The sequence below is a fragment of the Streptomyces sp. NPDC056160 genome, from assembly GCF_042268205.1.
Classification (GTDB): Bacteria; Actinomycetota; Actinomycetes; order Streptomycetales; family Streptomycetaceae; genus Streptomyces.
Genome location: NZ_JBHJUW010000012.1, coordinates 1 through 101,277, shown reverse-complemented (window position 1 = coordinate 101,277; position 101,277 = coordinate 1). Strand labels below are relative to the sequence as shown.

Sequence of the window (101,277 nt, the reverse complement as noted above, 5' to 3'; positions counted from 1 at the left end):
ACGCGGCACCGCCGCGTCCACCCCTTCCGTCAGAGCCTCCTCGTCAGAGTCCCGCCCCCTCAGGGCCTCAGGACTCCACCGCCGGCGGCGAGCCCGGCAGCGGGCGTCCGGCCGACTCCTTCATGAACCACACCGCCACGCCGCCGATCAGCGACGCCGCCATCATGTAGTAGGCGGGCATCATCATGTTGCCGGTCGCGCCGATCAGGGCCGTGACCACCAGCGGGGTCGTGCCGCCGAACAGCGACACGGAGATGTTGAAGCCGATCGACAGCGAGCCGTAGCGCACCCGGGTCGGGAACAGCGCCGGCAGGGCGGACGGCATCGCCGCGGTGAAGCAGACCAGGAGCAGGCCGAGCGCGGCCATGCCCAGGCCCACCGCCAGCAGGCTGCCCTGGCGGATCAGCACCAGCGCCGGGATCGACAGGAACAGGAAGCCCACGCAGCCCGCCGCGATCACCGGGCGCCGGCCGACCCGGTCGGTGAGCGCGCCGGCGAACGGCTGGACGATCATCATCAGCGCCATCACGGCCAGCACGACCAGCAGGCCGTGCGTCTCGTCGTACTTGAGCTGGCTGGTCAGGAAGCTCGGCATGTACGACAGCAGCATGTAGTCGGTCACGTTGAAGACCAGCACCAGGCCCATGCACAGCAGCAGCGTCTTCCACTGGCTCGCCACCATCTCGCGCAGCGGCACCTTGGGGCGGCTGGCCTCGGCCTTCTCGACCTCGGCGGCGAACGCCGGGGTCTCCTCCAGGCGCATCCGCAGGTACAGGCCGATGATGCCCATGGGGCCCGCGATCAGGAACGGGATCCGCCAGCCCCAGGACGTCAGGTCGTCCGAGGACAGGAACGCCGTCATCAGGGTCACCAGGCCGGCCCCGCCGATGTACCCGGCGAGCGTGCCGAACTCCAGCCAGCTGCCGAGGAAGCCGCGCCGCCGGTCGGGGGCGTACTCGGCGATGAAGGTGGAGGCGCCCGCGTACTCGCCGCCGGTGGAGAAGCCCTGCACCAGCCGGGCGGCCAGCAGCAGGATCGGGGCGCCGACGCCGATGGTCGCGTACGACGGGATCAGGCCGATGGCGAAGGTGCCCGCGGCCATCATGATCATGGTGACGGCCAGCACCTTCTGGCGGCCGATCCGGTCGCCGAGCGGGCCGAAGACCATGCCGCCGAGGGGGCGGACCAGGAAGGCCGCGGCGAAGGCGCCGAAGGTGGAGAGCAGCTGGGCCGTGGGATTGCCGGACGGGAAGAAGACCTTGCCCAGGGTCACCGCGATGTAGCTGTAGACACCGAAGTCGAACCACTCCATCGCGTTGCCCAGCGCGGCGGCCTTCACGGCGCGCCGGACGAGTGCCGGGTCGGTGACGGTGGCCTCACGACGGCCTGAGCGGTTCTTGGTGAGGGATACGGAACGGGGCGCGGTGACGGTGGCAGCCGACAAGGCTTCGCTCGCCTACCTTTCGACGGGGGCAGGGACACGACCCACGCGGCGGCGCTGTCGGCGGGTCGAACCGGCCCGCGCCGAGCGCGAACCGAAGCCGGCCCGCACGGGGTACGGACCGAAGCCGGCCCGCACGGGGTACGGACCGAAGCCGGCCCGCACGGTCGCGAGCCCGGTCGTACGTCCGCAAGCGCTGCGGCCGGAACCGGCCCGCACATTGCATGGCCGAAAAGCGACCAATGCGGCGGGCCTGAAATCGACCATACGACCGCTTGGTCCCCCTACGTATCGTGAACACTTCGATGCGCAGCGCATCTAAATGCCGGATACGCAGGTACGTATGCCCGCTGCCGGGCGTTCCGCACGGCACCGCGTTGTGATCCTTGTCGCGCTCCGCGGCCCCGATCCACGGCTCTGGACCGTCCATCCGTCGTCATCCGGCCAACGGTCGCGCCGGTGACAGGCGAAACCGGGACGCAGGCGTCTTTTCCCTCGGAGTCGCGCGCCTCATAGGGTGCGTACCGGGACAGAAAACCGGGACGGTAGAGCCTGGCCGGAAGAGCCGGCACGGAAGAGCCCGGACGGAAGAGAGTGTCCGCGCACGGCAGGCGGGACCAATGGGGCGGGAGGCCGACGAGGCGTGGCGGATGCGGAGCACAGCGGCGGACCGGTGGCGGCCTTCTCGGGCGCGGCGGCGGCCGCCGCGCCCGTCGGGGCACGTCTGCGCGCGGCCCGCCTGGGCCTCTGGCTGATCGCCGGGGTCCTGGCGATACGGCAGGTGGCCGCCGTCCTCACCACCCCGCGCGGGGAGCGGCTGACGGACCTGGAGACCTGGGTCGGCCCCGGCGGCGTCCTGGACGTCAAGGGGTCGCTGTACGACTCGACCCGGTTCACCGGCACTCCTTTCGGTGGTCTTGTCCTCAAGCCGCTGACGAACGCCGCCGAGGACGCCCTCGGCTGGGGCTGGATCTTCGGCACGCTCCTGCTGGTCGTCGCCATCGGCCTGATCGCCGCCCGCGCGCTGCCCGGCCCGGCCGGGCGCCGCGCCTCCCTGCCGACCGCCCCCGTGGCGATCAGCCTGCTCATGCTGTCGCTGCCGGTGCGCAACGCGTTCTGGCTCGGGCAGACCGGCGTCCTCCCGGTCCTGCTGGTGCTGCTCGGCCTCTTCGCCGTCCGCGGGCAGCGGACCTGCGGGCTCCTCGTCGGTCTCGCCGCAGCCCTCCAGCCCACGATGCTGCTGTTCGTCCCCCTGCTGTGGTGCACGGGACGCCGACGGGCCGCCGCCGCCACCGGCGGCACCTTCGCCGTGGGCACGGCGCTCGCCTGGGCGGCCATGCCGCACGACTCCGCCACGTACTGGATCCACCACACCGCCGGCGCGGGCCTGGGCGGCCGGGCCGACGGCCTGGCCAACCAGTCCCTGCACGGCGCGCTGCTGCGGTTCGGCCTGGCCGGGCCGCTGGAGATCGGCCTCTTCCTGGTCCTGGGCGCGGCCGTCGCCGTCCTCGCCCTGCGCCGGGCCGCGCGCTATGCCCGCGACGGACAGCTGCTGCTCGCGGTCGCCGTCACCGGCTGCGCCGCGATCGCCGTGTCGCCCACCGCCTGGCAGCACCAGCTGCTGTGGGTGCTGCTCGCGGTCGCCGGACGGGCCGGACGGCGCGCCTGCGACCGGTACGTGTGGCCGGTGGCCGTGGTCCTGGTGATGACGCTGCCGGCCAGAATGATGTTTCCTGGCATGGCGGTCCTGGACCCGGTGCGCGACAACGCGGTCCTGGTGGCCGCGCTGGCGGCGGCGACCTTCGTGCCCTTTCTGTCCCGCACCTCGGAGTACTTCCGGACCCCGGCCCCCACCCGGTACGCGGACCCGGTCCCGGCCCGCTTCCGTCACGTCCCGGTGGCGCCGTTCCTGCGGCGGGTCCTGACCCGCCCGAACCTGCTCCTGGAACTCCTCCTGATCCGCGTCACCTACGCCGCCTACTCCCAGGTGCGGCTGGTCGCCCGCGGGGGCCGGGCCACCGCCGAGCGTCACGGCCACCAGATCCACTCCGTCGAGCACGCCCTGCACATCGACGTCGAGCACTGGGCCAACCACGCGATGGTCCGCCTGCCCTGGCTGGACCACTTCCTCAGCTACTACTACGAGACGTTCCACTTCGTCGTGCCGCTGGCGGTCCTCGCCGTGCTCTACGTCCGGCGGCCGGCGGACTACCGGTGGGCACGCACGGCCCTCGGGTTCGCGACCCTGTTCGGCCTGCTCGGCTTCTGGCTCTACCCGCTGGCCCCGCCCCGGCTGATGCCGGGCTTCGGCTTCATCGACACGGTGCACGGCGTGCAGGACTTCGCCAAGCCGGACTACGGCGCGATGACCGCGCTCACCAACCAGTACGCCGCGATGCCGTCGCTGCACTTCGGCTGGTCCCTGTGGTGCGGCCTGGTGATCGCCGCCGTCGCGCCGAAGTGGTGGATGAAGGCCCTCGGCCTGCTGCACCCGCTGTTCACGGTCTCCGCGATCGTGGGCACCGCCAACCACTGGGTGCTCGACGCCGTGGGCGGTGCCACGGTGGTGTGCGCGGGCTTCGCCCTGAGCCACCTGCTGTCGGGGCCCCGGGCGGTGGCCGCGCCCCGCCCGGCGGCGGACCCCGAGAAGGCCGGACCCGTACCGGTCGTGCGCTGACATGGTGCGGAAGGGTGCCCGCCGGGCGGCGAGGGCGGCGGCCCCGGCGGTGGTGCCCGCCGTCCTCGCCGTGGCCCTGGGGCTGTGGGGGATCGGCCGGCACGGCAGCATGTGGCGTGACGAGTCGGTCACGTACCAGGTGGCCCACCGTTCGACGCGGGAGCTGTGGCACCTGCTGGGCCACATCGACGCCGTGCACGGCCTCTACTACGTCTTCATGCACGCCGTGTTCGCGCTGTGGGACGGCGGCCTCACGGCCCTGCGGCTGCCCTCGGTGCTGGCGACGGCGGTGGCGGCGGCGGGCGTCGGGATGATCGGCGCCCGGCTGGCGGGCCGCCGCACCGGCGTCCTGGCCGGCCTGGTGTTCGTCCTGCTCCCGGTGACCCAGCAGTACGCGCAGGAGGGCCGGTCCTACGCGCTGGTCACGGCGGCGGTCACCTGGGCGACGTACCTCTTCCTGCGCGCCCTGGACTCGACGTGCCGCCGCTGGTGGGCGGGGTACGCGGCGGCTCTGGCGCTCGCCTGCCGGCTGCACGAGTTCGCCGTCCTCGCGCTCGCCGCCCACGGCCTGACGCTGTGGCGGCTGCGGGTGCCGCGCCGGGTGTGGCGCCACTGGGCGGTCGCGTCGGCCGCCGTCATCGTCGTCCTGCTGCCGCTGGCCGCCGTGAGCGCCCGCCAAGCGGAGCGGCAGCTGGGCTGGCTGGGGCGCCCGAGCCCGGCCATGTGGCTCCAGTACGCGGCCGTCGCGGCGGCCTGCGCCCTGCTGGCCCGGCTGCTGCTGCGGCGAACGGCGCGGGACGGCACCGGTGGCGTGAGTGCCGTCGGCGGCACCGGTGGCATGAGTGCCACGGGTGGCACAGGTGGCACAGGTGGCATGAGGGGCGGGGGCGGTACAGGCAGCGCGACGAGTGACACGGCGAGCGGCGACGGTGACGCCGGACGGCGCCCGCTCCTCGTGTGGCTGGGGCTGTGGCTCGCCATCGCCCCGGCCGGGCTGCTGATGACGGTGTCCCTGGTCAAGCCCTGGTACGTCGACCGGTACGTGATCTACGGCATGACGGGCGCCGCCCTGCTGGCGGGCGCGGCCCTGGACCGTGCGCTCGCCGCACGCCTCCGGTCGGCCCCGGCGCCCCGCGCCCTGGTGGCCTGCCTGTCGGCCGCGGCGGCGGTGGCGGTCCTGCTGCCCTGGTCGCTGGCGGTCCGCTCCCCCGAGAGCCGCAAGGACGACGCGGTCGCCGTCTCCCGCGCGGTCGGGCGCCTGGCCCGCCCCGGGGACGCCGTCCTGTTCATGCCCGCCCGGCGCCGCGAGTGGCTGCTGTCCCGCCCCGAGCTCTACGGCCGCCTGGACGACCTGGCCCTCGCCGCCTCGCCCGCGGCCTCGGGCACGCTGGAGGGCACCGAACTGCCCGCCGGGGCGATCCGGCGGCGCCTTCTCGCGGTCGACCGTGTCATCGCCCTCGCCGACCCGGCCGGACAGCCCCTGGACCCGTTCCCGCGGGAGGCCGTCAAACGGGACGTTCTGCGCCGCCGCTTCGAGGCCTGCGCCCGCACCCGCGTCCACGGCGCCCAGGTGATCGTCTACGTCCGCGCCGGGCACTGCACACGGTGAGGAGGGGCCCCGCCGTAGCCCGGCTCCCCTCAGCTCGCTCGGCGTAGCCCCCTGACCAGGAGCTGGGCCAGGCGGCGCGCGTCGTAGCGGGGGTCGTTCTCCGCGCCGATGCAGAGGTTGCCGACGCCGCGCATCACCTCGTAGGCCGACAGGCCGGCCTGGATCTCGCCGGCGTCGGCCGCGGTCCGGAGCAGGTCGCCGCAGACGGGGACGAGGCGGTCGAGGAAGTAGGCGTGCAGCGTCTCGAACCCGGCGTCGTCGGACTGGAGCGCCGCGGCGAGGCCGTGCTTGGTGACCAGGAAGTCGACGAAGAGGTCGATCCACCGGCCCAGCGCGGCGTGCGGGCTCCCGCTGCTCTCCAGCAGGGCGGGACCGGCTTCGGCGCAGGCTTCGACCTGGTGCCGGTAGACGGCGACGACGAGGTCCGCGCGGGTCGGGAAGTGCCGGTAGATCGTGCCCATGCCGACGCCGGCCCTGGCCGCTATGTCGCGTACCGGGGCCTCCACGCCCGAGGCGACGAAGACCGCGGCGGCGGCGTCGAGCAGTGTCTCCTTGTTGCGCCGGGCGTCCGCCCGCTCGGCTCGCGTGCCCGTGCCCGTGCCCGCGTCTGTCGCTCACCGTGCCGTGTCCTTCCCTGCCGGGGTTGCCAAACCGGAACAATGTTCCGTATCTTTCCTGGCGGACTTACCGGAGCGCTGTTCCGTTTCCTGGTGATGGCAGAACGGCGCCCCCCGGCCACCCACGCCCCACCCCACCCGCGGAGGAACCAGCTCATGCAGTACCGCACCCTGGGCCGTACCGGAGTACAGGTCAGCACCCTCGCGCTCGGCGCGATGAACTTCGGCCGGATCGGCCGCACCACCCAGGACGACGCCACCGCCCTCGTGGACGCCGCGCTCGAAGCCGGCATCAACCTCATCGACACCGCCGACATGTACAGCGCCGGCGAAAGTGAGGAGATGGTCGGCAAGGCGATCGCCGGCCGCCGCGACGACGTCGTGCTCGCCACCAAGGCGGGCATGCCGATGGGCGAGGAGCGCAACCACCGCGGCGGCTCCCGCCGCTGGCTGGTCACCGCACTGGAGGACAGCCTGCGCCGCCTCGGCGTCGACCACGTGGACCTCTACCAGCTCCACCGCTGGGACCCGGCCACCAGCGACGAGGAGACCCTTTCGGCCCTGACCGACCTGCAACGCGCCGGGAAGATCCGCCACTTCGGCTCGTCCACGTTCCCCGCCCACCGCATCGTGCAGGCGCAGTGGGCCGCCCGTACCCACCACCTGAGCCGCTACGTCACCGAGCAGCCCAGCTACTCCCTGCTCCAGCGCGGCATCGAGACCCACGTCCTGCCCGTCACCGAGGAGTACGGACTCGGCGTGCTGGTGTGGAGCCCGCTGGCCTCCGGCTGGCTGTCGGGCGCCGTCCGGGCGGGCCGCGACATCACCACCCACCGCTCCGGCTTCCTGACGGACCGCTTCGACCTGACCGCCCCCGCCAACCGGGCCCGCCTCGACGCGGTCGAACGGCTCGCCCGGGTCGCCGACGAGGCCGGCCTGACCCTGATCCAGCTCGCCCTCGGCTTCGTGACCGCCCACCCCGCCGTGACCAGCGCCCTCATCGGCCCCCGCACCCTGGACCACCTGCGCGCGCAACTCGCCGCCGCGGACACGGTGCTGCCTGCCGACGTCCTGGACGCCGTCGACGAGATCGTCGCCCCCGGCACCGACCTCGCCCCGCACGAGAAGTTCGACACCCCGCCGTCCCTGCTCGACGCCTCGCTGCGCCGCCGCTGACCCGCTGACCCGCTGACCCGGAGACCCGCTGACCCGGAGACCCGCTGACCCGGAGGTCCGCTGACCCGGAGGTCCGGAGACCCGCAGACGCGCCCACGGGCCCGCCGCGCGCCCGCCGCTTCACAGCCACCCCCTGCGGGCGGCCAGCGCGGCGGCCTGGAAGCGGGTGGCCGCGCCCAGTCCGGCCATCAGCCGGTGGATGCGGCGCTGTGTGGTGCGCGGACTCCAGCCCTGCGTACGGGCGATGGCCGCGTCCGTGGCACCTGAGGTGAGCAGCACGAGCAGCGCCCGGGTCTCCGCGTCCGGCCCGCCCGGGCGCTCGGCGGCGCGCGGGCTGTCGGTCAGCGGCGCCGCCCGCTCCCACTCGGCCTCGAACAGGGCCTCCAGGGCGGAGAGCATCGGCGAACGGTGCACCAGGTACGCCGCCGAGTGGCCGCCGGGCGCGAGACTGAGCGGGATGATCCCCGTGTGGTCGTCGGCGATCAGCAGCTTGAGCGGCAACTCGGCGCGTACCCGGGCCTGTTCGCCACTCCGGACGCTCGGCAGGATGTCGTCGAGCAGCCGCCCGGGCCAGGCCACCGCCGCCCGGTCGTAGATCACCCGATGGGTCACGCCGGTGCGCTGCCGCTGCACCTGGTGCTCCAGGTTGCTGCCCGGCCGGTCGATGTAGGGCGGACGGTCGAAGGCGCGGACCTGCCGCCGGGAGCCGTCGTACAGGCGGCGGACCGCCGCGCTGACGTCGTCCCGGTCGCTCAGCAACTCCACCGCGATGTCCGGCGAGTCGATGCGCCGCGCCTCCCGGTGGGTCTCGGTGAGCCGCTGCACCAGGGAACGGGCCGCGTCCAGGCGGTGCTCGCGGTCCTGGATGAGCGCGGTGACGGCGACGTCCGGCGCGGCGGCGGTGAACAGCGGCGGCCGGCCCGCCGACCGTACCGCCAGCCCGTCCCTGACCAGCGCGGCCAGGAGCCGGCCCACCGCACTCACGGACAGGCCGCAGTTCGCGGCGAGTTGGGTGGCGGTGCTGCGGGGCCGTCCGACCAGGGTGGTGTACAGCAGTTCCGTTTCCGCGGTGAGTCCGACAACGTCAAGTTCCATGTCCGCTCCGGTCGTCCTTGGCCACCGGCCGCCACGTGGCGGAATCAGGCCATCGTTGTCATCTTGCGCCTCTTCCGCACCGGTTGACATCTTCCGAGGGGCCCCACGCCCCGCCGTACGCAGGGCGTTCCTCCCTCCACCGGAAGGTGCCCCATGCCCCGTGCCCACTCCCCGGGCCGCCACCGCCGCCGTACCGTCCGCGTCTCCAGCGCCCTGGTGCTGACCGTCGCCTCCGTCGGACTCGCGCTGCCCGCGCAGGCCGCGCCCCACCCGGCGGCAGCCCCCGCCGCGCGTCCGCCGCTCACCCTGACCGGCACGCAACGGACGCCCCCCGAACCACCCGAGCAACGCCAGGGCGTGGTGCCCGGCACCGTCCTGGTCACCTTCGACGAGGGCACGACCGTGACGGGTGCCGCCGTGCCCGGGACCCGGGTCGCGGCCCGCGCCGCGCGCACCAGCAGCGCCGCGCTGAACACCAGGTTCCGCAGTGTGGACGCCACTTCGCTGCAACCGCTCGCGCAGCACGCGGACTCCCCGCTCGCCCGTTCCTACCTGCTGCACACCGGCCGGCAGGACTCGGTGGCCGTGGCGCGGGCGCTCCAGGGCACACCGGGCGTCGCCCACGCGGAGCCCGACCGCTACGTGAACACCATGAACACGGGCGCCAAGGCACTGCCCGCGCAGACGCTGCGCGCGTTCCCGAAGACCGCACACCCGAGCGCCCCCGGCCGCACAGGCACCGCGAACGGCACCCCGGGAGCCCCCGCCCCCGGAGCCGGCACCTCCGGAGCCCCCACCTCCGGGGCCCCCGCCCCCGGCGTCCCCGCCAACGACACGCTCACCAACTCCGCGCAGGCCTTCCTCAACGCGGGCGGAGTCGACGCCGTCGGCGCCTTCGCGCTGCTCCAGGGACGGCACGGACAGCAGCCCGGCCAGGGCGAGATCGTCACCAACGTCTCCATCGGCGACCTCACCGACCAGGCGATGGCCGACGCGGGCGACGACTACGTCAAGGCCAACGGCCCGACGACGGTACTCAAGGACGGCCAGCGCTACCTCGACCTCCCGTCGATGCCGCTGATACCGGCGTACGTGGCCCGCGCCTCCGGCGGGCTCGACGGCGCCGCCGCCACCGAGGGCCAGGACGCCACGCTCGGCGAAGTCCTCCTGGACTTCAGCGTCATGTCCCCGCTCGCCCACGACCGCCAGCGTCCCGGTGCCACCGGCAGCGGCTACACCGACCTGCTGGGCATCGCCCCCGGGGCCGACTACCGCCTGGTCGTGCCCGAGCAGCCGACCATGGACCAGCTCGCGGGCACCCTGCTGGCCGCCGCCCACCAAAAGCCCCGGCCCGACGTCATCACGGCCAGCCTCGGCTACGGCACCGACACCGAGGGCTTCCCCGGCCGCTACCTGGAGGACGACCCGTACATCCGCTCGGTGGTCGCCTCCATCGTGCGCGAGGGCGTCGTCGTGTCCATCTCCTCCAACGACGGCACCCGCCTCTACACCCCGGCCGCGGTCGGCCCCGACGGCGGCAGCACGCCCACCGACCTGGCCCGCGACGACCGCCGGGCCACGGACATCGACGACGACGCGCGGTCCACGACGCCCACCCGGGTCCCCGACAGCGGGGCGATCGCCGCGGGCGGCACCACCCTCGACGACATCCTCGCCGGCGGCACCGACGGACCGGCGACGACCGCCGAGACCCGGATCAGCGGCGAGGGCACCTTCTCCTCCGGCTTCGGCAGCCGCGTCGACCTCTCGGCGCCCAGCGACAACATCCTCGCCTTCTCCCACCCGGGCGGTGGCGGCGCGCACGACGTCGCCGTGTCACTGAGCGGCGGCACCTCCGCCTCCGCGCCCGAGATCGCCGCCGCGGCGGCCGTGGTGCTCCAGGCCGGCCGCCTCGCCGGGCACCGGCTGACCCCGGCCGCGGTGCGCGAGGTCCTGGAGACCACCGGGCGCCCCGTCCCGACCCCGCCGCAGATCGACCGGACCCTGCACGTGGGCCCGCAGATCGACGTCACGGCGGCCGTGCAGAAGGTACTCGGCACCGGCGCGCACAACGCGCCCTCCGGAAAGGGCAGTTCACGGCCCAGCGCTCCCGCCGTCGTCCGGCTCGCCGTCCAGCACCGCGTCGCCCTCGGCAACCTCGGCGGCTCGTTCCTGGAGACCACCGGCCAGGACCGCATCGACCTGGGCGACCGGGCGTCCGGCGGCGACGGCGCGGGACTGGCCGGCCCGGTCACCATCGCCGGGGACGTCACCGGCGCCGGCCCGCACGCCACGTACACCCTCACCGTGGGCAAGCAGACCTTCCGCTCGCACACCCCGGCGATACGGCTGACCCCGGCCCAGCTCCTCGCCGCCGCGGGCCTGCCCCTCACCGCCACCACCGACCGCCAGGTCACCGTCACCTACCAGGTGCTGGAGAACGGCCGCACCCGCGCCACCGCCACCCGCACCCTCACCGTCGGCCCCAGCGACGGCACCTCCACCGAGGCCCTGGCCCCCAAGGCCCCGGCGACCGTCCCGGCGGGCAGGCCCGTCACCGTCTCCTACGACCTGACCGGCGTCGCGAACACCTCCTCGCCGCACCTGGTGGTCTCCACGGTCGGCCACTGGAACCCGGTCCTCGCCCCGGTCTTCAGCGCCGCCTGGAACCAGGAGCTGACCGGGAAGAAGGGCACCGTCACCATCCCCGCCGAGGCCTTCGCGGGCGGCGGCGGCCTCTACGGCATCGGCGTCGTCCAGTCGGGCTTCGGCCAGGACAACCCCCGGCTCTCCGTCTACGGCGAGTTCGCGCCGATCCGGGTCACCGGCGCCACCGCGTCCGACCGCCCGGCGGCCCCCACCCTCACCGGAGCGAACGGCACCACCGGCCACACGGCCGAGGTCAGCCGCGCCGCCTCCGCGTTCACGCTGCACTACGACGTGTCCGCCGTCCACGGGGCACACGCGGCCCAGGTCGAGTTCTCGGCCCCCGGCCCCACCCTCTACGGCGCCGTCAACACCTTCACCAACGCCAACGGCACGCAGCTCGACCACGACGGCGTCAACACCCCCTCCGTGCTGCACCGTACGCTGCCCGGCCGCTCGGGCACGGTCCGCCTGGACGCGGCGCGACTGGGCCTGACCAGCTCGGACGTGTACGGCGTCCGCGTCCTCGCCCTCGACCGGCGCGGGCAGGTCATCGGCCAGGCGTCACCGCAGTCCACGCTCGCCTTCGACGACGGCCTCGCCCCCGGCGACGCGGGCGTCCTCAGCTTCGCCGCGGCCGGCGAGCACTCCGTGGCCGCGCTGGCCACCGCCTCCGGCACCGAGGTCCGGCACTACTCCACGGCGAGCGGCCGGTACGGAGCCGTCATCACCGCCGACCACTCCGACGAGTCCTCCTACGAGGTCCTCGGCGCCACCGCCGACCGCACCCTGCTCGTGCACCGCACGGCGCCCGGCGCGGACGTACGGGTGGAGACCTGGAACACCGCCACGGACCGGCTCCTCGGCACGACCGTGCTGTCCGCGGTGCAGGACACCTACGTGATGGGCCGGGTGGACACGGTCCACGCACGCGGCGCCCTGCTCCTGCACCGCGCGGGCAAGGACGTCGTCCTGCCCGTCGACCTCGCCACCGGCACCGCCGCCGAACCGGTCCCGGCCGACCCGGACGGGACCACCCCCGGCTCCTACGGCCTGCTCACCGTCGACAACACCTCGGGACACGTCTTCCTGGCCCGTCCGGCAGGCCCCTACAACTGCCTCGGCATGGCCACGGTGGCCCGCGTCGACCTCGACACCCGCACGGCCACCAAGGCGGGCTCCACCTCCGCGTGCAGCCACGGCATCGCCTCCGACGGCGCCGGGTCGCTGTACAACCTGTCCGCCACGATGATCAGCGTCAACATCGTGCCGACGGCCACGCTCGGCGCCCTGGACGAGCAGACCGGCACCGCGGGCGACTCGATCGCCGTACGCCGGGGCAAGCCGCTCGCACTCGCCGTGGACGGCACCCACAAGGTCGCAGTCGTCTCCTTCCCGACCCCGGTCGGCAAGGCCTTCTTCGGCTCCCAGGCGATGGTGATCGCGGACAACAACGCCACCAGCCAGCTGGCCGTCGTCGACCTCACCACGGGCCAGGTGGTCCGCACCCTGACCGGCTTCCTCGCCTCCGGCCACGGCGGCACGCAGAACGCCGTCCAGCTCGACCCGGCGACCCGGACGGGCTGGACCTTCGGCCCGTACGACGCGCAGATCCAGCAGTTCAGCTACTGAGTCGGGCGGGGCGGGAGGGCGGCGGGAGCGCACTCGAACCACACGGTCTTGCCGCCCTCCCGCCCCGGCTCCACGCCCCACTTGTCCACCACCGCGTCGATCAGCAGCAGACCTCGCCCGCCCTCCGCATCCGGCGACAAGCCGGCCGGGGTTGCGGGCAGTTGGGGCGAGCCGTCCGCGACCTCCACCCGGATCCCGGCCGTCTGCCGCAGCAACAGCAGCGTGCAGCGGCGGTCCGGGACGTGCCGTACGACGTTGGCCACCAGCTCGGTCACGGCGAGTTCCACGGCGTCGGTCACCTCGGCGAGGTCCCATTCGGCCAGGTACGAGCGGACGATACGGCGGATGTGCCGCGCCGAGTGCTCACCGGCGGTGAAGGTCATGCGGTACTGGGCGGGGCGGGGGCCCGCCAGGACCGAGGGGAAGTAATCGCTCACGGGACGAGACTGACGTGCTGCCACTACGCTGTGCCACGGAACGGACACAACGGGTCCGCCCGTGGGCGTCCCGTGGAAAGGGGACCGAGCGTGACCAACATCAATGTCCTCGACCCGGGCGCCTCGCCGCTCGACTACTACGGCTACGAACTGCGGCGCCTACGGGAGGCGGCGGGCCTGACGCAACGGCAGGTGGGGGAGATCGTCAACTACACGGCGTCGCTGGTTGGGCAGGTGGAGACGGCCCGGAAGCTGCCGACACAGTAGTTCAGCGAACGGGTTGACGCCGCGCTGGGGACGGGCGGGACGTTGTCCCGGCTCGTCGCACTGGTGATGAGAAGTCAGCTTCCGGCTTGGTTCCAGCAGACAGCGGAACTGGAAGCCAGGGCAGTCGAGATCTGTACCTTCCAGACTCACATGATCCACGGTCTCCTTCAGACGGAGCCGTACGTGCGAGCGGTGCTCGGTGTGCTGGACGACACCAACCTCGACGACCGGAGCGCCGTGCGGCTGGCTCGGCAGCGTATCTTCGAGAAGGCGAAGCCACCGGTCTTCTGGTTGATCCTCAGCGAGGCTGCCCTCCATCAGGAAATCGGTGGCCGCGAGACCATGCGCGAGCAACTTGGCCGCCTGTGGGCACTTGAGAACAACCCACGGATCAACGTCCAAATCCTGCCGTTCTCGGCAGGCGCGCATGCCGGGTCACAAGGCTCGTTCACCGTCTTCCGGTTCAGCAGTGACCCGACCATCGTCTACACCGAGGGCTACGGCAGCGGCCATCCGACCGCGAACCCGGACACTGTCGAAGACTGCTCGCTCCGTTACGATCATCTCCGGGCCGCCGCTCTATCCCTCAGGGAATCGGCGGAGCTGATCCGGCGCGTGATGGAGGACCGCTATGGAGAGCAACTGGCGTAAGTCCAGCTACAGCAGCGACCAGGGCGGCAACTGCGTGGAGTGCGCGCCTCTCGGCGCCCTGGCCTGGCGCAAGTCCACGTACAGCGGCGATCAGGGCGGCGAGTGCGTCGAACTCGCCGAAACCCCCTGCGCCTCCGTCGCCGTACGCGACTCGAAGGTGGCCGCCGGGCCGGTGCTCAGCCTGAGCCCCGCTGCCTTCGCGGGGTTCGTCGCCTGGGCCTCGGAGGCGGTGCAGCGATGACGACGCTCCCGAACCGGCCCGGTACCGCGCTGCTCGTCGTCGACGTCCAGGTCGACGTCGTCGGCGGGACGCACGCCCGTGACGCGGTCGTGGCCAACATCGCCACCCTGGTAGAGCGCGCCCGGAAGGCCGACGTGCCGGTCGTGTGGGTGCAGCACTCCGACGAGGGGCTGGTCAAGGGCAGCGACGACTGGCAGATCGTCCCCGAGCTGAAGCCGGACGAGGGCGAACCCCTCATCCACAAGAACTACGGCGACTCCTTCGAAGACACCACGTTGGAAGCCGTGCTGTCGGACCTCGGCGTCGGCCGGCTCATCGTGGCGGGCGCCGAGACCGATGCCTGCATCCGCTCCACGCTGCACGGAGCGTTCGTGCGCGGGTACGACACGATCCTTGTCGGTGACGCGCACACAGCCTGGGACAAGACAGACCGGGGCGCTCCGCCGGTGGAGCAGGTGATCGCGCACACCAACCTGTACTGGAGCCGCCAGGCGGCACCGGGCCGCACGGGCGGGACAGTGGACACGGCGGACGTGGACTTCAGGGGTGCTGCGGGCCGGGAGTGACAGTCCTGCTCGGTCGCTCCCGGCCCGCATGCGCCGTCACCCAGCCTCCCCCGGCCACCATCGCCGCGATCGGAGGGCGTCCGTGTCAGAAGATGCCGGTGATGGTGGTGTCCCAACTGCTGGTGCCCACGAGTTTCGGTTTGCGCAGAGTGGTGGCTGTGCCGGGGTAGAAGAGCAGGCAGCCGGTGGGGCAGGTGGTGGTCTGCTCGGTGCCGTTGCTGTCGGTATAGCTGACGGTGTAGTTCGGGTCGGCGGGTGTGGTCGCCCAGACGTCGCCGTAGGTTTCTCCGGTGGTGGGCTGGTACTGGTGGTAGGTGATGTCGGCGCCTGCGTCGGGGTCGCTGTAGCTGCCGGTGGTCACGGTTCCCTGGACGTTGCCCGGTGAGGCGAGGTGCGGGCGGCGGTCCCAGCCGCTTGTTCCGTACAGGACTCGGGCGCCGAGGGAGTAGGTCCCGTCGGTGATGCGGCCGGGGTAGAGGAAGAGTTCGCCGGTGTCGGGGTTGCGGGCGATCAGGTCCTGGACGCCGTCACCGTTCTGGTCTCCGAGGGCGAGGTTGGTGTAGTCCTTCCAGCCGCGTGTGCCGATGAGGGTGCGGTTGTTGAGGTCGAACGGTTCGGTCTGGTCCTGTCCTCCGCCGCCGATGGTGTTGCCGGTGTACAGGTAGAGCTGGGCGTCGGTGCAGGCGTCTGTGGTGCACTCGACGGTGATGAGGTCGTTGCCTTTTTCGTGGCCTGGTGTGTTGTTCTGGTCGATGTCGCCGGGTGTGACGATCTGCCGGATGCGGCGCCAGTCGGGGGCGCTGTCGATATTGGGGTGGACGAGTTCGGTTCTGGTGTCGTAGGCGGGCCGGCCGAGTCCGTCACCGCCGTAGACGTAGAGCTTGTTGTTGCTCAGGCGGACGACGAAGTCCTCGTACCCGTCCGGTGCGGTGCCTGGGCCGGTGAAGCCGCGGAGATCGCCGCGGTGGGCGATGAGGGCGTTGCTCCAGCCGCCGGTTCCGACGATGTCGGCGGGGGACACTTTGCCGGTGCCGTCGCCCGCGTAGAGGCGCAGTTTTCCGGTGTTGTCGATGGCGATCATGTCGGTGTGGCCGTCGCCGGTGAGGTCACCAGGGAGGTCTGTGTGTGCCAGGCCGTCGGTGCCGGGCTTCTGGCCGGGGGCGTAGACGAAGTCGGAGGGGGTGGTGCTGAGGATGACGGCGTCGCTGGCCCGGTCGTAGGGGGAGTGGTTGCCGGCCTTGTCGTAGGCGAGGACGTGCAGGGTGCTGTTCGGGGTCCCGCTGGGAGTGATGGTGATGCGCGCACTGTGGTGGTCGGCGCCGACGTCGACCCAGTTGCCGTTGGAGCAGCGGGTGCTGGAAACGGAAATGTACTGGTCCGTGTTCCAGCAGAAGCCTGCAAGGTCGTCGGCGGTGTTGTTGAGCTGCAACTGGAGGGGCTTGCGTGCGGCGTAGGTGTCGGTGGTCTCGTCTGCCGGTGTGCCGTCGGTGTTGGTGATCTTGACGGCGTCGGACGGGCCGATGCGGTCGACGGTGAAACCGCAGGATGCGGTGTAGCTGCCGGTGGTGTTCTCGTCGTCCTTGGCGCGGACCTTCCAGGTGTAGGACCCGTTGGTGAGTTTGGAGGCTGGCACGGTGACCGAGGCGGTCTGGCCGGTGGAGACCTTGTCAGTGGCCGTGGCGACTGTCGTGCCCGCTGAATTGGCCACGGTGAACTCGCCAGTGACCTTCCCGCCGTCCCTGTCGGTGAGCTTTGCGGTGAGGGCGACACCGCTGTTGCCGATCACGCCGTTGCAGGGGACCGGCTTGTTGCCGTCTCCGCCGGGGCTCCATGTGCCTTCGTAGGCGTCGTGGTCGTCGACGGTGGGCTTGAAGTTGTAGGTGATCTCCAGGGCCGGGTTGTTGGTGAAGCGCTTGTAGCTGTCGTGATCGCCTTCGTGGCTGCTTTCGGCGCGGAGGCCGAAGGTGAGTGCGCTCCAGTCGTTGTCGGCCGCCTTCTGGACGTAGTCGGTCAGTGCTGTCGAGTGGTAGTCGTGACCGAGCGCGCCGGGGCAGTAGGTGGGGTTGCCGTGGGCGTAGGAGGCGGAGTCGAGTTTGTCCGCCCAGCTCGGCTGGCTGTTCCAGGTGGGGGTGGTGTCGATGCTGCCGGTGGACCACAGTTCGGTCGGCCCGGCGAGCGAGGCGTCACAGCCCCATGAGTGGGTTTCGACGACGGCGAAGGTGGCCTTGAGGATATCGGCGCCCGCCAGACCCTTGGTGTCCATCGCGAAGAACGAGCGCGTCCGGCCTGTGCCGTTGAAGCCGACCCGTGGCTCGTCACTGGGGTTGTCGGAGTTCCATCCCGAGCCGTTGGGGTAGTCGGCGCCCGGGGTGGCGGAGTACACCACAGCCCACTTCTTGCGCTTGCCGCCGGAGAAGGGAGGGTCCACCACGAGCGGGAACTGATCGGCGGTGGCGAGCAGGGCGGGATCCGGTGTCAGGGTCAGCGTGTTGCCGGAGACCTCGACGCCCACGGGGGCGGAACTCGGCAGTTCTCCGGCGCCCGACGCGGTGAGCGTCTTCTTCGAGGTGGCGGCGGAGGTGGCCGGCTGCTCCCACATTCTGGGACGCAGGGCGCTGAAGACGACGTTTCCGTCCGCGTCGGTGGCGGTCAGGCTGCCGGTTCCGTCGTCGGCGAGGGTGACACCGACGCTGCTGATGCCGAGTTTGATGCTCTGCACGGCGGGATCAGCAGCGGCTTGCGGGGTGTTGATGATCAGGTCTTCGGCGAACCCGTCGACCTCTGCGATGACCTTGAGGTCGACATCCGGCAGGACCGACTTGTACAGGGCGGTGTTGCCCTCCAGAACAGGTTGCGGCAGGGCTGTGGGCCAGGACAGGGACAGCCGCTTGTCGTCTTTGACCATGGAGGCGAGCGGGGTGGTGCCGCCTCCGGAGAAGGTGATCCCGAAGGTCGGTGAGGCGGGGCCGACCGTACCGTCGGGCCGCCGGACCATGGTGGCGTCGGCCCTTTTCCACACGCCTTCGTAGCGGGTCCACACCGGGGTGGAGTACTGGCGGCGCGTGGTGGTGCCGTCGGGGTTGGCGAACGTCTCGGCGTCTTCCTCGCGCCGGTCCAGAATCTCGACCGGCTGCCCGGTCTTCGCGGCGAGGCCGGCTGCCTTGTTCTCGGAGGCGGTCGCCGGCGCAGACGGAGAACCGTCTTCCGCGACCGCGGGAGCCGCGGCCGCGGCCGCGGCCGCGGAGGCCTGAACGCCGACGCCCGCCGTCGCCGAGAACGACAGGGCCAGGAGAGCCGTTGTCAGACGCCTCCTCCCGCAACCTATGAGCCGAGGATATTTCATCAGATTCCTTTCGGGAAGCACGCACCGGAGAGTACGCGAAACCCGCAGCCGATTTGAGGTGCATTCGTTCCGGAAACCACTCCCAGTGTTTGAGCATCGGCAAGCCGAACGAGTATTCACATCTCCTCCATATGTTTACCTTTTGTGAAGATGCGTCTCATTTGCCCTTCATTGCTCCTGGTCAGGGGGCATTAACATGTGTTGTTGACATGAAGATTGCTTTGGTCAACTGGCCTTCTGGTGGCTGTCTCAAAGTCGTTCCTGTTCCTCTTGTGCAGGGGGCACCTAATCGGTTTTCCTTTGACTGATCTTTGTAGCGAGCAGGTCTGAGGGTGGGGATTTTCCATGGCGTTCCGCCGCGGCTTTGGCATGCCGTTTTCGGCTCATCGGTTGTTGCGGACGCACCGCCTGGCGACCGCCTTGGCCGGTCTGCTCGCCGTGGTCCTGTGCGTGACGTTGCTCGAAGCCCCGAGCTGGGCTGCGCCCGCTGCCCCCTTCTCGCCGCGTGCCGTGCCGAAGCCCGTCTCGGTGCCGGGCAAGGACCTGGTCACCCACCGCACGGTGGTGCGTTCGCAGTCTGATCTGAACGTCTGGCGCCCACCGGGGAAAGCCGTCTGGCCTGCCGCGGGGGAAGCGGACGTGTCACTGCCCGCCGGCCTCGCGGGGGCGAAGGCGAAAAGCGGTGTCCGCCGTGTACAAGCAGGCTCGCTTCCGGTGCGTGTCGGCCGCCCCTCCCGCACCGTCTCGGGCAGCAGCAAAGCGGCCCGGACCGCTGGCGGCGCAGCACCGAATGGTCTGCATGTGACGGTCGCCGACCGTAAGGACGCCCAACGAGTCGGTGTCGAGGGCCTGTTGCTGTCGCTTCGGCCCACCGATGCCTCCGCCGCGACGAGGGCGGCCGACGTCCAGGTGGACTACACGGGCATCACCGCCGCATACGGCGCGGACTGGGCCTCACGTCTGCATCTCGTACAGCTTCCCGCCTGCGCGCTGACTACGCCCAAGGTCGCGAAGTGCCGCCAGGGCGTACCGCTGGCGACGGACAACGACGCGAAGTCTCACACCCTGACCGCGACCGTCGCTCTTCCCCCCGCCCAGAAGGCATCCGGCTCGTCCTCCCTCGCAGCCGGTCAGGCCTCCGCGCAGAGCACGGTGGTGCTCGCCGCCGAGGCCGGCGCGACCGGTGAGGAAGGGTCGTTCAAGGCGACCTCGCTGACCGCGTCCGGATCGTGGTCGGCGGGCGGGAACTCCGGCGGGTTCGGCTGGAACATCCCCTTCACTGTGCCGTCTGTGCCGGGCGGTCTGCAGCCGAAGGTCGGGCTTTCCTACAACTCCTCGGCAGTGGACGGTCGGACCTCCTCCACCAACAACCAGACCTCATGGATCGGCGAGGGATGGGAGTACTCGCCCGGATACATCGAGCGGTCCTACGCCCCGTGCGAGAACGACAAGAAGGGCGGCAACAACACCGAGAAGGTCGGTGACCTGTGCTGGAAGTCCCAGAACGCGACCATGTCCCTGAACGGCAGATCCACACCTCTGGTGTGGGACGCCGACAAGAACGTGTGGAAGCCGGCTGACGACGACGGCTCCCGCGTCGAACTGATCAAGGGCACCGCCCCGAACGATGTGAACGGCGACCGGGACTTCGAGTACTGGAAGCTCACCACGGTCGACGGCACCCAGTACTGGTTCGGGAAGAACCGCCTGCCCGGCTGGAGCAGCGGCAAGAGCGAGACGAACTCCGTCTTCACCGTCCCGGTCTACGGCAACCACAGCGGTGAACCCGGCCACGGTTCGGACTTCGCGTCCTCGGTGCAGGTCCAGGGCTGGCGCTGGAACCTCGACTACGTCGTGGACCCGCACAACGACGCCATGGCCCTTTACTACGCCAAGGAGGCCGGCTACTACGCGCAGAACAACAAGATCGACGATCCGGTCGCCTACACCCGCGGCGGCTACCTGACCCGTATCGACTACGGACTGCGCGCAGGCGAGGCCCTCACCACCGCCAACCCGGCCGGCCAGGTGAAGTTCGATGTGGCGGACCGGTGCCTTTCCGACTGCACCTTCGACAAGGACCACGCCACCAACTGGCCGGACGTTCCGGTCGATCTGGACTGCAAGGCCGGCAAGCAGTGTCTGGAGGCCGCTCCGACGTTCTGGTCGCGTAAGCGGCTGAAAGCGGTCCACACCCTCGCTCTGCAGGGCAGCACGATGCAGCCCGTCGACACCTGGACCCTCACCCAGTCCTACCCGGGCACCGGCGACGTCTCCACCCCCACTCTCTGGCTGGACTCGGTCCAGCACACCGCTGAAGCAGGTGCCCTGGCCGACCTGTCCACACCGGCCATCACCTTCGGCCGCACACTGATGGCCAACCGGGTCGACTCCTCCGAGGGACGGCCGCCGCTGAACAAGTACCGCATCAACCGCATCACCAATGAGACCGGCGCCGACACGCTGGTCACCTACAGCCCCACCGAGTGCACCACGAGCAAGCTGCCCACCCCGGACAAGAACACCAAGCGCTGCTACCCGTCCTGGTGGACACCGGACGGCGCTGTCGACCCGGTCAAGGACTGGTTCCACAAGTACGTGGTCACCCAGGTGATCGAGGACGACACCACCGCGGGCTCCGGGTCGCCCTCGAAGACCACGACCTACGAGTACGCCGACGGCCCCAACTGGCGGCGCGACGAGAACGAGTTCACGCTCGACAAGCACCGCAGCTGGAGCGACTTCCGCGGATACGGCACCGTCCGCACCCTGACGGGCACGACCAACCGCATCAAGACCGAGACCAGCTACTTCCTCGGCATGGCGGGCGACACCCTCGCCGACGGCAGCGCCAGAAACGTGCCCAAGGTCAACGGGATCACCGACCGCAACGACTTCGCGGGCCGGACGGCCGAGACCCGTACCTACGACAAGGACGGCACCGACGGCAAGGTCGTCGCCAAGACCACCTACGTCCCCTGGGAATCCGACGCCACCGCCACGCAGCACATCACCGGGATCACCGACCCCGACAAACCGGGAACCGCGGGCCCCGACCTGCCCGACGCCGTCGCCCACCTCTCCGGCACGGTCACCGAGAAGGCCTCCACGCTCCTCGACGACGGCACGACGTGGCGCACCCTGACCACCACCCGCACCTACGACCCGGTCTACGGTCTGGTCACCTCCCAGGGCGACGACGGCGACGGCGACCACGGCGTCCAACCGGTGTGCACCCGCACCACCTACGTCACCCCCGACAAGACCAACTGGCTGATCGCCTACCCCAGCGAAACAGTGACGGTCACCTACTCGCGCTGCGACGGCGGGATTCTCAACACCGCGATCACCGGCTCCTCCCGCACCTCCTACGACGGCCAGGCACCCGGAACCGCGCCCAAGGCCGGTCTGGTGAACGTCACCAAGACCGAACAGGCGTCGAAGCTCAACGCCGACGGCTCGCTGCTCTGGGAGACGACCAGCCAGGCCTCCTACGACCAGTACGGCCGTGTGACCACGAGCAAGGGCCAGGACGAACAGCCGGTCACCACCGCCTACACGCCGGCCACCGGCGCGCAGCCCACCACCGTCACCGTCACCAACGTCAAGAAGCAGGCATCCACCACCACCTTCGACGGACTGCGCGGCCTGACCCTCACCACCACGGACGCGAACGGGCGCACGGCGACCAGCCAGTACGACAGCCTGGGCCGGCTGACCAACGCATGGAGCGCGGGCCGGGCCACCACCGACGACCCCAACGCCACCTTCACCTACGCCATCTCCGCGACCGCGCCGTCGGCCGTGACGAGCAAGCAGCGCCGGGAAGACGGCACCTGGGGCACCTCCGTCACCCTCTACGACTCCCTGCTGCGCGAACGCCAGACCCAGACTGACGCAGTGGGCGTGACCGGCCGTACCGTCACCGACACCTTCTACGACACCCACGGCCGCGCCTTCCAGACCGACGCGCCGTTCTACAACGACCAGCCGGTCTCCACGAAGCTGCTCAGCGTCACGCCCAACCAGATACCCGCCTCGGCGGTCACCGAGTACGACGGCCGGGGCCGCCCCACCGCCGCGGTGACCCTCTCCCTGAACGTGGAGAAGTGGCGCACCACCACCACCTACGGCGACACCTGGACGGCCACACTGCCCCCGGAGGGCGGCACGGCTGAACTCGCCGTCAACGACATCCGCGGCCGCACGACCGAACGACGCGAGTACAAGGACCGGACCCCGGCCATCGGCGCGTCCGCCGACCACTACGAAGCAACCCACTACACCTACGACGCGGTCGGCAACCTCACCAAGGTCACCGACGCGTCCGGCCGCAACAGATGGACCTACACCTACGACCTTCGCGGACGCCAGATCGCCTCCAGCGACCCCGACAAGGGAGCCGGCACCACCGTCTACGGCGACGACGGCCGCGTCGCGACCGTCACCGACGCCCGCCACACCACCCTGGCCACCACGTACGACGAACTCGGCCGCAAGACGAGCCTGCGCCTCGGTTCCACCACCGGCACCAAGCTCGCCGAGTGGACCTACGACAACGTCACCGGCGGCAAGGGGCTACCGGCCACCTCCGTCCGCTACGACACGTCCGTCAGCCCTGCCGCCGCCTACAAGACGGAAGTCACGGGCTACGACGCCGCAGGCAAGCCGACCGGCACCAAGGTGACGGTGCCCTCGGTGGCCGGGGAGGAGAAGCTCGCCGGCACCTACACCGTCGCCACCACCGCCACCCCCGTCAACGGCCTGCCCGCGACCACCGCATACAGCACCACCAACACCAACGCCACTACCGCCCTGCCCGCGGAAACGGTCACCGACCACTACGTGCAGGACCAGCTCTCCATCGTCGACAGCACCCTGAACCAGGCATACCTGCGCGGCGCTGCGTACACCCCGTTCGGCCAGCTCGCCCAGGCCCAGCTCGGCAACCTCGGCACCCTCGTCACCCAGACCCTCGGCTACGACCTCGTCACCCAGCGCCTGTCCACCTCGATCACCGACCGCCAGGCCGCGGGCCCGAAGACTCTGTCGAACATCAAGTACTCCTACGACACTGTCGGAAACCTCACCCGGGTCCGCGACGACCAGAGCGACGGCACCGTAGTCGACGACCAGTGCTTCGCCTACGACTGGGCGCGCCGCCTCAGCGAGGCCTGGACCACGGGCGACGGCTGCACCACCAAGCCCGTCAACGGCACCGGCACGCCGAAGCTGGGGACCACCGACCCTTACTGGACCAGCTGGACCTTCACCGACAGCGGGGACCGGGCCGCCGAGACCCAGCACAAGGCCGGTCCCGTCACCGCCGACACCACCCGCGCCTACAGCTACCCCACCACCGTCGGTGCCGCCCAGCCGCACGCCGTACGGACCGTCACCGCCACCGGAGGGGCAACCGGGGCGGATGCCTACCAGTACGACACGACCGGCAACCTGACCAAGAAGACCCCCGCCGGCGGCCCGACCCAGGACCTCACCTGGAACGAGGAAGGCAGACTCGCCACCTCCACCGTCTCCGGCGCCACCACCACATTCCTCTACGACGCCGACGGCACCCGCCTCCTCAAGCGGGAGCCCACCGCCACCACCCTCTACCTGCCCGGCGGACAGGAACTCGTCCTCACCAAATCCACCGACGCCCTGGCCGGCACCCGCTACTACACCGTCCCCGGCGGCTCAGCCGTCCGCACCAGCAGCGACGGACGAGTCCGGCTCCTCATCGCCGACCCCCACGGCACCAACACCCTGTCCATCTCCGCCACCACCCTCGCCACCAACCGCCGCAAGACCCTCCCCTACGGAGCGCCCCGCGGCACCGCCCCCACCTTCTGGCCCGGCCAGAAGGGCTTCATCAACGGCGACACCGACCCCACTACCGGCCTCACCCACATCGGCGCCCGCGACTACGACCCCGCCACAGGCCGCTTCATCAGCGTCGACCCCCTCCTCGAACTCGACAAACCCCAGACCATCGGCGGCTACGCCTACAGCGCCCACAACCCCACCACTTACAGCGACCCCACGGGTGAGGGCCTCGACAACGGCTGGGGCAAGAACGGAACGCCCGACTGGATCATCAAGGACGACGGAACCACCCAGGCAGGCCCCTGGGCCTACGACCCCGGCAATGACGGAAACAGCGGAAACAGCGGAAACAGCGGCACCAACGGGGGTGGCGGTAACGGCGGCGGTGGAGGAGGCGGTGGTGGCGGAACGCCTGACGGTAATGTGGTCGTCTTTGCCGAGGTGCCTGTCCCCCAGCACTACGTGTGGGAAGTAAATGGGGTATGCGTCTGGGCGGCGGCTAGCAGTTGCGAAACTGCCCATAGTCAACCAGTCGCACAAGAGGATATGGACGAAGTGCCGTGCCCCTCTGGGGAGTCTAAATGGGTCTGTGAGGCCCGTAACGACCTGTATAAATTCGGCTTGATGACGGGCATGACTGGCGGATCGCTAGGATTCTTTGGCTTGCGTGCAGGGGCGCGCTGGAATCAAGGAGTCGGTCTTCCGGAGGGGGTTAGCAGGACGCAATTCTCGGAAATCGGAAATGTATTTCGCAAGGGGCTCGAACTCGATGCCAACGTAGTTGTGCAGGGAAGTCGAGTGACAGGTAATGTGACGGGAGCATCGGATCTTGACATCGCTGTACGCGTGACACCGGATACGTTTGATGCCATGGTGGCCAGGCGGTGGGCTGGTGTAAACCCGGGGTCATCCCGGGAAAAAACAATGAAGCGGGCGGTTGAGACGGGTAAGATCACGGCTGGTGACTCGATACCGAGGCTCAGCGGACTACGTACCCAGGTCCAGCAGATTCTGGGTGATGAAGTGGATCATGTCGACGTGTCGATCATTAAGATGGGAGGACCCTTTGATCAAGGTCCCTTCATTGGAATCAAGTGATGAAATATCCGACTTGGATTGTTCCGTATATGTGGATTCCGCGAACCGTGAACTAATCCTGAAGTTCGTCGCGCGGAGTCTGGGGTTGGAATTCGATGAATCTGGTTCACTCGAATCCGGTACGCTGAGAGTTTACGTAGCTCACAACGATTATGAATCTGATTCGCCTGATAGGTCAGATTTCGTTTCGTGGTCCTCGGTGGCGGAGTTTGAGTATGTACCTGGAGGGGATGGAGAGGTGTACATAAATGCCCTCGGTGAGTGTCTGATAGCCTTGTGGAACGCGGGATTTCGGGCCATCGCAGCTTGCGCCTTCGAAGATCGCTTGCCGCATGGCGGGGGAGCGGATTTCCTGCCCTGAAAAACGGCTACAATACGACACAACCGTGAAGCCTCTGGTCACCACTATCCTCTGCGGATGCTGGATGCGGGGTCGTTCCCGTGGTCCACGCGGGGGCAGCGTTCAGAGGGTGCAGCCCCCAGTGCCGATGTCTTTGACGAGACCTCACTCCCGCCCCGACGTCACCGCCGCCAGCACTCCCGCCCCCACCGCCGCGATCAGCAGCGGCGTGCCCAGGTCGCGGTGGACGACCCGCCACGCGCCGAGAACCGCAACCGCCGGCATCGCGAGGACGGATGCCGAGGAGACGCGGGAGGGATCATCAGGTGAGCGATGATCGCAGTCCGGTTCACTTTCGTCAGTGGACTATGGTGGAGCTCGCTTGGGAGTGTTCACCCGCAGCCGGTGGCCTTCGCCCGGCCAACAGCGCGACCAACCGCACCAGACGTCCACCCGGGGAGATGGCGAGTTCGGCCACGAACTCGCCCAACCCGGGGAAGCAGTCGTAAAACACGCCCTTGCGCCGCGTGGGCCCCTCTGTAGACGTCAGGGGCCCCGTTCCTGCCCCGAAGTAACCACCGCCAACACCCCCGCCGCCACCCCCGCGATCAGCAGCGGTGTGCCCAGGTCGCGGTGGACGACCAGCCAGGCGCCGAGGACCGCGCCCGCCAGCATCGCGAACACGGATGCCGTGCGGCGGGGGGAGCGGTGGCCGGAGCCGCCGCCCGCGCGGGAGTCGGAGGCGAGGCCCGTCAGGGTCATCGTGAGGACCGTCGTCGTCAGGTCGGCCACGCCCAGCTTGCGGACGGTGGCGTTGCGCAGGCCCATCGCGAAGGCGGTCAGGGCGATGAGCGCGTACGTCGTGGTGGTGGCGTCCGGCACGGTGAACGCCACCACCGCCGAGGCTCCGACCAGAAGCGCCTCCGCGGTCAGCGTGACCCGTGCCCAGGTGCGGCGCGAGCCGCCGCCGTAGCGGACCGCGACCCGGCCGCCGGTCAGCGCGCCCACCAGGAAGCACACCAGTGAGGTGAGGGTGTGCGGCACCGAGAAGCCCGGGGCGCCGGCGGCGGCGAAGCCGAGGACGACCACGTTTCCGGTCATGTTGGCCGTGAAGACGTGCCCGAGCCCGAGGTAGCTCACCGCGTCGATGATCCCGCTGACCACGGTCAGCCCCAGCAGCACCGGCACCAGGGGCAGCCCCCGCCCCTCGGGGTCGGCGTCGTCCGGCCGCGCGTCCTGTGCGCCCTCCGCTGTCATCGAACCTCCGGTCACCTGGACGGGCAGGGGTGTTCCCAAGTGCACCATGGAGGCGGGGGAGTCTCGGATGTCCGGGCGCCCCGCGTGTCCGTAGCGTCTGGGGCATGACGAAGCACATGAACAACACGCGTACAGCGCAGGGCGGTTGGCCGGTTCGGCGCGGGCTCGCCGCCTCGGCCGCGCTGCTGCTCGCCTCCCTCGCCGTCGCCCCCGCGGCGACGGCCGCCACGGCCGGCGGGGCCAGCGCCCCGTCCGTCGCCTCCGCCCACGCCGACAGCAGCGGCCGGGGCACGCTGCTGTCCGTCGTCCCGGTCGCCGCGCACAGCCGCGCCGGGGTCGTGCGGTACCTGGCCGCCCTGCCGATGGACACCGGCACCGTCCGGTACGGCGTACGGGCGTACCGGCTGACGTACCGCACCGTCGACCCCCACGGCCGCCCCACCACCGCCACCGGGCTGCTCACGCTCCCCGAGGGCGGCGGGCGGCGGCTGAGTCTGGTGTCGGACACGCACGGCACCATGGTCGACCGGGACTACGCACCGTCCGTGGCGGAGGACGGACGGGCGCAGTCGTACCTGTTCGCGTCGGCCGGGCACGCGGTCGCCGCGCCCGACTACCTGGGGCTGGGCAAGGGGCCGGGCGTCCACCCGTACATGGACACGCGCTCGGCGGTGACCGCCTCGGTGGACATGCTGCGGGCGGCCCGCACGGCGGCGTCCGGGCTCGGGCGGACCGTGACCGGGGACGTGTACGTGACCGGGTTCTCGCAGGGCGGGCAGGTCGCGATGGCGCTCGGCCGGGCACTCCAGGAGGGCGCCGACCGGCACTTCAGGCTGCGGGCGCTCGCTCCGGTCAGCGGGCCCTACGACCTGGCGGGCACGGAGACGCCGGCGCTCACCGACGGCCGGGTCAACGACATCAGCGGTGTGTTCTACATGTCGTACTTCCTCGTCGCTCAGAACCGGCTGCACCCCATCTACAAGGACCCCGCCGAGGCATTCCGCGCGCCCTACGCGGACCGGGTGGAAGCACTCTTCGACGGGCGGCACACCGAGGAGGAGGTGATCCCGCAGCTCGCGCCGAACGTGCGGGAACTGCTGACGGACCGCTTCTACGCGCAGCTCACCCACCCGAGCGGCGGACTCGCCGAGGCGCTGAAGGCCAACGACGGCACCTGCGACTGGAAGCCGGCCGTGCCGGTGCGGCTGTACGCGGGGAGCGGGGACACGGACGTCCCCATCGGCAACGCCCGCAGCTGCTCCCGCGCGCTGGCCGGGCACGGGGTGACGGCCCCGGTCATGGACCAGGGGCAGGTCGACCACGGCGGTTCGGCGTACGCGTCGCTGCCGAAGATCGCGCGGTGGTTCGGCGCGCTGGAGGACGGCCGCACGAGGTAGACCGCGGGGCAGGCACCGCGCGTGCGGACATGGTGAAGGCGGCGGCCCGGGGATCGGGGCCGCCGCCTTCACGACTGCCGTGCGGTGGCCTCCGCCGGGTGGATCGCACCCGGGGGCTCACACCGCGCGGTCGGCTCAGTACCAGCCGTTGGCCTGCCAGAAGTTCCAGGCGGCGGCCGGGCTGCCGTAGCGGGAGTTCATGTAGTTGAGACCCCACTTGATCTGGGTCTTGGGGTTGGTCTTCCAGTCGGCGCCGGCCGAGGACATCTTCGAGGCCGGCAGCGCCTGGACCAGACCGTAGGCGCCGGAGGAGGCGTTGGTCGCGTGCGGGTTCCAGCCGCTCTCGTGCTCGACGATGTGGCTGAAGGCGTTGAACTGGGCGTCGTCCGGGATCATCTGGTGCGCGATCGACTTCGCGTCGCCGCCCGAGCCCGTGGTGGCCGCGTGCGCGGGGGCGGCGGTGAGGGCCATGCCGACGGTGGCGGCGGCCACGGCGGCGGTGGAGAGGGCCTTCTTCGGAGTGGCGATGCGGCTGATGAAGGAGACGGACACGGAGAACCTCTTGCGTCGGGGACAGGGGGGCGCCGGCAACCGGAGCCCGCGGAAGCGGGGGAGGAGCTGCCTGGTGCCGCGACCCCGGGGGACCGTCGGCTCCTGGCGACGTCGTCCAGAGAAGCAGGCGCGAAATCCGTCCGCAAGCACCCCTTTTACTAGTGGTCGTCGCATCCTGGGTGATCCGTCCGCATGTGAGCGGGGTCTCAATGCCCAGGTGGACGCGCGTAGAGCCGCGTGCATGACAGCGAGGCGGGTCTACGGTCCGGCATCGTAGGTGAGCCACGTCATGTGGGACGCCTCACCGGGGCCGTCACCGAGGGGTCGGCGGGGCTCACCGGCGGTTCACCGCCGGAGCCGGCCCGCGGGGCGTCGAAGGTGACCGGCGTCTCGAAGGCGGCCCGGCGGGTGGCCCGGCGCAGCGCCCGCAGCACCGCAGGGCCCACCACGAGGGTCAGGACGACCGTGACGACGGCCCGGCCCAGGTCCCAGCCGAGCGAGGTGGCCAGGCAGTACGCGACGAACCGGGCCAGGTTGGCGCCGACCGCCGCGTGCGGGTCGAAGGCGATGGAGGAGGCGAGGGTGCCCATGAAGGGCCAGCCCGCGAGGTTCATGACCGTGCCGTAGGCGAACGCGGCGAGGAACCCGTACAGCGCCAGCATCAGCAGTTCCGTACGGCCGCGCAGCCGGTCCGGGCCCGGCAGCAGACCCGCGCCCATGGTGAACCAGCCCATCGCCAGCATCTGGAACGGCATCCACGGTCCCACCCCGCCGGTGAGCAGCGCGGACGCGAACATCGTCACCGAGCCGAGCACGTACCCGAAGCCCGGTCCGAGCACGCGCCCGCTCAGCACCATCAGGAAGAACATCGGCTCCAGGCCCGCCGTCCCGGCCCCGATCGGGCGCAGCGCCGCGCCTGTCGCCGCCAGCACGCCCAGCATGGCGACCGCCTTCGGGCCGAGACCCGACTCCGCGATGGTCGCGGCGACGACGGCGACGAGCAGCACGAGCAGACCCGCGAAGAGCCAGGGGGCGTCCTGCGCGTGCGCGCTGAGCTGGGCGGTCGGCGGGGCCAGGAAGGGCCAGGTGAACGCGGCCACGCCGACGGCGCTGACCAGGGCGAGGGCGGCCAGCGAGCGGGGGCCGAGCCGGACGGCGCGCGCCTGGCGGACCGGCCGCGCCGCGGGGGGCTGGTCGGCGGGGGCCGGTGCGGAGGGGGCGGCGGGTGCGGTCATGCCAGCGCCTCGCGGACCTGGGAGACCGTGAGCCAGCGCTGCGGGGCGAGGATCTTGGTGACCTGCGGGGCGTAGGACGGGGAGGAGACGACCACCTCGGCCATGGGGCCGTCGGCGATCACCTCGCCCTCGGCGAGCAGCACGACGCGGTGGGCGAGTTCCGCGGCCAGTTCCACGTCGTGCGTGGCCAGCACGATCGCGTGGCCCTCGGCCGCCAGGTCGCGCAGCACGGCGACCAGGCGGCCCTTCGCGCCGTAGTCCAGGCCGCGGGTCGGCTCGTCCAGGAGCAGCAGCGGCGGGCGCGCGGCCAGGACCACCGCGAGGGCGAGGGCGAGGCGCTGGCCTTCGGACAGGTCGCGCGGGTGGGTGGCGTCGGCGACGCCGGGCAGCAGCTCGCGGACCAGGGCACGGCAGGTGCCGGGCGCCGCGTGCGCGTCCCGGTCGGCCGCCTCGCACTCGGCGGCGACCGTGTCGGCGTACAGCAGGTCGCGCGGCTCCTGCGGGACCAGGCCGACCCGGCGCACCAGTTCACGCGGCGAGGCGCGGTGCGGCACCGTCCCGCCGACGCGGACCTGTCCGCCGCGCGGCTCCACCAGGCCGACCAGCGAGCCGAGCAGCGTGGACTTTCCGGCGCCGTTGCGGCCCATGAGCGCGATGGTCTCGCCGGGCGCCACGGTCAGATCGACGTGCCGCAGCGCCTGCACACCGTCGCGGCGGACGCTGAGCGAACGCACTTCGGCGACGGGGGCGCCGGGGGCGGAAGGCTCCGCCGTCGTCGTTCGATCGCGCCGCAGGAGCGTACGGAGTCCCGGTCGCCGGGTGGTCTCAGGCGTTACGGGTGGTACGGGGGTGCCGGGCGCCGTGGGCGCGAGCGGCGCCGGGGCGGGTGCGTGGCCGGTCAGGCGGTCGCGCAGGTCCGCCGCGCGGCGCCGGGCGTCCCGTACCGTCAGCGGCAGCGGCGCCCAGCCCGCCAGCCGGCCCAGCTCCACCACCGGCGGGCACACCGGCGAGACGGCCATGACGTCCGCCGGGGCGCCCAGCAGCGGGGCGGCGCCCGGCTCGGGCAGGAGGACGACCTGGTCGGCGTACTGCACGACCCGTTCCAGGCGGTGCTCGGCCATGAGGACGGTCGTGCCGAGGTCGTGCACGAGGCGCTGGAGGACGGCGAGGACCTCCTCGGCGGCGGCCGGGTCGAGGGCGGAGGTCGGCTCGTCCAGGACGAGGACCTTCGGGTGCGGGGTGAGCACCGAGCCGATCGCGACCCGCTGCTGCTGGCCGCCGGAGAGCGTGGCGATCGGACGGTCCCGCAGGGCGGCCAGGCCCAGCAGGTCCAGGGTCTCCTCCACCCGGCGCCGCATGACGGCCGGGGCGAGGCCCAGCGACTCCATGCCGTAGGCGAGTTCGTCCTCCACCGTGTCGGTGACGAAGTGGGACAGCGGGTCCTGCCCGACCGTGCCGACGACGTCGGCCAGTTCGCGCGGTTTGTGGGTGCGGGTGTCGCGGCCGGCCACGGTGACCCGGCCGCGCAGGGTGCCGCCGGTGAAGTGCGGCACGAGCCCGCTCACCGCGCCCAGCACGGTGGACTTGCCGACCCCGGACGGGCCGACGAGGAGGACGAGTTCGCCCTCGGGCACCTCGAAGTCGACGGCGCTGACGGTGGGTTCGGCAGCGCCGTCGTACGTCACGGAGACGTCCTCGAAACGGATCACGACGACTCCTTGCATGAACCCTTGCGGGAATCCCCGAGGGGGTCCTTGGGGGCGTTCTGGCGTGCGGAGGGACCCGAGGGTGCCACGAACGCGGGGACCAGGCCCAGCAGCACGGCCGCCGCGGGCCACACCGGCAGGGTGGGGGCGACAAGCGGCACCACACCCGGGTGCAGGGCCTCCGGGTCGCGGGCGGCGGCCAGCGTCAGCAGTGCAGCCACGGCCACGCCCGAGCCGGCCACCAGGCAGGAGCGGGGGTTCCAGGTGTCGGGGCGGTAGCGGGTGCGCACCGAGCGCCGGCCGCCCAGCCAGAGCCCGGCGAGCGCGGCGGCGAGCCCGGCCAGCAGCACCGGCAGCCCGTAGCTGCCGCCCTCGGCGGTGAGCAGCCCGTACGTTCCCGCGCAGACCCCGAGCAGGCCGCCCAGGGTGAGGGCGGCGGTGGTGCGGCGCACGGCGGGCACGACCTCGGCGGTGCGGCCGTAGCCGCGGGCGTCCATCGCGGCGGCGAGCGCCACCGAACGCTCCAAAGCGCCCTCCAGGACCGGCAGTCCCACGTGCAGCAGGCCGCGCACGCCCCGGTCGGGCCGGCCGCGCAGCCTGCGGGCGGCCCGCAGCCTGCGGCCGTCGGCCACCAGGTGCGGGGCGAACGTGAGCGCGACGACGACGGCCACGCCCGTCTCGTAGAGCGCACCGGGCAGGGACTTGAGCAGCCGGGCCGGTGCGGCCAGCGCGTTGGCGGCGCCCACGCAGATCAGCAGCGCGGCCAGCTTCAGGCCGTCGTAGAGGGCGAACAGCAGTCCCTCGGCCGTGACCCGGCCGCCCAGCCGGATGCCCTGCGCCCAGTGCGGCAGCGGGACTTCGGGGAGGGTGACGAGCACGTGCGTGCCGGGGATGGGCGAGCCGAGGACCACGGTGAAGAACAGCCGGACGGCCAGGACGGCGAGCGCCAGCCGCAGGAAGGCGCTGTAGGAGCGGGCCGAGGGGGTGTTCGGACGGCACGTGACCACGACGTAGCCGGAGACCGCGAGGAGCAGGGCGAGCAGGAGCGGGTTGGTGGTGCGGGTGGCGCCGGTGCCGAGGGCCAGCGCCCACAGCCACCAGGCCCCCGCGTGCACACCGGGTCCGGAGCGGTGGACGCGCGGACCGGCCAGGTGGGCGCGCGGGCCGTCCAAGTGGCCGCTGGGGCCGGCCAACTGGGCGCCCGGACCGGCCAGGTGGGCGTCCGGGCCGGGCCGGCGCGTGCGGGGGCCGGTCCGGTGGACGCGCGGACCGGACCGGCGGGCGCCCGCACCACCGGCCCCGGCCCCGTCACGCATTCCTGCGCCGCCGGGCCTGCCAGAGGGCCGCCCCGGCGAGGACGACGACCAGGGCGCCGCCCGCGATGAGGCCGACGGACGGGCCGCCGTCGCCGTTCCTGGCGGCCGTGCCGGCAGTGCCGGCCGTGTCCGGGGGCGGTTCGCTGCCCGGGGCCTTCGCGCCGCCGTCCGCCGCGACCTGCTCGCCGCAGCCCTGGCGCGGGTATCCGGAGATCGCGCACAGCAACGCGTTGGTGTCGTACCGCAGGGGCTTGGCGACGGCCGCGAGGGCCTCGGCCGTGGTGGCGTCGGAGGGCACGCGGGCGCAGGCCGTGCGCGGGGCGGGCGGGGTCTCGCCGGAGGGCGCGTCGGCCTGGGCGCCGAAGTCGAGGACCAGCGCGACGCGCTTGCTGCCGCCCCGCGCCGGGGTGCCGGAGCAGATGGCCGCGAAGTCCGCCGTCCCGCGAGGCTTGGCCGCGTCCTTCGAGTCCTGGCTCACCGCGAAGCGGAAACCCTGCACGTCACCGTCGGCGGGCCGGGCCGTGGACGGCCCCTGCGTGGCGTACGTCCAGCTGCCGCCGTCGCGGTCCCAGAAGGACCAGTAGCGGTACCCGGCCGCCTGGGCCGGGCTGACGGCCGCCGACAGCAGGACGACGGCGGCCAGGAGCAGCGCGGACAGCAGGGACGTGCCCGGCAGGGCGCTCAGGCGGCGGCGTATCACGGCTGCTGCCTCTTGGCACGGCTGCCGCGCATGCCCAGCCAGGCGACGGCACCGAGGACGACGACCAGGCAGACCCCGCCGACGATCCACCAGGCGGTGTGCGAGGAGTTGTCGCTCCGCTCCGTCGCGTCGCCGCTCGTGCTGCCCGTCGCGGCCTGCTGCGGCGCCGGGCCGGTCGCGTTCAGTGCCTTGACCAGGTCGAGGCCGCCGAAGGCGCGCGGGTCGGTGCCGGTGGCGTGGGCGGCGAAGATCAGCTGGGCGTACGCGGCCGGGCCGCTCTGGGCCGCCCAGGTCCCGGCGTTCTTCTCCAGCCACTCCAGCGGCTTGTGCGCCTGCCCGGCACCGCCCTGCGCGGCGAGCGCGACGACCGCGTCTGCGGTGTTGCCGTAGTCGGGCTGGGCGGTGGCGCCGGGGAGCGCGGAGGTGAGGTGGCCGTCCTTGGCGACGGCGTGCGCGAGGTAGGCGGCGCCGCCCGCGGCGGCCCGCGCGGGGGTGGCGGCACCGGTGTCGGTGCAGCGGGCCGCGTCGCCCGTCTTCCCCTGCGGTGTGGCGGCCAGTCCCTGACCGAGCGCGCCGACCACACCGGCGGCGGTCGCGTCCGCGTTGGCCGCGAGCTTGCCGTGCTTGTCCGGCTGGTAGGCGAACGCACCCGCGCCGTCACCCGTGCACGGCAGGGCCAGCTTCAGCAGGGCGTCGTAGGGGGACTTGCCGTCCTTGACGACGGAGGCGGGCTTCTCGCCCACGGCGGCGAGGGCGCCGACGACGACCGAGGTCGAGTTGGCGTCGCTGGGCCCGCCGGGCGTGTAGCCCCAGCCGCCGTCCTTGTTCTGCACGGACTTCAGCCAGGAGACGGCCTTGCCGGTCACGGCGTCGTGGCCGCCGAGCACGGCGAGCGCCTGGACGGCTGCGGCGGTGCTGTTGGAGTCGACGGCGGTCTTGGCGTCGCACGCCTTGGACGGGTCGGCGCGGAAGGGCGCGAACGCGCCGCTCGCGCACTGCTGCCCGGCCAGCCAGTCCACGGCCCGCGCGGCGGGCCGCACTCCCACGGTGTGCTGCGCGAGCAGCGCGAGGGACTGGCGCCAGACACCGTCGTACTTCGGGTCGGTGCTGCCGTACAGCCCCGGCGGGAGCGCGGGGGAGGCGGAGGGGGACGGGGCGGAGTCGGCGACGGCGGCCTGCGCCGGGACACCGATCACGGCGACGGCGGCGACGGCGGCCAGGGCCGCTGCGCTGCGGCGTATGTTCATGATCGGCGGAAGCCTCTCCCTGCGGGGAGCCGGACAGCACGGGACACCCCGGCGGCTCGGCTCCGTATCCCTCGACGGTGCCGTACGGCGGCGGGCTGCCGGCGTACGCGAGCCGCTCACGCGCGCGCCCGGGGCATTCCGGCTCGCCGCCACGTGGGCGGTCTACGGTTGCGGGTCAGCGCCGGATTCGCACCGGCTTCCCCCCGGACAGGCGTGAAACGACCGGGCCACTCTACCGGCCGGGCCGGGAGCGGCTGCGGGGCGGCTGCACGGGCCCGCGGCTACAGCTCGGGCGTGGGTCCGCCGAACGGCAGGCGCAGGGTCCGGGAGACCAGCAGCCAGTCACCCTCGCCGGTCCGGCGGAAGACGTCGGCGTAGTCACCGACCTGGACGGGCGGGTCGGGCGGCACCATGCCGTGGGCGGCGGCGTGGCCGTCGACGCGGTAGGTGGTGAAGTACGAGGTGGCCGTCGCCGTGTCCGCGGAGGCCACCGTGACGAGGACGTTGGACATCACGCGGCGCGAGAGCCGGCCCGCCGGGCGGGAGCCGAAGTACCTCCGCAGGGCGTCGCGCCCCTCCACCCGCCTGCCGTCCCCGGGCGGCGGCCACTGCCACACCCCGTCCGGGACGAACAGCTCGGCCACGGAGGCAGGATCGCCCAGGTCCAGGCGGTGGACGAAGTCGACGATCAGCCGTTCGCAGGCGTGTTCGGCGCGGAGGCGCTCAAGAGGGTCCATGTCCATGGGCCCTGCATAGCAGCCGCCGCATGGGCGCGGGCGCGCGAAAAACCTACGAGACGGGTTCCCTTCGCCGGTATGGTCCGGATCAGGTGATGGGGGTCGCCTTCCGGTTCTGCTGCGAACCTTCCGGCCTCTCAGCCCTACCGTCGACGTCGGCCCCAGCGGATGCCGTAGCGTCTCGCGGAAGTCGGCTACTCCGGTCGGACTCCCTCACTCGCCTCGTAGGCCCTTCCAGAATAGAACGCGCACAGCCTGACGCAATACCTGAAGCCGGAAAAATCCGACTGATCGCGCATACATCGGCATACCGGCTATTCGCGCTCGCCCCCGGTCAGGTCGATCAGCCGGCACACCGTCTCGATGTCGACCTGGACCTGCGCGATGGACGCGCGGCCCGAGAGCCAGGTGATCAGGGCCGAGAGCCAGGTGTGCTCGACGACCCGGACGACGGCGAGCTGCTCGGGGCTCGGGTCGTCCTGGCCCATCGCGTCCAGGATGATCGCCGTGGTCTGCCGGGAGACCTGGTCGACCTCGGGGCTCACGCTGCGGTCCGCGAAAGTCAGGGCGCGCACCATCGCGTCCGCCAGCTCCGGCTCGCGCTGGAGCGCGAAGAAGGCGCGCATCAGCGTCTCCGCCACCCGCTCGGCCGCGCTGTCACCGGCCGGTGGCCGCTTGCGCAGCGTGCCGTGCAGCCGCTCCAGCTGGTCCCGCATCGTGGCGACCAGCAGGTGCACCTTGGACGGGAAGTACCGGTACAGCGTGCCGAGCGCCACCTGCGAGGACTCCGCCACCTCCCGCATCTGCACCGCGTCGAAGCCGCCCCGGCAGGCCAGCTGCGCGCTCGCGCGCAGGATGCGGCGGCGGCGCGCCTCCTGCCGCTCGGTGAGCGGCGGCGCGTCCGACCGGGAGGTACTGGCTTGCGCAGGCATGGGTCGCGCTCCGTGGCAGTCGGTGGGGGCGGGGGATCGGACGGCGTGGCAGGGCTCCGGCCGTGGAGCGCCCGGCCGCGGCCGGAACAGGGAAGCGCCCGGCCAAGGCCGCAGGGAAGAGCCCGGCCGAGGCCATGGCCCGAGCCGTGGCGCGAATCACCCGCTCCCCGGCTCACAGCGCGGCTACCTGCCGGTAGATTCGAACCCTCCTGAACGATCAAGACGATCAAGTCTGAAACTTGTTCTAGATTAGCGTCCCGGCGTAATCTCGCGGGACGGTGCAGTCAGAAGGGGGCCCTAAGTGACCGCTGAGGCCAGTTGGGCCGGGTCCCCGGCGGACCCCGCCCAGGACGGCGGCCGAGCGCTCAGGATCGCGCTCCTCACCTACAAGGGGAACCCGTTCTGCGGCGGCCAGGGCGTCTACGTACGCCACCTCTCGCGCGAACTGGCCCGCCTCGGCCACCGCGTCGAGGTCATCGGCGCCCAGCCGTACCCCGTCCTCGACGAGGACGACGGCCACGCCGGCACGCTGCGCCTGACCGAACTGCCCAGCCTCGACCTCTACCGGCAGCCCGACCCCTTCCGCACCCCGAAGCGCGGCGAGTACCGCGACTGGATCGACGCGCTGGAGGTCGCCACCATGTGGACCGGCGGCTTCCCCGAGCCGCTGACCTTCTCGCTGCGCGCCCGCCGCCACCTGCGCGCCCGCCGCGGCGAGTTCGACGTCGTCCACGACAACCAGACCCTCGGCTACGGCCTCCTCGGCGACGTCGGCGCCCCCCTGGTCACCACCGTCCACCACCCCATCACCGTGGACCGACAGCTGGAGCTGGACGCCGCGACGACCCGCCAGCGGCAGTGGTCGGTGCGGCGCTGGTACGCCTTCACCCGGATGCAGAAGCGGGTCGCGCGCCGCCTGCCGTCCCTGCTCACCGTCTCCGGCACGTCCCGGCAGGAGATCGTCGACCACCTCGGCGTACGGCCCGACCGCATCCACGTCGTCCACATCGGCGCCGACACCGACCTGTTCTCACCCGACCCGTCCGTGCCGCAGGTGCCGGGCCGGATCGTGACCACCTCCAGCGCGGACGTACCGCTCAAGGGTCTCGTCTTCCTCGTGGAGGCACTGGCGAAGGTCCGCGCGGAACACCCCGGCGCGCACCTGGTCGTCGTCGGCAAGCAGCCCGCGGAGGGGCCGGTCGCCCGGGCCGTCGAGCGCTACGGCCTGAAGGACGCCGTCCAGTTCGTCAAGGGCATCTCGGACGCCGAACTGGTCGACCTGGTCCGCTCGGCCGAGGTCGCCTGCGTGCCGTCGCTCTACGAGGGCTTCTCGCTGCCGGCCGCCGAGGCGATGGCCACCGGGACACCGCTGGTCGCCACGACCGGCGGCGCCATCCCCGAGGTCGCCGGGCGGGACGGGGAGACCTGCCTGGCGGTGCCGCCGGGCGACGCGGGCGAGCTGGCCGCCGCCCTGACCCGGCTGCTGGGGGACCCCGCGCTGCGGGACCGGCTCGGCCGGGCCGGGCGCGAGCGCGTGCTGCGCCACTTCACCTGGGCCCGGGCCGCCGAGGGCACCGTGGCCCGCTACCGCGAGGCCATCGAGGGCGCCGCCCGCCCCACGCCCAGGTCCCCGTACCCCTCCGCGCCCGCCGCCGCCCACGACGCACCAGCGGCGGCGGCACCGCACGCACCAGCAGAAGACGCATACGAAAGCAGGGCCACGTGCTGACCGTCGACTTCTCCCGGTTCCCGCTCGCCCCGGGCGACCGCGTCCTGGACCTCGGCTGCGGCGCGGGCCGGCACGCGTTCGAGTGCTACCGGCGCGGCGCGCAGGTGGTGGCCCTGGACCAGAACGGCGAGGAGATCCGCGAGGTCGCCAAGTGGTTCGCGGCGATGAAGGAGGCCGGTGAGGCACCCGCCGGCGCCACCGCCACCGCCATGGAGGGCGACGCCCTCGCGCTGCCCTTCCCCGACGAGTCCTTCGACGTGGTCATCATCTCCGAGGTGATGGAGCACATCCCCGACGACAAGGGCGTCCTCGCCGAGATGGTCCGCGTCCTCAGGCCGGGCGGCCGGATCGCGATCACCGTGCCGCGCTACGGGCCCGAGAAGGTCTGCTGGTCCCTGTCCGACGCCTACCACGAGGTCGAGGGCGGCCACATCCGCATCTACAAGGCGGACGAACTGCTCGCCAGGATCCGCGAGGCGGGCCTGAAGCCGTACGGCACGCACCACGCGCACGCGCTGCACTCGCCGTACTGGTGGCTGAAGTGCGCCTTCGGCGTCGACAACGACCAGGCGCTCCCGGTCAAGGCGTACCACAAGCTGCTGGTCTGGGACATCATGAAGAAACCGCTGGCCACCCGGGTCGCCGAGCAGGCGCTGAACCCGCTGATCGGCAAGAGCTTCGTGGCGTACGCGACCAAGCCGCACCTGCCCCGGGCGGACGCCAAGTGACCACGCCCCGGACAGAACACCTGGTCCTGCCCGGGGTCCTCACCGCCGAGCAGGCCGCCGCGACCGTGGACGGCATCCTCGCCGCCCAGCGGGAGGACGGCGCCGTCCCGTGGTTCCGCGGCCACCACCTCGACCCGTGGGACCACACCGAGGCGGCGATGGCGCTGGACGCGGCGGGCGAGCACGAGGCCGCCGCACGCGCCTACGAGTGGCTGGCCCGGCACCAGTTGGGCGACGGCTCCTGGTACGCCGCCTACACCGACGGTGCCCACGACGACGTCACCGACCGCGGCCGGGAGACCAACTTCGTCGCCTACGTGGCCGTCGGTGTCTGGCACCACTACCTGTCCACCGGCGACGACACCTTCCTCGACCGCATGTGGCCCGTCGTCTACGCCGCCGTCGAGTTCGTGCTGCGCCTGCAGCAGCCCGGCGGACAGATCGGCTGGAAGCGCGAGGACGACGGGACGGGGACCACGGACGCGCTGCTGACCGGCTCCTCCTCCGTCCACCACGCGCTGTGCTGCGCCCTCGCCATCGCCGAGCAGCGCGAGGAGCCGCAGCCCGACTGGGAGCTGGCGGCCGGCGCGCTGCGGCACGCGATCCGCAGGCACCCGGAGCGGTTCCTGGACAAGGACCGCTACTCGATGGACTGGTACTACCCGGTGCTGGGCGGCGCCGTGACCGGCGTGGAGGCCAAGGCGCGCATCGAGGCGGACTGGGACCGCTTCGTCGTGCCCGGCCTCGGGGTGCGCTGCGTGGTGCCCAACCCGTGGGTGACCGGCGGCGAGTCGGCCGAACTCGCCCTCACCCTGTGGGCGGTGGGCGAGTCCGACCGCGCGCTCGACGTCCTGAAGTCCATCCAGCACCTGCGCGACGCGGAGAGCGGCCTGTACTGGACGGGCTACGTCTTCGAGGACGACGCCGTATGGCCGCGCGAGCTGACCACGTGGACCGCCGGGTCCCTGCTCCTCGCGGTCGCCGCGCTCGGCGGCCACGAGGCCACCTGCACGGTCTTCGCGCAGGAGGGCCTGCCCAGGGGGCTGGAGCCGGACTGCTGCGGCTGACGCCGGAGCCGGACCGCAGCGACGACTGACCGGGGCCGGACCGCCGCGACCGAGGACCGGCGGCCCGTCGTCCGTCCGGTCGTCAGCCCCGGTGGATGCGGTTGGCGATGGCGTGACCGACGAAGAGGTACACGACCGCGGCCAGGCCGTAGCCCGCGACCACCCGTGCCCAGGCCGCGTCGAAGGTGAACAGGTCACGGGACCAGCCGGCGAGCCAGTCGGCCGCGTGATGGACGAACCGCACCAGGTCGTTGGCCCGGTTCGCGTCCAACAGGTACATGAGGATCCACAGTCCGAGGATGACGGCCATGATGTCGGCGACCACCGCGATGACCGTACCGGCGGAGCCGGAACCCGTGCGATATCGAGGGGACATGCCCTTGCGTCTGGCCGCGCGTGCCCGGTTGAAACCCCGGCTGCCTACGGAAAGTCAGCCGCACCCCACGGAATGTGTCCTGTTTCGGTCTGTATGACGTGGTTCACACGGACCTCTGGAGTACCCGGAGCAACACCTTTCGGGAGGACACCGTGCCCGTACCGATACGGCGCCTCGCTGTGGCGCTCACCCTGTGCTGCGCCCTGCTCGCCGGCTCCACCACCGCGTGGGCCACGGGCCAGGGCGACGGGAGGCAGACCAGTCCCACGGTCGCGGTCGCCGCGGCCACGCCCAGCCCGAGCACCTCCGCCGAGCGGCAGAAGTTCGCCAAGACCCGCTTCGTGGCGAACGCGGGCCTCGCGGCCGGCGCGACCTACAAGTGGATCGTGAAACCGTACAAGGAAGGCAAGTTCAAGAAGGGCGCGAAGCACCGCAAGACGTCCCTCGCCAAGGCCGCCCTGGCCGGCGCGTTCACGTACAACCGGCTCAAGGCGGCCGAACGCAACGCCAAGGGCGACCCGACGCTGTCGAAGGCGCTCGCACCGCTCAGCGCGGCCATCGCCAACCTGAAGGACCTGCCGGCCAAGCTCCGCAAGGGCGACGGCTCGGCGGCGAACAGCTTCAACGACACCATCGGCAAGGTGAAGGACGCCGGTAAGAGCGCGGGCGCCCCGGTCAAGGACAAGGTGCCCACGCCCTCCGAGCTGAAGAGCGGCGCCCAGTCCGGCTCCTGACGGCCTTCGCCCGTCCCGAGCACGGCGACGGCCCCCCGTCCGCGAGGACGAGGGGCCGTGGAGCCGCAGAGCCGTGGCGGCCGCAGGGGCCGTCGGCTGTCAGCCGCGCTGGATGTTCGAGGTGTCCCGCAGGACACCCCGGCGGCCGTCCTGCATCTCGGTCAGCAGGCCCTGGCCGCGCTGCTCCACCGCCAAGTACCAGACACCAGGGGTCAGTTCGGCCATCGGCGTCGGCGCGCTGTCCTCCGCGAACAGCGGACGCGGCGCCGGCACGGCGAACCAGAACGGTGAGAAGGCGGGCGCCGGCTGCGCATCGCCGGCCGGGGCCGCGGCCGGAGTCGGCCCGCCCGGCTGCGGCTGACCGCCGAAGGACGCGCCGGCCTGCGGCTGACCGCCGTACGGCGACTGTGAAGCACCCGGGGCCCCGGGGTAGCCGTAACCGCCCTGCGGCTGCGCGCCGTAGGGGTGCGGGGCGACCGGCTTGGGCGCCGGGACGAGCGCGGCCTGGAGTGCGGGGACCAGCGGGGTGGCGATCGCCGCGCCCGCGAGGACGAGGGCCGCGATGAAGCCGAGGATCAGGCCCGAAGCCGCGGCGGTGGAGTCCACCAGGGTCCAGAACAGGATCCACGCCACGAGCACCGTGAAGGCCGTGCCCACCGTGCCCAGTTCGAGACCGGCCACCTTGCGCGGCTGGGGCAGGCAGCGCTGCACGACGACCAGAGCCGCACCGATCACCCCGCCCATGTAGACGCCGAGGCCCGTGCCGAGACCGTCCCAGGCGTTCTGGTTGAGGTAGGTGTCGTAGATGCGGAGGAACGACGCGATGAACAGCAACACCGCTGCTCCGATCACCACGCCGTCGCCCCGAGTGAGGGAGCGGATGTTCACTTCAGGTCCTTCAGGTCGTCTCGTCGTCGTAGAGGCGTCGCTGTCGCCAGGTCGCTGTTGTCGGGTCCTGGCGTGAAGCGCGGGGGTGGCCCCTGATCGTACGGGTGACACTATCGCCCGTACGGCGGACCTGTCCGCCGGGATGGGGACGCCGGTCACGACTGGCGCAGGAAACTCACGATTCCCTCAGACATTCCCTCCGCAGCCTTCTGCCGCCAGGCTCCGCTGGTCAGCAGCGACGCGTCCGTCCTGTCGCGCATGTTGCCGCACTCGATGAACACCTTCGGAACCGTTGACAGATTGAGACCCCCCAGGTCCTTGCGCGTGACGAGCCCGGTGCCGTCGCCCAGGTAGTTGGAGGGCGGCTCCCCGGTGGCCCGCGGGAAGGTGCCCGCGACCCGTTCGCCGAGGTCGTGGGAGGCGGCGGCGATCGGGCGGGTGTCGGCCGCGCCGTCGTGTACGGCCGCCGGGAGGATCACGTGGAAACCGCGGTTGCCGGCCGCCGACCCGTCGGCGTGGATGGAGATCGCCGCGTCGGCGTGTGCGGTGTTGCCGATCCGGGCGCGTTCGTCCACGCACGGGCCCCAGCCCGGGGAGCCGTCGTCGTGGGTCAGCTTCACCGTGGCGCCCTGCCGTTCCAGCAGGGTGCGCAGCCGGTGGGCCACGTCCAGGGTGAACCGGGCCTCGGCGTAACCGGAATCGGTGGAGGTGCCGGTGGTGTCGCACTCCTTCCAGTTGGTGCCGATGTTCACCTTGCGGTCGATCTCGGAGGTGTGCCGGAAGTTGCCGGGGTTGTGGCCCGGGTCGATGACGACGACCTTGCCCCGGAGGGAGCCCGGGGCGCCGCCGGCGGGCTTCCCGTCGTCACCGGAGGGCGCGGACGACGAAGTCGAGGAGGGGGACGACGAAGAGGACGGGGCGGCTCCGGCGGCTCGCCGCGAGCCGCCGCCCGCGTCTCCCGAGGCGCCCACCGCCTCGTACCCGAGCCAGCCCAGCAGCCCGCCGCACACCAGGGCGGCGGCGACGACGGCCGGCCAGCGCCGCGCGCGCCAGGGACGCCCGGGACGGCCGGGGTGATCGGGACGTGGGGGTTCGAAGCCGGGGCCTGCGTACGACACGACTGCGACTCTAACCTCGGACCGTGCCGGCCGGGCCGGCCGCGCCGGTTCGCCGCAGGACGCGCAGCGAGCCCGTCACCGACACCTCGGCGAACTCCCCGGACTCCAGGGCCCGCAGGTACACGCGGTACGGCGCCTGCCCGGTGAACTCGTCCACCGGGTCGGGGAACACGTCGTGGATGACCAGCAGCCCGCCCACGGCGACGTGCGGGGCCCAGCCCGCGTAGTCGGCGCCGGCGTGCTCGTCGGTGTGGCCGCCGTCGACGAAGACGAGCCCGAGCGGGGTGTTCCACACGGCGGCGACCTGCGGCGACCGTCCGACGAGCGCCACCACGTGCTCCTCCAGGCCGGCCCGGTGCAGCGTGCGCCGGAAGGCGGGCAGTGTGTCCATCAGGCCGATCTCCGGGTCGACCGTCTCCGGGTCGTGGTACTCCCAGCCGGGCTGCTGCTCCTCGCTGCCGCGGTGGTGGTCGACGGTGAGCGCGGTGACCCCGGCCTGCCGGGCGGCGTCGGCGAGCAGGACCGTGGAGCGCCCGCAGTACGTGCCGACCTCCAGCAGGGGCAGCCCGAGCCGCCCGGCCGCCACCGCCGCCGCGTACAGCGCCAGCCCCTCGTCCGTGGGCATGAACCCCTTCGCGGCCTCGAACGCGGCCAGGATGTCGGGCTTCGGTACCGCGGTCATGCGGCGGGTCCTTCCGGTCGTACGGGCGTTCCGGGCGCCCATGCTGCCGCACCCGCTGCCGGGCGGGCGACAGCGGGTGCGGGGGAAGGGGAGGGAGGGGGAAGGGGCGCCGGGCGTGCGTCAGGCGGTGACCGTCTCGGTCGGCAGGGACAGGTCGAGGTCGACCGGGCGGTCGTCGCCCGCGTGGGTCGCCGCGGAGGCGTGCGGGCCGTGACCGGAGGCGCGGGCGGCCAGGACGTAGGGGCCCTGGGCCGGGACCGCGAGGGTGTACCTGCCGTCCGCCGTCGAGAGGGTGGCGCCGGCCTGGCGGCCGTGCCGGTCGATCAGCGTGACCTTGGCGCGGGCGACCGGGGCGCCGGTGGCGTCCAGGACCCGGCCGCGGAAGCCCCGCAGCACCTCCTCGGCGTGCGCCAGGCCGGCGTCCTCCTCGCTGCTGGCGCGCAGTTGCGGGACGGTCGAACGGTTCGGCCGGGGCAGGAAGACGGCGAGCACCAGGCCGAGGGCGACGGCGGCGGTGGCGATCAGGAAGGAGACCCGGAAGCCGTGCATCGTCGGGACGGCGACGCCGTTCACGTGGTCGGCGGTGTTGGCCAGCACCATGCCGATCACGGCGCTCGACACCGACGTGCCGATGGACCGCATCAGCGTGTTGAGGCCGTTGGCCGCACCGGTCTCGGAGGCCGGGACCGCGCCGACGATCAGCGCGGGCAGCGAGGAGTAGGCGAGGCCGATGCCCGCGCCCAGCAGGACCGAGGTGAGCACCGTCTGCCAGGCCGCGCTCATCAGGCCGAGGCCGCCGCCGTAGCCGATCGCGATGATGAGCAGGCCGGTGATCAGGGTGACCTTGGGGCCGTAGCGGGCGGACAGGCGGGCGTAGACCGGCGCGGTGAACATCATCGTCAGGCCCAGCGGGGCCACGCACAGTCCGGCGACGACCATCGACTGGCCGAGGCCGTAGCCGGTGGCGGCGGGCAGCTGGAGCAGCTGGGGCAGGACGAGGGAGACGACGTAGAAGGCGACGCCGACCATGATCGAGGCGAGGTTGGTCAGCAGCACCTCGCGGCGGGCCGTGGTGCGCAGGTCGACCAGCGGGGCCTTGCTGCGCAGCTCCATCAGGCCCCACAGCAGCAGGACGACGAGCGCGGCGGCGAACAGGCCGAGCGTGGTGCCCGACGACCAGCCCCAGTCGCTGCCCTTGGTGATCGGCAGCAGGAACAGCACCAGTCCGGCGGACAGGCCGAGCGCGCCCGGCAGGTCGAAGGAGCCCTCGGCGCGCATGGGGGACTCGGGGACGGTGAGGAGGGTGAGGGCGATGGAGAGGACGCCGAGCCCGGCGGCGCCGTAGAAGAGGGCGTGCCAGTCGGTGTGCTGGGCGACCAGGGCGGCGGCGGGCAGCGCGAGTCCGCCGCCGACGCCGATCGAGGAACTCATCAGGGCCATCGCCGAGCCTAGCTTCTCGCGGGGCAGCATGTCGCGCATCAGGCCGATGCCGAGCGGGATCGCGCCCATGGCGAAGCCCTGGAGGGTGCGGCCGACGATCATGGTGAGCAGCGCACTCGTGAACGCGCTGACGAGCGCGCCCACGACCATGACGGCGAGGCTGGCTATGAGCATCCGGCGCTTGCCGTAGAGGTCGCCGAGGCGGCCCATGATCGGCGTGGCCACGGCGCCCGAGAGAAGAGTGGAGGTCAGGACCCAGGTGGCGTTGCTGGGAGAGGTGCCCAGCAGCTGCGGCAGGTCCTTGATGACCGGGACGAGCAGGGTCTGCATCACCGCGACAACGATGCCCGCGAAGGCGAGCACCGGGACGACGGCCCCGCTCGCGCTCCGGGTGGGCCGGCTGGTCGTCGTGAGCGTCATTGAGGGCGGCCTCCAGGCCTTGAGAAGAGGGATCGGCGGTCATCCGTGCGAAGTAAGTGCCGGGTAAACCTCGTACGCCCAGGCACCTATTCCGATGCTTTGGCGTACTAACGAATTCTTGACCGTTCCGAAAGAATCTGACTGGACGTCAGGTGAAGTGGCGGGGAGGCAGCGCCCGAGGGGGGCGGGGGGTGCGGAAGACGTAGGTCTCCGGGACCAGGCGGCCTGGCGCGAAATCCCGATGCAAGGGGCACGGGTGGCTTGAGACCATGACACTCATGCTCGAAGCCGCCGCCGGCCGCACCCAGGCCACCCGCCGCCGATCCCCCGCCCCGCCCACCTGGCTCGTCGTCGCCCTCGCCTGCGCCGGGCAGTTCCTGGTCGTCCTCGACGTGTCCGTCGTCAACGTCGCCCTGCCCTCGATGCGCACCGACCTCGGACTCAGCGGCCCGGGCCTGCAATGGGTGGTGAACGCCTACGCCATCGCGTTCGCCGGGTTCATGCTGCTCGGCGGCCGGGCCGGCGACCTCTACGGGCGCAAGCGGATGTTCCTGGTCGGGCTCGGCCTGTTCACCCTCGCCTCGCTCGGTGGCGGTCTCGCCCAGGAAGGCTGGCAGCTGCTGCTCGCGCGGGCCGTGCAGGGCCTCGGCGCGGCGGTGCTCGCCCCCTCCACCCTGACCCTGCTCACCGCCGCCGTGCCCGAGGGCGCCGCCCGGGCCCGGGCCATAGCCACCTGGACGGCGGTCGGCGCGGGCGGTGGCGCGGCCGGCGGCCTGGTCGGCGGGATCCTCGTGCAGGGACTGTCGTGGCGATGGGTGCTGCTGATCAACGTGCCGATCGGCGCCGTCGTCCTGGCGGGCTCGGCGTGCTGGCTGACCGAGAGCCGTGCGGGCGACCGCAGGCGGCTCGACCTGCCGGGCGCGCTGCTGGTCACGGCGGGCCTGGCCACCCTCGCCTACGGCATCTCGCAGACCGAGGCCCAGGGCTGGACCGCCGCGGCCACCCTGACCCCGCTGCTCGGCGGACTCGCCCTCGTCGCCGCCTTCCTCGCGGTGGAGGCGCGCACCGCCGCCCCGCTGATGCCGCTCGCCCTGCTGCGCGTGCGCTCGGTGGCGTCCGCGAACGCGGCGATGCTCGTCTCCGGCTCGGCGATGTTCTGCATGTGGTTCTTCATGACGCTCTACGCGCAGAACGTCCTCGGCTACTCCCCGCTGGACGCCGGACTGGCCCTCGTCCCCAGCTCCCTCGCCGTCGTCCTCGGCTCCAAGATCGCGCCGCGCCTCATGCGGGCGGCGGGCGCGCGCAACGTCGCCGTACTGGGCACGCTGGTGGCGGCGGCCGGGTTCGGCTGGCAGTCGGCGATGCGCGCGGACAGTGCCTACCTGACGGCGATCATGTTCCCCGGCATCCTGATGATGCTCGGCGCGGGCCTGGCCGGCACGCCGCTGGCCGCGCTGGCCACCTCCGGGGCCGCCCCCGGCGACGCCGGGCTCGTCTCCGGGCTCATCAACACCTCGCGCACGATGGGCGGTTCGCTCGGCCTCGCGGTCATGTCCACCCTCGCCGCGTCGCGCACGGCGGGACGCACCACACCGGTGGGCCTGACGGACGGCTACGCCCTGGTCTTCCGCACCGGAACGGCGGTTCTGCTCGGCGGAGCCGTGCTGATGCTGGCATGGCTGCCGCGCAGTGCTGGACGGGCGCTCGAGAAGCGGGCGGCGGGCTGAGCGGCCGAGGGCCGAGGGTCGAGAGCTGGGCGGCTGAGGGCTGAGCGGCCGAGGGCCGAGGGTCGAGGGCTGGGCGGCTGAGGGCTGAGCGGCCGAGGGCAGAGGGTCGAGGGCTGGGCGGCTGAGGGCTGAGCGGCCGAGGGTCGAGGGCTGGGCGGCTGAGGGCTGAGCGGCCGAGGGCAGAGGGTCGAGGGCTGGGCGGCTGTGGGGAGAAAGAGGGCCCGGGGCGGCTCTGGCCGGTGCCGCGCAGGCCCTCGGCGCGCCCCCGGGCGCGACTTCCCCGCGCCGGCGACATGTTCTCCCACGGCCTCCGCCCCGGCCCCACGCCGCCCGGCACAGGCCCTCCGCGGACCGCGTCGAACACCCGACGAACCCCTTCTGACCTCGCCTTTCCCGGCGTACGCCGCTACTGTCGCGCGCGCCACCAAAACGGGCCCGGCGCAGGGCCCGGCGAGAGGGGAACCGCATGGACCGGGACATCCGTACCGTGGACGACGTACTGCGGCTGCTGGACGGGCTGTTCGCACCGGACGCCGACCGGTGGACGGACGGCGCGGCCGACTGGTGGGACGGCTTCTACGCCGACCGGGCCCGGCCGGTGCCGTTCTTCGCCGCCCGGCCGGACGAGAACCTGGTGGAGTGGTTGGACAAGGGGATGATCGGCGGGCGCCGCGCCCTGGACCTGGGGTGCGGGCCGGGCCGCAACGCGGTGCACCTCGCCACCCGGGGCTTCGAAGTGGACGCCGTGGACCTCTCGCCCGCCGCCGTGGCCTGGGGGAGGGAACGGGCGCGGGAGGCCGGTGCCGAGGTGCGGTTCCTGTGCGGGGACGCCTTCGGGGCGGCCGGGGACCGGCTCACCGGGTCCTACGACCTGGTCTACGACTCCGGCTGCTTCCACCACCTGCCGCCGCACCGCCGGATCAGCTACCTCACCCTGCTGGAGCGGGTCCTGGCCCCCGGCGGACGGTTCGCCCTCACCTGCTTCGCCGCGGGCGCCATGGGCTCGGAACTGTCCGACGCCGAGCTGTACCGCACCTCCCGGCTGCACGGCGGACTCGCCTACACCCCCACGTCACTGCGCCGGATCTTCTCCGGGCTGGGGGAGGTGGAGCTGCGCCGGATGCGCGACGAGGGGGACGGATCGCCGTGCTTCGGGGAGGACTTCCTGTGGACGGCGCTGTTCCGCAAGGAGCCGGCGGGTGCGGGTGCGGGTGCGGATGCAGGTGGGGGCGCGGGTGCCGAGGGCGGGGCCGAGTTCGGGGCCGAGGCCGGGACCTGACTCCGTCCCCGTCCCCGTCCCCGTCCCGTCCCCGCCCTCGTCCCTCTACAGCCACCCTTGCTGCCGGGCCTCGCGCATCGCCTCCATGCGGTTGCGGGTGCCGGTCTTGCCGATGGCCGAGGAGAGGTAGTTGCGGACGGTGGACTCCGACAGGTGCAGTTTCAGGGCGATGTCAGCGACCGTCGCTCCGTCCACGGACGCCTTCAGCACGTCGCACTCGCGGGCCGTGAGCGGGCTCGGACCGGCGCTGAGGGCTGCGGCGGCGAGCGCCGGGTCGACCACCGTCTCGCCCGCCAGCACCCGCCGGATCGCGGCGGCCAGCTCCTCCACCGGCCCGTCCTTGACGAGGAACCCCGCCGCGCCCGCCTCCATCGCCCGGCGCAGATAGCCGGGCCTGCCGAAGGTGGTCAGGATGAGCACCCGGCAGCCGGGCGCCTGCTCGCGCAGCTCGGCGGCGGCGTCGAGCCCGCTCCTGCCGGGCAGTTCGATGTCCAGCAGGGCCACGTCGGGACGGTGGGCCAGCACGGCGTCCACGATGGCGTCCCCCGCCGCCACCTGGGCGACGACTTCCATGTCCTCCTCCATACCGAGCAACAGGGCGAGCGCGCCCCGCATCATTCCCTGGTCCTCCGCGAGCAGGACGCGGACGGACTTGGCGGGCCGGTGGTCCCGAGGCATCTCGTTCACGTGCCAAGCGTATTGAGTCCACGTCCGTTGACCGCAGCGCGTTTGCCGACGTCGGTTTGTCGAGGTCGGTTTGTCGACGTCGGTTGGTCAACGTCCTTTGGCCGCCGTCTGTTAGCCACCGTTGGTTGGCCACCGTCCGTGGGCCAACGCTAGTTGGCAAACGTCAGTAGGCAAACGTCAGTAGGCAAACGTCAGTAGGCAAACATCGGTAGGCAAACGTCAGTAGGCAAACGTCGGTTGGCTGACGCCCGTGGTCAACCGACGTCGGCAAACGCCGGTTGGCCAACGGGTATTGGCCCGCCCCTGGCCCTGGGCCAACGTTGGTGGGCAAACCCCAGCTGGCCAACGGACGCTGGCCTCCTCCTCCGTCGGTGGCCGCCCCTCACCCCTCAGGCGTGCCCCCGCCGCCCGTCGTGGCGGCGGCCAGAGCCGCGGCAGTCAGGTCCTCCGTGCTGGTGGGGAGTTGCGCGGTGACCGTGAAGCCGCCGCGCGGTGACGGGCCGGCCCGCAGGGAGCCGCCGGCTGCCGAGAGGCGTTCGGTCAGGCCCTTCAGGCCGGTCCCGCCGATGCCGGGCGCGGCCGGCCGGGCGGGGGCGGCCGGTGGGCCGGAACCGTTGTCCGCGACCGTGAGGCGTACGTGTTCGGCCGCGCCGGAGACCGTGATCTCGCAGCGGTCCGCGGCGCTGTAGCGGACCGCGTTCGTCACCGCCTCGCGCACCACCCAGCCCAGCAGCGCCTCCGTCTGCGGGGTCAGGGGCGGTCCCGAGCGGCGTACGACGGGTTCGATGCCGGCGGCGGTCAGCGCCGAACGCGCCCGGTCCAGCTCAGTGCTCAGACTGCCCTCACGGTAGCCCGTGACCGCCTCGCGGATCTCGGTGAGCGCCTGCCGGCCGACCGCCTCGATGTCGGACACCTGCGTCAGCGCGGCGTCCATGTCCCGGGGAGCCAGGCGCCGGGCCGCCTCGGACTTCACCACGATCACCGACAGGGTGTGCCCCAGCAGGTCGTGCAGGTCGCGGGAGAACCGCAGCCGCTCCTCCTCCACCGCCCGCCGGGCCAGTTCCTCACGGGCCGCCCGCAGCTCCCGTACGGCCTCGCTCAGACTCAGTATCGCGGCCGTCACCATGGTCGACAGGAACGTGGCGTAGGCGATGTTGACGCCGTCCCAGCCCTCGTGGAAGGCGGCGACGAAGCCGGAGAACACCGCCAGCGACATGCCCGTCCGCCCCAGCCAGGGGCCCCGCATGATCGAACCGGTCGCCAGCCCCAGCAGCGGGAAGAACAGCAGCCAGTTGCCGCCGTAGCCGAGGCCCAGCGCGGTGGTGACCAGGCCCATCAGCAGCAGAGCCGCCCGTGTCGCGGTCGCCTCCCGCCGCTTCCTGTCGAAGGCGTTGAAGACGACGTAGATGTACAGCGAGTTGAAGACGAGCAGGCCCAGGCCGCCGATCCACGGGTTCGGGGTCCTGCCCTGGAAGATGTTGGAGAGCGAACCCAGCCCCATCAGCAGCCACGGCAGCAGGGCGAAGCCGGTGGGCGGCGGCCCCGGGTTCTCGGGTACCCGCCCGGCCTTCTGCGCGGCCTTCCAGTCGGCCTTCAGCTGCTCCTTGTTCTCCTTCCAGAGACGCTGCGCCTCCCGCGCCTCCCCGACGGCCTCGCGCCACGACTCCACCCGGCACGAGACACTGCGCGCCCACTTCATTCCGTTCCCCCGATCAGACGGTTCCCGCGTTGCGGCGGTACGACAGCACAGCGTACGAACCGAACGCGACGAGCCGGCCCGCCAGCACGAGGAGGGCACTCATGGCCGGGCATGCCCCTCGGTGATCGCGACGCCGACCTGCGCGAACCGGTTCGTCGGCGTGTACGCCGACACCGAGCGCAGCCGGCGCGGGAAGAGGCCGGCCGGGAACCACAGGCTCCCGAGCACCGCGAGCCCCAGGTTGCACACGATGTTCGCCCCGGCCGTGGTCCGCGAGGTCAGCCCGTAGCCGTTGCCCAGACCCAGCAGCGTGAACGGGATCGAGCCCAGCCACAGCAGCAGCGCCGTCAGCACCCACTGCCACACCCCCAGACGTACGCCGTTGACCAGGCCGCCCGCCAGCAGCACCGCGCAGACGGCGGGCAGCACCGTCACCGCCGCGCTCAGCGCCCGGCCGACGACCACCTCGTGCGGGGGCATCGGCGTCACCCTGAGCTGCCGCAGCCAGCCCAGTGCGCGGTCCTCGGCGACCCCGCCGCCGGTGTTGAGCGCGGAACCGACCGCGCCGTAGGCGGCCCATGCCCACCATGGCGGCCGTCCGCCAGGCCCGGTCGCCGTCCTCGCCGATGTTGGTGAACAGCAGGTACATCATCACCGGGACGGCGACCCCGCCGATCACGAACCCGGTGTCACGCAGCGTGCGGCGCACCTCCAGGCGCACGTAGTCCCACATCAGACCGTCTCCCGTTCGTGCGCAGCGTCGCCGTCGCCGTCGGCCGCGGCTGTGGTCAGTGCCAGGAACGCCTCGTCCAGCGAGGCCGGGGCGACCTCCAGACCGCGGATCGCACCCAGCCCGGCCAGGGCGACCACCGTCGCGTCCGGGTCGTCGGTGCGGCGGGCAGCGGATCGGGGTAGCGGCCCGCCACGAAGCCCACCAGTTCGCCGACCGTGACCCGCGGCACCGCCCGCCCCTCCTGGAGCATCGCCCCGACCAGCCCGACCAGCCCGACCAGCCCGACCAGCCCGACCAGCCCGGCCCGCACCGCCTGCTCGGGCGGCGCGCCGAACAGCTCCACCGAGCCCGCGTCGGGCGCGCTCAGCCCCAGCAGCAGCGAGATCGCCGTCGACTTGCCTGCGTCGATGGGGGTGCCCCCTGCTCTTTGGAGCTTGGGGGAGGCCAAGGAGGGCCACCGTCTCGCCGCGCATGATGTCGAGATCGATGCCGTCTACGGCACGTACCGCACCGTAGACCTTGGCCATCCCCCTGAAGGACAGGGCACTTCGTGTCTGTGTCATGACAGCGACGCTACGGACCCGGGCCGGGCCTGCGGCAGATGCGCTTGTACGGACTCGGACGGGACGTCCGCACCACCCCGGGCAGGACGAATGTCACGGCGACACCGGCGCCGCCACCCCCGCAACTGATTCCCCGTCAGGAACTTCGCGGGCCGGGAGCCCCGGGTGTACAGAGAGGCATGCCCATCGACGCAGCCCGCGCCCTCGCGGCCGCACCCCGCACCCGTGAGATCTCCTGGACGCCCCGGGACGTGCAGCTCTACCACCTCGGCCTCGGCGCGGGCGTCCCCGCGACCGACCCCGGCGAACTGCGCTACACACTGGAGACCCGGCTGCACGTCCTGCCCAGTTTCGCCACCGTCGCCGGCGGCGGCGCACCCGGCGTGATCGGCGCCCTGTCCATGCCCGGCATCGACGTCGACCTCGCCCGCGTGCTGCACGGCGGCCAGTCGCTGACCGTGCACCGCTCGCTGCCCGCCGCGGGCACCGCCACCGCCACCAGCCGGATCACCGCCGTCCACGACAAGGGAACGGCGGCCGTCCTCGTCCTGCGCACCGAGGCCACCGACCCCGGCGGACCGCTGTGGACAGAGGAGGCGCGGATCTTCGTACGGGGAGAGGGCGGCTGGGGCGGCGACCGCGGCCCCGCCGCCCGGCCGGAGGCGCCCGCGGGCGACCCGCTGCGCACCGTGGAGCGGCCGGTACGCGAGGACCAGGCCCTGCTGTACCGCCTGACCGGCGACCGCAACCCGCTGCACGCCGATCCCGCCTTCGCGCGGGCCGCCGGGTTCGACCGGCCGGTCCTGCACGGCCTGTGCACCTACGGCATGGCCCTGAAGGCGGTCGTCGACACGCTGCTCGACGGGGACGTGACCCGGGTGCGCTCCTACGGCACGCGCTTCGCCGGGGTGGTGTACCCGGGGGAGACCCTGTGCGTACGCATGTGGCCGTCACCATCCCTGCCACGGTCGCTGTCGCCGTCTCTGCCGTCGCCGTCGCCGTCGTGGGGGTCGGCGTCGGCGTCGGGTTCGACGTCGGGGGCGGGCAGGGTGCGGGTGGTGGTGAGCGCTGTGGAGCGTGAGGACGCGCCCGTGCTGGCCGACACGGTCGTCGACCACGACTGAGCGGGCGGCCCGCCGACCGGACCGGGATGCGGAACGGCCCCGTCCTCCTGAAAGGACGGGGCCGCGCGCTTCGCTCTCCGCGCTGTCAGGCCGCCACTTCGGTCTGCTCCTCACCCGTCTTGCGGTGCCGGCCGCTGGGGGCCGTCTCGCCGTCCCGGGAGGAGACCGGACCGCGGTGCTTGCCGTGGCCCTTGGCGTCCTCGACATCGGTCGTGAGCTGCTGGGTCGTGCTGGCGTCGGTCATCGGAAAGAACTCACCCCGTCAACATCATCTTTCGTACAGCCGGGCGAGTGTAACCGGCACACCTCGGGCGAAATCCAGGCGGCCACGCCAACCGGCACGAGTTCGTTACCTGCCCGCTACGCGCCCTGTCACCGGGCCCGTCATCCGCCCTGTGCGCGCGGCCTGTTGGAGGGTCACGGGGCGGGGGACGACCGGTGTCGGAGGCTCCGGTTCCGGGGGCTGGGGGAGGCCGTCGGGCGGGAGCGGGGCGGAGGTCGGGAGGGCGGCGGAGGGGTGCGTGGCCTGCGCGTTCGCCGTGTGCGGGCCGACCGTCTGCTGGTGCGGACCCTGCGGTGTCTGCGAAGGCTGTGGCGCGTGTGAGTGCTGTGGCGCGTGTGAGTGCTGGGGTGCATGCGAGGGCTGTGGTGCGTGCGAGGGCTGTGCTGCCCGCGGGGTCTGCGCGGGCGGCACGGGGTGTGGGTTGCCGTCGCCGGGGTCGGTGTCCCACGGCCCGCCGTCCGGGCCGCCCTCAGGTCCGCCGTCCGCTGCGCCCGCCGGGGCCGGGAGTGCCGACGCGCGGCGCACCGGCACCCACCGTGCCCCGCGGATCCCCGGGGACGCCCGGCGGGCCGCCGGGAACGGCACCGGAAGGGGCGCGAGGGCGGGAGGCATGGGCCCGGGGCGGGCGGCCGGAGCAAGAGCCGCCGGAAGAGGCGACGGAAGGGCCGGCGGGGGGACCGGGGGGAGGGCCGGCGGCAGGGGGCCGGGCAGGGCCGCCCGCGCGTCCGCCGGTTCCCTCGCCGAGGCGGTCCAGCGCGCCACCCCGCACGGCACCGCGCCCGTGCTGAACGGCAGCCGCAGCGTGCCCCCGTCCGTCCACACCCCGGCACCGGTCAGCCACCCCTCGGGCGCGGACACGTGACGTAGCCGCCGCTCCGCGGGCCGCCACACGCCGACCCAGTCGCCGAACGGGCCGTCGCAGCGCAGCGCCACCGCGCACTGCTCAGGAGTCAGCACCTGCCCCGGCTGGACCGCGAACGGCGTCACCACGCAGTCGGGCAGTTGCAGGCACCGGGGGAACCGGACCGGCAACGTGCTGCCGAGCACCCCCCACCCCAGCCGGGCCCGCCCGGGGGAGGGAGCGTCCGAGCGGATCAGCAGCAGCCCGCTGTCGGGGTCGGCCAGGAGCAGCCGGTCGTCGCTGTGCGGCGCGATCTGGAGCAGCGGCGACACCTCTCCGCCACCTCCGAGGTCCACCGCGACCGCTTTGGTACGCCCGCCGGTCCGCCGGTCCAGGGCCAGCATCCGCCCCGCCCGGTCCAGCCAGACCCCGCCCGAGCAGTGGCCCGGCACCTCGGCCAGCAGTTCGGGCCCGAAGGCGCCGCCCGCCACCAGCCACACGGCCGAGGACAGGGGTCCCACCGCGAGCGCGTACGCCCGCTCGCCGCCGGGTGCGCAGGGCAGCAGCCGCATCCGGGTGCGGTCCGGGCACTCGACGGCGCCCAGCGGCAGTTCGCCGGTGCCTGGGTCGGTGGGGTACAGCAGGGAGAAGGTGTGGCGGCCCTCGACCAGGCGCCGGATGAGGACCCGGCCGTCGCTCATCGGCTGCACCTCGGTGCCGGGTTCCTCGGGCTGGTCGGCGGGCAGCGGCACCGCGTACGGCTCGGGACCGTCCAGCGTCCAGCGCTCGGGGTACCAGGAGCCGCCGCTGCGGGTGAGCCGGGCGGCGTACGCGCCGTCCACCGTGATCGCGCAGCCCGCCGCCGGTCTCGCGCCGTCCTCGCCCGCCGCCGAAGGCGGTGGGGCGCCCTCCTGTTCAAGTGCTGCCGAGAGCCCCGGAGAGGCACAGACTGTCATCGCTCGGTCACCTCCTGTGAGGACGCTAGTTTTCGTACGCACAGGCGGAGGACCGGCGGGCGGGCGCTTCACACATACGGGTGGCCCAGGAACGATTCGCCTGAGAAGAGCGGAACGTTTGTGCTGAAGGAAAACGAAACTGCTGTGCGACCCCGAGCCCCGGACGGACCCCCGACGGGACCGACCCCGTCGGGACCCACCCTGATGGGACCGGGCCCCGACGGGCCCCGGACGGACCCCCGGACCGGACGCGGCGTGGCCCGGCCGGGCTCCGGATGGGCTCCGAGCGGAAGCGGGGCGGGCTCCGGGCGGAAGCGGAGCGGAAGCCGGGCAGAACCCTGACGGGATCTGCGGGCCGGCCCCCGACCTGCTCCGACCGACCCCGACCGCGCCCCCACCGGACCCCGACGGAACCACCACGGGACCCCCGGGCCGGACCCCGGCCCGGACGGCTCCCCCCGAGGCGGCGGCACCGGTTCAGCCGCGCCGAACACCCAGGTAGCCTTGCACCCGTGCCCCGTCTGTCTGAAGTCATCGCCGCGCTGGAGACCCTGTGGCCCGCCGAGCGGGCCGAGTCCTGGGACGCGGTCGGCACCGTCGCGGGCGACCCCGGCCAGGAGGTCGGCCGGGTCCTGTTCGCCGTCGACCCGGTCCAGGAGATCGTCGACGAGGCGGTGAAGCTGGGCGCCGACCTGCTCGTCACCCACCACCCGCTCTACCTGCGCGGTACGACGACGGTCGCGGCCTCCACCTTCAAGGGCCGCGTCGTGCACACCCTCATCAAGAACGACATCGCGCTGCACGTGGCCCACACCAACGCCGACACGGCCGACCCGGGCGTCAGCGACGCCCTCGCCGGGGCGCTGGACCTCAGGGTCGTACGGCCCCTCGTCCCGGACCCGGGCGACCCGCAGGGCCGCCGGGGACTCGGCCGGGTCTGCGCACTCGACCACCCGCTGACCGTGCGCGAACTGGCCGCCCGCGCCGCCGAGCGGCTGCCCGCGACCGCGCAGGGCATCCGCGTCGCCGGCGACCCCGAGGCGGTCGTCCGCACGGTCGCCGTCAGCGGCGGCTCCGGCGACAGCCTCTTCGACCACGTACGGGCCGCCGGCGTGGACGCCTTCCTCACCGCGGACCTGCGCCACCACCCGGCCTCCGAGGCCCGCGCCCACAGTCCTCTCGCGCTGCTCGACGCGGCGCACTGGGCCACGGAATGGCCCTGGTGCGAGCTGGCCGCAGCACAGCTCGACGAGATCTCCGACCGGCACGGATGGGGCCTGCGCGTCCACGTCTCCAAGACGGTCACCGACCCCTGGACCGCCCACGCGGCGTCCACCGCCACCACCGACGAAACACCGGGAGCCCCCAACTGAACGCCGCGCCCGCCGACCAGATCCGACTCCTCGACGTCCAGGCCCTCGACGTCCGCCTGCAGCAGCTCGCGCACAAGCGGAAGTCGCTGCCCGAGCACGCCGAGATCGAGTCGCTGACCAAGGACCTCACGCAGCTGCGCGACCTGCTCGTGGCCGCGCAGACCGAGGAGAGCGACTGCGCCCGCGAGCAGACCAAGGCCGAGCAGGACGTGGACCAGGTGCGCACCCGCGCCGGCCGCGACCAGCAGCGCCTGGACTCCGGTGCGGTCACCTCCCCGAAGGACCTGGCCAACCTCCAGCACGAGATCGCCTCCCTCGCCAAGCGCCAGGGCGACCTGGAGGACGTCGTCCTGGAGGTCATGGAGCGCCGCGAGTCCGCGCAGGAGCGGGTCGCCGAGCTGACCGAGCGCGTCGGCTCCGTCCAGGCGAAGGCCGACGACGCCGCCGCCCGCCGTGACGCGGCCTTCGAGGAACTGGACGGCGAGGCCGCCTCCGTGACCAAGGAGCGCGAGGTCGTCGCCGCCTCCGTCCCCGCCGACCTGCTCAAGCTGTACGACAAGCTGCGCGAGCAGCAGGGCGGCATCGGCGCGGCCAAGCTGTACCAGCGCACCTGCCAGGGCTGCCGCCAGGAGCTGGCCATCACCGAGCTGAACGAGGTCCGCGCCGCCGCCGCCGACACGGTCGTGCGCTGCGAGAACTGCCGCCGCATCCTGGTGCGCACCGCCGAGTCGGGCCTCTAGGCGCCGAAGGAGCCGCGGACGTGCGGGAGTTCATCGTCGAGGCCGACGGCGGGTCACGGGGCAACCCGGGGCCCGCGGGCTACGGTGCGGTCGTGCTCGACGCGACGACGGGCCAGGTGCTGGCGGAGGCCGCGGAGTACCTGGGCACCGTCACCAACAACGTCGCCGAGTACCGCGGCCTGCTGGCCGGCCTGCGGGCCGCGCACGGCCTGGACCCGGCGGCGACGGTGCACGTCCGCATGGACTCCAAGCTCGTCGTCGAGCAGATGTCCGGCCGCTGGCAGATCAAGCACCCGGCCCTGCGACCGCTCGCCGCCGAGGCCGCCCGCGCCCACCCGGCCGAGCGGGTCACGTACGAGTGGATCCCGCGCGAGCGCAACAAGCACGCCGACCGCCTCGCCAACGAGGCGATGGACGCGGGCGCTCGGGGCGAGCAGTGGTCGCCGTCGACGTCCACGGCGGAACTGGACGCGGGGACGCGGGCGGCGGAGGCACCGGCCGCCGCCGCACGACCCACCACGACGGCCCGCACGAACACATCGAACACGTCGGACGCATCGGACGCGTCAGGTGCATCGGGCGCGGCACCCGCCTCGGACGCCGCGGGTACGGCGATGTCCGGCGCCGTCGCCGACAGGCCCGGCACCGCCGGGGCGCAGCCCCCCGCCACCGATGAGGAGGGCGTCGCGATCGGCACCGGGCCCGCAGGCGCCGCCTCAGGCCCGCGGGCCGCAGGCGTGCCGGGGCCGGCCGCTGCCGAAGCGCAGGATGCCGGTGGCGCTCAGGCCGTCGCCGCAGACGCGGAAGGCGCCGCCTCCGGCGCGAAGGCCGACGCCGACGCGCGAACCGCCGCCGATGTACGGGCTGACGCCGATGTACGGGCTGACGCCGACGTGCGGGCCGACGCCGACGTGCGGGCCGCGCGGGCGGTCTCCGGCGCGCGGGCCGCCGTCGCCGGGCCGAGACCGGACGCTGCAGAGGCGCAGCAGGCCGTTGCCGCGCCTGGGTGGGCGCCCGCTGACCTGGGGGCGCCGGCCACGCTCGTGCTGCTGCGCCACGGGGAGACGCCGCTGACCCCGCAGAAGCGGTTCTCCGGCAGCGGCGGCACCGATCCCTCGCTCTCCGCCATCGGTCGCGAGCAGGCCGAGAAGGCGGCGCGGGCGCTGGCCCGGCGCGGCACGATCCAGGCCGTGGTGTCCTCCCCGCTCGCCCGCACCCGCGAGACCGCCGCGATCGTCGCCGCCCGCCTCGGCCTTGCGGTGGCGGTCGACGACGGGCTGCGCGAGACCGACTTCGGGGCCTGGGAGGGGCTCACCTTCGCCGAGGTGCGCGAACGCCACCCGGCCGACCTGAACGCGTGGCTGGCCTCCCCGGACGCCGAACCCACCGGCGGCGGCGAGAGCTTCACGGCGACCGCCGTGCGGATCGCCGCGACCCGGGACCGGCTGGTCACCGCCCATGCCGGGCGCACCGTCCTGGTCGTCACCCATGTGACGCCGATCAAGACGTTCGTCCGTCTCGCCCTCGGCGCCCCGCCGGAGTCCCTGTTCCGCATGGAACTCTCGGCGGCCTCGCTGTCGGCGGTGGCGTACTACGCGGACGGCAACGCGAGCGTCCGGCTCCTCAACGACACGTCCCACCTGCGCTGAGCCCCGCCGCCTCGCGGGCCAGCCGTTCGATCCGGGGCCAGTCGCGGGCGGCGAGCGCGTCCGCCGGGACCATCCAACTGCCGCCCACGCAACCGACGTTGGGCAGCGCCAGGTACTCGGGGGCGATACCGGGCCCGATGCCCCCGGTCGGGCAGAAGCGCGCCTGGGGGAGCGGACCGGCCAGCGACCTCAGGTAGGCCGTGCCGCCCGCCGCCTGGGCCGGGAAGAACTTCATCTCGCGCACCCCGCGCTCCAGCAGCGCCACGACCTCCGACGCGGTCGACACCCCGGGCAGGAACGGCACACCGGACGCCGTCATGGCCGACAGCAGGGTGTCCGTCCAGCCAGGGCTGACCAGGAACCGTGCGCCCGCGTCCACGCACTGGGCCACCTGCGCGGGCGTGACGACCGTACCGGCGCCCACCACGGCGTCCGGCACCTCGGCGGTCATGGCCCCGATGCCTTCCAGCGCGGCCGGCGTCCGCAGGGTCACCTCGATCGCGGGCAGCCCCCCGGCGACCAGTGCCCGGGCGAGGGGCACCGCGTCGGCGGGGTCCTCCAGGACGACGACGGGCAGGACGGGGGCGAGGTCCAGTACGGAGGCAGGCAGAGATGCGGGCATGGCGCCATCCTGCCCGCCCGGAACACCCTGCGCAAAGGCTGTTGCACATGATGCAACGCCTACGAAATGCCGCTCCCGTCAGCGGACCTCAGTGGACCTCGGCCACCAGTACGTCCAGCGACCAGGGCCGCCCCGCCCCCGCGGGGGCCTGGGCCTCCACCTCGTACCCGAGGCCGCGCAGCGCCTCGACCAGCTCGGCGGGGTCCGCCGGGGCGGCCCCGGCCGACAGCAGGCTCCGGACGATCCGTCCCTTGGTGGCCTTGTTGAAGTGGCTGACCACCTTCCGGGTGGGTGCGTGCAGCACCCGCACGGTCGCCGTCCGCCCGGCCACCTCGCCCTTCGGCTTCCATGCGGCGGCGTACGCGGCGGACCGCAGGTCCAGCACCAGCCCGCTGCCGGCCGCCTCGGGCAGCACCGCGGCCATCGGAGCGCGCCAGTACGCGCCCAGCGCGCCGAGCCCGGGCAGCTTCACCCCCATAGAGCAACGGTAGGAAGGGATCCGGTCGCTCACCCGGACCGCGCCCCACAGCCCCGAGAAGACCAGCAGCGAGCGGGCCGCGCGCCGCTTGGCCGCGGTCTCGAGGGAGGCCAGGTCGAGGGCGTCGTAGAGCACACCGGTGTAGATCTCACCGGCGGGCCGCGTGCCCGCCGTGCGCAGCCCGGCGTTCTTGGCGACCTCGCCGCGCAGCCCCTCGCTCAGCCCGAGCACCTCGCGCGCCTTGTCGTTCGCGTCGGGGTCGCCGCAGCAGAGGTCGACCAGCTCGTCGAGCACGGCCCTGCGGGCCTCGGTGAGCCCCGGCAGGGACAGCGAGTCCAGCTTCAGCGGGGCGCCTCGGCCGGGAGCGGCCTTGCCTTCGGAGGGCGGCAGCAGGACGAGCACGGGTTCTCCTTCGGGTAGGGCTCCCGGTCAGCGTACGGGGAGGGCGCTGTGCCTTTTGGCGCGGGCGGCCGGACGCGGCCTCACCCCCGCCTGAGGGCCGCCACCAGGCGGGCGGGCTCGTCCGCGTGAAAACCGGACCACGCGGATCTGACGGCGACGGCCGAAGAAGGTGGTGTGCGCGACCGGCTCGGTGAGTTCCAGGGTGAGGGTGGTCTGCCCGTTCACCGCCAGCTCCAGTTCGCCGTCGGTCCGCCGCGACTTCGGGGTGCACGTCTCACGGCGTACGGAGGCGATCCGCTCCAGCAGTACGCGCAGGTCGACGTGGGCGGCCCGGCGGATCCGCAGGGTGTCCGCGGTGAGCACGTGGGGGCGGACGGCGGAGGCGGCGTGCAGGGCGGCCACGAGGAGGATGGTGTGCACGTCCAGCACCGGCATGGCCTGTTCGACCGTGGGCCAGTCGCGCAGCATCACGGACGTGCCCAGCAGCTCGATCACGCACACGAAAGCCAGTCCGAACATGCTCGCCCCCTGCCCGCGGGCGTGCCCGAACGTCCTTCCGCCGCCCCCGGCGTGGGTGCGCCGGCCCACCCACAGCGCCAGACTGCCCAGCAGTCGCAGCTCGTGCCGCAGCAGCACGTACGCGGTCCTCGTCACGCTTCCTCCCCCGGCGAGCAGGGCCGTTCCCGCCGCCCTCGCCGAGACGGCACCGGACCTGCGCCCGAGCCCCGGCTCCTGGCCGCCCTGACCGTCGCCGCGTACCGCACGGTCTGCGCCACCTCCGCGGGCCGCCTGCTGGCGGGCGAGCGGGCCGCCGGCATCGTCGACGACCACCGCCGGCGCCCGACCGCCGCTTTCGACGCCCTGGAACGCGCCTTCCCCGCCCCCACCGCGTGACGAGACCACGTCCCGGTGCCCGGCCCCCTTCCCGGCCGGTATCATGGTCGGCACGGCAGACGAGCCGGGCGGGCGGCCGCGTGAAGTTCCCGCGAGGGAACCTCCCGAGGAACGTCCGGGCTCCACAGGGCAGGGTGGTGGCTAACGGCCACCCGGGGTGACCCGCGGGACAGTGCCACAGAAAGCAGACCGCCGGGCGCTTCGGTGCTCGGTAAGGGTGAAACGGTGGTGTAAGAGACCACCAGTGCCCAAGGTGACTTGGGCAGCTAGGTAAACCCCACCCGGAGCAAGGTCAAGAGGAGCGCCGTCAAAAGCGCTCTGCGCGGACGTTCGAGGGCTGCCCGCCCGAGTCCGCGGGTAGACCGCACGAGGCCGGCGGCAACGCCGGCCCTAGATGGATGGCCGTCGCCGGAGGGCCCGCGAGGACCCTCCGGAACAGAACCCGGCGTACAGCCCGACTCGTCTGCTGTTGTCCTTCCCCAGGGTCGGTCGGGCCGCCGGCCCCGCTGCCGGGCGTCAGCTCTGGGCCGTTCCGTCCGTCTCCGTCATCTTCTCCGTCCCCTTCGTCGCCAGGGACCGTTCCCTGACCCTTGCCAGGTGGTGGTCGAAGACCTCTCGGGCGTCCGGGGTGAGGGTGCGCAGGGCGACCAGGGCCGTGATCACCACGTCGCACAGTTCCGCCTCGACGTCCTGCCACGTGTGCGTGGTGCCCTTGCGGGGGTTCTGGCCGGTCGCGCCGATGACCGCCTGGGCGGCCTCGCCGACCTCCTCGGAGAGTTTCAGCATCCGGATGAGAAGGGTCTCGCGGGAGTCGTGCGCGCGGTGGTCGTCGAGCCAGGCCCACAGGGCGTCGATCGATGCCCAGGGCTCGGCGGTGGGGCGGTCCGGGTCGGGGTCGGTCATGGGCGCAGCATCCCATGGCCTTGGGAGGGGAAGAAGTGCGGGACGAATCGGCCGGACGTGGGGCGAACGGGTCGAGTGCGGGACGAGCCTGCCGCCGCTATCCCTCGCCCTCGAACAGGGTCTCCTGCCGTCCCTCCTTCTGCCGGCGCAGGTGCCTGACCCGGGCGCCCAGGACCACCGCCGTGCCCGCGGCCGTCGCCGCGAAGGCGGCGGGGACCATCCAGCCGCGGTTGACGGTGTGGCCGAGGGCGTGGTCCAGGGAGAGGCGGCCGGGGCCGGTGACCGCGAGGCCGGTGGCGGTCAGGCCCAGGGAGGCGGCGTACTCGTAGCCGCCGCTCTGCGCGAAGAACCCGTTGGGGGCGTGCAGCGCCGCGGCGCCAGCCATCGCGCCGGCCGCCGCCGCGCCCGCCGCCGGGGTGGCCAGGCCCAGGGCCAGCAGGAGACCGCCGCCCGCCTCCGCGAGGCCCGCCGCCGTCGCGCTCGCCCTGCCCGGACGGTAGCCGACGGACTCCATGAACCGGCCTGTTCCCTCCAGGCCGGCCCCGCCGAACCAGCCCAGCAGTTTCTGCGCGCCGTGCGCGGCCAGGACGCCGCCCGTCCCCAGGCGGAGCAGCAGCAGGCCGAGATCACGCCGGTCGTAACAGGTCACCGTGACTCCCCGGGAGGGTCGGAAGGGATGAAGAACGGATGGAAGGGCTCAATAGGATCAAGAGGGGCAAGCTGGGCTGAGGAGCTTTTCTGCACCCTCCCACTCCCGTGTCGCGCCGGCCCGTCCTGCGTGGCGTTCGGGTGGGGGCAGGGGCAGGGGCCTGCCTGACGTGGTGTGACGTCGGCCGAGAGGGCGTTGCCGTCCACCGAGCCGACGCCCCGGCTGTCCGCCGATCCCGCGCCCCGGCCGTCCACCGAGCCGACGCCCCGGCTGTCCGCCGAGCCGACGCCCCGGCTGTCCGCCGATCCCGCGCCCCGCGTGTCCGCCGAGCCGACGCCCCGCGTGTCCGCCGAGCCCGCGGTGCGCGGGAGCCCTTGCGCTCGTGTGCGCTTCAACTCCTAGCGTCCTCGGCCATGGAGAACACCAACCCCGATTTGACGGGGACCACCGCCTTCACCGGGACCAGGGTGCTCGGACGCAGCGGTATCGAGGTCAGTGCGCTCGGCTTCGGCTGCTGGGCCGTCGGCGGGGAGTGGCAGACCCCGGACGGGCAGCCCTGCGGCTGGGGGAAGGTCGACGACGAGGAGTCCGTACGGGCGATCCACCGCGCCCTCGATCTCGGCATCACCTTCTTCGACACGGCCGACGTCTACGGCTGTGGGCACAGTGAGCGGCTGCTCGGGCGGGCCCTCGCCGGCCGCCGTGACGAGGTCGTCGTCGCGACGAAGTGGGGCAACCGTTTCGACGAGCGCACCCGGACCGCGGACGGCCAGGACGCCACCCCCGAGTACGCCCGGCGCGCGCTCACCGCCTCCCTCGCCCGGCTGGGCACCGACCGCATCGACCTGTACCAGCTGCACATCTCCGACGCCGATCCGTCAGCCGCCGCGGAACTCCGCGACGCCTGCGAGGAGTTCGTGCGCGAGGGGCTGATCCGCGCGTACGCCTGGAGCACCGACGACCCGGACCGCGCCGCCCTCTTCGCCCGGGGCCGGCACTGCACGGCCGTACAGCACGCGCTCAACGTGCTCCAGGACGCGCCCGCGATGCTCGCCCTGTGCGAGGAGGCGGAGCAGGCGAGCGTCAACCGCAGCCCGCTCGCCATGGGCCTGCTCACCGGCAAGCACGCGGGCGGCGCGCCCCTGGAGGCGGGGGACATCCGCAGCCGTCCGCCCGTCTGGCTCCCCGGCTTCCGGGCAGGGTCGGGCGCCGACCCGCGGTGGCTGGAGCGCGTGGAGGCCGTGCGCTCCGTCCTGAGCAGCGACGGCCGTACGCTCGCCCAGGGAGCCCTCGCCTGGCTGTGGGCGCGCAGCGCGCGGACCGTGCCGATCCCGGGCTTCCGATCGGTGGCCCAGGCCGAGGACAACGCGGGCGCCCTCGCGAAGGGGCCGCTCACCGCCGCGCAGCTCGCGGAGGTGGACCAGCTCCTCGGCAGGTGAGGAAGGGGGGAGGGCGGGAGGGGGGAGGGGAGAGTGGGCGAAGGGCGGGAGGAGGGAGGGGAGAGCGGGCGAAGGGCGGCGCGTGGGAGGCCGGGCGCGGTGAGCGACATGAGTGACACGGCGTCCCTCCTTCGGTGATCTTTTGATCAGCCTTTGAAGACCCGTCGTGCACCGGCCCGCTCTCACTTTGTACGGTCCCGGAGTGCGCGATTCCTCTCCGTCCCCCCGGCCGTCCCCCTTTCCGCCCCCCTCGCCGTCCCGGCGCTCCCTGCTCGCCCTGGCCGCCGCGGCCCCCGTGGCCGTCGTTTCGGGCGGGCCCGCCTCGGCCGCCACCCAGGCGGCCCCCGCCGCCCCAGCCGCCCCAGCCGCCCCAGCCGCCCCCGCCACGGTCATCGGCGGTGAGCGGCTGGCCCATGCAGGCGTCCAGGTGCGGGGTGTGAGCGGTCTGCCCGGCAAGCTCTCCGCCCGCGCCTGGCTCGTCGCCGACTGGGCGACCGGAGAGGTCCTGGCCTCCTACCGCGCACACCAGCGCCTCGCACCCGCGTCCACGCTGAAGATGCTCTTCGCGGACACCGTGCTGAAGAAGTTCGACCGCACCGAGCGGCACACCGTCACGGAGGCGGAGCTGGCCGACATCCCCTCCGGTTCCAGCCTCGTCGGCATCCAGGCCGGGACCACGTACACCGTCGAGCAGTTGTGGCAGGGCGTGTTCCTGCGCTCGGGCAACGACGCGGTGCACGTCCTCGCCCACATGAACGGCGGTGTCGCCCGCACGGTCGCGCAGATGCAGGCCAAGGCGGAGGATCTACAGGCCCTGGACACCCACGTGGTCAGCCCGGACGGGTTCGACCACCCCGGGCAGATCTCCTCCGCCTACGACCTGACCCTGTTCGCCCGGCACGGACTGCGCAACGCCGACTTCCGCGGCTACTGCGGCACCCGCACCGCGGACTTCCCGGCCGGCCGGAAGAAGACGTTCCAGATCCAGAACACCGACCGCCTGCTGACCGGTTCGTGGGGCCTGAAGTCGTACGACGGCATGATCGGGGTGAAGAACGGTTACACCACCCACGCCGGAAACACCTTCACCGGGGCCGCGGTCCGCGGTGGCCGCACCCTCCTCGTGACCGTGATGCACCCCGGGATCGGCAGCAACGCCGTCTACGAGGAGGCCGCCGCGCTGCTCGACTGGGGCTTCGCGCAGGGCGGTTCGGCGCGGGCGGTCGGTACCCTGGTCGAACCGCTGAGCGAGGGCGGGGCGAAGGCGGGCGGGGCGCCCGGCCCCAAGGCCGCAGCCGGGTCCGGAGCGGGGGCGACGGACTCCGCGGCCGGCGGCCCCTCGGCCTCGCGGTTGCTGGAGGGGGCGGGCGGCACGGCCGCTCTGCTCGCGGGCGGCGTGTGGGCGCTGCGCAGGCGCCGGACCGCGGCGCGGGCGCAGGACTCGGGGGGCCGCCACCGCCGTTGAGGAGCGGAGCGCGCCCGGAGTCCCCGGGACCGGGCCGCGATCTACACAAGCGGAATAGGTAACTCCGCGCCGTGCGAGCCGGTCGACGGCATATGCTCGACCTCTCCTTCACCAGAGTTTCACAGTTGGAGCACCGAGCGTCCGCCGCCCCGGACTGTCCGGACGGTCCGCACTTTTCGGGCTGCCTGGTCTGCCTGGTCTGCCTGGGGCGCCTGGTCTGCCCGGGCGGTCCAGGCTTTCCGGACCGTCCCGACCGTCCGGACCCGGCCGGTGCTCCCTTCGGCCACATTCAGGGGAGGGGTGCGGCAGCCGTTCCACGGCACCGGCTGGGGGTGGACCCCGCGCGAGACGCGGGGTGCGCACCGGGCCGTGGAACGGCTGCCGCGCGCGCCGGAGCGCGCCCCGCGCTCGGTCCGGGTCCCGCGTTCGGCCCCGGCCCACGTACGGCATCGTCGTCGCGTTCAGCCCCGGCCCACGTACGGCATCGTCGTCGCGAGCACCGTCGCGAACTGCACGTTGGCCTCCAGTGGCAGTTCCGCCATGTGCCGGACCGTGCGTGCCACGTCGGCGACGTCCATCACGGCTTCCGGCGCCACCTGGCCGTTCGCCTGCAAGGCGCCGGTCTGCATCCGGACCGTCATGTCGGTGGCCGCGTTGCCGATGTCGATCTGCCCGACCGCGATGCGGTACGGCCGTCCGTCCAGCGACAGCGCCTTGGTCAGGCCGGTCAGCGCGTGCTTGGTGGCGGTGTAGGGCGCCGAGTGCGGCCGGGGTGTGTGGGCCGAGATCGAGCCGTTGTTGATGATCCGGCCGCCCTGCGGGTCCTGCTCCTTCATCTGCCGGTACGCCGCCTGCGCGCACAGGAACGCCCCGTTGAGGTTGGTGTCCACCACGTGCCGCCACGCCTCGTACGACAGGTCCTCGACGGGGACGCCGCCGGGGCCGAAGGTGCCCGCGTTGTTGAACAGCAGGTCCACCCGGCCGAACCGTTCGACGGTCGCGGCGAACAGTGCCGTCACGTCCTCGGGGCGCGCCACGTCGGCGCGTACGGCGAGCGAGGCGGCCCCGGGGGCGAGGGCCGCCGTCTCCTCCAGTGGCTCCGGGCGCCGCCCCGCCAGGGTCGCGGACCAGCCCGCGCGCAGCAGTTCCACGGCGACGGCCCGGCCGATGCCGGAGCCCGCGCCCGTCACCACGGCGATCTTCGATGGGGTCTCAGTCATGGCACCGGAGCGTACGAGTACGGTCCGCCATACGGAATCCCAGGTCCGCCATACGGATGTCGGGCGATGTGCGGCAGCGGCACGTCACACGAGCGCCGCGGGTTCGGGTTCGGGTTCCGCCGCCTCCCCCGGGTAGCGCACCCCGATTCGCTCCCGGACCGCGTCCAGCGTCCGCATCACCGCGAGCGTGCCGTCCAACGGCACCAGCGGCGACTCCGTCTCCCCCGCGCGCAGGGCGCGCATCACCTCCAGCGCCTCGTGCCGCAGGCTGGTGCGCGGGCCGTCGGCCGCATCGGCCGTGAACTCCTCGGGGTCGCGGCCGTCGCGGTGCAGCACGAACCGCTCCGGGTGGAAGAAGCCGGACGGCACGTCGATGCGGCCCCGGGAGCCGGTGACCGAGGCGGTCGTTCCCGTACCGCCGGTGATGGAGCAGTGCAGCTGGGCCAGCGCCCCACCGTCCCAGGAGAGCAGGGCGCCGGTCTGGAGGTCGACGCCCTCGGCGGAGAGCACGGCCTTCGCCGTGACGTCCGACGGCTCACCGAGCAGCAGGTGGGCGAACGAGACCGGGTAGACGCCGAGGTCGAGCAGCGCCCCGCCGCCCAGGGCCGGGTCGCGCAGCCGGTGCGCGGGCGGGAAGGGCCCCTCCAGTCCGAAGTCGGCCTGCACGGTGCGCACGTCACCGATCGCCCCGTCGTCGACGAGGGCCTTCAGCCGCCGCACCAGCGGGTTGCAGTACATCCACATGGCCTCCATCAGGAAGCGCCCGTGGCGGCGGGCCAGCGCGACCAGTTCCGTGGCCTCGCGCAGGTTCAGCGTGAACGGCTTCTCGCACAGCACGTTCCGCCCGGCCTCCAGGCACAGACCGGCGGCGGCGCGGTGGGCGACGTGCGGGGTGGCGACGTAGACGACGTCGATGCCGGCGTCCCGCGCCAGTTCGTCCCAGGTGCCGTACGCCCGCTCGATGCCGAACCGCTCCGCGAACGCCTCGGCGGGCTCCGCGCGGCGCGAGGCCACCGCCACCACCTCGGCGTCCGGCAGGTCCACCAGGTCAGCGGTGAACGCGGCGGCGATCCCGCCGGTGGCCAGGATCCCCCAGCGCACTTTCCCTTCCGCCCCACCGGGCGCACCGGCGGATGCCTGGCCGGACGGTCCGGCGGTTGCCCGACCGGACGCTCCGTCAGGTGCCCCACCGGACGCCCCGTCACGAGCCCCTCCGGACGCCCCACCGGACGTTCCAGCAGACGCCCCAGCGGATATTCCAGGCATTACCGGACCCCACCCTCGCTCATGCGTTCCTCGGCACGGTGTACGAGCTGAGAGCATAGGTGGCGGACCAGTCGGAGAGGGAGGGACACATGTCCGAGGGTGGGGCGTCGGCACCGCACAAGCCGGCCGCGGGGCAAACGGCCGTACCGCGGGCGAGACCCGAACCCCCGCCACCGCCGGCACCCACGCTGCCACCGGCACCTACGCCGCCACCGGCGCCCACGCCGCCACCGGTCCGCGCCGCCCGCCGGGCCGGTCTCCTGGTGACGCTGATCCTCGGCAGCCTGACCGCCACGCCCCCGCTCGCGATGGACATGTACCTGCCCTCGCTGCCGGAGGTCACCCGGTCCCTGCACGCACCCGCCGCGACCGTCCAGCTCACCCTGACCGCCTGCCTGGCCGGCATGGCGCTCGGACAGCTTGTCGTCGGCCCGATGAGCGACCGGTGGGGGCGCCGCCGCCCGCTGCTCGCCGGACTCGCCGTCTACGTCCTCGCCACCGCGCTGTGCGCCCTCGCGCCGAACGTCGAGATCCTGGTCGCCTTCCGGCTGGCGCAGGGCCTGGCGGGCGCGGCCGGCATCGTGATCGCCCGGGCGGTCGTCCGCGACCTGTACGACGGCGTGGCCATGGCCCGGTTCTTCTCCACGCTCATGCTGATCTCCGGGGTCGCGCCGATCGTCGCGCCGCTGATCGGCGGGCAGATCCTGCGGGTGACGGACTGGCGGGGCGTGTTCGTCGTCCTCACCGTGGTCGGCGCGCTGCTGGCGGCGGTGGTGTGGACGAAGCTCCCGGAGACCCTGCCGCCCTCCGAACGGCACGAGGGCGGTGTGGGCGAGGCGCTGGGCTCGATGCGGCGGCTGCTCGCCGACCGTGTCTTCACCGGTTACATGATCGCGGGCGGCTTCGCCTTCGCCTCCCTGTTCGCCTACGTGTCCGCGTCGCCGTTCGTGATCCAGGAGATCTACGGCGCCTCCCCGCAGACGTTCAGCCTGCTGTTCGGGCTCAACTCGATCGGGCTGGTCGCCGTCGGCCAGATCAACGGCAAGGTGCTGGTCGGCCGGGTCCGCATGGACCGGGTGCTGGGGGCCGGACTCGTGGTCGTCATCGTGGCGGCGACCGCGCTGCTGCTGATGGCGGCGGGCGCCTTCGGAACGGTGGGCCTCGTGCCGGTGGCCGCCGCGCTGTTCGTGCTCATGTCCGCGATGGGCATCACCATGCCGAACACCCAGACGCTCGCGCTCATGCGTACCAGGCACAACGCCGGTTCCGCCTCCGCGCTGCTCGGCACGTCCTCCTTCCTGATAGGCGCGATCGCCTCCCCGCTCGTCGGGATCGCCGGGGAGCACACCGCCGTGCCCATGGCCGTGGTCCAACTGGCGGCGGCCGTGGTCGCGCTGGGCTGCTTCCTGGGAATGTGCCGTCCGTGGAACGCGTCCACGCCGGCGGAACCGGCGCAGGGAACAGAGGGAACAGAGGGAGCGGAGAGCTGAGCGCGTCGAGACTGCGCCGGGACACTCCGGCCAGGGCCGGGCTCGACCCCGCCGAACTGCACGAACTCGTCCGCGAGGTGCACGCCCTCACCGCCGGGAAGCGCCCCTGGGCGGCGGGCGCCGTCGTGGTCGCCGGGCGCGGCCCGGTGATCGCCGTGACCCATGCGGCGGGCTGGGCCCTGCGGTACGCGTCCTACGACCCCGACACCGACCGCGGCATCGAACTCCCGACCGAAGCACGGGTCCCCATGACCGTGGACACCCCCTTCGACCTGGCCTCCGTCACCAAACTGTTCACGGCGGTCGCCGCGATGCAGCAGATCGAACGGGGCACGCTGGGCGTCGACGCGCGCGTGGGGGCGTACCTGCCGGAGTTCCACGCCGCCGCCGCGCACGGCGTCACCGTACGGCAGCTGCTCACCCACACCTCCGGCCTGCGGCCCGAGATCCCGCTGTACGACTGCCCGGACCACGCCGCCCGGCTCGCGCGGCTGCGCGCCGAGCCGCCGGTGGGGGTGCCCGGCACCTACACGTACTCCGACCTCAACCTGCTGCTCCTCCAGCACATCCTGGAGCGCATCACCGGCCGTTCACTGGACGACCTGATCCACGAGGGGATCACCCGCCCGCTCGGCATGACGGACACCCGCTTCGGCCCCTGCCCCGGCGCGGCGGCGACCGAGGACCAGCGGCGGCCCTGGGCCAAGGCGGACCGCGGGATGCTGCGCGGCGAGGTCCACGACGAGAACGCCTGGGCGCTGGGCGGAGTGGCCGGGCACGCGGGGCTGTTCTCCACCGCTCCCGACCTCGCGGTCTTCTGCCGCGCGCTCCTCGCGGGCGGCTCCTACGGGTCCGCCCGCATCCTCGGCCCCGACTTCGTCGAACTCCTCCTGGCCCCGCCCGGTCTCGGCTTCGCCGTGGACCAGCCGTGGTTCATGGGCGAGCTGGCCGGACGGGGAGCGGCGGGCCACTGCGGCTTCACCGGCACCTCCGTGGTCCTCGACCCGGCGACGGACACCTTCCTGGTGCTGCTGGCCACCACCGTGCACCCCCGCAGACGGCGCCCCGACAACCGCCCGCGGGCGGCGGCGGCCACCCGCCTCGCGCGGGCCGTACGCGGGACGTGAGCGCGCCCCGGCCACCCGCCGCGGGGCGCCGAGCACCCCGACGGGCTGAGAGAATCGTGCGGTGAACGACGTCGTACTCCCGTCGGAGACCCTCCGTGCCGCGCTCCTGGGGCTGCTCGACGGGCTGCCGCCGCGGCAGGCCGCCGGGGCCGTGGAGCGGCTGATCGCGAACTACCGCGGCAGCACCCCCACCGACGCCCCGATCCTGCGCGACCGCGCCGACGTGGCCGCGTACGCCGCGTACCGGATGCCGGCCACCTTCGAGGCGGTGCGTTCGGCGCTGGCGGCGTTCGCGCGGACCGTGCCCGGCTGGACGCCGGACAGCCACGTCGACGTGGGCGGTGGGACCGGGGCCGCGACCTGGGCCGTCGCCGCCACCTGGGCCGGCCGGCGGCCGGTCACCGTGCTCGACTGGGCGGAACCCGCGCTCGCCCTGGGCCGGGAGATCGCCGCCGCCCACCCCGACCTGCGCGGTGCCCGCTGGCAGCGGGCCCGCATCGGCGCCGCGCTCGACCTCGGCACGACCGACCTCGTCACCGTCTCCTACGTCCTCGGCGAACTGACCGCCGCCGACCGGACCGCCGTCGTCGACGCCGCCGCGAGCGCCGCGCAGAGCGTCGTCGTCGTCGAACCGGGCACCCCCGACGGCTACGCCCGCGTCATCGAGGCCCGCGACCGGCTCGTCGCCGCCGGCTTCCGGATCGCCGCGCCCTGCCCGCACAGCGCCGCCTGCCCGATCGTGCCCGGCACGGACTGGTGCCACTTCTCGGCCCGGGTCAGCCGGTCCTCGCTGCACCGACAGGTCAAGGGCGGCTCCCTCGCCTACGAGGACGAGAAGTTCGGCTACGTCGCCGCCACCCGCCTGCCGGACGCCACCCCCGCGCCCGCCCGCGTCGTGAGGCGCCCGCAGATCCGCAAGGGACAGGTCCTGCTCGACCTGTGCGAACCGGACGAGCAGCTGCGCCGCCGTACGGTCACCAAACGCCACGGCGACCTGTACAAGGCGGCCCGGGACACCGACTGGGGCGACGCCTGGCCGCCGGACGGACCGCAGGCGTAGCGGACGGGCCGCGGGTGTGGCGGACGGTCGGAGGTTTGGCGGACGGACCGCGGGTGTGGCGGACGGTCGGAGGTGTGGCGGACGGGTCGCAGGTGCAGCTCCGGCCGACGGGCCGTACGCGCAGGCCCTCCTCAGTCGCGCAGCTCCAGCGAGCAGCACTTCACCCCGCCGCCGCCCTTGTGCAGCTCGCTCAGGTCCACGCCGACCGTTGTGAAACCGCGCTCCCGCAGCGCGTCGCACAGCCCCGCCGCCGCCTGCGGCAGCACCACGTGCAGCCCGTCGGAGACGGCGTTCAGACCGAACGCGGCGGCGTCCTCCCCGGTCGCCACCAGGGCGTCGGGGAACAGCCGGCGCAGCACCTCCCGGCTGCCGGGGGAGAAGGCGCCCGGGTAGTACGCCACCTCGTCCGCCGCGTCGTCGAGGACGGCGAGGGCTAGCCCGAGGTGGTAGAAGCGGGGGTCGACCAGTTCCAGGCCGACCACCGGGCGGCCCAGGAACTCCTGCGCCTCGCCGTGCGCGAGCGGGTTGGTGCGAAAGCCCCGCCCGGCCAGCACCCAGGAGGCGGTGACCGTGAAGTCGCCCTCGCCCTCGTTGATGTGCACGGGCACGTGCAGGTGCGCGAAGCCGTTTTCGGCGTACCACCGCAGGTGCGCCTCGGCCTCCGGCTCCCGCTGCGCGTGGGCGAACCGGGCGCCGAACACCCGCCCGTCCACCACCAGGGAGCCGTCCGCCGTGAACACCATGTCCGGCAGCCCCGGCTGCGGGACCAGCACCTCCACCGCGTGGCCGAGGGACCGGTACACCTCGCGCAACTGCTCCCACTGGGCCAGCGCCAGCGGCGCGTCGACCGGCTTGTCCGGGTCCATCCACGGGTTGATGGAGTACCCGACGGCGAAGTGCGCGGGCGGGCACATCAGATAGCGCCGGGGACGGGCGCTGCGGGTACGGGCCAAGGCGGGCTCCTCGGGGAGATACCACAGGGACAGGGACGTCGTACCTGCGTGCTCGGTGGCCGGGTCGCTTGGTGCCATGGTGCGCCGGGCACGGCCGTCGCGCGCGGGCCGGGGGGCCGCCTTCGCCCGCGCGGGTGGCACAGGCGGCACGCGCGCGGTGAGAGGACCCCCCTGCCACCGACCGGCGAACCGGCCCGGACCGTCCCGTCATCCCGCTACTGCCGACCGGCGAGCCGGTCCGTCCCGTCATCCCACTACTGCCGACCGGCGAGCCGGTCCGGCCCGTCATCCCGCTACTGCCGACTGGCGAGACGGCCCGTCTCACGTGCCTGCTACCGTCGGCCCATGGCCAAGAAGCCCGCCCCCGACGCCGCCCGCCGCAGTGAGAAGTCCCGCCGCGCGATCTACGACGCCGCCCTCGCGCTCGTCGCCGAGGCCGGCTACCCGAGGACCACGATCGAGGGCATCGCCGCACGGGCGGGGGTCGGCAAGCAGACCATCTACCGGTGGTGGCCGTCGAAGGCGGACGTCCTGCTGGAGGCCTTCCTCGACCTCTCCGAGCAGGGCGCACGGCAGAGCGGCGAGAAGCTGGGGGAGGCGCAGGGCAGCATCCCGGACACCGGCGACCTCGCCGCCGACCTGAAGGCCGTGCTGCGCGCCACCGTCGACGGACTCCTCGACCCGAAGTTCGAGGCGCCCTCGCGCGCGCTCGCCGCCGAGGGACTGGTGAACGAGCAGCTCGCCCGGCAACTCGTGGCCCGCCTGCTGGAGCCGCAGCTCCAGCTGTACGTGCGCAGACTGCGCTCCGCGCAGGAAGCCGGAGCCGTACGCCCCGACGTCGATCCGCGCATCGCCCTGGAACTCTTCGTCTCCCCGCTCGCCCAGCGCTGGCTCCAGTACACCGGCCCCCTCTCCTACGAGTACACCGACACCCTCGTCGACTACGCGCTGCACGGCCTCGCCCCGCGCTGAGCCCAGTCCCCGGACCCGAGCACAGCGCCCCGCACCGAGCCCCGGCCCGCCTCTGCGCCCGCTCCCGCGCCGGGCACCCGCGCCGAGCCCGGCCCGCTCCCGCGCCCAGCGCCTGCGTCGAGCCCTCGCGCTGAGCCCCCGACCCGCTCCCGCGCCCGGCGTCCGTGCCGAGCCCCGGTGCCGAGCCCACGTGCCGAGACCCGGCCCGCCTCCGGCCTGCCCCGCGCCCGGCACCCATGCCGAGCCCCCGCGCAGCCCCGGCGCAGCGCCCTTTGCGCCCGCGCTGCGCCCCCGTGCTCCGCCCCGCGCGGAGCGCCGTGGCCTCACCCCGCCCACCCCGGATACGGGCTCCGGTCACCGAAGGCGCAGGATGGTGGGACCATGGAGAACCACGGAGCATGCTGTCCAACCAGCGAGGCGAGGGGATAGATGAGCGGCGCGGAGTTCGGCGGCCGTACCGGCCGGCAGGGCAAACTCTCCCAGTGGCTGCGCGGACGCCGCCCGAAGGAGGCCCCCGGCGACGGAGGCCGGGAGGCGCTGCTGGTCGCCGCCGCCGGCGCGGGACTGCCCCTCGCGCCCGCCGCGCACCCGGGGTCCGGCTACGGCTGCTCCTGCGACCGCGTCGGCTGTCCCACCCCCGCCCGGCACCCGGTGTCGTTCGCCTGGCAGACGCAGTCCACCACCGACCGCGCCCAGGTCGAGCGCTGGGCCAGGCACCAGCCGCAGGCGAACTTCATCACCGCCACCGGCATGACCCACGACGTCCTCGACGTGCCGCTGGAGGCCGGGCAGGAGGCCCTGGAGCGGCTGCGGACCCACGGGGTGGATGTCGGCCCGGTCGCGGAGAGCGACGACGGGCGCATGCTGTTCTTCACCCTCACCCGGGGCACCCCCGAGGACGAGGACGAGTGGTGGCCGTGCGAGCTGGACTGCCACCCGGAGACCATGGACGAGCACCCCGGGCTGCGCTGGCACTGCCGCGGCTCCTACGTCCTCGTTCCCCCGGCCCGGCTGCCCGGCGACGCGGGCCGGGCCGTGCGCTGGGTCACGGGCCAGGGCCCGGAACACCCCCTCCCGGACCCCCTCACGCTCCTGGAAGCCCTCACCGACGCCTGCGCCCGCCACACCGCGGGAGACGCCACCGACACGAACGCGGCCTGGCCCCTGAGCCACTGAAGCCGGCCGCGGGCCCTCGGACCACTGAACCGGATCGCGGTGCCTCAGCCGCCCTGTGCGGACGTCATGCCCTGCACGCGGCCCACGACCGACACCTTCCTGCCCGCCGCACCCGCACCCGCGGCCGGGTCCAGCGCCACCTCGTTGGAGACGAACTCCATCGTCAGCGACTGCTTGATCTCCCCCTTGGTGAGCGCCTGTACGCCCTTGTTCGGGGTGGGCACCGAGGCACCCGCGGCGGCTGTCTGCTTCTGGTAATGGTGCGTGGCGAAGAACACCAGCGCCCCGCCGTCGGCCGTGCGCAGCGCCAGCGGGGCGTAGTCGCCGCCGGTCAGCGGCTCGTCGATGTACTGGTTGGCCAGGCCCGGCCGGACCGCGTTCTTCGCGCGCAGCGCGCGCCAGCCCGAGGTGTGCGCACCGGCGGCGAACGCAGCGCCGCCGTCCTTCAGATAGGCCGCGTACTGCCGGCTCAGCCCGCCGGGCGCGGCGGCCAGGCCCGGGGAGTCGGCGGGCACGGCCTCGGCCCAGCCGTCCGCGTCCACGCGGAACTTCGGCACCTGGCCGTCGGCCACCAGCGTCAGGTACGCCACCTGCCAGTTCCCGGTGAGCGCGTGCCGCGTGAACACCAGCAGCCAGCGCGCGCCGCCGCCCTTGTTGCCCTTGGCGTCGGCGAGGAACCAGCGCGGCCAGCCGGCCTTCTTCGGAATCGTGAACTTCACGTCCGTCAGCGTCAGCGGCGTGTGCGCGGGGTTGCCGGCCGGGCTGTTGACGTGGCCCGCCTTCAGCCGGGCCCCGTCGATCGCGCCGAGCGCGCCGGTGACGTGTGCGGCGTCCAGTGAACTGTCGTACGCCTTGTCGGCCTTGTTGTACGCGGACGTGAACTGCGCCAGCGCCGTCGCGGCCTCGGCCCGGGTGGCGGCCGGGAGCACCTCGCGCTCCCCGTGCACCACCACGCACCCGCCGGCGGTCAGCGCCAGTGCGGTCACCGAGGCCGCCAGCACGGCCGTCCGCTCAAGCCTGCGAAGCCTTCGAGGGCCGCGACCCCTGCTCATCAGCTACCGTCACCTTCCCCTTCCCGGAGGCGAACCCTACCGGGGCGAAGAACACGGCGAGTGTCGGGACCAGGTACAGCAGCCACACCGTGACCTGGAGGACGGTCGGGTCGGGCTGGAAGTTCAACACACCCTTCAGGAGCGTGCCGTACCAGCTGTCCGGCGGAATGGTGTCGCTGATGTCGAAGGCCAGGTTCGTCAGCCCCGGCAGCCAGTCGGCCTCCTGGAGGTCGTGGAAGCCGTACGCGAGCACGCCCGCCGCGACCACGACCAGCATGGCGCCGGTCCAGGTGAAGAACCTGGCCAGGTTGATCTTCAGCGCGCCCCGGTAGAACAGCCAGCCGAGCAGGACCGCGGTGGCGATGCCGAGGGCCACGCCGATCAGCGGGCGCGGGGTGCCGTCGGAGGCCGCGTGCACGGACGCCCACACGAACAGCGCGGTCTCCAGGCCCTCGCGGCCCACCGCCAGGAACGCGGTGGCGACCAGTGCGCCGGTGCCCATCGCGAGGGCCGCGTCCAGCTTGCCGTGCAGTTCGGACTTCAGGTGCCGGGCGGTGCGCCGCATCCAGAACACCATCCACGTCACCAGGCCGACCGCGATGACGGACAGCGAGCCGCCCAGCGCCTCCTGCGCCTCGAACGTCAGCTCCTGGGAGCCGAATTCGAGGACGCAACCGAAGCCCATCGCGATGGCGACCGCGATGCCGATGCCGGTCCAGATCGGCCGCAGGGCGTCCCTGCGGCCGGTCTTGACCAGATAGGCGATGAGGATGCACACGACGAGGCTGGCCTCCAGCCCCTCGCGCAGACCGATCAGATAGTTGGAGAACACGGACCTACGCCTCCTCGGACAGCAGTGTGCGGCCCCACCAGTCGCCCGCGTCACGGACGCCGGGCGGGATCGCGAAGACCGCCGAACCCACGTGCTGGATGTACTCGTTGAGCGCGTCGTGCGCGGCCAGCCTGCGCTGGAGCGGGATGAAACCCTTGCGGGGGTCGCGCTGGTAGGCCAGGAAGAACAGACCGGCGTCGAGGCGGCCCAGGCCGTCGGTGCCGTCGGTGAAGGAGTAGCCCCGGCGCAGGATGGTGATGCCGCCGTTGGCGTCGGGGTGCGCGAGCCGGACGTGCGCGTCGGGCTTCATCGCCTTCAGGAACGGCTCGTCGTGCTCCTTGGCCTTGCCGGACGGCGCGCCCTCGCCCTTGTCCCGGCCGAAGACGTCCTCCTGCTCCTGCAGCGAGGTCCGGTCCCAGGTCTCGATGTTCATCCGGATGCGCCGGGCCACGAGGTACGAACCCCCGCTCATCCAGGCGTCCTTCGCCCCGCCGTCCCCGTCCCCGGCCCACACGTGCTTCTCCAGCCGGTCCGTCTCGGTCCCGGCGATGTTGCGGGTGCCGTCCTTGAAGCCGAAGAGGTTGCGCGGGGTCTGGGAGCCGGGAGTGGTCGAGGAGGTCTTGCCGAAGCCGAGCTGGGACCAGCGGATGGCGACCTTGCCGAAGCCGATGCGGGCCAGGTTGCGGACGGCGTGCACGGCGACCTGCGGGTCGTCGGCGCAGGCCTGGATGCACAGGTCCCCGCCGGTGCGGGCCTTGTCGAGGTTGTCGCCGGGGAACTTGGGCAGGTCCACCAGGGCCGCCGGCCGCCTCTCCTTCAGCCCGAACTTCTCGAACAGCGACGGCCCGAAGCCGAGGGTGAGGGTGAGCCGGGAGGGCGGCAGGCCCAGCGCCTCGCCGGTGTCGTCCGGCGGCGCCTCGGCGAGCCCGCCGTACGCGCCCTCGCCGACCGCCTTGCCCGCGGTCATCCGGCGCGCGGCGGCCGTCCAGTCCTTCAGCAGTTGCACGAACTCGGCGCGGTCGTCGGTCTTCACGTCGAACGCGGCGAAGTGCAGCCGGTCCTGGACGGGCGTGGCGATGCCCGCCTGGTGGGCGCCGTGGAACTCCACCGCGCCGGACTCGTCGGTGCCGGACGCGTCCGCGCCGTCCCCGTTCTTCGCCATCGCCACCGCGCCGCCGGCCGCGACCGCGCCGAGCGCGAGCCCGGCCCCGCCCCAGCCGATCAGCGCGCGCCGGGAGGGCGCGGCGCCCTGATCCTGCTCCTGTCCCATGGCCCCTCTCCCTACTTCTTCACCACGGTGGCGGCGAGCTTGGACAGCGGCTCGGCGAGTGCGTTCACCGCGTCCGACAGCGCCTTGCGGCCGTCCTTGCCGACCTTGTCGTAGGAGACGAAGTCGTACTGCGCCTTGTCCGTGCCCTTGGTGCGGTAGCCGTCGAGGAGGGCGTCCAGCGCGGCGAACTGCTTGTCGAGTTCCTTCGTCAGGGCCGGGCCGTTCTTCGCGGCGACCGGCTTGAGCAGGTCGTACGCCTTCTGCGCGCCCTCGACGTTCCCCTTGAAGTCGACCAGGTCCGTGTGGGCGTAACGGTCCTCCTCGCCGGTGACCTTGCCGGTGGCGACCTCGTCGAGGAGTTCCTTGGCGCCGTTGGCCATGGAGGTCGGGGTGATCTCGGCGGTGCCGACCCGCTTCTGCCAGTCCTTGAGGTCGATGACGAGCCGGTCGGCGAGGGTCTTCTCCTCCGCGCCGATCTTCCCGCCCTCGAACAGCGACTTCTCCAGCCGGTGCCAGCCGGTCCACTTCTGGCCGTCCTCCAGGCCGTCCTCGCGGACGTCGACCTTGGGGTCGATGTCACCGAAGGACTCGGCGACCGGTTCGGTGCGCTCCCAGCCCAGACGCGAGGGGGCGTAGGCCTTCTTGGCGGCGGCCAGGTCCCCGGCCTTGACGGCCTTCGCGAACGCCTCGACGCGGGGCAGGGTCTCGTCGGCCTGGTCCTGCGCGTACTGGCGGTAGTCGGCGACGGCCTTGTCCAGCTCCGGGTTGCGCGCGGCGGTGGTCCCCTTGCCGGTGACCGTCAGCTTCTGCCGCACGCCGTGGCCCTTCATGCCCGGGCGGCAGGCGATCTCGTACGAGCCCGCCTTGACCTCGGCGGTCAGCGTGTACTTGGTGCCGGGGCCGATGTTCTCCTTCTCGGAGACGATTCGGTCGTCCGGGAAGAGGATCTCGACCTCGGTCGCCCGGGACCCCTTGTTCTCTATCTTGAGGGTGACCTGACCGGCCGGGACGCTCTTGGCGGAGGTCTCGCAGGTGGAGTCCGCGGCGGTCACCTGGATCGCCTCGCCGTCCGCGGCGTCGCTCTTGGCGGTGCAGGCCGTCACGGCGGTCAGAGCGGCCGCGGTGGCGGCGGCGGTGACGACGGAGAGTCGGACGGCTCGCATGCAGGCTCCAGGTGAGAATGGTTGGTGAGGCTGCCCTAACTTACCTGAGGCTTACCTCACTCATACCCACCCGGTCCGTGATTCAGCTCGCACCGGCCCGCACGGAAAGGTCACAGGCACGGCTTGGTCTCGGGATCGCAAAGTAGAAGCCAAGGGATGGTCAAGCGGGGGCAATGGCGGCATGGTGGCGGGCCGCCGCCCCGGTGATGCTTCAATTCCCCGGTGACTGACTACGACGTGCTCCGCGTCTTCTGCGGACCCCGCGGCGGCTACGGCAACGAACTGGGCGTGGTCCGCGAGGGCACCCTGCTCCCCGGCCGCGCCGACCGCCAGGCGCTCGCCGCCGAACTCGGCTTCAGCGAGACGGTGTTCGTCGACGACCCCGAGCGCGGCGTCCTCGACATCTACACCCCCACCCTGCGCCTGCCCTTCGCCGGCCACCCCTGCGTCGGCACCGCCTGGCTCCTGGACGTACCGGAACTGCTCACCCCGGCCGGCCGGGTCGGCACCCGCCTGGACGGCGAGTTCACCTGGATCGAGGCGCGCCCCGAGTGGGCCCCGCCCCGCACCCTGCGCCAGTACGCCACCCCGGCCGAGGTCGACGACCTCCCCGTCCCGCCGCCGGGGGAGTGGATCTACGCATGGTCCTGGGAGGACGAACCCGCCGGCCGGGTCCGAGCCCGCGCCTTCCCCGGCCGCGACGACGGCATCGACGAGGACGAGGCGACCGGTGCGGCGGCCCTGCTGCTGACGGCCCGGCTCGGCCGCGCTTTGAACATCACCCAGGGAGCGGGTTCCCAGATCCTGACGGCACCTCAGCCACAGGGGTGGGTGGAGGTCGGCGGGCGCGTGGTCCTGGAACGCTGACGGCAGGGCGGCAGGGCGGCAGGACGGCCCGGCGACCCGCGCGCCGGGCTCTTCGGCAGCCTGTCCAGGCGCTACGGCAGCGACGTCCCTACGGCAGCGTCAGGATGTCCGCGCCCGTCTCCGTGACCACCAGGGTGTGCTCGAACTGGGCGGTGCGCATGCGGTCCTTGGTGACGACGGTCCAGCCGTCGTCCCAGACGTCGTACTCGATGGTGCCGAGGGTCAGCATCGGCTCGATGGTGAAGGTCATGCCGGGCCGCATGACGGTGGTGGCGTGCGGGCTGTCGTAGTGCGGCACGATCAGCCCGGAGTGGAAGGACGTGCTGATGCCGTGCCCGGTGAAGTCGCGGACCACGCCGTAGCCGAAGCGCTTGGCGTACGACTCGATGACCCGGCCGACGACGTTGAGCTGCCGGCCCGGCCGGACCGCCTTGATCGCGCGGTTCAGCGCCTCGCGGGTGCGCTCCACGAGCAGGCGGCTCTCCTCGTCGACGTCACCGACGAGGTACGTGGCGTTGTTGTCGCCGTGCACACCGCCGATGTACGCCGTCACGTCCAGGTTGACGATGTCGCCGTCGCGCAGCACCGTCGAGTCGGGGATGCCGTGGCAGATCACCTCGTTGACGGAGGTGCACAGCGACTTGGGGAAGCCGCGGTAGCCGAGCGTGGACGGGTAGGCGCCGTGGTCGCACATGTAGTCGTGGGCCACCCGGTCCAGCTCGTCCGTGGTCACGCCCGGCGCGATGTGCCTGGCCGCCTCCTCCATCGCCTGCGCGGCGATCCGCCCGGCGACGCGCATCGCCTCGACGGTCTGTGGGGTCTGCACCTCCGGCCCGGTGTACGGCTTCGGCGCGGGCTTGCCGACGTACTCGGGGCGGCGGATGTTTCCGGGCACGGAACGGGCGGGGGACAGCTCCCCGGGGACGAGCAGCGACTGGCCAGACATGCCGGTGAGTCTATCGAGCGCCGATGGGGGAACATGTCGGTGGCGAGAGGAGCTGGTCATGGCCCTGTTCAAGAAGCGCACCGCGGGCAAGCCGGGGGAGTGGTTCTACTGTCTGGAGCACCAGAAGGTCGAGGAGGGCCCCGAGTGCCCGGCCAAGGACCGGTTCGGCCCGTACGCCTCCCGGCAGGAGGCCCAGCACGCGATGGACACCGCCCGTGAACGCAACCTCCAGTGGGAGACCGACCCCCGCTGGCACGACGCGACGTCCGGCGGACAGCAGGAAGAGGACCGGCCGGGGCCCCAGGGTTGACCGTCGGCCCGGGGCGGGAGCCCGACCGAACGGACGGCGTGGGAGGCGCACCCGTGGCCGAACGGACGGCGCCGGGCTGGTCGGGCGGGTCGGCACCGCCGGGCGGCCGGGTGTTTCGGGGCGGCCGCGGCCGATCAGGCGGGTGACTGTGCTGTGGTCGTGCGGGTCGTGCGGGCCGCGCGCAGCCGTACCGCGTGCTCGTTCGTCCGGGCGTCGTACGCCATCAGCCCCGGCAGGCACAGTGCCAGCAGTCCCACCGCGCCCGCGCACAGCACCCCGCCCGACCACACGGACGCCCGTACGCCCCACCAGGCGGCGACCGAACCGGAGCGGACCTGCCCCAGCTGCGGCCCCACCGAGTACGACAGCAGTTCGATGCCGGCCAGCCGGCCGCGCAGCGCGTCCGGGATGGTCTGGTTCCACATGGCGCCGCGGAAGATCCCGCTCACCATGTCGCACCCGCCCGCCACGGTGAGGCACAGCAGCACCAGCCACACGTCGCCGGCGACCCCGGCGGCGGCCACGGCCAGTCCCCACAGCAGCGCCGCCAGCACCACCGTCCGGCCGTGCCGGTGCACCCGCGAGGTCCAGCCGCTGGTCACGCTCACCAGCAAGGACCCCAGCGGCACGGCCGCGTACATCATCCCCAGCGACCAGCGGGCGTGCAGTTCGTCCGCGAGGAACGGCAGCACCGCCAGTGGCATCGCCAGGAACATCGCGGCCAGGTCCACCGCGTACGTCCCGAGCAGTTCCTTGCGGCCCCACGCGTACCGGGCGCCCTCGGCGATCGCCCGCAGCGACGGTTTCGCGGCCTCGTGGGCGGCGGGCTGGGCGGCGATGCGGACCACGAGGACGAGGGAGACGGCGAAGGTCGCCAGGTCCGCCGCGTAGGCCGGGGCGAGGCCCGCGTACGCCACGATCACGCCCGCCACCGCCGGTCCCGCCACACCCCCCACCGTCCAGCGCAGCGAGTTCAGCGCGGTCGCGGCGGGCAGGTGGTCGTGGGCGACGATCCGCGGCCAGAGCGCGTCGAGCGCGGGCCGCTGCACGGCGGTCAGCGCGGACGAAAGGGCGGCGACCGCGTACAGCGGCCACACCGCCGGGTGCGGCAGCAGCGCGTCGGCCAGCAGTCCGGCGCTGAGCACGCCCAGCCCGGCCTCGGTCCAAAGGATCAGCCGCCGCTTGTCCAGCGCGTCGGCGAGCGCCCCGCCGTAGAGCCCGAACACGATCAGGGGTACCAGCTCGACGGCCCCGATCGCCCCGACCGCCGCCGCGGAGCCGGTCAGCTCCTTCATCTGCACGGGCAGCGCGACGAAGGTGAGGAAGGTCCCGAAGTTGGAGACCAGCCCCGACACCCACAACCTGCGAAAGTCCCGCGAGGCCCGCCACGGAGCGAGATCGGGCAACAGCGCCCGCAGCCCCAAGGGCGGTGCGGAGGCCTCCGTGACGGGCGTGGCGGGGGAGGGGGCCGAGGGGGTCGAGGGGGTCGAGGGGGTCGAGGGGGCCGAGGGGGCCGAAGAAGGCGCGGGGACGTGGTCGGTCACGTCGGGTCATGCTCGGGCGGGCACCGGGCGGGGGCAACCGGTTTTCCGCAGGGATCGCCGCCAGGCCCCTTCCCGGCCCAGCCCCTCCCCACCCCGGCCAGGACCCGTCACCCCCCCTGCCCACCGCGCCGCCGTCCGCTCCCCGCGCTACCAGCGTGCGGGCGGCGGGGCCGTGAGGGTTTCCGCCAGTTTCGACAGACGGTCCCGCCAGCGGCCGCGACCGCGTGGGCCGGGCAGGGCGTTCTCGCCGGCTGCCGCGCTGACCAGGTGCTGGACGGTGTCCAGGTCCAGTTCGGCGCCGGCCGGCACCGCCAGGGACTCGTGGGCCATCGCCGCCAGTTCGCCGGTGCCCGCGCCCAGGGCCAGCACCGTCGCCCCGGCCCGCCGGGCCTCGTGCACCCGGGCCAGCAGCGGCACCGGCTCCTCGGGGGCCACGACGAGCAGGGTCTCGCCGCGCCGGGCGGCCTCCAGCCGGCCGAGCCCGACGGCGAGGTGCGCAGGGTCCGAGGGGCACGCGCCGTGCCGTACCAGGGTCGGGGCCAGTTCGGGCGTGCCCGACCAGGCGGCCTCGTCCACCAGGTGGGCCGCCAGGTGCCACGGCTCGTGATCAGGGGTGCCCACCAGGAGCAGCCCGCCCCCGTGCGACACCACGGACCCCCGCAGCGCCCCGGCGAACCGCCGGGTGGCGTCCAGCCACTCGGTCCCGGCGAGCACTTCGCGCAGCAACGCGACCCGTACGGCGTCCATACGAGCGCATGGTGCCCCAAACGGCGCCGCCCGATGTGCGGTTCGGCCCGGATTCGCCCGCACCGGGGACCCCCGGCCGGACGCCGGTGACGCGGCTCACCCGGGCGGGTGGGGGCCGCCCCGCGGACGTAGAGTCGGCCCATGACCTCTACGACCCCCACCGACAGTGCAGGCAGGGCGCAGAAGGCCCCCGCCAAGGACCCCTGGGACCTCCCCGACGTCTCCGGGCTGGTCGTCGGCGTGCTCGGCGGGACCGGCCCGCAGGGCAAGGGCCTCGCCTACCGGTTCGCCCGGGCCGGCCAGAAGGTGATCATCGGCTCCCGGGCCGCCGAGCGGGCGCGGGCCGCGGCCGAGGAGATCGGCCACGGCGTCGAGGGCGCCGACAACGCCGAGACCGCACGGCGCAGCGACGTCGTGATCGTCGCGGTGCCCTGGGAGGGCCACGGCAAGACCCTCCAGGCGCTGCGCGGCGAACTGGCCGGCAAGCTCGTCGTGGACTGCGTCAACCCGCTCGGCTTCGACAAGAAGGGCGCCTACGCGCTCACGCCCGAGGAGGGCAGCGCCGCCGAACAGGCCGCCGCACTGCTCCCCGACTCGCGGGTGACCGCCGCATTCCACCACCTGTCGGCCGTGCTCCTTGAGGACCCGGAGACCGAGCGCATCGACACCGACGTGATGGTCCTCGGCGAGGAGCGCGCCGACGTGGAGACCGTCCAGGCGCTGGCCGGCCGCATCCCCGGCATGCGCGGCATCTTCGCCGGGCGGCTGCGCAACGCCCACCAGGTCGAGTCGCTCGTCGCCAACCTGATCTCGGTCAACCGCCGCTACAAGGCGCACGCCGGGCTGCGGCTCACGGACGTCTGAGCCGCCCCGGCACCGCTCCGGGACGCGCATGGGGGACACTGGTCGGCGAAGCAGTCCCGAGCAGTGCCCCCGCCTTCCCGCAGTGTCCCGTGTTCCCGACAGGAGCCCACCGTCATGCCCCGCCTCGCCCTCTACGCCCTGATCGTCTGCGTGCTCGCCGTGGCCGCGGCCGTCGTCTCCTTCGTGCAGGGCAGCTGGCTGGGGGTCGTGTGGATCCTGCTCGCGGGCGTGTCGTCCAACATGACCTGGTACTACGCGCGCCGGGGCCGGGCGGCGAGCAGGAGCGGGTCCGTCACCGGCTGACCGCGCAGAACTCGTCCGGGGCCTGCCAGAACTGGTACAGGATCCGGCCGCAGTCCTGTTCCAGGCCCCCGACGCCGAGATGGCGCAGGAGCGCGTCGATCACGTCGAAGAACGCGCTGTTGACCGCCGGCACCCACAGCAACGCGAAGACGAACAGCAGACCGAACGGCGCGAAGGGCTCCACCTGCCGCTTCACCCCGTGCGACAGCCACGGCTCGATCACGCCGTAGCCGTCCAGGCCCGGCACCGGCAGGAGGTTCAGGATCGCGGCCGTCACCTGGAGCAGCGCGAGGAAGGCGAGCGCGTAGCGGAACGCGGACGGCACGCCGTCCAGCGCGTGCAGCCAGAACGGCGCCGTGCACACCGCCGCGAACAGCACGTTCGTCAGGGGGCCCGCCGCCGAGACCAGACTGTGCCGCCAGCGGCCGGGGATCCGGCCCCGCTCGATGAAGACCGCGCCGCCGGGCAGACCGATCCCGCCCATGATCAGGAAGACCACGGGCAGCACGATGCTCAGCAGGGCGTGCGTGTACTTCAGCGGGTTGAGCGTCAGGTAGCCCTTCGCGCCGACCGTGATGTCACCGCTGTGCAGCGCGGTGCGGGCGTGCGCGTACTCGTGCAGGCACAGGGAGACGATCCAGGCCGCCGTCACGAACAGGAACACCGCGACCCCCGGCCGCTCGGCGAACCCGGTCCAGGTGGCCCACCCGGTGACGGCGGTGACGGCCAGGATCCCCAGGAAGACGGGACTGATCCGGCGGTCGCCGCGACGGGCGGTGGCGGTGGTCATGGGCAGGGCACTCCTGGAGGTGGTGGGCCGGTGCCGCCACGATCGGCGGGTGGGTCGACCGTACCGGTGGTGCGAAGGGAACGTCCTGCGGACGGGATCCGGTTCCCGGTGGTCGTCACGCTGTCGTCAAGCCGACCGAGGAGGCGGCCGGCGTCGTCGACGATGCTCGCGGCCCACCGGACCCTGCTGACCCGTCCCGCCGACGGCGAGTACCGGCACGAGGAGTCGGGTGTCTTCGAAGGACGCGATCCGCATTCCCGTCGCCGACCAGGTGCTGACGCTCGATTCTTCCCGGTTCGTACGGATCTGAGACGGGCGCTCCCGGTCCCGGGGAAACCCCGAGCGGTGCCCCCGCGTCCCCAGGGACAATGGACCCCGTGCGCTACCGCATCCTCGGCACCACCCAGGCATTCCGCCCCGACGGCACCGCCGTCCCGGTCGGCGGAGCGCGGCTGCGTGCCCTGCTGGCCGTGCTCGCCCTGCGCCCCGGACGGACGGTCCCCGTGTCCGTCCTGGTCGACGAGGTGTGGGAGGACGACCCGCCCGCCGACGCCACGGGCGCGCTGCAGGCGCTGGTCGGGCGGTTGCGCCGGGCGATCGGCGCGGACGCGGTGGCCTCCGCCGACGGCGGCTACCGGCTCACCGCGACGTCAGACGACATCGACCTGCACCGTTTCGAACGGCTGGCCGGCGAGGGCCAGGCCGCGCTGGCCGACGGCGACCCCGCCAAGGCCGCCGCCGCCCTCGACGACGCCCTCGCCCTGTGGCACGGCCCCGCCCTCGCCGACCTGCCCGACCGCACCGCCGAGGCGGCCCGGTGGGAGACCCGCCGGATGGACGTGCGCCGGGCCCGCCTCGCCGCCGCCCTCGCCCTCGGCGAGGCCGAGCACGCCCTGCCCGAGCTGACGGCCCTGTGCGACACCCACCCCCTGGACGAATCCCTCCAGGCCCTGCGGCTGCGCGCCCTGCACGGGGCGGGCCGCACCGCCCAGGCGCTGGCCGCCTACGAGGACGTACGGCGGCTGCTGGCCGACCGCCTCGGCTCCGACCCCGGCCCGGAGCTGCGTGCGCTGCACGAGTGGCTGCTGGACCCGGGGGACGGGGACGGGGACGGGGACGGGGGCGGGAGCGGCCGGCGGTACGGCGTCCCGGCCCGCGCCGCCGCGCCCGCCGAGCACCCAGCCCCGGCCGCACCCCCCAGCAACCTGCGCGCCCGGCTCACCTCCTTCGTGGGCCGCGAGGCCGACATCGAGGCGCTGCGCGCCGACCTCGGCGAGGCACGGCTGGTCACGCTGCTCGGGCCCGGCGGGGCCGGCAAGACACGGCTGTCGCAGGAGGCCGCCGAGGCCCTGCGGCCGGCGCCCCGCGACGGGGTGTGGCTGGCCGAACTGGCTCCGGTCGACGGCCCGGACGCCGTCCCCGAGGCCGTACTGACCGCCGTGGGAGCCCGCGAGACCGTGCTCTACGGCGCGGGCGCCGAGGAGATACGCGCCGCCGTCGCCGACCGGCACGACGGCCCGGTCGAACGGCTCGTCGAACACTGCTCCCGGCGCCGCATGCTCCTGCTCCTGGACAACTGCGAACACGTCGTCGATGCCGCCGCCCGCCTCGTCCAGGAGCTCCTCGCCCGCTGCCCCGGCCTCACCGTCCTCGCCACCAGCCGCGAACCCCTCGGCGTACCCGGCGAACTGCTGCGGCCGGTCGAACCGCTGCCCGAGCCGGTCGCGCTGCGCCTGCTCGCCGAGCGGGGCGCGGCCGTACGGCCCGGGTTCCGCGTCGACACCGACGAGGACACCGCCGCCGCCTGCGCCGAGATCTGCCGCCGCCTGGACGGCCTGCCCCTGGCCATCGAGCTGGCCGCCGCCCGGCTGCGGATGCTCACCCCCCGCCAGATCGCCGACCGGCTCGACGACCGCTTCCGCCTGCTCACCTCCGGCAGCCGCACCGTACTTCCCCGCCAGCAGACCCTGCGCGCCGTCGTCGACTGGTCCTGGGACCTGCTCGATGCGGGCGAACGGGACGTCCTGAGCCGCCTGTCCGTCTTCGCCGGCGGCTGCGACCTCGCCGCCGCCGAGGCCGTGTGCGGGCCCGCCGCCTTCGACGCCCTCGGCTCCCTCGTCGACAAGTCCCTCGTGGTGGCCGCGCCCGCCACCGAGGGCCAGATGCGCTACCGGCTGCTCGAGACCGTCGCGGAGTACGCCGGGGAGCGGCTGGCGGAGAGCGGCGGACGCGGCCCCGCCGAGCGCGCCCACCTCGTCCACTACCGCGAACTGGCCCGCACCACCGACCCGTTGCTGCGCGGACCCCGCCAGCAGGCCGCCATCGCCCGCTACGAGCTGGAGTACGAGAACCTGCGCACCGCCCTGCGGCACGCCGTCGCCGAACGCGACGAGCAGGAGGCGCTGTGCCTGATCCACTCCCTGGCCGTGTACTGGCAGATGCGCGACGTGCGCATCGAGGCCCGCAACTGGTGCACCGACGTGATGGCCTTCACCCCCGACCCCTTCACCGAGCCGGTGCGCCGCGCCGCGCCGGTGTGGCAGCGCTGCACGGAGGCTCCGCCACCGATGACGGACGAGGTCCTCGCCGAAGCCCGCCGCGGCCTCCACCTCCTCCACCTCGCCTGCATGGACACCGAACTGGACGCGTGGGAGACCCCCGAGGCCAAACGCAAGCTGCGGGTCATCACCGAGGTCTACGAACCAGGTCTGCCGCAGGGCTGCCGCTACCCCGGCATGCTGTGGTTCTTCGCCGTGATGCTGAGCGGCGACGTGACGCGGCTGCGCATGGTCCTCGACGCGTCCGTGGACACCTGCCGCTCCACGCCGGGTTTCGAGTGGGAGCTGGGCGGCGCCCTCCAGATGCGGGCCAACCTGCTGGCCAACCGCGCCGAGGGAGCGGCCGGCGCGGCCCGCGACGCGGACGAGGCGCTGGAGATCTTCCGGCGCCTCGGGGACGTCTGGGGCACCGCCGAGGCGCTCGCCGCGCGCGGCGAGGCCCACGAACGCGCCGGACACCACCACAAGGCCGCCGCCGACTACGAGGCGGCCGTGGAGCACGCCGAACGGCTCGGTGCCCGGGCACAGGTGGCGGTGCTCCAGTCCCGGCTGGGCAGTTGCCTGATCGAGGCGGGCGAGAGCGAGCGGGGCGAGCGGCTGCTGCGCGAGGTGATCGCCGGGGGCCAGGGTGCCGCGAACGAGGCGTTGCCCGCCGCCCGGCTCTTCCTCGCCGGCTGGCTCGGGATGACCGGCCGCATCCCCGAGGCGCGGGATCAACTGCGGTCGCTGCGCGAGGAGTTCGGCATCTCCCACTTCGTCGTCTTCGACGCCTTCATCCTCGGGGTGGACGCCTGGCTCGACGCGGTCGACGACCGTGCGCAGGAGGCGCTGGCCAAGGCGCGCAAGGCACTCGTGCGAGCCGACGACCCGCTGTCCCGGGCCATCGCGCCGCACATGCGTTCCGCGTACCTGACCACCGGGGCGATGGCCCTGGCCGGGCTGGACGGCGGGGCGCGGGCCCGGGACGCGGCGCGCTGCCTGGCCGTCGCCGACGCCCTGCTGCCGCCCGGCCACTTCGTCTCCGCCCTGGAGCGCCACGTCCGTGACCTGGTCGTGGAGCGGATCCGGGGCACGCTCGACGAAGCGGAGTTCGAGGCGGCGTACGCCGAGGGCGGCGGCCTGTCCCCGGAGGAGGCCACCGCCCTGATCTGAGGCCGCGGGCCTCAGGTCTTGGTGCGGAACTTGTGGATGGCGAGCGGGGCCGCGACGGCGGTGATCCCGACCGACCAGGCCACGGTCACCCACAGGTCGTGTGCGACCGGCCCGCCCAGCATCAGGCCGCGGGCCGCGTCGGCGAGTGTGGAGAGCGGGTTGTAGTCGGTGAAGTGCTGGAGCCAGCCCGGCATCGACTGGGTCGGCGCGAAGATCGACGAGCCGAACTGGAGCGGGAAGAGCACCAGGAAGCCCATCGCCTGTACGGACTGCGCGTTCTTCAGCATGACGCCGAGGGTGAGGAACACCCACATGATCGACGAGGCGAACAGCGCGGACAGGCCCACGGTCGCGAACAGGCCGGGCCAGTTGCCGATGTGGAAGCCCACCAGCACGGCGACGATCATCAGCACGACCGTGGCGAAGATCATCCGGAACAGTTCCACCGCGATCTTCGCGAACAGCACCGAGCCGCGGCCGATCGGCAGGGACCGGAAGCGGTCCATGACACCGCTGTTGAAGTCCTGGCTGAAGCCCGTGCCGACGCCCTGGGACAGCGTCATGCTGTTCATCGCCAGCATGCCCGGGATGACGTACTGGACGTACTGCTTCTGGCCGCCGCCCAGCGCCTGCCCGATCGAGCCGCCGAAGACGTACACGAACAGCAGCGTGAAGACGATCGGCATCAGCAGCGCGTCGAACATGGACTCGGGGTCCTGGCGGATCCACAGCAGGTTGCGGCGGATCAGCGCGCCGGTGTGCCGCAGGTGCCCGCGCAGCGGGATGCGGACGTCGGCGGCGGCCGGGGCGGTGGCGGTGACGGCGCTCATACGGCGACCTCCTCGCGGTCGTCGCTGGGGCGGGCGTCCTGCGGGGCACTGGCGCGGTGGCCGGTGAGGGACAGGAAGACCTCGTCCAGACTGGGGAGTTCGGTGGTGATGGAGCTGATGGTGATGCCGCGCGCGGTGACGGCGCCGACGACGGCGGTCAGCTGCTCGTCGCTGAGGACGGGCACGAGCAGGGAGGCGCTGTCGGGGTCGACGGTGGTGGTCGCCAGCCCGGTGATGCCCAGCTCGTCGAGCGTCCCGGCGAGCGGGGTCAGTTCCCGGGGATCGGCCGGCTTCACCCGCAGGGTGCGCCCGCCGACCTTCGCCTTGAGTTCCTCGATGCCGCCGTTCGCGATGACCTTGCCGCGGTCGACCACGGTCAGCTCGGAGGCCAGCTGCTCGGCCTCCTCCATGTACTGGGTGGTCAGCAGGACGGTGACCCCTTCGCCGACCATCTCCTTGACCTCGTCCCACACCTCGTTGCGGGTGCGCGGGTCGAGGCCGGTGGTCGGCTCGTCCAGGTAGAGGACGGCGGGGCGCCCGATCATGGAGGCGGCGAGGTCGAGGCGGCGCCGCATACCGCCGGAGTACGTGCTCGCCGGGCGCCGGGCCGCCTCGGTGAGCGAGAACCGCTCCAGCAGCTCGTCGGCGCGGGTGCGGGCGTCCTTGCGGGGCAGGTCGAGCAGCCGCCCGATCAGGTACAGGTTCTCCCAGCCGGGCAGCTTCTCGTCGACGGAGGCGTACTGCCCGGTGAGCCCGATCACCCGGCGCAGCTGCCGGGGCTGCCGTACGACGTCGTAGCCGGCCACGGTGGCCCGGCCGGAGTCGGGGGTGAGCAGGGTGGACAGGATGCGGACCAGGGTCGTCTTGCCGGCCCCGTTCGGCCCGAGCACGCCCATCACGGTGCCCTCGCGCACGTCCAGGTCCACGCCGTCCAGCGCCTTGGTCTCGCCGTAGTGCTTGACCAGCCCCCGCACCGTGACGGCGTCGCCGGCGCCGCCGGGGTTCTTGTCGATTCGCGTCATGCCGAAGACGATCCCAGCCCCCACCGACAAACCGCCGACAGTCCACCGACGCCGGCGCCCGGCCCCCGACATCGGGCCGGCGTGACGACCCGCCCCGGACCCCGGGCCCCGGGGACGAGGACGCCCCGATGCTCGTCCGGGCGGGCCGCGGCCGGGGGCACCGCGGCCCGGGGCCCGGCTGCCGGTGGTCGGCCGGGGTGACGCGCGTCCGGCCGGTGTCCTGGGGTCTTCCGGTGGGGCGGTGCCCCGGCCGGCCGCGGGCCGTGCCCGGCCGCTGGCCCGGCGCCCTCAGCGGCACCCCCGCCGCCGACGCACCGCCCCACCGCCGCCGACGCGCCGACGCACCGCCCCACCGCCGACGCGCCGACGTCGGGGGCGGTCGCCGGGAGTCGGCTACCAGGGGGACGGCTGTCGGGAGGCGAGGGTTGCCAGGTGCACGGAGGTGGGCCGGGCGCGGGTCGGGTCCGGCCCGATGGCCCGCCCCGATGCCCTCAGCGGTGCATGGCCTCCGTCGGTTCCGGGACGTGGCCGGTGACGACCCGGGCGGCGTGCGTGGGTTCCGGGCGGCGGCGGTCGACCGTGTAGGAGGCGGCGGCCACGACCAGCCCCAGCACGGCCAGGGCACCGCCGGCCACGGCGGGGGAGGTCGCTCCGAACCCGGCGGCCAGGGCGAGGCCGCCGATCCAGGCGCCGCCCGCGTTGGCCAGGTTGAAGGCGGCCTGGTTGGCGGAGGAGGCCAGGGACGGGGCCGCGGACGCCTTCTCCATGACCATGAGCTGGAGCGGCGAGCCGGTGACGAAGGCGGCCATGCCCAGCAGGGTCACCGCCAGGGCCGCGCTCCACTCGGCCCGCATCAGCAGTGGGAAGAGGAACAGGACGACCGCCAGCGAGGCCAGACCGCCGGACAGGGTGCCCCGCAGCGAGTGGTCGGCCAGCCGGCCGCCCAGCAGGTTGCCGGCCGTCGCGCCCACGCCGAACAGCGCCAGCAGCAGGGTCACGCTGGCCTCGGCGTAACCGGCGGCGCCGGTGAGCATCGGGGTGATGTAGCTGTAGGCCGCGAACAGCGCGCCGAAACCGGCGACGGTCGTCAGCAGGGCCAGCCAGACGGGCAGGGAGCGCAGGGCCGCCAGTTCGCCGCGCAGGCCGGTGGCCGGGGCGGCGTGGGCGTGGTCGCGGGGGATGAGCAGGGCGAGGGCGGCGATGGCCGCCACACCGATCGCGCTCACGCCGAGGAAGGTCGCCCGCCAGCCCAGGTGCTGGCCCATGAGCGTGGCGACCGGGACTCCGGCGACGTTGGCGACGGTGAGGCCGAGGAACATCAGTGATACCGAGCGGGCCTTGCGCTCGGGCGGCACCATGCCCGTCGCGACCACGGCGCCGACGCCGAAGAAGGCGCCGTGCGGCAGACCGCTCAGGAAACGGGCGGCCAGCAGCCAGCCGTGGCCGGGGGCGAGCGCGGAGAGCGCGTTGCCCACGACGAACAGGGCCATCAGGCCGATCAGGACGTTCCGGCGGGGCATCCGCGCGGTGAGCGCGGCCAGCAGCGGTGCGCCGATGACCACGCCCAGCGCGTACGCGGACACCAGGTGCCCGGCGGTGGGGATCGAGATGTGCAGGTCGTCCGCGACGTCGGGCAGCAGGCCCATCATCACGAACTCGGTCGTGCCGATGCCGAAGGCGCCCACGGCGAGGGCGAGCAGGGCCAGGGGCATGAGAGACCTTTCGGGGTGGGGTTCCGTACAGCGTGCGCGTTATATGTTCAGCTGCGGAACAAAGTCTCTCGGGCCTGGTATTCCGGCAGGTTACGAGCCGGTTGCCGATGTGGTGACCTTCACACGCGCCGCGATCGGCAGATGGTCGCTGCCCGTGCGCGGCAGCGTCCAGGAGCTTACCGGGTCCACACCCCTGACCATGATCTGGTCGATCCGGGCCATCGGGAACGAGGCCGGCCAGCTGAACCCGAACCCGCTGCCCGCCGCGCCCTGCGTGGAGCGCATCTGGGAGGTGACGGAGCCCAGCGAGCGGTCGTTCATCGTGCCGTTGAGATCGCCGAGCAGCACCACCCGCGGCAGCCGCTCGTGGGCGATCGCCGTGCCCAGCGCGCTCGCGCTCTGGTCACGCTGCTGGGCGGTGAACCCGGCGTTCATCTTCACCCGGACGGAGGGCATGTGGGCGACGTACACCGCGATCGGGCCCTCGGGCGTCGCCACCGTGGCGCGCATGGCCCGCGTCCAGCCGAGCCGGATGTTCACCGGCCGGACCGCGCTGAGCGGGTACTTGCTCCACACTCCCACCGTGCCCTCCACGGCGTGGTACTTGTACGCCGACGCCAGCGCCCTCTCGTACACCGGCACCGCGGACGCCTTCAGCTCCTCCAGCGCGAGCACGTCCGCGCCGGAGGCGGCCACCTCGCGGGCGGTGCCGGTCGGGTCGGGGTTGTCGGCGTTGACGTTGTGCGTGGCCACCGTCAGGTCACCGCCGCCACCGGTCCTGTCGACGAGCAGACCGCCGAACAGGTTCAGCCAGACGGCGACGGGCAGCACCAGCGCCAGCAGCGCGGTCGCCGACTTCCGCGCCAGCGCCACCACGAGCAGCACCGGGACGAACAGCCCCAGCCAGGGCAGGAAGGTCTCGGTGAGACTGCCGAGGTTGCCGACGCGGTTGGGGATGTGCGAGTGCAGCAGCATCACCAGCGCCAGCAGCGCCGCCAGCACGGCCGGGACGATGCCCCGGCGCCAGATCCGCCGGTCGCCGCGCCAGCCGCCGAAGAGCCGGTCCACCAGGCGCCGAAACCGGTTCTCCGGACGCTCGGGCCCCGAGTCGCCGCCGTCCGTCTCCGTCAAGTACGCCTGCTGCGCCATACCGTCGCCTCACTGCCTGCTGTGCACACCGTTCACCCCGTGGGCTACGACCCTAGGGGATGATCGGTTCCGTTCCCGCCGTCCACGACGGCCGTACGGGCACGAGGACGAACAAGCCGGCGGGAGGAGTTCCGGTTGCGGTGCCCCACACGTGTTCTGTGACGAAACGAGCACATTACGAGGGAGCGGCCGGCTTGGGACGGAGTGACCGGCGTGGCCCGTTCTCCGCGTCCGCCCGCCCGCCGGTGTCCGAAGGGGCCGAAGCGGCGGACAGGTCCGGGAGCCGAAGGCGCCTAGGGTGCCGAAGGGGCGGTCCCTGCCGGATCCGGCGGGGGACTGACGGGCCGTGGGGCGGGCGGTGCGGTGGGGCGTACGTCGGGGCGCAGCCCTTCGAGCGCCGTGTCCACGATCTGCTCCGCCAGCCCCTCGGGCAGGTCCGCGTCGGGCCGCATGACGCTGCGCACCAGCATCGGGCCGACGAGGAGGTCGTTGAGCAGTTCGACGTCGACGTCGGCGCGCAGTTCCCCGTTGAGCTGGCCGCGGCGCAGGACTTCGACCTGGAGCCTGCGCCGGGGTTCGACGACCGTGGCGTGGTAGGCGCACCAGATCTTCGGGCTGCTCTTCATCTGGGCGTAGACGTTGTGCAGGATCGCCGAGGAGCGGCTGACCAGTCCGCGCCGGCGCAGTTGCTCAAGGAGGGCGACGAGGTCGTCGCGCATGGACGTGCCGGGCAGGTCGGCCTCGGGTGGTTCGGCGGCGCGCACGACGTCGACGAACAACTCGTCCTTGCCGCTCCAGCGGCGGTAGATCGTGGCCTTGCCGACACCGGCCGTGCGGGCGATGCGCTCGATGGAGAGTTCGGCGAGCGGTACGCCCTCCTCCAGCAGCTTCATCACGCCCTCGACGATGGCGCGTTCCACCGCCTCGCTGCGGGGCCGCCCCCGTACGGGGAACTCCGGAGCGGTCTGGCTGTCGGCGAGGCTCACCTGAGACGTCCTTTCGTCGTACCGGGTCATTGTCCCCCGGTGGCCGGGCGGTGGTCCCGCCCACCGCCCGGCCGTGCGCCCCCGTCGACTGCTCCCGCCCCGTCGCCCCCGTGTCCCCCTGTCCGCCGCTCGTGTGCCGGCCCGGCGTTCACCGGTGCCGTGCTGGTCGGCGTCACCGCTCCCGTTCGGGCCGGTGTCCACCACTCCCGTTCGGGCCGGTGTCCACCACTCCCGTGCGGGCCGGTGTCCACCGCTCCCGTACTAGTCGGCCGCTGCGACCAGTTCCGGTTCCTCCTGGCCCGCTGCCTGCTTCGGCGTGCGGCCGGGCAGGAACACGGCCACCACGACCGCGCCGATCAGCGCGACCACGGTGCCGCACAGCGCGGTGACGTGCATGGCGTGCAGGAAGGCGTCGTCGGCCGGGCCGACCAGGGCCTGCCCGCGCGCGCCGAGCTTCCCGGCGATGCCGAGCGTGGCCTCGATGGACTCGCCGGCCGTGTCCCGCAGGCCGGCCGGGAGCATCCCGAGCTTGCCCTCGATCGAGTTGCGGTACGCCGTGGAGAGCACCGAGCCGAGCACCGCGATGCCGAGCGCGCCGCCGACCTGGCGGAAGGTGTTGCTCAGCGCGGAGGCCGAGCCCGCCTTCTCGCGCGGCAGCGCCTGCATGATGACCACGCTGGTCGGGGTCATGATGTGCGCCATGCCGGTGCCCATGAGGAAGAAGACGACCTCCAGGACCCAGATCGGCGTGTCCGCCTCGAACCCGGCGAACGCGGCCAGCATGCCGGCCAGCACGACCAGGCCGGCCGTGGTGGTGGCCTTGTAGCCGAAGCGGTCGACGACCAGCCGGGCGCGCGGTGCGAAGATCATCTGGGCGGCGGCCAGCGGGATCATGAGCAGGCCGGACTCCAGTGGGGAGTAGCCGCGCACGCTCTGCGTGTAGAAGACGGAGAAGAAGGTCACGCCCATCAGCGCGAAGAAGACCAGCGCGATGGCGGCCATGGCGGCCGAGAAGACCTTGTTCTTGAAGTAGGTCACGTCCAGCGACGGGTGGTCGCTGCGCTTCTCGTACACGATGAACGCCGCGAGGACGACGACACCGGCGGCGATGGTCGCGAGGACCGTCCCGTTGGTGAAGTCGGCCAGCTCGCCGCCCTTGATGATGCCGTAGACGAGCAGGACCAGGCCGACCACGGACAGGACGACGCCGGCCGGGTCGAGCCGCCCGGGGCGCGGGTCGCGGGAGTCGGGCACCAGCCACACCATCAGCACCACCGCGGCGATCACGATCGGCACGTTGACGAGGAAGACCGAGCCCCACCAGAAGTGGTCCAGGAGCAGGCCCCCGGTGATCGGGCCGATGGCGATGGCGAGGCCCACGCCGCCGGCCCAGATGCCGATGGCCTTGGGCTGTTCCTCGCGTTCGAAGACGTTCATGAGGACGGCGAGGGTGGCCGGCATGACGAACGCGGCGCCCAGGGCCATCAGCGCGCGGTAGGCGATCAGCTGACCCGGGGAGCCGGACTCGGCGGCCAGGGCGGAGCCGATGCCGAAGACGACGAGGCCGCCGAGCAGGACCTTCTTGCGGCCCACCCGGTCGCCGACGAGGCCCGCGGTGAACAGCAGACCGGCGAAGACGAGCGTGTAGGCGTTGATCGCCCACTCCAGCTCGCTCTGGGTCGCGCCGAGCCCGGTCGGGGCCGGTGTCGCGATCGTCTTCATGGCGACGTTCAGGATCGAGTTGTCGAGCACCACTATCAGCAGGCTCAGCATCAGCACGCCGAGGATCGCCCAACGGCGGCGGTGCACCGCTTCCGGTATCCGGGAGCCGGCGGCGGCGCTGTCGGCAGGAGTAGTCATGCCGTCGAGCCTAGGGCATTTCCGATACGAGACCGTCTCGTATCGGAAATCCTTTACTCAGATCTTACGACTGGTGTCCTTGCCGTTCCCGCCGGAACCCGTTGCGGCCGCTCCCGCCGGTACCCGTGCGGCCGCTCCCGCCGGTAACCCGTCGTGCGAACGGACCGGGAACGGACCGAGACTTGAGGCACAGGGGGGTGCTCTGGCCCACCGCGGGCGGAGGTGCCACCATGGAGGGGAGTCCGGGGACGCCGTCAGGGCGCCTCGAGATGACTGAAGGAGCCGTTGCAATGACGCAGCTTCCGGCTGCCCAGCCTGCGCAGAACAGCCCCTCCGACGGCAGTGGCAAGACGCTGTACGGAGGCAAGGGCACCCGCCGCATCACCGTCCGCGACATCACCCTCGCCAAGGAACGCGGCGAGAAGTGGCCCATGCTCACCGCCTACGACGCGATGACCGCGTCCGTCTTCGACGAGTCCGGCATCCCGGTGATGCTGGTCGGGGACTCGGCGGGCAACTGCCACCTCGGGTACGAGACGACCGTGCCCGTCACCCTCGACGAGATGACCATGCTGTCGGCCGCGGTCGTGCGCGGCACCCGGCGTGCCCTGATCGTCGGCGACCTGCCCTTCGGCTCCTACCAGGAGGGCCCGGTGCAGGCGCTGCGCTCGGCCACCCGCCTGGTGAAGGAGGCGGGCGTCGGCGCCGTGAAGCTGGAGGGCGGCGAGCGCTCGCACGAGCAGATCCGCCTCCTGGTGGAGTCGGGCATCCCGGTCATGGCCCACATCGGCCTGACCCCGCAGTCCGTCAACGCCATGGGCTACCGCGTCCAGGGCCGCGGCGAGGAGGCCGCCCAGCAGCTGCTGCGCGACGCCAAGGCCGTGCAGGACGCGGGCGCGTTCGCCGTCGTGCTGGAACTGGTCCCCGCCGAGCTGGCGGCCGAGGTGACACGGGTGCTGCACATCCCGACCGTCGGCATCGGCGCCGGGCCCGAGACGGACGCGCAGGTCCTGGTCTGGACCGACATGCTCGGGCTGACCGGCGGGCGGGTGCCGAAGTTCGTGAAGAAGTACGCCGACCTGCGCACGGTCATGGGCGACGCGGCCCGTGCCTTCGCCCAGGACGTCGTCGGCGGAACGTTCCCGCTGGAGGAGCACTCCGTCCACTAGGCCATCGCGGTCACACATGGCCCCGGGGTCGCACCGGCCCCGCGGTCACCCCCTGGACCACTGCGGTGACACCGAGGAGCCCCGGCCGATCTTCCCCCGTCGGCCGGGGCTCCTGCCGTGCGCGGCGGCCGGGGCCTGTCGTCCGTGCCCTACGCCTGCTCGCGCCAGCCGTTGGTGATCGGCAGCCTGCGGTCCTTGCCGAAGCCCTTCGCGGAGATCTTGGTGCCCGGCGGGTACTGGCGCCGCTTGTACTCGGCCCGGTCGACCATCCGCAGCGTCTTGACGACCAGCTCGCGGTCGTAGCCCGCCGCGACGATCTCGTCGGCGCCCCGGTCCCGGTCGACGTACAGCTCCAGGATCGCGTCGAGCACCGGGTAGTCCGGCAGCGAGTCCGTGTCCACCTGGCCCGGGCGCAGCTCCGCGCTCGGCGGCTTGCTGATGGAGTTCTCCGGGATCGGCGGGGTCTGGCCCCGCTCGGCCGCGGCCCGGTTGCGCCACTCGGCCAGCCGGAAGACCGACGTCTTGTACACGTCCTTGATCGGGCCGTACGCGCCCACCGAGTCGCCGTACAGCGTCGAGTAGCCCACCGCCAGCTCCGACTTGTTGCCGGGGGCGAGGACGATGTGGCCCTCCTGGTTGGAGACCGCCATCAGCAGGGTGCCGCGCAGCCGGGACTGGAGGTTCTCCTCCGCCAGGCCGGTCAGCCCGAGCGAGCCCATGTACGCGTCGAACATGGGCTCGATCGGCACCGTGCGGAGGTGCAGACCGGTGCGCCGGGCCAGCTCGGCCGCGTCGTCCCTGGAGTGCTCGGAGGAGTACTTCGACGGCATGGAGATGCCGTACACGTTCTCCGCGCCGATCGCGTCGCAGGCGATGGCCGCGACGAGGGCGGAGTCGATGCCGCCGGACAGGCCGACGAGGACGGACCGGAAGCCGTTCTTTCGCACGTACGCGCGCAGGCCCGCGACCAGCGCCGAGTAGACCTCCTCGTCGTCGCCCAGGTGCTCGGCGAAGGAGCCCGTGAACTCGGGCTCGTAGGCGGGCAGCGGCGCCTCGGACAGGACGACGCGGTCGACCCGCAGCCCGTCGTCCACCACGCCCGCCGGCGCGTCGGCCGCCGCGGCGGGCAGGTCCAGGTCCAGGACGAAGCAGCCCTCGCTGAACTGCGGCGCCCGCGCGATCACCTCGCCGTCCGCGCCGACGACGATCGAGTCGCCGTCGAACACCAGCTCGTCCTGGCCGCCCGTCATGGCCAGGTAGGCCGTGGTGCAGCCGGCCTCCTGGGCCCGCTTGCGGACCAGCTCCAGACGGGTGTCGTCCTTCTCCCGCTCGTAGGGGGAGGCGTTGACGGAGAGCAGCAGCCCCGCGCGCGCGGTGCGCGCGGCCGGGACGCGCCCGCCGTCCTGCCACAGGTCCTCGCAGATGGCGAGCGCCACGTCGACGCCGTGCACCCGCAGGACCGGCATGGTGTCGCCGGGCACGAAGTAGCGGAACTCGTCGAAGACGCCGTAGTTCGGCAGGTGGTGCTTGGCGAAGTTCAGCACCACCTCGCCGCGGTGCAGCACCGCCGCCGCGTTCTGCGGGGCGCCGGCCGGCATGCCGTACTTCGGCTGGGAGGTCTCGCAGCGGTCGAGGTAGCCGACGACGACCGGCAGCTCGCCGAAGCCCTCCTCGGCGAGCCGGCCGGCGAGGCCGCGCAGCGCGGCGCGGGAGGCTTCCACGAAGGACGACCGAAGGGCGAGGTCCTCGACGGGATACCCGGTCAGCACCATCTCCGGGAACGCGACGAGATGCGCTCCCTGCTCGGCGGAGTGCCGGGTCCAGCGGAGGACCGCCTCGGCGTTCGCGGCGAGGTCACCGACGCGCGAGTCGATCTGGTTCAGGGCGAGACGTAGTTGAGGCACGCGCACCAGTGTAATCGTCAGAGCGACGCGATGGGGTGATGCGGGGTGTGGGCCGCCCCACGCCCGCACCGGCGCGCGCGAGGCGCGATGATGTGCACGGACCCCCAGGGGAGGCGGCCATGACCTTCGTCGGCATCGACGGCGTCGTCCACCACGTCGTGGTCGACGGCAGCGGACCGCTGTGCGTGCTCAGCCCCGGGCTCGGCATGTGCTGGTTCGACTGGGACCCCGTCGTCGCGCTGCTGGCCCCGCACCGCACGGTCGTCCGCTTCGACCGCCCGGGCCTCGGGCTCAGCGCGTCCACGCGCGCGTGGCCGACGCTCGCGGCGGAGGCCCGGCGCATCGCGGCCGTCCTCGACACGCTCGGCCTGACCGGCCCCGCCACGGTCGTCGGGCACTCGATGGCCGCCTTCCACGCGGAGGCGTTCGCCCGGCTGTGTCCCGCGCGCACGGCCGGTCTCGTCCTGGTGGACGCCAGCGTGGAGGAGGCCCCCCGCCCCCGCCGGGCGCGCGCCGTCCGCGACGCCGCCACGCGCGCGGGCGCGACGCTGGCG

At 73.0% G+C, this 101,277-nt stretch carries 80 protein-coding genes, 1 other RNA gene, 3 pseudogenes and 2 riboswitches; of the genes and pseudogenes, 35 read left to right on the top strand and 49 right to left on the bottom strand.

Features of this window, described 5'->3' with window-relative positions; translation table 11 throughout:
- Nucleotides 1-67: 67 nt before the first annotated feature.
- On the bottom strand, nt 68-1,444 hold the full coding sequence (proP, locus tag ACFC02_RS07000) for a glycine betaine/L-proline transporter ProP (protein ID WP_376353304.1): 1,377 nt from the start codon (nt 1,442-1,444) through the stop codon (nt 68-70).
- A 640-nt stretch (nt 1,445-2,084) separates the two neighbouring features.
- On the opposite strand from proP, the gene ACFC02_RS06995 reads away from it, so the two are divergent.
- Both ACFC02_RS06995 and ACFC02_RS06990 read left to right on the top strand, forming a co-directional pair.
- The gene (locus tag ACFC02_RS06995; protein WP_376353301.1) at nt 2,085-4,118 is read left to right on the top strand and encodes a bifunctional glycosyltransferase 87/phosphatase PAP2 family protein; all 2,034 of its coding nucleotides are present in this window, start codon (nt 2,085-2,087) and stop codon (nt 4,116-4,118) included.
- 1 nt (nt 4,119) lies between these two features.
- Nucleotides 4,120-5,727 carry a glycosyltransferase family 39 protein gene (locus ACFC02_RS06990; protein WP_376353298.1) on the top strand — a complete coding sequence of 536 codons (1,608 nt, stop codon included), beginning with the start codon at nt 4,120-4,122 and terminating at the stop codon, nt 5,725-5,727.
- Between the two features lie 29 nt (nt 5,728-5,756).
- Here the strand turns inward: ACFC02_RS06990 and ACFC02_RS06985 are convergent, their stop codons facing one another.
- Entirely contained in the window at nt 5,757-6,272 is a 516-nt protein-coding gene (locus tag ACFC02_RS06985) for a TetR/AcrR family transcriptional regulator (RefSeq protein WP_376353317.1), read from the bottom strand.
- 228 nt (nt 6,273-6,500) lie between these two features.
- Here ACFC02_RS06985 and ACFC02_RS06980 point away from each other — a divergent pair, with 228 nt between their 5' ends.
- Entirely contained in the window at nt 6,501-7,520 is a 1,020-nt protein-coding gene (locus ACFC02_RS06980; RefSeq protein WP_376353295.1) for an aldo/keto reductase, read from the top strand.
- Nucleotides 7,521-7,640: 120 nt separating this feature from the next.
- Here ACFC02_RS06980 and ACFC02_RS06975 read toward each other — a convergent pair whose 3' ends face one another.
- Nucleotides 7,641-8,615 carry a helix-turn-helix domain-containing protein gene (locus tag ACFC02_RS06975; RefSeq protein WP_376353292.1) on the bottom strand — a complete coding sequence of 325 codons (975 nt, stop codon included), beginning with the start codon at nt 8,613-8,615 and terminating at the stop codon, nt 7,641-7,643.
- A 153-nt stretch (nt 8,616-8,768) separates the two neighbouring features.
- On the opposite strand from ACFC02_RS06975, the gene ACFC02_RS06970 reads away from it, so the two are divergent.
- Complete coding sequence (locus tag ACFC02_RS06970; RefSeq protein WP_376353289.1) at nt 8,769-12,893, top strand: S8 family serine peptidase; 4,125 nt, start codon at nt 8,769-8,771, stop codon at nt 12,891-12,893.
- Here ACFC02_RS06970 and ACFC02_RS06965 read toward each other — a convergent pair.
- Nucleotides 12,887-13,330: an ATP-binding protein gene (locus ACFC02_RS06965; protein WP_376353287.1), complete on the bottom strand. Its 444-nt coding sequence runs from the start codon at nt 13,328-13,330 to the stop codon at nt 12,887-12,889. The genes ACFC02_RS06970 and ACFC02_RS06965 overlap by 7 nt on opposite strands.
- A 90-nt stretch (nt 13,331-13,420) precedes the next feature.
- Here ACFC02_RS06965 and ACFC02_RS06960 point away from each other — a divergent pair.
- The 3 genes and pseudogenes from ACFC02_RS06960 to ACFC02_RS06950 all read left to right on the top strand — a co-directional run bounded on the left by ACFC02_RS06960 (nt 13,421) and on the right by ACFC02_RS06950 (nt 15,055).
- Nucleotides 13,421-14,248, top strand: a pseudogene (locus ACFC02_RS06960) (helix-turn-helix domain-containing protein).
- Nucleotides 14,229-14,489, top strand: a complete 261-nt coding sequence (locus ACFC02_RS06955; RefSeq protein ID WP_376353284.1) for a DUF397 domain-containing protein — start codon at nt 14,229-14,231, stop codon at nt 14,487-14,489. Before ACFC02_RS06960 ends, ACFC02_RS06955 begins: the two are co-directional and overlap by 20 nt.
- The gene (locus tag ACFC02_RS06950) at nt 14,486-15,055 is read left to right on the top strand and encodes an isochorismatase family protein (protein WP_376353281.1); all 570 of its coding nucleotides are present in this window, start codon (nt 14,486-14,488) and stop codon (nt 15,053-15,055) included. The genes ACFC02_RS06955 and ACFC02_RS06950 overlap by 4 nt, the downstream gene beginning before the upstream one ends.
- Nucleotides 15,056-15,140: 85 nt before the next feature.
- Here ACFC02_RS06950 and ACFC02_RS06945 read toward each other — a convergent pair whose 3' ends face one another.
- Together ACFC02_RS06945 and ACFC02_RS06940 are read right to left on the bottom strand one after the other, a co-directional pair.
- Nucleotides 15,141-18,398, bottom strand: coding sequence for a hypothetical protein (locus tag ACFC02_RS06945; protein WP_376353278.1), 3,258 nt, complete (start codon nt 18,396-18,398; stop codon nt 15,141-15,143).
- Between the two features lie 383 nt (nt 18,399-18,781).
- On the bottom strand, nt 18,782-18,949 hold the full coding sequence (locus ACFC02_RS06940; protein ID WP_376353275.1) for a hypothetical protein: 168 nt from the start codon (nt 18,947-18,949) through the stop codon (nt 18,782-18,784).
- A gap of 250 nt (nt 18,950-19,199) precedes the next feature.
- Here ACFC02_RS06940 and ACFC02_RS06935 point away from each other — a divergent pair, with 250 nt between their 5' ends.
- Nucleotides 19,200-25,322 carry an RHS repeat domain-containing protein gene (locus tag ACFC02_RS06935; protein ID WP_376353272.1) on the top strand — a complete coding sequence of 2,041 codons (6,123 nt, stop codon included), beginning with the start codon at nt 19,200-19,202 and terminating at the stop codon, nt 25,320-25,322.
- An 886-nt stretch (nt 25,323-26,208) separates the two neighbouring features.
- Here ACFC02_RS06935 and ACFC02_RS06930 read toward each other — a convergent pair.
- A complete protein-coding gene (locus tag ACFC02_RS06930) occupies nt 26,209-26,919 on the bottom strand; it encodes a YoaK family protein (protein ID WP_376353270.1) in 711 nt (236 codons plus the stop codon).
- 104 nt (nt 26,920-27,023) lie between these two features.
- Here ACFC02_RS06930 and ACFC02_RS06925 point away from each other — a divergent pair, with 104 nt between their 5' ends.
- Nucleotides 27,024-28,316 carry an alpha/beta hydrolase gene (locus ACFC02_RS06925; RefSeq protein ID WP_376353267.1) on the top strand — a complete coding sequence of 431 codons (1,293 nt, stop codon included), beginning with the start codon at nt 27,024-27,026 and terminating at the stop codon, nt 28,314-28,316.
- Between the two features lie 135 nt (nt 28,317-28,451).
- Here ACFC02_RS06925 and ACFC02_RS06920 read toward each other — a convergent pair whose 3' ends face one another.
- The 8 genes from ACFC02_RS06920 to ACFC02_RS06885 all read right to left on the bottom strand — a co-directional run bounded on the left by ACFC02_RS06920 (nt 28,452) and on the right by ACFC02_RS06885 (nt 36,741).
- Entirely contained in the window at nt 28,452-28,868 is a 417-nt protein-coding gene (locus tag ACFC02_RS06920; protein WP_376353265.1) for a transglycosylase SLT domain-containing protein, read from the bottom strand.
- A 287-nt stretch (nt 28,869-29,155) separates the two neighbouring features.
- A complete protein-coding gene (locus ACFC02_RS06915) occupies nt 29,156-30,103 on the bottom strand; it encodes an ECF transporter S component (RefSeq protein WP_376353263.1) in 948 nt (315 codons plus the stop codon).
- Nucleotides 30,100-31,812 (bottom strand): ABC transporter ATP-binding protein, encoded by a 1,713-nt coding sequence (locus ACFC02_RS06910; protein WP_376353260.1) that lies wholly within the window; start codon nt 31,810-31,812, stop codon nt 30,100-30,102. Before ACFC02_RS06910 ends, ACFC02_RS06915 begins: the two co-directional genes overlap by 4 nt.
- Nucleotides 31,809-33,125 carry an energy-coupling factor transporter transmembrane protein EcfT gene (locus tag ACFC02_RS06905; protein ID WP_376353257.1) on the bottom strand — a complete coding sequence of 439 codons (1,317 nt, stop codon included), beginning with the start codon at nt 33,123-33,125 and terminating at the stop codon, nt 31,809-31,811. The genes ACFC02_RS06910 and ACFC02_RS06905 overlap by 4 nt, the downstream gene beginning before the upstream one ends.
- A complete protein-coding gene (locus tag ACFC02_RS06900) occupies nt 33,118-33,825 on the bottom strand; it encodes an SCO2322 family protein (protein WP_376353255.1) in 708 nt (235 codons plus the stop codon). The genes ACFC02_RS06905 and ACFC02_RS06900 overlap by 8 nt, the downstream gene beginning before the upstream one ends.
- Nucleotides 33,822-35,072: a prenyltransferase/squalene oxidase repeat-containing protein gene (locus ACFC02_RS06895; RefSeq protein ID WP_376353252.1), complete on the bottom strand. Its 1,251-nt coding sequence runs from the start codon at nt 35,070-35,072 to the stop codon at nt 33,822-33,824. Before ACFC02_RS06895 ends, ACFC02_RS06900 begins: the two co-directional genes overlap by 4 nt.
- 131 nt (nt 35,073-35,203) lie before the next feature.
- Nucleotides 35,204-35,275, bottom strand: a riboswitch (cobalamin riboswitch).
- A 78-nt stretch (nt 35,276-35,353) separates the two neighbouring features.
- Nucleotides 35,354-35,809, bottom strand: coding sequence for a nuclear transport factor 2 family protein (locus tag ACFC02_RS06890; RefSeq protein ID WP_376353314.1), 456 nt, complete (start codon nt 35,807-35,809; stop codon nt 35,354-35,356).
- Nucleotides 35,810-35,857: 48 nt separating this feature from the next.
- A riboswitch (TPP riboswitch) is annotated at nt 35,858-36,034 on the bottom strand.
- 89 nt (nt 36,035-36,123) lie between these two features.
- Nucleotides 36,124-36,741 carry a TetR family transcriptional regulator gene (locus tag ACFC02_RS06885; RefSeq protein ID WP_376353249.1) on the bottom strand — a complete coding sequence of 206 codons (618 nt, stop codon included), beginning with the start codon at nt 36,739-36,741 and terminating at the stop codon, nt 36,124-36,126.
- Between the two features lie 301 nt (nt 36,742-37,042).
- Between ACFC02_RS06885 and ACFC02_RS06880 the strand changes: the two genes are divergently transcribed.
- Genes ACFC02_RS06880 through ACFC02_RS06870 form a run of 3 tightly spaced genes read left to right on the top strand, consistent with a single transcriptional unit; the run spans nt 37,043 to nt 40,265 of the window.
- Nucleotides 37,043-38,470: a glycosyltransferase family 4 protein gene (locus ACFC02_RS06880; RefSeq protein ID WP_376353246.1), complete on the top strand. Its 1,428-nt coding sequence runs from the start codon at nt 37,043-37,045 to the stop codon at nt 38,468-38,470.
- A complete protein-coding gene (locus ACFC02_RS06875; protein WP_376353243.1) occupies nt 38,464-39,198 on the top strand; it encodes a class I SAM-dependent methyltransferase in 735 nt (244 codons plus the stop codon). Before ACFC02_RS06880 ends, ACFC02_RS06875 begins: the two co-directional genes overlap by 7 nt.
- A complete protein-coding gene (locus ACFC02_RS06870; RefSeq protein ID WP_376353240.1) occupies nt 39,195-40,265 on the top strand; it encodes a prenyltransferase/squalene oxidase repeat-containing protein in 1,071 nt (356 codons plus the stop codon). The genes ACFC02_RS06875 and ACFC02_RS06870 overlap by 4 nt, the downstream gene beginning before the upstream one ends.
- An 82-nt stretch (nt 40,266-40,347) precedes the next feature.
- Here ACFC02_RS06870 and ACFC02_RS06865 read toward each other — a convergent pair whose 3' ends face one another.
- On the bottom strand, nt 40,348-40,641 hold the full coding sequence (locus tag ACFC02_RS06865; RefSeq protein WP_360968659.1) for a hypothetical protein: 294 nt from the start codon (nt 40,639-40,641) through the stop codon (nt 40,348-40,350).
- Nucleotides 40,642-40,793: 152 nt separating this feature from the next.
- Here ACFC02_RS06865 and ACFC02_RS06860 point away from each other — a divergent pair, with 152 nt between their 5' ends.
- Nucleotides 40,794-41,375 carry a hypothetical protein gene (locus ACFC02_RS06860; RefSeq protein WP_376353237.1) on the top strand — a complete coding sequence of 194 codons (582 nt, stop codon included), beginning with the start codon at nt 40,794-40,796 and terminating at the stop codon, nt 41,373-41,375.
- A gap of 99 nt (nt 41,376-41,474) precedes the next feature.
- Here ACFC02_RS06860 and ACFC02_RS06855 read toward each other — a convergent pair whose 3' ends face one another.
- The 4 genes from ACFC02_RS06855 to ACFC02_RS06840 form a co-directional block, all read right to left on the bottom strand.
- Nucleotides 41,475-42,263 carry a hypothetical protein gene (locus tag ACFC02_RS06855; protein ID WP_376353234.1) on the bottom strand — a complete coding sequence of 263 codons (789 nt, stop codon included), beginning with the start codon at nt 42,261-42,263 and terminating at the stop codon, nt 41,475-41,477.
- Between the two features lie 155 nt (nt 42,264-42,418).
- Complete coding sequence (locus ACFC02_RS06850) at nt 42,419-43,381, bottom strand: N-acetylmuramoyl-L-alanine amidase (protein ID WP_376353231.1); 963 nt, start codon at nt 43,379-43,381, stop codon at nt 42,419-42,421.
- Nucleotides 43,382-43,391: 10 nt separating this feature from the next.
- On the bottom strand, nt 43,392-44,063 hold the full coding sequence (locus tag ACFC02_RS06845; protein WP_376353228.1) for a class I SAM-dependent methyltransferase: 672 nt from the start codon (nt 44,061-44,063) through the stop codon (nt 43,392-43,394).
- A gap of 120 nt (nt 44,064-44,183) precedes the next feature.
- A complete protein-coding gene (locus tag ACFC02_RS06840) occupies nt 44,184-45,923 on the bottom strand; it encodes an MFS transporter (protein WP_376353226.1) in 1,740 nt (579 codons plus the stop codon).
- 269 nt (nt 45,924-46,192) lie between these two features.
- Between ACFC02_RS06840 and ACFC02_RS06835 the strand changes: the two genes are divergently transcribed.
- Nucleotides 46,193-47,650: a DHA2 family efflux MFS transporter permease subunit gene (locus ACFC02_RS06835; protein ID WP_376353223.1), complete on the top strand. Its 1,458-nt coding sequence runs from the start codon at nt 46,193-46,195 to the stop codon at nt 47,648-47,650.
- A 466-nt stretch (nt 47,651-48,116) separates the two neighbouring features.
- Entirely contained in the window at nt 48,117-48,929 is an 813-nt protein-coding gene (locus ACFC02_RS06830) for a class I SAM-dependent methyltransferase (protein WP_376353221.1), read from the top strand.
- A 45-nt stretch (nt 48,930-48,974) separates the two neighbouring features.
- Here ACFC02_RS06830 and ACFC02_RS06825 read toward each other — a convergent pair whose 3' ends face one another.
- The 4 genes and pseudogenes from ACFC02_RS06825 to ACFC02_RS06810 all read right to left on the bottom strand — a co-directional run.
- Complete coding sequence (locus ACFC02_RS06825; RefSeq protein WP_360969094.1) at nt 48,975-49,607, bottom strand: response regulator transcription factor; 633 nt, start codon at nt 49,605-49,607, stop codon at nt 48,975-48,977.
- A gap of 391 nt (nt 49,608-49,998) precedes the next feature.
- Nucleotides 49,999-51,315, bottom strand: coding sequence for a sensor histidine kinase (locus ACFC02_RS06820; RefSeq protein WP_376353218.1), 1,317 nt, complete (start codon nt 51,313-51,315; stop codon nt 49,999-50,001).
- 13 nt (nt 51,316-51,328) lie between these two features.
- Nucleotides 51,329-52,048, bottom strand: a pseudogene (locus ACFC02_RS06815) (ABC transporter permease).
- Nucleotides 52,049-52,205: 157 nt separating this feature from the next.
- Nucleotides 52,206-52,590: pseudogene (locus ACFC02_RS06810) on the bottom strand (hypothetical protein); the annotation flags it as partial.
- A gap of 200 nt (nt 52,591-52,790) precedes the next feature.
- On the opposite strand from ACFC02_RS06810, the gene ACFC02_RS06805 reads away from it, so the two are divergent.
- Nucleotides 52,791-53,735, top strand: coding sequence for a MaoC/PaaZ C-terminal domain-containing protein (locus ACFC02_RS06805; RefSeq protein WP_376353214.1), 945 nt, complete (start codon nt 52,791-52,793; stop codon nt 53,733-53,735).
- A gap of 85 nt (nt 53,736-53,820) precedes the next feature.
- On the opposite strand, the gene ACFC02_RS06800 is transcribed toward ACFC02_RS06805, so the two are convergent.
- Together ACFC02_RS06800 and ACFC02_RS06795 are read right to left on the bottom strand one after the other, a co-directional pair.
- Nucleotides 53,821-53,979 carry a hypothetical protein gene (locus ACFC02_RS06800; RefSeq protein ID WP_376353212.1) on the bottom strand — a complete coding sequence of 53 codons (159 nt, stop codon included), beginning with the start codon at nt 53,977-53,979 and terminating at the stop codon, nt 53,821-53,823.
- A 105-nt stretch (nt 53,980-54,084) separates the two neighbouring features.
- Entirely contained in the window at nt 54,085-55,815 is a 1,731-nt protein-coding gene (locus ACFC02_RS06795) for a hypothetical protein (protein ID WP_376353209.1), read from the bottom strand.
- A gap of 512 nt (nt 55,816-56,327) precedes the next feature.
- Here ACFC02_RS06795 and ACFC02_RS06790 point away from each other — a divergent pair.
- From ACFC02_RS06790 to ACFC02_RS06780, 3 genes are read left to right on the top strand one after another with little or no spacing between them, the layout of a single operon-like run.
- The gene (locus ACFC02_RS06790) at nt 56,328-57,188 is read left to right on the top strand and encodes a Nif3-like dinuclear metal center hexameric protein (protein ID WP_376353206.1); all 861 of its coding nucleotides are present in this window, start codon (nt 56,328-56,330) and stop codon (nt 57,186-57,188) included.
- Nucleotides 57,185-57,928 (top strand): zinc ribbon domain-containing protein, encoded by a 744-nt coding sequence (locus ACFC02_RS06785; protein ID WP_376353310.1) that lies wholly within the window; start codon nt 57,185-57,187, stop codon nt 57,926-57,928. Before ACFC02_RS06790 ends, ACFC02_RS06785 begins: the two co-directional genes overlap by 4 nt.
- A 20-nt stretch (nt 57,929-57,948) precedes the next feature.
- Nucleotides 57,949-59,577 carry a histidine phosphatase family protein gene (locus tag ACFC02_RS06780; RefSeq protein WP_376353204.1) on the top strand — a complete coding sequence of 543 codons (1,629 nt, stop codon included), beginning with the start codon at nt 57,949-57,951 and terminating at the stop codon, nt 59,575-59,577.
- Here the strand turns inward: ACFC02_RS06780 and ACFC02_RS06775 are convergent.
- The 3 genes from ACFC02_RS06775 to ACFC02_RS06765 all read right to left on the bottom strand — a co-directional run bounded on the left by ACFC02_RS06775 (nt 59,552) and on the right by ACFC02_RS06765 (nt 61,733).
- Nucleotides 59,552-60,199, bottom strand: coding sequence for a bifunctional 4-hydroxy-2-oxoglutarate aldolase/2-dehydro-3-deoxy-phosphogluconate aldolase (locus ACFC02_RS06775; protein ID WP_376353201.1), 648 nt, complete (start codon nt 60,197-60,199; stop codon nt 59,552-59,554). The two genes, ACFC02_RS06780 and ACFC02_RS06775, sit on opposite strands and share 26 nt — an antisense overlap.
- An 88-nt stretch (nt 60,200-60,287) precedes the next feature.
- Complete coding sequence (gene yaaA, locus ACFC02_RS06770) at nt 60,288-61,079, bottom strand: peroxide stress protein YaaA (RefSeq protein WP_376353198.1); 792 nt, start codon at nt 61,077-61,079, stop codon at nt 60,288-60,290.
- Nucleotides 61,080-61,106: 27 nt separating this feature from the next.
- Nucleotides 61,107-61,733, bottom strand: coding sequence for a hypothetical protein (locus tag ACFC02_RS06765; RefSeq protein WP_376353195.1), 627 nt, complete (start codon nt 61,731-61,733; stop codon nt 61,107-61,109).
- Between ACFC02_RS06765 and ACFC02_RS06760 the strand changes: the two genes are divergently transcribed.
- Together ACFC02_RS06760 and rnpB are read left to right on the top strand one after the other, a co-directional pair.
- Entirely contained in the window at nt 61,701-61,973 is a 273-nt protein-coding gene (locus tag ACFC02_RS06760) for a hypothetical protein (RefSeq protein ID WP_376353192.1), read from the top strand. The genes ACFC02_RS06765 and ACFC02_RS06760 overlap by 33 nt on opposite strands.
- Nucleotides 61,974-62,033: 60 nt before the next feature.
- Nucleotides 62,034-62,439, top strand: an RNA gene (gene rnpB, locus ACFC02_RS06755) — RNase P RNA component class A.
- A 50-nt stretch (nt 62,440-62,489) separates the two neighbouring features.
- On the opposite strand, the gene ACFC02_RS06750 is transcribed toward rnpB, so the two are convergent.
- Both ACFC02_RS06750 and ACFC02_RS06745 read right to left on the bottom strand, forming a co-directional pair.
- The gene (locus ACFC02_RS06750) at nt 62,490-62,876 is read right to left on the bottom strand and encodes a MazG-like family protein (RefSeq protein WP_376353189.1); all 387 of its coding nucleotides are present in this window, start codon (nt 62,874-62,876) and stop codon (nt 62,490-62,492) included.
- 97 nt (nt 62,877-62,973) lie between these two features.
- Entirely contained in the window at nt 62,974-63,525 is a 552-nt protein-coding gene (locus ACFC02_RS06745) for a DoxX family membrane protein (RefSeq protein ID WP_360968603.1), read from the bottom strand.
- A gap of 413 nt (nt 63,526-63,938) precedes the next feature.
- Between ACFC02_RS06745 and ACFC02_RS06740 the strand changes: the two genes are divergently transcribed.
- Together ACFC02_RS06740 and ACFC02_RS06735 are read left to right on the top strand one after the other, a co-directional pair.
- The gene (locus ACFC02_RS06740; RefSeq protein ID WP_376353186.1) at nt 63,939-64,964 is read left to right on the top strand and encodes an aldo/keto reductase; all 1,026 of its coding nucleotides are present in this window, start codon (nt 63,939-63,941) and stop codon (nt 64,962-64,964) included.
- Nucleotides 64,965-65,166: 202 nt separating this feature from the next.
- On the top strand, nt 65,167-66,429 hold the full coding sequence (locus ACFC02_RS06735) for a D-alanyl-D-alanine carboxypeptidase family protein (protein ID WP_376353184.1): 1,263 nt from the start codon (nt 65,167-65,169) through the stop codon (nt 66,427-66,429).
- A gap of 461 nt (nt 66,430-66,890) precedes the next feature.
- On the opposite strand, the gene ACFC02_RS06730 is transcribed toward ACFC02_RS06735, so the two are convergent.
- Together ACFC02_RS06730 and ACFC02_RS06725 are read right to left on the bottom strand one after the other, a co-directional pair.
- Entirely contained in the window at nt 66,891-67,649 is a 759-nt protein-coding gene (locus ACFC02_RS06730; protein ID WP_376353181.1) for an SDR family oxidoreductase, read from the bottom strand.
- An 84-nt stretch (nt 67,650-67,733) separates the two neighbouring features.
- Complete coding sequence (locus tag ACFC02_RS06725) at nt 67,734-68,750, bottom strand: Gfo/Idh/MocA family protein (RefSeq protein ID WP_376353179.1); 1,017 nt, start codon at nt 68,748-68,750, stop codon at nt 67,734-67,736.
- A gap of 254 nt (nt 68,751-69,004) precedes the next feature.
- Between ACFC02_RS06725 and ACFC02_RS06720 the strand changes: the two genes are divergently transcribed.
- The 3 genes from ACFC02_RS06720 to ACFC02_RS06710 all read left to right on the top strand — a co-directional run bounded on the left by ACFC02_RS06720 (nt 69,005) and on the right by ACFC02_RS06710 (nt 72,592).
- The gene (locus ACFC02_RS06720) at nt 69,005-70,405 is read left to right on the top strand and encodes a multidrug effflux MFS transporter (protein WP_376353176.1); all 1,401 of its coding nucleotides are present in this window, start codon (nt 69,005-69,007) and stop codon (nt 70,403-70,405) included.
- The gene (locus tag ACFC02_RS06715; protein WP_376353173.1) at nt 70,330-71,532 is read left to right on the top strand and encodes a serine hydrolase domain-containing protein; all 1,203 of its coding nucleotides are present in this window, start codon (nt 70,330-70,332) and stop codon (nt 71,530-71,532) included. Before ACFC02_RS06720 ends, ACFC02_RS06715 begins: the two co-directional genes overlap by 76 nt.
- A gap of 61 nt (nt 71,533-71,593) precedes the next feature.
- The gene (locus ACFC02_RS06710; protein ID WP_376353170.1) at nt 71,594-72,592 is read left to right on the top strand and encodes a small ribosomal subunit Rsm22 family protein; all 999 of its coding nucleotides are present in this window, start codon (nt 71,594-71,596) and stop codon (nt 72,590-72,592) included.
- Nucleotides 72,593-72,723: 131 nt separating this feature from the next.
- On the opposite strand, the gene ddaH is transcribed toward ACFC02_RS06710, so the two are convergent.
- On the bottom strand, nt 72,724-73,623 hold the full coding sequence (ddaH, locus tag ACFC02_RS06705; RefSeq protein ID WP_376353167.1) for a dimethylargininase: 900 nt from the start codon (nt 73,621-73,623) through the stop codon (nt 72,724-72,726).
- A 267-nt stretch (nt 73,624-73,890) separates the two neighbouring features.
- On the opposite strand from ddaH, the gene ACFC02_RS06700 reads away from it, so the two are divergent.
- Together ACFC02_RS06700 and ACFC02_RS06695 are read left to right on the top strand one after the other, a co-directional pair.
- Nucleotides 73,891-74,517 (top strand): TetR/AcrR family transcriptional regulator, encoded by a 627-nt coding sequence (locus ACFC02_RS06700; protein ID WP_376353164.1) that lies wholly within the window; start codon nt 73,891-73,893, stop codon nt 74,515-74,517.
- 429 nt (nt 74,518-74,946) lie between these two features.
- A complete protein-coding gene (locus ACFC02_RS06695) occupies nt 74,947-75,693 on the top strand; it encodes a bifunctional DNA primase/polymerase (protein ID WP_376353162.1) in 747 nt (248 codons plus the stop codon).
- Nucleotides 75,694-75,737: 44 nt separating this feature from the next.
- Here ACFC02_RS06695 and ACFC02_RS06690 read toward each other — a convergent pair whose 3' ends face one another.
- Genes ACFC02_RS06690 through efeO form a run of 4 tightly spaced genes read right to left on the bottom strand, consistent with a single transcriptional unit; the run spans nt 75,738 to nt 80,010 of the window.
- Complete coding sequence (locus ACFC02_RS06690; RefSeq protein WP_376353159.1) at nt 75,738-76,745, bottom strand: hypothetical protein; 1,008 nt, start codon at nt 76,743-76,745, stop codon at nt 75,738-75,740.
- Nucleotides 76,705-77,577, bottom strand: coding sequence for an iron uptake transporter permease EfeU (efeU, locus tag ACFC02_RS06685; protein WP_376353157.1), 873 nt, complete (start codon nt 77,575-77,577; stop codon nt 76,705-76,707). Before efeU ends, ACFC02_RS06690 begins: the two co-directional genes overlap by 41 nt.
- A gap of 4 nt (nt 77,578-77,581) precedes the next feature.
- Nucleotides 77,582-78,847 carry an iron uptake transporter deferrochelatase/peroxidase subunit gene (gene efeB, locus ACFC02_RS06680; protein WP_376353154.1) on the bottom strand — a complete coding sequence of 422 codons (1,266 nt, stop codon included), beginning with the start codon at nt 78,845-78,847 and terminating at the stop codon, nt 77,582-77,584.
- 11 nt (nt 78,848-78,858) lie between these two features.
- On the bottom strand, nt 78,859-80,010 hold the full coding sequence (efeO, locus tag ACFC02_RS06675) for an iron uptake system protein EfeO (protein WP_376353151.1): 1,152 nt from the start codon (nt 80,008-80,010) through the stop codon (nt 78,859-78,861).
- A gap of 222 nt (nt 80,011-80,232) precedes the next feature.
- Between efeO and ACFC02_RS06670 the strand changes: the two genes are divergently transcribed.
- Entirely contained in the window at nt 80,233-80,877 is a 645-nt protein-coding gene (locus ACFC02_RS06670; RefSeq protein WP_376353149.1) for a PhzF family phenazine biosynthesis protein, read from the top strand.
- An 88-nt stretch (nt 80,878-80,965) separates the two neighbouring features.
- Here ACFC02_RS06670 and map read toward each other — a convergent pair whose 3' ends face one another.
- Entirely contained in the window at nt 80,966-81,823 is an 858-nt protein-coding gene (map, locus tag ACFC02_RS06665) for a type I methionyl aminopeptidase (RefSeq protein WP_376353146.1), read from the bottom strand.
- A gap of 58 nt (nt 81,824-81,881) precedes the next feature.
- Here map and ACFC02_RS06660 point away from each other — a divergent pair, with 58 nt between their 5' ends.
- On the top strand, nt 81,882-82,133 hold the full coding sequence (locus ACFC02_RS06660) for a hypothetical protein (protein ID WP_376353144.1): 252 nt from the start codon (nt 81,882-81,884) through the stop codon (nt 82,131-82,133).
- 134 nt (nt 82,134-82,267) lie between these two features.
- Here the strand turns inward: ACFC02_RS06660 and ACFC02_RS06655 are convergent, their stop codons facing one another.
- Nucleotides 82,268-83,551 (bottom strand): MFS transporter, encoded by a 1,284-nt coding sequence (locus ACFC02_RS06655; RefSeq protein ID WP_376353307.1) that lies wholly within the window; start codon nt 83,549-83,551, stop codon nt 82,268-82,270.
- Nucleotides 83,552-83,824: 273 nt separating this feature from the next.
- Nucleotides 83,825-84,424, bottom strand: coding sequence for a hypothetical protein (locus ACFC02_RS06650; protein WP_376353142.1), 600 nt, complete (start codon nt 84,422-84,424; stop codon nt 83,825-83,827).
- Between the two features lie 141 nt (nt 84,425-84,565).
- Here ACFC02_RS06650 and npdG point away from each other — a divergent pair, with 141 nt between their 5' ends.
- A complete protein-coding gene (npdG, locus tag ACFC02_RS06645; protein ID WP_376353140.1) occupies nt 84,566-85,288 on the top strand; it encodes an NADPH-dependent F420 reductase in 723 nt (240 codons plus the stop codon).
- Between the two features lie 114 nt (nt 85,289-85,402).
- Nucleotides 85,403-85,591 carry a hypothetical protein gene (locus ACFC02_RS06640; RefSeq protein ID WP_360968550.1) on the top strand — a complete coding sequence of 63 codons (189 nt, stop codon included), beginning with the start codon at nt 85,403-85,405 and terminating at the stop codon, nt 85,589-85,591.
- Here ACFC02_RS06640 and ACFC02_RS06635 read toward each other — a convergent pair.
- On the bottom strand, nt 85,581-86,381 hold the full coding sequence (locus ACFC02_RS06635) for a site-2 protease family protein (RefSeq protein WP_376353137.1): 801 nt from the start codon (nt 86,379-86,381) through the stop codon (nt 85,581-85,583). The genes ACFC02_RS06640 and ACFC02_RS06635 overlap by 11 nt on opposite strands.
- 368 nt (nt 86,382-86,749) lie before the next feature.
- Between ACFC02_RS06635 and ACFC02_RS06630 the strand changes: the two genes are divergently transcribed.
- Nucleotides 86,750-90,091: a BTAD domain-containing putative transcriptional regulator gene (locus ACFC02_RS06630; protein ID WP_376353134.1), complete on the top strand. Its 3,342-nt coding sequence runs from the start codon at nt 86,750-86,752 to the stop codon at nt 90,089-90,091.
- Nucleotides 90,092-90,102: 11 nt separating this feature from the next.
- Here ACFC02_RS06630 and ACFC02_RS06625 read toward each other — a convergent pair whose 3' ends face one another.
- The 6 genes from ACFC02_RS06625 to ACFC02_RS06600 all read right to left on the bottom strand — a co-directional run bounded on the left by ACFC02_RS06625 (nt 90,103) and on the right by ACFC02_RS06600 (nt 97,650).
- Nucleotides 90,103-90,921: an ABC transporter permease gene (locus tag ACFC02_RS06625; protein ID WP_376353132.1), complete on the bottom strand. Its 819-nt coding sequence runs from the start codon at nt 90,919-90,921 to the stop codon at nt 90,103-90,105.
- Complete coding sequence (locus ACFC02_RS06620; protein ID WP_376353129.1) at nt 90,918-91,943, bottom strand: ATP-binding cassette domain-containing protein; 1,026 nt, start codon at nt 91,941-91,943, stop codon at nt 90,918-90,920. The genes ACFC02_RS06625 and ACFC02_RS06620 overlap by 4 nt, the downstream gene beginning before the upstream one ends.
- A 491-nt stretch (nt 91,944-92,434) precedes the next feature.
- A complete protein-coding gene (locus ACFC02_RS06615; RefSeq protein WP_376353126.1) occupies nt 92,435-93,655 on the bottom strand; it encodes an MFS transporter in 1,221 nt (406 codons plus the stop codon).
- 90 nt (nt 93,656-93,745) lie between these two features.
- The gene (locus ACFC02_RS06610) at nt 93,746-94,804 is read right to left on the bottom strand and encodes an endonuclease/exonuclease/phosphatase family protein (RefSeq protein WP_376353124.1); all 1,059 of its coding nucleotides are present in this window, start codon (nt 94,802-94,804) and stop codon (nt 93,746-93,748) included.
- 293 nt (nt 94,805-95,097) lie between these two features.
- Nucleotides 95,098-95,790 carry a TetR/AcrR family transcriptional regulator gene (locus ACFC02_RS06605; RefSeq protein WP_376353121.1) on the bottom strand — a complete coding sequence of 231 codons (693 nt, stop codon included), beginning with the start codon at nt 95,788-95,790 and terminating at the stop codon, nt 95,098-95,100.
- Between the two features lie 261 nt (nt 95,791-96,051).
- Nucleotides 96,052-97,650 (bottom strand): MFS transporter, encoded by a 1,599-nt coding sequence (locus tag ACFC02_RS06600; protein WP_376353118.1) that lies wholly within the window; start codon nt 97,648-97,650, stop codon nt 96,052-96,054.
- Between the two features lie 290 nt (nt 97,651-97,940).
- Here ACFC02_RS06600 and panB point away from each other — a divergent pair, with 290 nt between their 5' ends.
- Entirely contained in the window at nt 97,941-98,819 is an 879-nt protein-coding gene (panB, locus tag ACFC02_RS06595; RefSeq protein ID WP_360968527.1) for a 3-methyl-2-oxobutanoate hydroxymethyltransferase, read from the top strand.
- 149 nt (nt 98,820-98,968) lie between these two features.
- Here panB and ACFC02_RS06590 read toward each other — a convergent pair whose 3' ends face one another.
- Nucleotides 98,969-100,723, bottom strand: coding sequence for an NAD+ synthase (locus ACFC02_RS06590; protein ID WP_376353114.1), 1,755 nt, complete (start codon nt 100,721-100,723; stop codon nt 98,969-98,971).
- A 119-nt stretch (nt 100,724-100,842) separates the two neighbouring features.
- Here ACFC02_RS06590 and ACFC02_RS06585 point away from each other — a divergent pair.
- A partial coding sequence (locus ACFC02_RS06585; protein ID WP_376353112.1) for an alpha/beta fold hydrolase occupies nt 100,843-101,277 on the top strand: 435 nt, incomplete at its 3' end.

What these genes read in the sequence shown, in the direction of transcription:
- ACFC02_RS06950 (WP_376353281.1), top strand. Translation starts at nt 14,486, where the DNA reads ATGACGACGCTCCCGAACCGGCCCGGTACCGCGCTGCTCGTCGTCGAC.
- efeB (WP_376353154.1), bottom strand. Translation starts at nt 78,847, where the DNA reads ATGGGACAGGAGCAGGATCAGGGCGCCGCGCCCTCCCGGCGCGCGCTG.
- ACFC02_RS06775 (WP_376353201.1), bottom strand. Translation starts at nt 60,199, where the DNA reads ATGCCCGCATCTCTGCCTGCCTCCGTACTGGACCTCGCCCCCGTCCTG.
- ACFC02_RS06820 (WP_376353218.1), bottom strand. Translation starts at nt 51,315, where the DNA reads ATGAAGTGGGCGCGCAGTGTCTCGTGCCGGGTGGAGTCGTGGCGCGAG.
- ACFC02_RS06730 (WP_376353181.1), bottom strand. Translation starts at nt 67,649, where the DNA reads ATGACTGAGACCCCATCGAAGATCGCCGTGGTGACGGGCGCGGGCTCC.
- efeO (WP_376353151.1), bottom strand. Translation starts at nt 80,010, where the DNA reads ATGCGAGCCGTCCGACTCTCCGTCGTCACCGCCGCCGCCACCGCGGCC.
- ACFC02_RS06905 (WP_376353257.1), bottom strand. Translation starts at nt 33,125, where the DNA reads ATGCGTGACGGGGCCGGGGCCGGTGGTGCGGGCGCCCGCCGGTCCGGT.
- ACFC02_RS06615 (WP_376353126.1), bottom strand. Translation starts at nt 93,655, where the DNA reads ATGCCCCTGGCCCTGCTCGCCCTCGCCGTGGGCGCCTTCGGCATCGGC.
- panB (WP_360968527.1), top strand. Translation starts at nt 97,941, where the DNA reads ATGACGCAGCTTCCGGCTGCCCAGCCTGCGCAGAACAGCCCCTCCGAC.
- ACFC02_RS06975 (WP_376353292.1), bottom strand. Translation starts at nt 8,615, where the DNA reads ATGGAACTTGACGTTGTCGGACTCACCGCGGAAACGGAACTGCTGTAC.
- ACFC02_RS06720 (WP_376353176.1), top strand. Translation starts at nt 69,005, where the DNA reads ATGTCCGAGGGTGGGGCGTCGGCACCGCACAAGCCGGCCGCGGGGCAA.
- ACFC02_RS06610 (WP_376353124.1), bottom strand. Translation starts at nt 94,804, where the DNA reads ATGGCGCAGCAGGCGTACTTGACGGAGACGGACGGCGGCGACTCGGGG.
- ACFC02_RS06635 (WP_376353137.1), bottom strand. Translation starts at nt 86,381, where the DNA reads ATGACCACCGCCACCGCCCGTCGCGGCGACCGCCGGATCAGTCCCGTC.
- ACFC02_RS06625 (WP_376353132.1), bottom strand. Translation starts at nt 90,921, where the DNA reads ATGAGCGCCGTCACCGCCACCGCCCCGGCCGCCGCCGACGTCCGCATC.
- ACFC02_RS06885 (WP_376353249.1), bottom strand. Translation starts at nt 36,741, where the DNA reads ATGCCTGCGCAAGCCAGTACCTCCCGGTCGGACGCGCCGCCGCTCACC.
- ACFC02_RS06740 (WP_376353186.1), top strand. Translation starts at nt 63,939, where the DNA reads ATGGAGAACACCAACCCCGATTTGACGGGGACCACCGCCTTCACCGGG.
- ACFC02_RS06865 (WP_360968659.1), bottom strand. Translation starts at nt 40,641, where the DNA reads ATGTCCCCTCGATATCGCACGGGTTCCGGCTCCGCCGGTACGGTCATC.
- ACFC02_RS06640 (WP_360968550.1), top strand. Translation starts at nt 85,403, where the DNA reads ATGCCCCGCCTCGCCCTCTACGCCCTGATCGTCTGCGTGCTCGCCGTG.
- ACFC02_RS06955 (WP_376353284.1), top strand. Translation starts at nt 14,229, where the DNA reads ATGGAGAGCAACTGGCGTAAGTCCAGCTACAGCAGCGACCAGGGCGGC.
- ACFC02_RS06840 (WP_376353226.1), bottom strand. Translation starts at nt 45,923, where the DNA reads ATGACGCTCACGACGACCAGCCGGCCCACCCGGAGCGCGAGCGGGGCC.
- ACFC02_RS06690 (WP_376353159.1), bottom strand. Translation starts at nt 76,745, where the DNA reads ATGAGCAGGGGTCGCGGCCCTCGAAGGCTTCGCAGGCTTGAGCGGACG.
- ACFC02_RS06630 (WP_376353134.1), top strand. Translation starts at nt 86,750, where the DNA reads ATGGACCCCGTGCGCTACCGCATCCTCGGCACCACCCAGGCATTCCGC.
- ACFC02_RS06600 (WP_376353118.1), bottom strand. Translation starts at nt 97,650, where the DNA reads ATGACTACTCCTGCCGACAGCGCCGCCGCCGGCTCCCGGATACCGGAA.
- ACFC02_RS06825 (WP_360969094.1), bottom strand. Translation starts at nt 49,607, where the DNA reads ATGCCTCGGGACCACCGGCCCGCCAAGTCCGTCCGCGTCCTGCTCGCG.
- ACFC02_RS06620 (WP_376353129.1), bottom strand. Translation starts at nt 91,943, where the DNA reads ATGACGCGAATCGACAAGAACCCCGGCGGCGCCGGCGACGCCGTCACG.
- ACFC02_RS06925 (WP_376353267.1), top strand. Translation starts at nt 27,024, where the DNA reads ATGACGAAGCACATGAACAACACGCGTACAGCGCAGGGCGGTTGGCCG.
- ACFC02_RS06895 (WP_376353252.1), bottom strand. Translation starts at nt 35,072, where the DNA reads ATGAACATACGCCGCAGCGCAGCGGCCCTGGCCGCCGTCGCCGCCGTC.
- ACFC02_RS06750 (WP_376353189.1), bottom strand. Translation starts at nt 62,876, where the DNA reads ATGACCGACCCCGACCCGGACCGCCCCACCGCCGAGCCCTGGGCATCG.
- map (WP_376353146.1), bottom strand. Translation starts at nt 81,823, where the DNA reads ATGTCTGGCCAGTCGCTGCTCGTCCCCGGGGAGCTGTCCCCCGCCCGT.
- ACFC02_RS06830 (WP_376353221.1), top strand. Translation starts at nt 48,117, where the DNA reads ATGGACCGGGACATCCGTACCGTGGACGACGTACTGCGGCTGCTGGAC.
- ACFC02_RS06835 (WP_376353223.1), top strand. Translation starts at nt 46,193, where the DNA reads ATGACACTCATGCTCGAAGCCGCCGCCGGCCGCACCCAGGCCACCCGC.
- ACFC02_RS06650 (WP_376353142.1), bottom strand. Translation starts at nt 84,424, where the DNA reads ATGGACGCCGTACGGGTCGCGTTGCTGCGCGAAGTGCTCGCCGGGACC.
- ACFC02_RS06945 (WP_376353278.1), bottom strand. Translation starts at nt 18,398, where the DNA reads ATGAAATATCCTCGGCTCATAGGTTGCGGGAGGAGGCGTCTGACAACG.
- ACFC02_RS06660 (WP_376353144.1), top strand. Translation starts at nt 81,882, where the DNA reads ATGGCCCTGTTCAAGAAGCGCACCGCGGGCAAGCCGGGGGAGTGGTTC.
- ACFC02_RS06930 (WP_376353270.1), bottom strand. Translation starts at nt 26,919, where the DNA reads ATGACAGCGGAGGGCGCACAGGACGCGCGGCCGGACGACGCCGACCCC.
- ACFC02_RS06695 (WP_376353162.1), top strand. Translation starts at nt 74,947, where the DNA reads ATGAGCGGCGCGGAGTTCGGCGGCCGTACCGGCCGGCAGGGCAAACTC.
- ACFC02_RS06800 (WP_376353212.1), bottom strand. Translation starts at nt 53,979, where the DNA reads ATGACCGACGCCAGCACGACCCAGCAGCTCACGACCGATGTCGAGGAC.
- ACFC02_RS06970 (WP_376353289.1), top strand. Translation starts at nt 8,769, where the DNA reads ATGCCCCGTGCCCACTCCCCGGGCCGCCACCGCCGCCGTACCGTCCGC.
- ACFC02_RS06700 (WP_376353164.1), top strand. Translation starts at nt 73,891, where the DNA reads ATGGCCAAGAAGCCCGCCCCCGACGCCGCCCGCCGCAGTGAGAAGTCC.
- ACFC02_RS06990 (WP_376353298.1), top strand. Translation starts at nt 4,120, where the DNA reads ATGGTGCGGAAGGGTGCCCGCCGGGCGGCGAGGGCGGCGGCCCCGGCG.
- ddaH (WP_376353167.1), bottom strand. Translation starts at nt 73,623, where the DNA reads ATGGCACCAAGCGACCCGGCCACCGAGCACGCAGGTACGACGTCCCTG.
- ACFC02_RS06795 (WP_376353209.1), bottom strand. Translation starts at nt 55,815, where the DNA reads ATGACAGTCTGTGCCTCTCCGGGGCTCTCGGCAGCACTTGAACAGGAG.
- ACFC02_RS06890 (WP_376353314.1), bottom strand. Translation starts at nt 35,809, where the DNA reads ATGGACCCTCTTGAGCGCCTCCGCGCCGAACACGCCTGCGAACGGCTG.
- ACFC02_RS06915 (WP_376353263.1), bottom strand. Translation starts at nt 30,103, where the DNA reads ATGACCGCACCCGCCGCCCCCTCCGCACCGGCCCCCGCCGACCAGCCC.
- ACFC02_RS06845 (WP_376353228.1), bottom strand. Translation starts at nt 44,063, where the DNA reads ATGACCGCGGTACCGAAGCCCGACATCCTGGCCGCGTTCGAGGCCGCG.
- ACFC02_RS06980 (WP_376353295.1), top strand. Translation starts at nt 6,501, where the DNA reads ATGCAGTACCGCACCCTGGGCCGTACCGGAGTACAGGTCAGCACCCTC.
- ACFC02_RS06805 (WP_376353214.1), top strand. Translation starts at nt 52,791, where the DNA reads ATGCCCATCGACGCAGCCCGCGCCCTCGCGGCCGCACCCCGCACCCGT.
- npdG (WP_376353140.1), top strand. Translation starts at nt 84,566, where the DNA reads ATGACCTCTACGACCCCCACCGACAGTGCAGGCAGGGCGCAGAAGGCC.